The 114197-nt window shown below is 60.5% G+C and carries 101 protein-coding genes, 2 pseudogenes and 4 riboswitches (2 of these 107 only partly in view); of the genes and pseudogenes, 61 read left to right on the top strand and 42 right to left on the bottom strand.

Annotation, left to right across the window (positions count from 1 at the left end; all coding sequences use genetic code 11):
- The 4 genes from SBC1_RS31980 to SBC1_RS31965 all read left to right on the top strand — a co-directional run.
- On the top strand, positions 1-927 hold the 3' portion of the coding sequence (locus SBC1_RS31980) for an efflux RND transporter periplasmic adaptor subunit (protein ID WP_165104332.1). The gene continues 267 nt to the left of window position 1, outside the view; the window shows 927 of its 1194 coding nt (coding positions 268-1194); its start codon lies beyond the left edge, outside the window; its stop codon occupies positions 925-927.
- A gap of 127 nt (positions 928-1054) precedes the next feature.
- Positions 1055-4249, top strand: coding sequence for an efflux RND transporter permease subunit (locus SBC1_RS31975; protein WP_165104331.1), 3195 nt, complete (start codon positions 1055-1057; stop codon positions 4247-4249).
- Positions 4250-4260: 11 nt separating this feature from the next.
- Entirely contained in the window at positions 4261-5784 is a 1524-nt protein-coding gene (locus SBC1_RS31970; RefSeq protein ID WP_165104330.1) for an efflux transporter outer membrane subunit, read from the top strand.
- A 120-nt stretch (positions 5785-5904) separates the two neighbouring features.
- On the top strand, positions 5905-6144 hold the full coding sequence (locus tag SBC1_RS31965; RefSeq protein ID WP_165101765.1) for a hypothetical protein: 240 nt from the start codon (positions 5905-5907) through the stop codon (positions 6142-6144).
- Between the two features lie 21 nt (positions 6145-6165).
- On the opposite strand, the gene ppk2 is transcribed toward SBC1_RS31965, so the two are convergent.
- Positions 6166-7062 (bottom strand): polyphosphate kinase 2, encoded by an 897-nt coding sequence (gene ppk2 / locus SBC1_RS31960; protein WP_165104329.1) that lies wholly within the window; start codon positions 7060-7062, stop codon positions 6166-6168.
- Positions 7063-7313: 251 nt separating this feature from the next.
- Between ppk2 and SBC1_RS31955 the strand changes: the two genes are divergently transcribed.
- The 3 genes from SBC1_RS31955 (at position 7314) to SBC1_RS40170 (ending at position 9346) form a co-directional block, all read left to right on the top strand.
- Positions 7314-7886 carry a DUF2878 domain-containing protein gene (locus SBC1_RS31955; protein ID WP_165104328.1) on the top strand — a complete coding sequence of 191 codons (573 nt, stop codon included), beginning with the start codon at positions 7314-7316 and terminating at the stop codon, positions 7884-7886.
- A 93-nt stretch (positions 7887-7979) separates the two neighbouring features.
- Positions 7980-8927 carry a bifunctional Delta(1)-pyrroline-2-carboxylate/Delta(1)-piperideine-2-carboxylate reductase gene (gene lhpI / locus SBC1_RS31950; protein WP_165104327.1) on the top strand — a complete coding sequence of 316 codons (948 nt, stop codon included), beginning with the start codon at positions 7980-7982 and terminating at the stop codon, positions 8925-8927.
- 83 nt (positions 8928-9010) lie between these two features.
- Positions 9011-9346, top strand: a complete 336-nt coding sequence (locus SBC1_RS40170; RefSeq protein ID WP_241202303.1) for a hypothetical protein — start codon at positions 9011-9013, stop codon at positions 9344-9346.
- An 85-nt stretch (positions 9347-9431) separates the two neighbouring features.
- On the opposite strand, the gene SBC1_RS31940 is transcribed toward SBC1_RS40170, so the two are convergent.
- Complete coding sequence (locus tag SBC1_RS31940) at positions 9432-9992, bottom strand: histidine phosphatase family protein (RefSeq protein ID WP_165104326.1); 561 nt, start codon at positions 9990-9992, stop codon at positions 9432-9434.
- Between the two features lie 53 nt (positions 9993-10045).
- Positions 10046-10207: riboswitch (cobalamin riboswitch) on the top strand.
- A gap of 30 nt (positions 10208-10237) precedes the next feature.
- On the opposite strand from SBC1_RS31940, the gene SBC1_RS31935 reads away from it, so the two are divergent.
- Both SBC1_RS31935 and SBC1_RS31930 read left to right on the top strand, forming a co-directional pair.
- On the top strand, positions 10238-10471 hold the full coding sequence (locus SBC1_RS31935) for a CbtB-domain containing protein (protein WP_165104325.1): 234 nt from the start codon (positions 10238-10240) through the stop codon (positions 10469-10471).
- An 8-nt stretch (positions 10472-10479) separates the two neighbouring features.
- Complete coding sequence (locus SBC1_RS31930) at positions 10480-11247, top strand: CbtA family protein (RefSeq protein ID WP_165104324.1); 768 nt, start codon at positions 10480-10482, stop codon at positions 11245-11247.
- Between the two features lie 52 nt (positions 11248-11299).
- Here the strand turns inward: SBC1_RS31930 and SBC1_RS31925 are convergent, their stop codons facing one another.
- From SBC1_RS31925 to SBC1_RS31910, 4 genes are read right to left on the bottom strand one after another with little or no spacing between them, the layout of a single operon-like run.
- Positions 11300-11563 (bottom strand): DUF1289 domain-containing protein, encoded by a 264-nt coding sequence (locus tag SBC1_RS31925; RefSeq protein WP_165104323.1) that lies wholly within the window; start codon positions 11561-11563, stop codon positions 11300-11302.
- Positions 11560-12858 (bottom strand): cobyrinate a,c-diamide synthase, encoded by a 1299-nt coding sequence (locus tag SBC1_RS31920; protein WP_165104322.1) that lies wholly within the window; start codon positions 12856-12858, stop codon positions 11560-11562. Before SBC1_RS31920 ends, SBC1_RS31925 begins: the two co-directional genes overlap by 4 nt.
- Position 12859: 1 nt before the next feature.
- Positions 12860-13462 (bottom strand): cob(I)yrinic acid a,c-diamide adenosyltransferase, encoded by a 603-nt coding sequence (cobO, locus tag SBC1_RS31915; protein ID WP_165104920.1) that lies wholly within the window; start codon positions 13460-13462, stop codon positions 12860-12862.
- Between the two features lie 35 nt (positions 13463-13497).
- The gene (locus tag SBC1_RS31910) at positions 13498-13869 is read right to left on the bottom strand and encodes a cobalamin biosynthesis protein (RefSeq protein WP_165104321.1); all 372 of its coding nucleotides are present in this window, start codon (positions 13867-13869) and stop codon (positions 13498-13500) included.
- Between the two features lie 169 nt (positions 13870-14038).
- A riboswitch (cobalamin riboswitch) is annotated at positions 14039-14345 on the bottom strand.
- Positions 14346-14505: 160 nt separating this feature from the next.
- Positions 14506-14772: riboswitch (cobalamin riboswitch) on the top strand.
- 180 nt (positions 14773-14952) lie between these two features.
- Here SBC1_RS31910 and cobW point away from each other — a divergent pair.
- The 4 genes from cobW to SBC1_RS31890 all read left to right on the top strand — a co-directional run bounded on the left by cobW (position 14953) and on the right by SBC1_RS31890 (position 21487).
- Positions 14953-16041, top strand: a complete 1089-nt coding sequence (gene cobW / locus SBC1_RS31905; RefSeq protein ID WP_165104320.1) for a cobalamin biosynthesis protein CobW — start codon at positions 14953-14955, stop codon at positions 16039-16041.
- 3 nt (positions 16042-16044) lie between these two features.
- Positions 16045-19818 (top strand): cobaltochelatase subunit CobN, encoded by a 3774-nt coding sequence (gene cobN / locus SBC1_RS31900; RefSeq protein WP_165104319.1) that lies wholly within the window; start codon positions 16045-16047, stop codon positions 19816-19818.
- Positions 19815-20813, top strand: a complete 999-nt coding sequence (locus SBC1_RS31895; RefSeq protein ID WP_241202302.1) for an ATP-binding protein — start codon at positions 19815-19817, stop codon at positions 20811-20813. Before cobN ends, SBC1_RS31895 begins: the two co-directional genes overlap by 4 nt.
- A 113-nt stretch (positions 20814-20926) precedes the next feature.
- On the top strand, positions 20927-21487 hold the full coding sequence (locus SBC1_RS31890) for a VWA domain-containing protein (RefSeq protein ID WP_370469671.1): 561 nt from the start codon (positions 20927-20929) through the stop codon (positions 21485-21487).
- A gap of 1 nt (position 21488) precedes the next feature.
- Here the strand turns inward: SBC1_RS31890 and cobJ are convergent, their stop codons facing one another.
- From cobJ to cobG, 4 genes are read right to left on the bottom strand one after another with little or no spacing between them, the layout of a single operon-like run.
- A complete protein-coding gene (cobJ, locus tag SBC1_RS31885; protein ID WP_165104318.1) occupies positions 21489-23174 on the bottom strand; it encodes a precorrin-3B C(17)-methyltransferase in 1686 nt (561 codons plus the stop codon).
- Positions 23162-23890 carry a precorrin-2 C(20)-methyltransferase gene (locus SBC1_RS31880; RefSeq protein WP_165104317.1) on the bottom strand — a complete coding sequence of 243 codons (729 nt, stop codon included), beginning with the start codon at positions 23888-23890 and terminating at the stop codon, positions 23162-23164. Before SBC1_RS31880 ends, cobJ begins: the two co-directional genes overlap by 13 nt.
- Positions 23887-24513, bottom strand: a complete 627-nt coding sequence (locus tag SBC1_RS31875; protein WP_165104316.1) for a precorrin-8X methylmutase — start codon at positions 24511-24513, stop codon at positions 23887-23889. The genes SBC1_RS31880 and SBC1_RS31875 overlap by 4 nt, the downstream gene beginning before the upstream one ends.
- On the bottom strand, positions 24506-25741 hold the full coding sequence (cobG, locus tag SBC1_RS31870) for a precorrin-3B synthase (protein WP_165104315.1): 1236 nt from the start codon (positions 25739-25741) through the stop codon (positions 24506-24508). Before cobG ends, SBC1_RS31875 begins: the two co-directional genes overlap by 8 nt.
- A gap of 169 nt (positions 25742-25910) precedes the next feature.
- A riboswitch (cobalamin riboswitch) is annotated at positions 25911-26088 on the bottom strand.
- A 130-nt stretch (positions 26089-26218) separates the two neighbouring features.
- On the opposite strand from cobG, the gene cbiE reads away from it, so the two are divergent.
- From cbiE to SBC1_RS31850, 4 genes are read left to right on the top strand one after another with little or no spacing between them, the layout of a single operon-like run.
- Positions 26219-27427, top strand: coding sequence for a precorrin-6y C5,15-methyltransferase (decarboxylating) subunit CbiE (gene cbiE / locus SBC1_RS31865; protein WP_165104314.1), 1209 nt, complete (start codon positions 26219-26221; stop codon positions 27425-27427).
- A 45-nt stretch (positions 27428-27472) separates the two neighbouring features.
- Positions 27473-28225 carry a cobalt-precorrin-6A reductase gene (locus SBC1_RS31860; RefSeq protein WP_165104313.1) on the top strand — a complete coding sequence of 251 codons (753 nt, stop codon included), beginning with the start codon at positions 27473-27475 and terminating at the stop codon, positions 28223-28225.
- A complete protein-coding gene (gene cobM, locus SBC1_RS31855; protein WP_165104312.1) occupies positions 28226-28954 on the top strand; it encodes a precorrin-4 C(11)-methyltransferase in 729 nt (242 codons plus the stop codon).
- Between the two features lie 10 nt (positions 28955-28964).
- Positions 28965-29360 carry a DUF4186 domain-containing protein gene (locus tag SBC1_RS31850; RefSeq protein ID WP_165104311.1) on the top strand — a complete coding sequence of 132 codons (396 nt, stop codon included), beginning with the start codon at positions 28965-28967 and terminating at the stop codon, positions 29358-29360.
- 55 nt (positions 29361-29415) lie between these two features.
- Here the strand turns inward: SBC1_RS31850 and SBC1_RS31845 are convergent, their stop codons facing one another.
- The gene (locus SBC1_RS31845) at positions 29416-30159 is read right to left on the bottom strand and encodes a TerC family protein (RefSeq protein ID WP_165104310.1); all 744 of its coding nucleotides are present in this window, start codon (positions 30157-30159) and stop codon (positions 29416-29418) included.
- Between the two features lie 306 nt (positions 30160-30465).
- On the opposite strand from SBC1_RS31845, the gene SBC1_RS31840 reads away from it, so the two are divergent.
- From SBC1_RS31840 to SBC1_RS31825, 4 genes are all read left to right on the top strand, one after another.
- Entirely contained in the window at positions 30466-31590 is a 1125-nt protein-coding gene (locus tag SBC1_RS31840) for an OpgC domain-containing protein (RefSeq protein ID WP_165104309.1), read from the top strand.
- Positions 31591-32085: 495 nt separating this feature from the next.
- Entirely contained in the window at positions 32086-32646 is a 561-nt protein-coding gene (locus SBC1_RS31835) for a fimbrial protein (protein ID WP_165101800.1), read from the top strand.
- Between the two features lie 85 nt (positions 32647-32731).
- Positions 32732-33475: a molecular chaperone gene (locus SBC1_RS31830; protein ID WP_165101802.1), complete on the top strand. Its 744-nt coding sequence runs from the start codon at positions 32732-32734 to the stop codon at positions 33473-33475.
- A gap of 184 nt (positions 33476-33659) precedes the next feature.
- Positions 33660-36353, top strand: coding sequence for a fimbria/pilus outer membrane usher protein (locus SBC1_RS31825; protein WP_165104308.1), 2694 nt, complete (start codon positions 33660-33662; stop codon positions 36351-36353).
- Positions 36354-36462: 109 nt separating this feature from the next.
- Here the strand turns inward: SBC1_RS31825 and eutC are convergent, their stop codons facing one another.
- A complete protein-coding gene (eutC, locus tag SBC1_RS31820) occupies positions 36463-37269 on the bottom strand; it encodes an ethanolamine ammonia-lyase subunit EutC (protein ID WP_165104307.1) in 807 nt (268 codons plus the stop codon).
- Positions 37269-38648: an ethanolamine ammonia-lyase subunit EutB gene (locus tag SBC1_RS31815; protein ID WP_165104917.1), complete on the bottom strand. Its 1380-nt coding sequence runs from the start codon at positions 38646-38648 to the stop codon at positions 37269-37271. The genes eutC and SBC1_RS31815 overlap by 1 nt, the downstream gene beginning before the upstream one ends.
- Positions 38649-39012: 364 nt before the next feature.
- Between SBC1_RS31815 and mnmH the strand changes: the two genes are divergently transcribed.
- Positions 39013-40104, top strand: coding sequence for a tRNA 2-selenouridine(34) synthase MnmH (gene mnmH, locus SBC1_RS31810; RefSeq protein WP_165104306.1), 1092 nt, complete (start codon positions 39013-39015; stop codon positions 40102-40104).
- Positions 40105-40143: 39 nt separating this feature from the next.
- Positions 40144-41199, top strand: a complete 1056-nt coding sequence (locus SBC1_RS31805) for a permease (RefSeq protein WP_165104305.1) — start codon at positions 40144-40146, stop codon at positions 41197-41199.
- A 145-nt stretch (positions 41200-41344) separates the two neighbouring features.
- Here SBC1_RS31805 and SBC1_RS31800 read toward each other — a convergent pair whose 3' ends face one another.
- Genes SBC1_RS31800 through SBC1_RS31790 form a run of 3 tightly spaced genes read right to left on the bottom strand, consistent with a single transcriptional unit; the run spans position 41345 to position 43896 of the window.
- Entirely contained in the window at positions 41345-41503 is a 159-nt protein-coding gene (locus SBC1_RS31800; RefSeq protein ID WP_165101762.1) for a hypothetical protein, read from the bottom strand.
- Entirely contained in the window at positions 41481-42482 is a 1002-nt protein-coding gene (gene cydB / locus SBC1_RS31795) for a cytochrome d ubiquinol oxidase subunit II (RefSeq protein WP_165104304.1), read from the bottom strand. Before cydB ends, SBC1_RS31800 begins: the two co-directional genes overlap by 23 nt.
- Before the next feature lies 1 nt (position 42483).
- The gene (locus tag SBC1_RS31790) at positions 42484-43896 is read right to left on the bottom strand and encodes a cytochrome ubiquinol oxidase subunit I (protein WP_165104916.1); all 1413 of its coding nucleotides are present in this window, start codon (positions 43894-43896) and stop codon (positions 42484-42486) included.
- Between the two features lie 453 nt (positions 43897-44349).
- Here SBC1_RS31790 and SBC1_RS31785 point away from each other — a divergent pair, with 453 nt between their 5' ends.
- Both SBC1_RS31785 and waaC read left to right on the top strand, forming a co-directional pair.
- Entirely contained in the window at positions 44350-45267 is a 918-nt protein-coding gene (locus tag SBC1_RS31785; RefSeq protein ID WP_165104303.1) for a neutral zinc metallopeptidase, read from the top strand.
- A gap of 337 nt (positions 45268-45604) precedes the next feature.
- The gene (gene waaC / locus SBC1_RS31780; protein WP_165104302.1) at positions 45605-46615 is read left to right on the top strand and encodes a lipopolysaccharide heptosyltransferase I; all 1011 of its coding nucleotides are present in this window, start codon (positions 45605-45607) and stop codon (positions 46613-46615) included.
- 55 nt (positions 46616-46670) lie between these two features.
- Here the strand turns inward: waaC and SBC1_RS31775 are convergent, their stop codons facing one another.
- The gene (locus SBC1_RS31775) at positions 46671-47321 is read right to left on the bottom strand and encodes a DsbA family protein (protein WP_165104301.1); all 651 of its coding nucleotides are present in this window, start codon (positions 47319-47321) and stop codon (positions 46671-46673) included.
- A gap of 232 nt (positions 47322-47553) precedes the next feature.
- On the opposite strand from SBC1_RS31775, the gene SBC1_RS31770 reads away from it, so the two are divergent.
- Positions 47554-47769 (top strand): hypothetical protein, encoded by a 216-nt coding sequence (locus tag SBC1_RS31770; RefSeq protein WP_165104300.1) that lies wholly within the window; start codon positions 47554-47556, stop codon positions 47767-47769.
- 272 nt (positions 47770-48041) lie between these two features.
- Here SBC1_RS31770 and SBC1_RS31765 read toward each other — a convergent pair whose 3' ends face one another.
- Entirely contained in the window at positions 48042-49382 is a 1341-nt protein-coding gene (locus tag SBC1_RS31765; RefSeq protein WP_165104299.1) for an FAD-binding oxidoreductase, read from the bottom strand.
- A gap of 193 nt (positions 49383-49575) precedes the next feature.
- On the opposite strand from SBC1_RS31765, the gene SBC1_RS31760 reads away from it, so the two are divergent.
- The 3 genes from SBC1_RS31760 to SBC1_RS31750 all read left to right on the top strand — a co-directional run bounded on the left by SBC1_RS31760 (position 49576) and on the right by SBC1_RS31750 (position 51932).
- Positions 49576-50007 (top strand): OsmC family protein, encoded by a 432-nt coding sequence (locus SBC1_RS31760; RefSeq protein ID WP_165104298.1) that lies wholly within the window; start codon positions 49576-49578, stop codon positions 50005-50007.
- 464 nt (positions 50008-50471) lie between these two features.
- Positions 50472-51563 carry a calcium:proton antiporter gene (locus SBC1_RS31755; RefSeq protein ID WP_165104297.1) on the top strand — a complete coding sequence of 364 codons (1092 nt, stop codon included), beginning with the start codon at positions 50472-50474 and terminating at the stop codon, positions 51561-51563.
- Positions 51564-51782: 219 nt separating this feature from the next.
- On the top strand, positions 51783-51932 hold the full coding sequence (locus SBC1_RS31750) for a hypothetical protein (RefSeq protein ID WP_165989118.1): 150 nt from the start codon (positions 51783-51785) through the stop codon (positions 51930-51932).
- A 186-nt stretch (positions 51933-52118) separates the two neighbouring features.
- Here the strand turns inward: SBC1_RS31750 and SBC1_RS31745 are convergent, their stop codons facing one another.
- From SBC1_RS31745 to SBC1_RS31735, 3 genes are all read right to left on the bottom strand, one after another.
- Entirely contained in the window at positions 52119-53513 is a 1395-nt protein-coding gene (locus SBC1_RS31745) for an NCS2 family permease (protein WP_165104296.1), read from the bottom strand.
- Between the two features lie 337 nt (positions 53514-53850).
- Entirely contained in the window at positions 53851-55590 is a 1740-nt protein-coding gene (gene ggt, locus SBC1_RS31740; protein WP_241202418.1) for a gamma-glutamyltransferase, read from the bottom strand.
- Positions 55591-55908: 318 nt separating this feature from the next.
- Positions 55909-56838 carry a LysR substrate-binding domain-containing protein gene (locus tag SBC1_RS31735; protein ID WP_165104294.1) on the bottom strand — a complete coding sequence of 310 codons (930 nt, stop codon included), beginning with the start codon at positions 56836-56838 and terminating at the stop codon, positions 55909-55911.
- Positions 56839-57334: 496 nt separating this feature from the next.
- On the opposite strand from SBC1_RS31735, the gene SBC1_RS31730 reads away from it, so the two are divergent.
- The 6 genes from SBC1_RS31730 to SBC1_RS31705 all read left to right on the top strand — a co-directional run bounded on the left by SBC1_RS31730 (position 57335) and on the right by SBC1_RS31705 (position 64670).
- Positions 57335-59035, top strand: coding sequence for a peptide ABC transporter substrate-binding protein (locus SBC1_RS31730; protein ID WP_165104293.1), 1701 nt, complete (start codon positions 57335-57337; stop codon positions 59033-59035).
- Between the two features lie 95 nt (positions 59036-59130).
- Complete coding sequence (locus SBC1_RS31725) at positions 59131-60051, top strand: ABC transporter permease subunit (RefSeq protein WP_165104292.1); 921 nt, start codon at positions 59131-59133, stop codon at positions 60049-60051.
- Between the two features lie 31 nt (positions 60052-60082).
- A complete protein-coding gene (locus SBC1_RS31720; protein WP_165104291.1) occupies positions 60083-60985 on the top strand; it encodes an ABC transporter permease subunit in 903 nt (300 codons plus the stop codon).
- 5 nt (positions 60986-60990) lie between these two features.
- Positions 60991-61989: an ABC transporter ATP-binding protein gene (locus SBC1_RS31715; protein WP_165104290.1), complete on the top strand. Its 999-nt coding sequence runs from the start codon at positions 60991-60993 to the stop codon at positions 61987-61989.
- On the top strand, positions 61982-62965 hold the full coding sequence (gene oppF / locus SBC1_RS31710; RefSeq protein ID WP_165104289.1) for a murein tripeptide/oligopeptide ABC transporter ATP binding protein OppF: 984 nt from the start codon (positions 61982-61984) through the stop codon (positions 62963-62965). Before SBC1_RS31715 ends, oppF begins: the two co-directional genes overlap by 8 nt.
- Before the next feature lie 298 nt (positions 62966-63263).
- Positions 63264-64670 carry an OprD family outer membrane porin gene (locus SBC1_RS31705; RefSeq protein WP_165104288.1) on the top strand — a complete coding sequence of 469 codons (1407 nt, stop codon included), beginning with the start codon at positions 63264-63266 and terminating at the stop codon, positions 64668-64670.
- Between the two features lie 216 nt (positions 64671-64886).
- On the opposite strand, the pseudogene SBC1_RS31700 reads toward SBC1_RS31705, so the two are convergent.
- The 3 genes and pseudogenes from SBC1_RS31700 to SBC1_RS31690 form a co-directional block, all read right to left on the bottom strand.
- Positions 64887-65461 (bottom strand): annotated as a pseudogene (locus SBC1_RS31700) (ABC transporter permease); the annotation flags it as partial.
- A gap of 239 nt (positions 65462-65700) precedes the next feature.
- Positions 65701-66576 (bottom strand): TauD/TfdA family dioxygenase, encoded by an 876-nt coding sequence (locus SBC1_RS31695; protein WP_165104287.1) that lies wholly within the window; start codon positions 66574-66576, stop codon positions 65701-65703.
- 207 nt (positions 66577-66783) lie between these two features.
- A complete protein-coding gene (locus tag SBC1_RS31690; RefSeq protein WP_165104286.1) occupies positions 66784-67473 on the bottom strand; it encodes an HD domain-containing protein in 690 nt (229 codons plus the stop codon).
- Positions 67474-67829: 356 nt separating this feature from the next.
- Here SBC1_RS31690 and SBC1_RS31685 point away from each other — a divergent pair, with 356 nt between their 5' ends.
- Both SBC1_RS31685 and SBC1_RS31680 read left to right on the top strand, forming a co-directional pair.
- Entirely contained in the window at positions 67830-68801 is a 972-nt protein-coding gene (locus SBC1_RS31685; RefSeq protein ID WP_165104285.1) for a GlxA family transcriptional regulator, read from the top strand.
- 582 nt (positions 68802-69383) lie between these two features.
- Positions 69384-69824, top strand: coding sequence for a hypothetical protein (locus tag SBC1_RS31680; protein WP_241202300.1), 441 nt, complete (start codon positions 69384-69386; stop codon positions 69822-69824).
- Between the two features lie 41 nt (positions 69825-69865).
- On the opposite strand, the gene SBC1_RS31675 is transcribed toward SBC1_RS31680, so the two are convergent.
- The 4 genes from SBC1_RS31675 to SBC1_RS31660 are packed head-to-tail and all read right to left on the bottom strand — an operon-like array spanning position 69866 to position 72893.
- Positions 69866-70645 carry an amino acid ABC transporter ATP-binding protein gene (locus SBC1_RS31675; protein WP_165104283.1) on the bottom strand — a complete coding sequence of 260 codons (780 nt, stop codon included), beginning with the start codon at positions 70643-70645 and terminating at the stop codon, positions 69866-69868.
- A gap of 2 nt (positions 70646-70647) precedes the next feature.
- Positions 70648-71313 carry an amino acid ABC transporter permease gene (locus SBC1_RS31670; protein WP_165104282.1) on the bottom strand — a complete coding sequence of 222 codons (666 nt, stop codon included), beginning with the start codon at positions 71311-71313 and terminating at the stop codon, positions 70648-70650.
- Positions 71314-71355: 42 nt separating this feature from the next.
- Positions 71356-72102: a transporter substrate-binding domain-containing protein gene (locus SBC1_RS31665; protein ID WP_165104281.1), complete on the bottom strand. Its 747-nt coding sequence runs from the start codon at positions 72100-72102 to the stop codon at positions 71356-71358.
- Between the two features lie 50 nt (positions 72103-72152).
- Entirely contained in the window at positions 72153-72893 is a 741-nt protein-coding gene (locus SBC1_RS31660) for an IclR family transcriptional regulator (protein ID WP_165104280.1), read from the bottom strand.
- Positions 72894-73016: 123 nt separating this feature from the next.
- Here SBC1_RS31660 and SBC1_RS31655 point away from each other — a divergent pair.
- From SBC1_RS31655 to SBC1_RS31590, 14 genes and pseudogenes are all read left to right on the top strand, one after another.
- A pseudogene (locus SBC1_RS31655) lies at positions 73017-73166 on the top strand (LysR family transcriptional regulator); the annotation flags it as partial.
- 112 nt (positions 73167-73278) lie between these two features.
- On the top strand, positions 73279-73701 hold the full coding sequence (locus SBC1_RS31650) for a MarR family winged helix-turn-helix transcriptional regulator (RefSeq protein WP_165104279.1): 423 nt from the start codon (positions 73279-73281) through the stop codon (positions 73699-73701).
- Positions 73702-73762: 61 nt separating this feature from the next.
- A complete protein-coding gene (locus SBC1_RS31645) occupies positions 73763-74863 on the top strand; it encodes an HlyD family secretion protein (RefSeq protein WP_165104278.1) in 1101 nt (366 codons plus the stop codon).
- The gene (locus SBC1_RS31640) at positions 74860-76434 is read left to right on the top strand and encodes a DHA2 family efflux MFS transporter permease subunit (RefSeq protein WP_165104277.1); all 1575 of its coding nucleotides are present in this window, start codon (positions 74860-74862) and stop codon (positions 76432-76434) included. The genes SBC1_RS31645 and SBC1_RS31640 overlap by 4 nt, the downstream gene beginning before the upstream one ends.
- Positions 76435-76442: 8 nt before the next feature.
- Positions 76443-77846, top strand: a complete 1404-nt coding sequence (locus tag SBC1_RS31635; RefSeq protein ID WP_165104276.1) for an efflux transporter outer membrane subunit — start codon at positions 76443-76445, stop codon at positions 77844-77846.
- Positions 77847-77909: 63 nt separating this feature from the next.
- A complete protein-coding gene (locus SBC1_RS31630; RefSeq protein ID WP_165104275.1) occupies positions 77910-78845 on the top strand; it encodes a LysR family transcriptional regulator in 936 nt (311 codons plus the stop codon).
- A 116-nt stretch (positions 78846-78961) separates the two neighbouring features.
- On the top strand, positions 78962-80155 hold the full coding sequence (locus SBC1_RS31625) for a CaiB/BaiF CoA-transferase family protein (RefSeq protein ID WP_165104274.1): 1194 nt from the start codon (positions 78962-78964) through the stop codon (positions 80153-80155).
- A 93-nt stretch (positions 80156-80248) separates the two neighbouring features.
- On the top strand, positions 80249-81598 hold the full coding sequence (locus SBC1_RS31620) for an MFS transporter (protein ID WP_165104273.1): 1350 nt from the start codon (positions 80249-80251) through the stop codon (positions 81596-81598).
- 568 nt (positions 81599-82166) lie between these two features.
- Positions 82167-82544, top strand: coding sequence for a hypothetical protein (locus SBC1_RS31615; RefSeq protein ID WP_370469670.1), 378 nt, complete (start codon positions 82167-82169; stop codon positions 82542-82544).
- 73 nt (positions 82545-82617) lie between these two features.
- Complete coding sequence (locus SBC1_RS31610) at positions 82618-82902, top strand: hypothetical protein (RefSeq protein WP_165104272.1); 285 nt, start codon at positions 82618-82620, stop codon at positions 82900-82902.
- Positions 82899-83183: a DUF6723 family protein gene (locus tag SBC1_RS31605; protein ID WP_165104271.1), complete on the top strand. Its 285-nt coding sequence runs from the start codon at positions 82899-82901 to the stop codon at positions 83181-83183. Before SBC1_RS31610 ends, SBC1_RS31605 begins: the two co-directional genes overlap by 4 nt.
- A 281-nt stretch (positions 83184-83464) precedes the next feature.
- A complete protein-coding gene (locus SBC1_RS31600; protein WP_031362000.1) occupies positions 83465-83668 on the top strand; it encodes a cold-shock protein in 204 nt (67 codons plus the stop codon).
- A gap of 397 nt (positions 83669-84065) precedes the next feature.
- A complete protein-coding gene (locus SBC1_RS31595; protein WP_165104270.1) occupies positions 84066-84290 on the top strand; it encodes a hypothetical protein in 225 nt (74 codons plus the stop codon).
- Positions 84291-84848: 558 nt separating this feature from the next.
- Positions 84849-86591 carry a methyl-accepting chemotaxis protein gene (locus SBC1_RS31590; protein ID WP_165104915.1) on the top strand — a complete coding sequence of 581 codons (1743 nt, stop codon included), beginning with the start codon at positions 84849-84851 and terminating at the stop codon, positions 86589-86591.
- Positions 86592-86831: 240 nt separating this feature from the next.
- On the opposite strand, the gene SBC1_RS31585 is transcribed toward SBC1_RS31590, so the two are convergent.
- Positions 86832-87293, bottom strand: a complete 462-nt coding sequence (locus tag SBC1_RS31585) for a response regulator (RefSeq protein WP_165104269.1) — start codon at positions 87291-87293, stop codon at positions 86832-86834.
- Between the two features lie 268 nt (positions 87294-87561).
- On the opposite strand from SBC1_RS31585, the gene SBC1_RS31580 reads away from it, so the two are divergent.
- The gene (locus tag SBC1_RS31580; RefSeq protein ID WP_165104268.1) at positions 87562-88266 is read left to right on the top strand and encodes a response regulator transcription factor; all 705 of its coding nucleotides are present in this window, start codon (positions 87562-87564) and stop codon (positions 88264-88266) included.
- 131 nt (positions 88267-88397) lie between these two features.
- Positions 88398-88589: a PbsX family transcriptional regulator gene (locus SBC1_RS31575; RefSeq protein ID WP_165104914.1), complete on the top strand. Its 192-nt coding sequence runs from the start codon at positions 88398-88400 to the stop codon at positions 88587-88589.
- Between the two features lie 73 nt (positions 88590-88662).
- Here SBC1_RS31575 and SBC1_RS31570 read toward each other — a convergent pair whose 3' ends face one another.
- Positions 88663-90690, bottom strand: a complete 2028-nt coding sequence (locus SBC1_RS31570) for a hybrid sensor histidine kinase/response regulator (RefSeq protein ID WP_165104267.1) — start codon at positions 90688-90690, stop codon at positions 88663-88665.
- A 234-nt stretch (positions 90691-90924) separates the two neighbouring features.
- Between SBC1_RS31570 and SBC1_RS31565 the strand changes: the two genes are divergently transcribed.
- The gene (locus SBC1_RS31565) at positions 90925-91698 is read left to right on the top strand and encodes an SDR family NAD(P)-dependent oxidoreductase (RefSeq protein WP_165104266.1); all 774 of its coding nucleotides are present in this window, start codon (positions 90925-90927) and stop codon (positions 91696-91698) included.
- Positions 91699-91832: 134 nt separating this feature from the next.
- Here SBC1_RS31565 and SBC1_RS31560 read toward each other — a convergent pair whose 3' ends face one another.
- Both SBC1_RS31560 and SBC1_RS31555 read right to left on the bottom strand, forming a co-directional pair.
- Positions 91833-92216: a VOC family protein gene (locus tag SBC1_RS31560; RefSeq protein ID WP_165104265.1), complete on the bottom strand. Its 384-nt coding sequence runs from the start codon at positions 92214-92216 to the stop codon at positions 91833-91835.
- A 10-nt stretch (positions 92217-92226) separates the two neighbouring features.
- On the bottom strand, positions 92227-93192 hold the full coding sequence (locus SBC1_RS31555; RefSeq protein ID WP_165104264.1) for a hydroxymethylglutaryl-CoA lyase: 966 nt from the start codon (positions 93190-93192) through the stop codon (positions 92227-92229).
- Positions 93193-93381: 189 nt separating this feature from the next.
- Between SBC1_RS31555 and SBC1_RS31550 the strand changes: the two genes are divergently transcribed.
- Together SBC1_RS31550 and SBC1_RS31545 are read left to right on the top strand one after the other, a co-directional pair.
- The gene (locus SBC1_RS31550; protein ID WP_165104263.1) at positions 93382-93786 is read left to right on the top strand and encodes a PaaI family thioesterase; all 405 of its coding nucleotides are present in this window, start codon (positions 93382-93384) and stop codon (positions 93784-93786) included.
- Between the two features lie 334 nt (positions 93787-94120).
- Complete coding sequence (locus SBC1_RS31545) at positions 94121-95479, top strand: MFS transporter (RefSeq protein WP_165104262.1); 1359 nt, start codon at positions 94121-94123, stop codon at positions 95477-95479.
- Positions 95480-95939: 460 nt separating this feature from the next.
- Here SBC1_RS31545 and SBC1_RS31540 read toward each other — a convergent pair whose 3' ends face one another.
- The 8 genes from SBC1_RS31540 to SBC1_RS31505 form a co-directional block, all read right to left on the bottom strand.
- Positions 95940-97004: a putative zinc-binding metallopeptidase gene (locus tag SBC1_RS31540; RefSeq protein ID WP_165104261.1), complete on the bottom strand. Its 1065-nt coding sequence runs from the start codon at positions 97002-97004 to the stop codon at positions 95940-95942.
- 279 nt (positions 97005-97283) lie between these two features.
- Positions 97284-98774 (bottom strand): efflux transporter outer membrane subunit, encoded by a 1491-nt coding sequence (locus SBC1_RS31535; protein ID WP_165104260.1) that lies wholly within the window; start codon positions 98772-98774, stop codon positions 97284-97286.
- A complete protein-coding gene (locus SBC1_RS31530) occupies positions 98771-99790 on the bottom strand; it encodes an efflux RND transporter periplasmic adaptor subunit (RefSeq protein WP_165104259.1) in 1020 nt (339 codons plus the stop codon). Before SBC1_RS31530 ends, SBC1_RS31535 begins: the two co-directional genes overlap by 4 nt.
- A complete protein-coding gene (locus tag SBC1_RS31525) occupies positions 99787-99996 on the bottom strand; it encodes a DUF1656 domain-containing protein (RefSeq protein ID WP_165104258.1) in 210 nt (69 codons plus the stop codon). Before SBC1_RS31525 ends, SBC1_RS31530 begins: the two co-directional genes overlap by 4 nt.
- Positions 99997-100036: 40 nt before the next feature.
- Complete coding sequence (locus tag SBC1_RS31520) at positions 100037-102172, bottom strand: FUSC family protein (protein ID WP_165104257.1); 2136 nt, start codon at positions 102170-102172, stop codon at positions 100037-100039.
- Positions 102173-102178: 6 nt separating this feature from the next.
- On the bottom strand, positions 102179-102709 hold the full coding sequence (locus tag SBC1_RS31515; protein ID WP_165104913.1) for a MarR family winged helix-turn-helix transcriptional regulator: 531 nt from the start codon (positions 102707-102709) through the stop codon (positions 102179-102181).
- 102 nt (positions 102710-102811) lie between these two features.
- A complete protein-coding gene (locus SBC1_RS40700; protein WP_370469716.1) occupies positions 102812-103486 on the bottom strand; it encodes a hypothetical protein in 675 nt (224 codons plus the stop codon).
- A gap of 1174 nt (positions 103487-104660) precedes the next feature.
- The gene (locus tag SBC1_RS31505) at positions 104661-105872 is read right to left on the bottom strand and encodes an AAA family ATPase (RefSeq protein ID WP_165104256.1); all 1212 of its coding nucleotides are present in this window, start codon (positions 105870-105872) and stop codon (positions 104661-104663) included.
- Positions 105873-106635: 763 nt separating this feature from the next.
- Here SBC1_RS31505 and ltaE point away from each other — a divergent pair.
- Positions 106636-107667 (top strand): low-specificity L-threonine aldolase, encoded by a 1032-nt coding sequence (ltaE, locus tag SBC1_RS31500; RefSeq protein ID WP_165104255.1) that lies wholly within the window; start codon positions 106636-106638, stop codon positions 107665-107667.
- Between the two features lie 15 nt (positions 107668-107682).
- On the opposite strand, the gene SBC1_RS31495 is transcribed toward ltaE, so the two are convergent.
- Entirely contained in the window at positions 107683-108573 is an 891-nt protein-coding gene (locus tag SBC1_RS31495; RefSeq protein WP_165104254.1) for a LysR substrate-binding domain-containing protein, read from the bottom strand.
- A 119-nt stretch (positions 108574-108692) separates the two neighbouring features.
- Here SBC1_RS31495 and SBC1_RS31490 point away from each other — a divergent pair, with 119 nt between their 5' ends.
- Positions 108693-109697, top strand: coding sequence for an aldo/keto reductase (locus tag SBC1_RS31490; protein WP_165104253.1), 1005 nt, complete (start codon positions 108693-108695; stop codon positions 109695-109697).
- A gap of 415 nt (positions 109698-110112) precedes the next feature.
- On the opposite strand, the gene SBC1_RS31485 is transcribed toward SBC1_RS31490, so the two are convergent.
- Positions 110113-111042, bottom strand: coding sequence for an alpha/beta hydrolase fold domain-containing protein (locus SBC1_RS31485; protein ID WP_165104252.1), 930 nt, complete (start codon positions 111040-111042; stop codon positions 110113-110115).
- A gap of 133 nt (positions 111043-111175) precedes the next feature.
- Between SBC1_RS31485 and SBC1_RS31480 the strand changes: the two genes are divergently transcribed.
- From SBC1_RS31480 to oxc, 3 genes are all read left to right on the top strand, one after another.
- A complete protein-coding gene (locus SBC1_RS31480) occupies positions 111176-112087 on the top strand; it encodes a LysR family transcriptional regulator (protein WP_165104251.1) in 912 nt (303 codons plus the stop codon).
- Positions 112088-112362: 275 nt separating this feature from the next.
- Positions 112363-113271, top strand: coding sequence for a pyridoxal-phosphate dependent enzyme (locus SBC1_RS31475; protein WP_165104250.1), 909 nt, complete (start codon positions 112363-112365; stop codon positions 113269-113271).
- Between the two features lie 455 nt (positions 113272-113726).
- Positions 113727-114197, top strand: partial view of an oxalyl-CoA decarboxylase gene (gene oxc / locus SBC1_RS31470; RefSeq protein WP_165989116.1) — the 5' end (the start) only. Its footprint extends 1284 nt past the window's final position; 471 of the gene's 1755 nt are visible here — the first part of the coding sequence; the start codon lies at positions 113727-113729; the stop codon falls past the right edge of the window.

Genomic DNA, 114197 nt, shown 5'->3' with positions numbered 1-114197 from the left:
GTTGCGGTGCATTTTGCCGATGGCGCGCTGGTGAAGAAGGGAGATCCGCTCTTTACCATCGACCCGCGGCCGTACGTGGCGCAAGTCGATCAAGCCGCGGCGCAACTCGCGGCGGCACAGGCTCGCAACGGTTATACATCGACCGATGCCGCGCGTGCGGAGCGTTTGCTGGCGGATAACGCCATCGCCAAGCGTGACTACGACGAGAAGCAGAACGCTTCGCATGAAGCCGCGGCGAACCTGAAGGCGGCGCAAGCGGCGCTTGAGACGGCGAAGATCAACCTGACGTACACGCAGATAGTGGCGCCGGTGTCGGGCCGGGTGTCGCGTGCGGAAATGACGGTGGGCAACATTGTGTCTACGGGTTCCAGCGCGCCGCTGCTCACCACGCTGGTGTCCGTGTCGCCGATCTACGCATCGTTTGACGTCGATGAACAAACCTACCTGCGTTATCTCAGCCGCGACTCGCGCGCAAGCGTGCCGGTCTCGCTCGGCCTCGCGAATGAAGAGGGTTTCTCGCGCGAAGGCAAGGTTGCGTCTGTCGATAACCAGCTCGATACGGGCTCCGGCACGATCCGCGTGCGGGCACGTTTCGATAACGCCGATGGTTCGCTGGTGCCGGGTCTCTATGCGCGCATCAAGGTAGGCGGCGGCACGCCTCATCCGGCTGTGTTGATTGACGATGCCGCTATTGGGACCGACCAGGACAAGAAGTTCGTGATGGTGGTCGACCCGGACAACCGGGTGCAATACCGCGAAGTCACGCTCGGCACGCTCAGCGATGGGCTGCGCGTGATCACCAAGGGCTTGCAGCCGGGCGAGCGGATCGTGGTGAACGGGCTGCAGCGCGTGCGTCCGAACGATGTGGTGAAGGCGAATTCCGTAGCAATGGCGAGTGCGTCGCCGGCCAGCAAAGACGCTTCATAAGACGCGCTCTATAAGACGCTTAACGGCGGCTCCTCGTGTGCGTAGTACGTGACCGGTTCGTTCCTCGCGGGACGGACCGGCCGGTGGTTACGCACGCGCAGCCTCTCATGCAGATAAAGAAAACGTCATGAACATTTCCAAGTTTTTCATCGACCGCCCGATCTTCGCGGGTGTGCTATCGGTGCTCCTCCTGCTCGCCGGCATCATCGCCATGTTCAAGCTGCCGATCTCCGAATATCCGGAAGTCGTGCCGCCGTCCGTGGTCGTGCATGCGCAGTATCCGGGCGCAAATCCGAAAGTGATCGCCGAAACGGTGGCGTCGCCACTGGAAGAGCAGATCAACGGCGTGGAAGACATGCTGTACATGCAGTCGCAAGCCAACAGCGACGGCAACCTGACCATCACGGTGACGTTCAAACTCGGCACGGACCCGGACAAGGCGCAGGAGCTGGTGCAAAACCGCGTGTCGCAAGCGCTGCCGCGCCTGCCGGAAGATGTGACGCGGCTAGGCGTGACGACCATCAAGTCGTCGCCGACGCTCACCATGGTGGTTCACCTGAACTCGCCGAATAACCGCTACGACATGACGTATCTGCGCAACTATGCGCTGATCAACGTGAAGGACCGGCTCGAGCGGATCCAGGGCGTGGGCGAGGTTCAGTTGTGGGGTTCAGGCGATTACTCCATGCGCATCTGGCTCGACCCGCAAAAGGTCGCGCAACGCGGCATGACGGCAACTGATGTAGTTAACGCTATCCGCGAGCAGAACGTGCAGGTGGCAGCGGGGGTGATCGGTGCATCGCCGACTTCATCAAACGTGCCGTTGCAACTCAACGTGAACGCACAAGGCCGCTTGCAGACTGAAGCGGAGTTCCGGGACATCGTGCTCAAGACCTCGCCTGACGGTGCGGTCACGTATCTGCGCGACGTGGCGCGGGTCGAACTCGCGGCATCGGAATATGGCTTGCGTTCGCTGCTCGACAACAAGTCGGCGGTCGCCATGGCGATCAACCAGCAACCGGGTGCAAATTCGCTGCAGATCTCCGATCAGGTCCGCCAGACCATGAAGGAATTGAAGGCGGACATGCCGGCGGGCGTCGACTATCAAATTGTCTATGACCCGACGCAGTTCGTACGCTCCAGTATTGAAGCGGTGATCCATACGCTGATCGAAGCGATTGCGCTGGTCGTGCTGGTGGTGATCGTGTTCTTGCAAACCTGGCGCGCGTCGATCATTCCGTTGCTGGCCGTGCCGGTGTCGATCATCGGTACGTTCTCGCTGTTGCTGGCGTTCGGTTTCTCGATCAACGCGCTGTCATTGTTCGGCATGGTGCTGGCAATCGGGATCGTGGTGGACGATGCGATCGTGGTGGTGGAGAACGTCGAACGGAATATCGAGGCGGGGTTGTCCGCGCGAGAGGCGACTTATCAGGCCATGCGCGAAGTGAGCGGGCCGATTATTGCCATTGCACTGACGCTGACCGCCGTGTTCGTGCCGCTCGCGTTCATGTCGGGTCTCACGGGTCAGTTCTACAAGCAGTTCGCGATGACCATCGCCATCTCGACGGTGATCTCGGCGTTTAACTCGCTGACCTTGTCGCCGGCTTTGGCAGCTTTGTTGCTGAAGGGCCATAACGAACCAAAGGACTGGCTGACGCGCGGCATGGATCGTGTGTTCGGGGGCTTCTTCCGCCAGTTCAACAAGGTCTTCAAACGTGGTTCGGAGAACTACGGGAAAGGCGTGACGGGCGTCATCAACCGCAAGGCGCTGATGATGGGCGTGTATGTCGTGCTGTTGTGCGGCGCTGTGCTGATGAGCAAGGTCGTGCCCGGTGGATTCGTGCCGGCGCAGGACAAGGAGTATCTGATCAGCTTTGCGCAGTTGCCCAATGGCGCGTCGCTCGATCGCACCGAGGCGGTGATTCGCCAGATGACGGACATTGCGAGAAAGACGCCGGGCGTTCAAAGCGCGGTGGAGTTTCCGGGCTTGTCGGTGAACGGTTTCACGAATTCGTCGAGTGCGGGCATTGTGTTCGTGACGCTGAAGCCGTTCAGCGAGCGCAAGGGCGCAGCACTCTCGGCGGGTGCCATTGCGGGCTCGTTGAATCAGAAATACGCGGCGATCAAGGGTTCGTTCATTGCCGTGTTCCCGCCGCCGCCGGTGCTCGGGCTGGGGACGCTGGGCGGTTTCAAGCTACAACTGGAGGACCGCGGCGCGCTGGGTTACGCCGCACTGAACGACGCTACGCAGGCCTTCATCAAGCGTGCATCGCAGGCGCCTGAGCTGGGCCCGACGTTCTCCAGCTATCAGATCAACGTGCCGCAACTGAACGTGGATCTGGACCGCGTGAAAGCGAAGCAACTGGGTGTCTCCGTCACCGATGTATTCAGCACGATGCAGGTGTATCTGGGTTCGCTGTATGTGAACGACTTCAACCGCTTCGGCCGTGTGTACCAGGTTCGGGTGCAGGCGGATGCGCCGTTCCGGTCGAGCTCGGATGACATCGGCTTGCTCAAGACGCGCAACGCGAATGGCGAGATGGTGCCGCTGTCGTCGCTCGTCAAGGTGACGCCGACCTATGGTCCCGAGATGGTGGTGCGCTACAACGGCTATACCGCTGCCGACATCAACGGCGGTCCGGCTCCGGGTTATTCGTCGGGCCAGGCGCAGGCTGCGGTGGAACGCATTGCGGCTGAAACGCTGCCGCGTGGCATCAAGTTCGAATGGACCGACCTGACGTATCAGCAGATCCTCGCGGGCAATGCGGCCATGTGGGTGTTCCCGATCAGCGTGCTGCTCGTGTTCCTCGTGCTGGCTGCGCTGTACGAAAGCCTGACGCTGCCGCTCGCCGTGATCCTGATCGTGCCGATGAGCATTCTTTCTGCGCTGGTCGGTGTATGGCTCACGAAGGGCGACAACAACATCTTCACGCAGATCGGCTTGATGGTGCTGGTGGGCTTGTCGGCGAAGAACGCCATCCTGATCGTGGAATTTGCGCGAGAGCTGGAAATGCAGGGACGTTCGATTGTGCAAGCGGCTATTGAGGCCAGCCGTCTGCGTCTGCGGCCAATCCTGATGACCTCCATCGCTTTCATCATGGGCGTGGTGCCGCTCGTGCTCTCGTCGGGCGCGGGTTCGGAAATGCGCCATGCAATGGGCGTGGCGGTGTTCTTCGGCATGCTCGGCGTGACGCTGTTCGGCCTGATGCTCACGCCAGTGTTTTATGTGCTGTTGAGAAAGCTGGCTGGCGGCGAACATCTCGTCGACAAGCATGGCCACAATCCGCACATAAGCGGTGTCAATGCAACGCTCGAAGCATGAGAGAGATTGAAATGAAAACGTTGAATGCAAAGCGATGGCTGGGATTGTCGGCGTTACTCGGATCGTTGCTGGTCGTCGCTGGCTGTTCGCTGGCACCGACCTACACGAAGCCCGATGTGAGCGCACCGGCAGCCTTCAAGGAAACACCGCAGGAAACGGCATTGGCGCCTTCAGAACAGGGCACGTGGAAGACTGCGCAACCGTCGGAGCAGGCGCTGCGCGGCGAATGGTGGACGGTCTTCAACGACCCCACGCTCAACGATCTGGAACATCAGGCGCTGGAGGCGAACCAGAACCTGAAGGCAGCGGCCGCGCGCGTGAAGGAATCGCGCGCGATCAACCAGACCGCGCGGGCGGGCTTGTTCCCGACTCTGGATGCGGGCTTTGGTCCAACGCGCGAGAAGCTCTCGCCGGCGTCGCAGTTTCTTCCCGCCAACGCGAACGTACCGTCACAGACCCTGTGGCGCGCAGAGGGGAGTGCGTCGTACGAAGTGGACCTGTTCGGTCGCGTGTCGGATTCGGTGAAGGCCGCGAACGCCGACACCGAGCAAAGCGAAGCACTGTTCCGCTCCGTGCAACTTGCGTTGCAGGCAGACGTGGCGCAGAACTACTTCAACCTGCGTGAGCTCGATTCGGAAAACGATGTTTATACGCGTACCGTCACGTTGCGCGAGCAGGCGCTGAAGCTTGTGCAGAATCGCTTTAACGAAGGCGAGATCAGCGAGCTGGATGTGGCGCAGGCCAGGTCGGAACTTGCCACGGCCAAGTCCGACGCCATGACGGTGCAGCGCTTGCGTGCCGCGTCCGAGCACAGCCTCGCGGTGCTGCTCGGTAAGTCAGCGTCGCAGTTCTCGATGGCGGCGAACCCGTTGCAGCCTGTCGACATCAAGATTCCGCCGGGCTTGCCATCGTCGTTACTCGAACGCCGCCCGGATATCGCGGCGGCCGAGCGTGCCATGGCGGCAGCGAACTCGCGTATTGGCGTGGCAAAGTCGGCGTTTTTCCCCTCGCTCAACATAACGGGCTCAGGTGGATTCGAATCCGCCACGCTGGGAGATCTGTTTAACTGGTCGAGCCGTACGTTCCTGCTTGGACCGTTCGCGGGCACGGCGTTGTCATTGCCAATCTTCGATGGCGGGCGTCGCAAGGGCAATCTCGCGAACGCACGCGCGATTTACGAAGAGGACGTGGCGAACTATCGGCAGCAGGTGTTGGTGGCGTTCCAGGAAGTAGAGGACAACCTCTCAGACTTGCGCATCCTTCAGGATCAGACCCGCACGCAAGCCGAGGCGGTGAGCGCGTCAAGCCGCGCAGCGCAGCTTTCCCGGTCGCAGTACACCGAGGGCGCGGTCAATTATCTTGACGTGATTGATGCCGAGCGTACCGTGCTGCAATCGCAGCGCGCAGCGGTTCAACTGGCGGGCGTGCAGGCTACCTCGACGGTGAACCTGATCCGCGCACTCGGCGGTGGTTGGGGAGATATGCCCGCCGCACCCGCCATGCCGGCTTCAGGCGCGAGCGTAGCGTCGCGGTAGGTATTAAACGCAGCGCTGGACGCGCGATTGTTCAAAACGCGCGACAAGTGTCTTCGATTACAGCGGGTTTATCCGGAGGCTCCCGGTCCGTAGAATTAAAACATGGATACGGGAGCCGTCATGAAAGCCTTAATCGAACGACAACTCTACCGACCCGCCGTCGTACTACCGCTGTTGGTGTTGATGCGCCTGATGGTGACGCTCGATTTCAACCTGATGCAAGTGACGTTCGTCGTGGTCATGAAGGGTTCGCAATACATGTTTCACGCTGTCTTCAGGCATCGCCACGATCAAGCCGATCATAGCGATGTCCGTCAGCCGCAGGTCCATGCCCTGCATGACAAGACCTGCCACTGCTAGCCCCTTGAGCAATCAATAAAATCAATACACTTCCGGCACGATAATGCTCTCGGGCACGGGCTGCCGCAGATAATCATCGTTATAAACGCGGTCAGGCAATTCGATCGTGGGGTGGTCAATCTCGTGATACGGCACCTGGCTCAGCAGATGGTGAATGCAGTTGAGCCGCGCGCGTTTTTTGTCCACTGCCTGTACGACCCACCACGGCGCTTCAGGAATATGCGAGCGCGCCAGCATCACTTCCTTCGCGTGCGTATAGGCTTCCCAGCGACGACGGCTTTCCAGGTCCATCGGACTCAGTTTCCACTGTTTCAACGGATCTTGAATACGCGCCTGAAAGCGGACTTCCTGTTCGTCGTCGGTGATCGAAAACCAATACTTCAAAATCTGCACGCCGCTGCGCACCAGCATCTTTTCGAATTCCGGCACTGAGCGAAAGAACTCTTCATACTCGGCGTCAGTACAGAAATTCATCACGTGTTCCACGCCCGCCCGGTTGTACCAGCTGCGGTCGAACAGCACGATCTCGCCACCGGCCGGCAGATGCGAAACGTAGCGCTGAAAATACCATTGGGTACGTTCGCGATTGTTCGGTGCGGGCAATGCGGCGACCCGGCAAACGCGTGGATTCAGCCGCTGCGTGATGCGCTTGATGGCACCGCCCTTGCCGGCGGCGTCGCGTCCTTCAAAGATCACCACCAGCCGGTGGCCACTGGCGACAACCCAGTCTTGCAGCTTGACGAGTTCGCCTTGCAGGCGGAACAGTTCGCGAAAGTAGATCTTGCGCTGCTCACGTGCTTCGGCGGAAAACGCGCCGTCGCCGTCGAGGATGCGGTCGTCGACTTCCATCTCGAGTTCTTCGTCGTAGCTGTCGATCAGGTCTTCTTCGAAGCGGCGCTGTTTATCCTGCGAAATCATGGGAAGCTCCGTTTGGTTGGGCGTGTTGACCGCGTTGAATTATCCCGGCAGGCAATACAAAATCCGGCAATTCTGCAAATTATCGATTATCCGGCCCGATAATTTCAGGAATGTTACGACAGGAGCGTCAAAAGCGAGTCAACGGTTAGACGAATAATCCGCTTTCCTGCGAACGGCATGAGTGAACGGCGGCTCGCGATATGCGGTAGCGTTATTGAACCTTGGCACCTTGTCCGGAAACCGGAAACCGCATGCACGACTCATCCATTGGCAGACAGCGCTCATCAACGGTCGAACGCTGGGCGCCGTTCGTCTATTTCGTGATCGGGCAGCTCGGCTGGTTTGCTTGCGTACTGAGCGCCGCGCGCGACGTGCCATGGATGGGCGTGGCAACAAGCATTGTGCTCGTCGCCGTGCATCTGGCGCGCGTTGAGCGGCCCTTGCAGGAGTTCAAGCTGCTGGTCGGTGTAGTGATGATAGGCGCGATTTGGGAGAGCGTGCTGGTTGCCAAAGGGTTGCTCGTCTACCCGAACGGCACCGTGTTGCCAGGCGCCGCACCTTACTGGATCCTTGCATTGTGGGCGCTGTTCGCGGCCCAGTTCAACACCGCGTTCGGCTGGCTCAAGCAACGCATGCTGCTTGCTTCGGCACTCGGCGCCATTGCCGGGCCGATATCGTTTCGCGCCGGCGCAGCGCTCGGCGCAGTGCGCTTGGCACTTCCATTGCCCGCGACGATCGTGCTGGCTATCGGCTGGGCGATCCTGATGCCGGTGCTGATCCTGCTGTCGCGGCGGTGGGACGGGGTGCACCGCGGGGTGCACTGATATAGGCAAGAGGGCAGTCCAGGCCGGCGCATATTTATTTGCCTTTAGAATGCCCCGTTGCCGTTGCCAACGGCATTTCTCCTTGCGACCGCCATGACCCATACCGCTTCGCTTTCATCTTCGCTTGCCCGTTTCGATGACGTGGAGACCGCGCGATTGCTGCCCTTCGATCGCCTCGTCGATTCCCTTAAGCTAACCATGCTCGATTACGCCGATGGCCTCATTACGAGCCCCGAGCGCATGGTGGTACCGCTTCAAGACGGCGCTGTGATGCTTTCGATGCCCGCTGCAGCCGCTGACCTCGCCATGCACAAGCTCGTCAATGTGTGCCCGAAGAACGGCGCGCTCGGGCTGCCGACCATTCACGGCCAGGTCACGGCATTCGATGCTTCCACCGGCGTTCCACTCTTCATGCTTGACGGTCCCACGGTGACCGGCCGCCGCACGGCCGCGGTCACCATGATCGGCATCCAGGCGCTGCTCGGACGTGAGCCCGCAGCTGTGTTGATCATCGGCACGGGCAAGCAGGCCGCGCATCACATCGAGGCGCTAAGCGCGCTTTATCCGGCCACGAAGATCATCGTGCAGGGCTCGCGGGTCGAACGGGCCGAGGCGTTTTGTGCGGACCATGCGGGGTTATCGGCGAGATTGAGTGCGTTGGAGGACGCCGATATTCCTGCGTCTATTGACGTAGTTATCGCGACCACTACGAGTAGAACGCCGGTCTATACGTTGCCGCCCATCGAGGGCCGGCTCTTGATCGGAGTGGGCGCATTCACAGCCGATGCTGCTGAAATAGAGGCATCTACCGTGCTTGCGAGCGAGGTGTTTGTGGACGATCTGGCCGGCGCGCGGCATGAGGCGGGGGATCTGATTCAGGCGGGTATCGACTGGGACGAGGTTCGGCCGCTTGCGAGCGCGTTGCGCGCTCAGGCCGCTGATACAGGGATCAAGCGGCCAGTCATGTTCAAGAGTGTTGGATGTGCAGCGTGGGATCTGGCCGCGTGCAGGGTCGTCCGGGCGATGCTCGGAACGGGCTAAGAAAAGCGCCTGCATATTAAAGCTGGAATAGTCCTTGCTCACTGTTCTTATAGTGATCCGAGGATTATTTCAGGGCTTGATTGATGACCAGTCGAAACGAATTTGAACTGAGAGCAACGGATTGGCGCGCCCAGTCCGATGTAGCGACCATTGCAAAACAGGCGTGGTCGAATGCAATTCCCGCCGCCACGCCAACGGCGCCTTCCCGCGCTACACCGCCAGCGACCTACTTTATATCGGTGCTCGAGTTGGCGACCGGCGAGAAGCTAGGCAACGACGAACGGCTTCGCGCCATCGCGATTCTTGAAGCGCATTTCGCGGCGGGCCGTCCCCGCACGCTGAAAGAAGCGATCAGGATCTGCGCGGGCGCGATCGATTCTGCGACCCTCCAGCGCATGGCACGCGGCGCTAAGGGCTGACTTAGGGGCGACTTAGGGCTGACTGCTTGCGCGTTTGGAGCGCTACTTCGTTTTTCCGGCATCAGGTAAAAACGACGCAGTTTTGTCATACGGAAGATCTGCATCGAAGGCGCCATGCGTCGCCTGAGCGGGTCAGTGTGACTGCCGAAAGCGGCTCCAGGTCCATGCAGTAGATTGCCGTAAGCGGTGCGTCCAGGACCGTCGCCAGCACGGTCTTGACCACGATTGCATGCGTCACGACCAGCGTGACTCCAGCCTCTCGATTGCTCTCCAGCGCGGCTCGCACCCTTCTTTGCAGGGCCTCCAGGCTCTCGCCGCCATGCGCCGCGCTTCCCGGTTCGGAAAGCCATGCGCCCAATCCAGCTGCGTCTTCATCATGGATATCGCGGATCGGACGACCTTGCCAACGGCCGTAGTCCAGGTCTCTCCATGACGCCTCGACACTCGTTTCGATTTCAAACGCTGCTCCGGTTTGCATAGCTGCGAGTGCCGGACTTGTGATGACCCGATCCGGTTGAAACGCCGAAGCAAGTCGCGGGAGCCGGGATAACTCAGGCTCGTCAATGGCGTCGCCGGTACTCGGAAACGAGCCGGTTTTCATCGCCTGCGTAGTCGCGTGGCACAGCAAGATAAGTTCGGTTTTCATGGCGCTCGATTAAGGGGTTGCGAACGGATTGCTTTACATTCGGCTAACTCATTTTAGAATGGCAAGCCTGCAGCGCGAGGAAGTCGGTGAAAACCCGGCACGGTCGCGCCACTGTGAGCGGATGTCGAATGGGATTGATAGCGCCGAACCGATAGCGCTTCAGCCTTCTTTCAGCATCTGCAAGTCAGACCCCCGCTGCAGCCTTTCTTTTGTCTTACGGGACGCGCATTCCCTTGGAGTCATTCATGAACCATCCTGCCTTGTCCGCCAGTTTGACCGGCAACAATCCCGCATTTGATGCACCCGTACCCATTCCGGTGCGTGAAGTGTTGCCCTGGGCTGTCTTTATCGGCCTGCTTTTGCTGATCGCGATTTATTTTGTCGGCGCCGAACAGGGCGCGACATCGATCTTCCAGAGCATGGTTATCCACGAGTTTGTCCACGACGGTCGGCATCTGCTCGGCTTTCCTTGCCACTGAGACCGACCATGATCCGAAACCTTTTGATACGCGGCATGATCGCGGGACTCGTTGCGGGCCTACTGGGCTTTTGCGTTGCTAAAACCTTTGGTGAGCCGTCAGTCGATCGCGCGATTGCGTTCGAAACGCAGCAGGATAAGCTGCAGAGCCAAGCGGAAGCCGCGGCTGGGCATCAGCACGACCCAGCGGACGACGTTGAACTCGTCAGTCGTGCGACACAAGCGGGACTGGGTTTGCTGACCGGTGTCTGCGTGTTCGGGACGGCGTTGGGCGGCCTGTTCTCGCTAGTGTTCGCATTGTCGTACGCGCGTCTTGGTGCTTTGCGCGCACGCGGGACATCAGCGTTGCTCGGTCTGTTCGGCTTCGTGGCCGTTGCGATCGTGCCGTTCCTCAAGTACCCGCCTAATCCGCCATCCGTGGGCAATCCGGACACTATCGGCGCACGCACCGCGCTGTTTTTCGGCATGGTCGCTATCTCGCTGATCGTGGCCGTGTTTGCTGTACGGCTGCAGCGTCGCCTGAAGGCACGCCACGGCGATTGGAACGCGGTGCTGATCTCGGTTGCCGTGTACATCGTGCTGATGGCACTGGCGTATCTTGCGCTGCCGCCGATTGACGAAGTGCCGAAGCTGTTCTCAGCGACACTGCTATGGAATTTTCGCGTGGCGGCAATCGGTATCCAGGCGGTGATCTGGGCCACGCTCGGTTTGCTCTTCGGCGTGCTCGCGCAACGTGAATTGGAAAGGGCGCCCTCGCGGCGGATTGCTTCGGCCTGAGCGTTTAGTTAGTGTGAATCCTTGGAGGGGCGGCTTGCAGGCCGCCCCTTTTTCATAGCGCAGCCTTGCGTGCAAGCAGGTTATTGAACAGCGCGAGCTTGTCGGCGTCGGCCATCGTTTTCCATGCCTTGATTTCTTCGCGGCTCCTGAAGCAGCCTTCGCAATGCCCCGTGGTCTTGTCGAGCCGGCATACGTCCGTGCACGGCGAGCCCACAGGTTGAAGCTGTTTGGCTCGCTCGATAGTGAACGTGAGTTCGAGCGGGACTTCCATGGGTACTTCCATTTCCATCGGCAATTCCGTAGGCGTTGTTGTCATAGCGTTTCGCCGCGAAAGAGCGCGGCTGTCGCCGCCGGATTCTTCGGCCAGTATGTGTGCATGTAGGTAGCGGTGATCGGGCCATGACGATAGATCGCTTCGCCTTCCACGCCCGTGGTGGCGTGCGTCGCGGTGAGCACCGGCGACATGCCGGTCGTCATGGACGAGTAGTGGAAGGTGTGGCCGGTGTGGGTGCCGTGGCGGCTTTCAACGCGCTGCATGGCGAGCCGGGCCAGGCGTTTCTGCATCTTCGCGTGTCCGGGCAAAAGGGCGAGCATTGAATGCTGCACGCCTTCGATATCCGTCAGTGAATCGAGCAGATACAGCATGCCTCCGCATTCCGCGACTATCGCTTTGCCCGCTTCAACATGCGCGCGGATCGAGGTGGCACTCACTGCGTTTGCTGCAAGCTGGGCGGCGTGCAGTTCCGGATAACCGCCCGGCAGATAAAGCGCGTCGGCATGCGCGGGAACGGGTTCATCGGCGAGGGGTGAAAAAAACGCGAGCGTTGCGCCCATCGCTTCCAGCAGATCGAGATTCGCCGGGTAGATGAACGAAAACGCGGCATCGCGAGCAATGGCTATGCGCATGCCCTCCAGCAAACGCGGCGGCGGGTCGAGGGCTTCGTGATCAAACATGATCGCGGGCGGCAACTCGCGCAACGTCGTTTCGCCGATGGCATCCGCTGCGCGATCCAGCCGCGCATCGATGTCGGCTACCTCCGCTGCTTGCGTGAGACCCAGATGCCGTCCGGGTAGCGTGATGTCGTCGGTGCTTGACAGATGCCCGCAATATCGGATGCCTTCGGGAATGGCTTCGCGCAGCATTTGCGCATGCCGTGCAGACGCCACGCGATTGGCGAGCACACCATGGAAGGGCAGATCCGCCCGATAGCGCGCGAGACCGAACGCCATTGCACCGAAGGTCTGCGCCATACCGTGCGCGCCAATCACGGCGAGCACCGGCACGCCGAACGTGGTGGCGAGATCGGCGCTGCTGGGCGTGCCGTCGAAAAGACCCATCACGCCTTCGATCAGGATCAAGTCAGCTTCTTGCGCCGCTTGTGCGAGCAGCGCGCGGCAGCCGCTTTCGCCGACCATCCACAAATGCAGCGAATACACCGGCGCGCCGGACGCGCGTTCCAGGATCATCGGATCGAGAAAATCGGGGCCGGTCTTGAAGACCCGCACTCGGAGGCCAAGACGTGCGTGATAGCGCGCGAGCCCGGCGGTGACGGTGGTTTTACCCTGGTTCGACGCGGGCGCGCTGATGAATAAAGCGGGGCAGGCGCGCACGTCAGAACTCGACGCCGCGTTGCGCCTTCACGCCTTGCTCGCGATACGGATGCTTGACGGACCGCATTTCCGTCACGAGATCGGCCGCTTCGATTAGCGCCTCGGGTGCATGGCGGCCCGTCACGACCACATGAAGCATCTCGGGCCGCGCGGTGAGCACCGCGAGCACTTCGTCAAGCGGCAGGTACTCGTACTTGAGCACCGTGCACAGCTCGTCGAGCACGACCATCTGATACTCGCCGCTTTCAATCATCTTGCGCGCGGCGTCCCAGCCTTTGCGAGCCGTCGCGATATCGGCATCACGATTCTGCGTGTCCCACGTATAGCCGTCGCCCATGGTGATGAAATCGCAGGTCGAAATTGCGCCGAGGAAATCGCGTTCGGACGTATGCAGCGCACCCTTGATGAACTGCACCACGCCGAGCCGCATGCCGTGTCCGAGCACGCGTACGGCCATGCCGAACGCCGCAGTGGTCTTACCCTTTCCCGTGCCCGTATTGACGATCAAGAGGCCCTTCTCGCGCACGGCGGTGGCCTGCTTTTTCTCGTGACCTTCCTTGCGTCGCTGCGTCATGCGCAGATGCGATTCTTCGTCCGTTTTCATCATGTTCTCTCGTTGTCAGTCGGGTGCCTGATTTGTTACCTAAGGTCGTCTTCAGCTATAGCAACGGTTACGCCATCGGTCACTCTTTTCGGCACTATTATTCGCCCGTTGCGCGACGCCAGTAGCGCACAGGGTTCGCAGACGCCGTCGATGCCAAGCAGCGCCTGAACCCGTTCCGACACATTAGTTTCCACCTGCGCGATGCGTTGCTTCGAGAAAAATTGCAGGGGCAAACCGTGGCGAGCGGCGAATTCAAGCAATGCGGTTTCGTCTTTCTTGCTATCGATCGATGCCAGCGCTCGAGTGCTTGCCAGCGGCCGTGTTCCCAGCGCCGCGGACACGGCGGCATGAATCTGTTCGACGCTTACCCCGCGCCGGCAGCCTATGCCGATGACCCATGTGCTCATGATTGCGCCTCATACGCGCGACCTGGAATCACGCTGGATAGCGAACAGAACGGTCGGCGCGAGGGTAGGCGCAGGCGTTGCAAAAATGGATTCATGTAAGACGATATAAGCATTACGTCCTTCATCCGTCCCTCGCGGATGTGGCGTTCGACGCGCTTTTAGAGCCAAAGCGCGCCACTCGGCGACTGGCCGGTATCCGGGCTTGGCGACCGCATTTCGCTCGCCTTCCCGCTCGTCGGAGCAGTGGCTGTGGAGGAAATGGGCGCTCGGTCCGAATGAAAGTCACGAACGAAAGTCAGTCGAAACTAGCGCGGGTCGCGTACCGTTGCGGGGACAGCACAGGTCTTGTCGACACGGCGCGAGAGGCCCGAAGCGTAAGCCTTGAGCCTTGAGAATACGCGCGTGTGCATCCTGTTTCCCGTTTAACTACGCGCGCGGGAAAAGCGCGCGTGAGCACCAGACGCGGGCCAAAGATAGCACAGCGGGTGTTGGTTGCGCTGGGCTTTTACGGGCTGGACATGGGCGGAAGTGCAGGTTTGTTGCGTTCGCGCCGGCGAGATATCACGTCAGGAGGCGGGGCTTAAACCCCCTCGCGCACTCCGCCCAAACCTTGACGCTAGTCCCCCATCAGCCTAGACTTCGCGGTAGTTTTCTGGTGCTCGCGCGCGGTCTCTGCTGCGCGCAGTTAAACGGGAAGCAGGGAGCGCTGCCTGAACTCTGGCGTGCCAACCTGCGCTGCCCCCGCAACGGTAAGCGAAAATCGCGCAATGTGGTTTCACCCTGATTCACGCCACTTCGCACGGTAAAGCCGGCTTCGAAAAACCACTGCATGGCAATCTCATGCGGGAAGGTGAAGCGGCATTTTCGCCAGCCCGGATACCGGCCGGAACGAGTCAACACCTGAAGCGGACGATGTCGCGGGGATGCGGCAGACGGTCGACACTTTTCACCATGCTTTTCCGGATTGCCATCCCGCATTGCGCACCCGCCGCGACGCTTGCGAGCGGATTTTTTGCTCGCGTGAGTAAGCCAAGGGCGACGCATTCTGGTAGCAAGCAGCCAATCGATACTACGGAGCAACGGATGCAAATGCGCAAAATCCCGGTCACGGTCGTAACGGGTTTCCTCGGCAGCGGCAAGACCACATTGATGCGGCACATCCTGCAAAACGCGAAAGGGCTGCGGATCGCCGTGATCGTGAACGAGTTCGGCGAACTGGGTATCGACGGCGAAATCCTGAAGGGATGCAATATCGGTTGCGAGGATGAAAGCGTCACCGATCAACCGAATCTGTATGAGCTGTCGAACGGCTGTCTCTGCTGCACCGTGCAGGAAGAGTTTTATCCGGTGATGGAGCAACTCGTCGAGCGGCGTGATCAGATCGATCACGTGCTGATCGAGACCTCCGGCCTCGCATTGCCCAAGCCGCTCGTGCAGGCTTTCAACTGGCCGTCCATCAAGAATGCGTTCACCGTGGACGCTGTGGTGACCGTGGTCGACGGCCCCGCTGCGGCAAGTGGCCAGTTCGCGGCGAATCCGCAAGCTGTCGACGCACAACGCCGCGCCGATCCGAACCTCGATCACGAATCGCCGCTGCATGAGTTGTTCGAAGATCAGCTCGCTTCAGCGGATCTGGTGATTCTCAACAAGACCGATTTGATCGATGAAACGCAGCAACGCGCGGTGGAAACGTTGATTCGCGGCGAGATCCCAGCCGGCGTCAAGATCGTGCCGGCGCAAATGGGTCAGCTTGATCTGCATGCGCTGCTCGGTCTCGAGGCGGCGTCGGAAACGACTATTCATCTGCGTGTCGATCATCATGGCTCTGCCGACGACGAAGGCCACGCGGATCATCATCACGACGATTTCGATTCAGTCGTGGTGGAAGCGCGGGTCGAGTCGCGCGAGGCCGTGGTCGCCGCATTGCGCTCACTGGTCGATACCAACACGATCTATCGCGTGAAGGGTTTTGCGGCGTTGCCGGGCACGCCCATGCGGCTTGTCGTGCAAGGTGTAGGTCAGCGTTTCGATACCTATTTCGACCGCCGCTGGACCGCTGCCGAAGCGGCTAGCGAGACCAGCCGGTTCGTGCTGATTGGTGAGGATCTCGATCAGCCGCGTTTGCAACAAGCGCTTGTCGCCGCGCTCGCCAACGCGCCCGTGCAGGCCTGATCCATGCATCTGCTACGCACGACGCCCGGCGGTTTTGTCGACGACGCAGCCGGCGTCATGCGTATTGATCAGACGCCTGCGCCGATCGTCGTGCTCAGCTCTGCCGACACCACGCTCTCGCTTCTAGCCAGTGTCGTGCCGCATCTGGAAGCGGATTTTCCCGCGCTGCGGCTCGCCAATCAGGCGTTCTTGCGGCAACCGGCATCGGTGGATTTTTACGTCGACGACGTGCTGAAGCACGCACGCGTGATCGTTATTGATCACCTTGGCGGTGAAGCGTACTGGCCTTACGGAATCGAGAGCATCACCACGCTCGCGCGCCGCAATAACCAGATGCTCGTGATGTTCTCCGGCGATCTGCAGGAAGATCCAAACCTCGTTGCGAAGAGTACGGCCGAGCCAGCGTTATGCGATCAGCTCTGGCGTTATCTGCGTGAGGGCGGCGCGAAAAATGCCGAAGAGTTTCTTCGTTGCATCGCGTTCAGGGCGTTGGGGTATGGGCGTAAAGCGCATGCGCCGAGCCCGTTGCCGGCAGTGGCAATCTATCATCCGGCGCGGCTGATTGCGACCGTTGACGATTGGAAAAACCGCTGGGTTCAGGGTGCGCCCGTCGTTGCCGTGTTGTTTTATCGAGCCCATTTGCAGTCCGGCAATACCGATGTGTTCGATGCTTTGATCGAGGCTCTGGAAGCGCATGGACTCAACCCGCTGCCAATAGCGATGGCGTCGCTCAAAGACCCCTTGAGTCGCGAAGTCGTGCAGCAGCTCTGCGCGGATCATGGCGCGTCGCTGGTGCTGAACACGACCTCATTCGCCGCGGGCGTCATAGACGACCCCGTGCCTTTCGAACTCGCGGGCGACGCGCCAGTGCTGCAAGTCATCCTCAGTGGAGGAAATCGCGAAGACTGGCTCAAGGACAATCACGGGTTGAATTCGCGCGATGTCGCCATGCATGTCGCTCTGCCCGAAGTGGATGGCCGCATCATCACGCGCGCGATCAGCTTCAAGGGACTTGCGTATCGATGCGAGATCACGCAAGTCGACGTCGTGCGTTATCAGCCCGATCTTGAACGGGTGCATTTCGTGGCCGAGTTGAGCCAACGCTGGTGTCGCTTACGGCAACTCGCTAACGCAGACAAACGCATCGCGCTCGTGCTCGCGAACTATCCATTGAGCGAGGGCCGCATTGGCAATGGCGTGGGTCTTGATACCCCGGCGTCCGTTATCAATATCCTTGCAATGCTCGCTAAGGAAGGGTATCGGGTAGATGAAATTCCCGCCGATGGTGACGCGTTGATGCAGGCCCTGACCTTGGGCGTGACGAATGATCCTGTGGTCCGCGACCTGCGTCCTGCGTTACAAAGCCTGGCGCTTGACGACTACCTCGACGCTTTTTCCAAGCTGCCGGACAACGTCCAGCAGGAGTTGAATGCACGCTGGGGTCCGCCCGAAAACGATCCCACGATCCGTCGTGGCCGCTTCATGATCGCGGGCTGGCGCTGCGGGCATGTGTTCATCGGCATCCAGCCGGCGCGCTCGCGTGAGCGCGGCGACTACGCGAGTTATCACGACGCTGAACTTGTGCCGCCGCACGCGTATCTCGCGTTCTATTTCTGGCTGCGGCTGCGATTCAACGTGGATGCGATCGTTCACGTCGGCAAGCACGGCAACCTCGAATGGCTGCCGGGCAAGAGCGTTGCATTAAGCGCGTCGTGCTGGCCTGACCTGACGCTGGGCGCCATGCCGCATCTGTACCCGTTCATTGTCAACGATCCAGGAGAGGGCAGCCAGGCGAAACGGCGGGCGCAGGCGGTCATCATCGACCATTTGATGCCGCCGCTCACGCGCGCTGAAAACTACGGTCCGTTGCAGGACCTTGAGCGTCAGGTCGACGAATATTATGAAGCGCTGATGGTCGATCCACGCCGCGCGAAACTCCTGCGCAAGACGATTCTGGCGAGCATTGTGGAACATCGGCTGCATGAGGAACTCGGACTGGATAAACCTCGCGATTCCGATACCGAAGACGCATTACTGACACGCGCCGACGCGTATTTATGCGAGCTCAAAGAGGCGCAGATCCGCGATGGCCTGCATGTGTTCGGCGCGTCGCCGCAAGGCGTGCAACGCCGCGATACCTTGCTTGCACTGGGCCGTTATCCAATCGGCGATGCACAAGGCGCGAACGCGAGCGTGCTTACTGCGTTGGCCCGCGACTTGAACCTGGGCGAGGCATTCGATCCCCTCGATGCTGACTGGAGCGCGCCGTGGACAGGTCCCCGCCCTGCAGAACTCGAAACTGTGATTGATGCGCCGTGGCGTCATCATGGCGACACCCGCGAGCGTCTCGAGTTGCTCGCAACGTCGTTGCTTGAGCGGCCATCCGACGCGACGGGGCCAAATACATCGCAGGTACTGACACGCCTGAACGGCGACTTGCTCGCACGGCTCGACGCGTGCGGACCGCAAGAGCTGAAGCAGCTTCAACGCGGTCTCGACGGACGGTTTGTGCCGCCGGGCCCAAGTGGATCGCCATCGCGTGGAAGGCCGGACGTCCTACCTACTGGCCGCAATTTCTACTCCGTCGATACCCGCGCCGTGCCAACGCGTGCAGCGTGGACGCTTGGCCTGAAGTCAGCCAACCTGCTGATTGAGCGGCACCTTCAGGAGCACGGCGACTATCCGCGCGCGATTGGTTTGTCCGTGTGGGGCACGGCCACCATGCGCACCGGCGGTGACGATATTGCCCAAGCCATGGCGCTGATCGGCGTGCGGCCGAAGTGGGCGGCGGGCAGCAATCGCGTGACTGATTTCGAAGTCCTGCCTATCACCATTTTCAATCGTCCGCGCATTGACGTGACGCTGCGTGTGTCTGGATTTTTCCGCGACGCGTTCGCCAACCTGATGCATCTCTTCGATGCCGCCGTGCAAGCCGTGGCCGAACTTGACGACGAAGCCGAAGACCTCAATCCGATCCGTGCGCGCATCATGCGTGAACGCGACGAACACATGGCGCGCGGCCTTGACGAGAAGGAAGCGCGCCTGCGTGCGGGATGGCGCGTGTTCAGCACGAAGCCGGGCGCATACGGCGCCGGCTTGCAGGAAATGATCGACGCGAAGCAATGGCAAAACGACGCCGATCTCGCGCGCGGTTTCCAAAGCTCAGGCGGGTATGCTTACTCGCAGAAGGGTGATGGCGTGGAGGCTCGCGACACCTTCGGCGCGCGTTTGTCGACCATTGACGTGGTGGTGCAGAACCAGGACAACCGCGAGCACGACCTGCTGGATTCGAACGACTATCACCAGTTCCAGGGCGGCATGGTTGCGGCCGTGCGGCATCTTTCCGGTACCCAGCCGCATGCGTATAACCCTGATCACAGCAATCCCGCCGCGCCGCGCATCCGGACATTGCAGGAAGAAATCTCCCGCGTGATCCGCTCGCGCGTGGTCAATCCGAAATGGATCGACGGCGTGAAGCGGCATGGTTACAAGGGCGCGTCGGAACTCGCGGCAACAGTAGACTATCTGTTCGGTTACGACGCCACCGCAAGGGTCGTATCGGATCATCAGTACGCACTGGTCGCCGATGCCTATGTGAACGACGCAGACACGCGTGAGTTCATGCAACGGCATAATCCGCACGCCCTGCATTCAATTTGCGAGCGTTTGATTGAAGCAATGCAGCGTGGCCTATGGCAAAGTCCGGGTGCGTATCAGGATCAGATCGAAGGCCATCTGCTGGACGCCGAACAGCAACTTGAAGGGCAACGAACGTGAACGAATTCATCTTCCCGTTTGCCGCATTGGTCGCACAGGAACCCTTGCAGCAAGCGCTTTTATTGGCGGCCATCGATCCTGCACTGGGCGGCGTGCTGGTCAGCGGTCCGCGTGGCACCGCGAAATCCACGACTGCGCGCGCGCTTGCTGAACTACTACCCGAAGGCCAGTTTGTGACCTTGCCGCTGGGGGCAAGTGAAGAACAGTTGATCGGTTCGCTGGACATTGAAGCTGTATTGCGCGACGGCAGCGTGCGTTTTTCGCCGGGCTTGCTCGCGAAGGCGCATCAGGGGGTGTTGTACGTCGATGAAGTCAATCTGTTGCCCAATCAACTCGTGGATCAGTTACTCGATGTAGCGGCGAGTGGAACGAACGTAATCGAACGGGACGGCATTTCGCATCGGCATGAGACGCGCTTCGTGCTGATTGGGACCATGAATCCGGAGGAGGGCGAACTCAGGCTGCAATTGCTGGATCGCTTCGGTCTGGCCGTGGAATTGCAGAATTGCTTCGATGCTGAAAAACGTCGGGAGATCGTCAAGGCGCGTCTCGCGTTCGATAGGAATCCTGAGGCTTTCCGCTCGCAATTTGCCGGTCAACAAGAAGCCTTGGCGCTAAGGCTTCACCAAGCCAGGCTAATCCTTCCGACCCTCGAACTCGACGATGCAGTTCACGCGAGTGTCAGCGAGTTATGCATCGAGGCGCACGTGGACGGCGTGCGCGCCGATCTCGTCATGCTACGCGCGGCGCGCGCGCTGGCGGCATTTGAAGAAGCTTCAGCGGTGAACGTGGAACACGTTGAACGCGTAGCGGAGTCAGTGTTGCTGCATCGGCGCAAGCAAGGCAGTGCGCCTGGCGATCAGGGCGCTGCCGACTCCCGCCCGCAAGAGGGCGGGAAAGACACGGACGAAGCCAGCTTCGGCTACATACCTCCCGAACCCGTCGACATCACAGCAGTCAAGAACGTCAGGCCGCTTGCCGCAAAAAAATCCTGAGCCATCGAAGGCTGGATCCAGAGGCCGATCCCGGCCGCCTTCGATGGCTAGAACCCTCCGCATCAGGTAGAACGCGATCGCGCGGGGGCGAACCGGGCACGCGCATCGACTGGTTGCGAACGCTGCTGGAAAAACGCAATCAGCCTCTGGATGAAACTCATCTGAGATTTCATCGCGAGCAGGGCGACAGCAGCGCGTTGCATTGCTTCGTGCTCGATTGTTCTGGTTCCATGCTTGGCGGGAAACGGCTTGCGCTGGCTAAAGGACTGGTCGTGGCATTGTTCGACCGGGCGTACCGCGAGCGTGCAGAGGTTGCGCTGGTCTGCTTTGGCGGTGCGACGGCGCAAGTACGTCGTGAACCCGGGGCCGCGCATTGGTGGAACGATCGCTGGCTTGCACCCATAGGTGGAGGCGGAGGAACGCCGCTCGCGCTGGGCGTGCGCACAGGCGCGAATGTGCTGCTTAAGGCTGCGCACCGCCGACCTTCGCAGCGGCGCTTCCTGTGGTTGCTGACCGATGGCCGCAGTCCGGAAACGCCACCACGTCCCGATGCAGCGGATCAGATTGTTATTGTCGATTTCGAGAGTGAGGCGATACGTTTAAGGCGTTGCGTGACGCTCGCCGAGTCTTGGCAGGCCGACTACCGTACGGCTGCTGCCATGACGTCCGCTTAGTTCATTCGTACCAGCGCGGCGTGTATACCCAATCGCCATCACGTCGGTTACGGGGAAAACTGCGCGTGGTGGACGAACCAACAATCACCATCGTACGCATATCGACCTGACTGGCATGCATTTTATCCAGCGTCGTGGTGGTCAGTGTTTCACCCGGCCTGCCGATGTTTCGACCCAGCACGATCAGGGTCGCGCCACTCCGATGCTCACGCACGATATCCAGCGCGCGATCAAGTTGCCACGGCCGCGCGCGCGAGACAGGGTTGTAAAACGCCATCACGAGATCGGCTTGAGCCGCATGTCGCAAGCGCGTTTCTATCACGGCCCACGGCTTGAGGTTGTCCGAAAGCGACAGCATGCAGAAGTCGTGTCCGAGCGGCGCGCCGGCACGAGCGGCCGTGGCCAGAGCGGCGGATACACCGGGCACGACCTGCAAGTCCACTGCATTCCATAGCGGGTTGTCCCGGGCCTCGTCGAGCGCTTCGAGCACGGCGGCAGCCATTGCAAAGACCCCGGGGTCCCCCGACGATACGACCACCACGCTGCGTCCCGTACTTGCCAGTTCGAACGCATGGCGCGCGCGCTGCATCTCTTCACGGTTGTCGCTGCAATGAAGCACCTGATGCGGCGCGAACGGACCGGCCATGCGCACATAGGTCTCGTAGCCGAGTACATCGTCTGCTTGCGATAACGCCTGTCTTGCTGCGGGCACCATCAGATCCGCACTGCCGGGACCGAGACCAATCACGGTGAGCGTGCCGCGTGCTTGCCCGAGCGTTGAGGGATCGAGCGGATGTGGCGCGAGGGCAATTGTGATGCCGTCGTCACGAGACTCGAATGTGTCGAAGCTAGCAGGAAGCGTTCCGAAGCGCAGCGACAAGTTCAGCGTCCGAGCGGCTTGAACAAGCGGTGCAGACGTCATCATGCTCAACGGTGCAAGCACTGCTGCCAGCGCCAATGGTGCAATGCGCTGTTCACGCAAGATCCCGCGCACGCGTTCGACGATCGAGCCCTCCGAAGATAAGGCCGTCACGCATACAACCGCACAGCGCGGATGAATCATCAATTCGTCAGCTGTATCGCTCGTGTGCGGTGTGATCCGGATCGCGAGGCTGGCATCCGTCGCGCGTGGCAGGTCTGCTGCGTCGAGCCATGGCGCGTGACCTTCAACGCGCGTCGTGGCTCCCGCGAGCAGGTCCGACACAAAACGTTTCCCGTGCTCGATATCGGCAAGCACATAACCCGCTGGCGGGTTCAGCAGGCAGGTGCCAAAACGTAGTTCTCCGCTGGTCGTTATCGCTGGTGCGACGTCCAGCGCCGCCGCGATTTCGCGCGCCATTACGTTCACGCCGCCCAGACCGCCAAGCAAAGGCACGACTGCGCTAGCGTCCTCAGCCACGGCTAGAACGGGCGGTTCATGGGTCTTGTCGGCGAGCGCGGATGCGAGGCATCGAATCACGATGCCCGCTGCGCACAACGCGACGATCGGCGTGTTGCTTGCATAGAGTTCGCGCAGATGAGGGCCGAGTTCAGTGAATGCGACATCGGCTTGCACGCGGCTCGATAGACCGTGAACCAGCGAACCGGGATACAGCGCCTGAATGTGGCGCGCGGTACCCAAAGCGCCCATCCCCAGAACCACGATTGCCACAGGGACCTGCTCGCTCAACGCCGTCACGCCTGCCATTTTTCCCCCGGCACGACGAGCAGCGAGAAGTAGGGCGATGCCATGGGATCGACTTCTTCCAGCGGCACAATGCGCTGGTTCGCCATGGTCGCGCGCTCGACGTAAAGCGCACGTTTGTCGAGTCCGAGTTCGGTGAGCACGCGCCGGACCTTTTCGAAGTTGCGGCCTAGTTTCATGATCACGGCGGCATCGGCGGTGGCGAGACGTTGCTTTAGATCTGCTTCCGGCAGCACGCCCGATAACACCGACAAACTCTGGTTCCGGTACACGAGCGGCACCCCAAGCACGGCCACGCCACCAAGCATGGAACACACGCCCGGGACCACGTGCGCTTCGAAGCGCAAGGCCAGCCGGTCATGCAGATACATGTAGGAGCCGTAGAAGAATGGATCGCCCTCGCAGATCACGGCTACATCGCGTCCCGCTTCCAGATGATCTGCGATACGGATGGCGGATTCATCGTAGAAGTCGCCAATGATCGTTTCATAGCAAAGCGGCGGCTCAAGCGCTTCGGTCGTAACCGGATAAACCAGCGGCATGCGCGTTTGCGTTTCGTTGAGATGCGCTTCAATGATCCCGAACGCATTGCCTTTCTTGCCCTTCGCCACGAAGTAAGCGACCACCGGCGCGGAGGTCAGCAAACGCAATGCCTTGACTGTTATCAGCTCGGGGTCACCAGGACCGACACCGAGGCCATAGAGGCGTCCGCTCATCATTCGGTCTCCGTTGCCAGCGCGTTCACGGCCGCCGCCGCCATTGCGCTGCCGCCGCGCCGCCCGCGCAATGCGACGAACGGCACGCCGCGGCTATTCGCGGCAAGCAGCGCCTTCGATTCCGCCGCGCCGATAAACCCCACCGGGAAGCCCAGGATCAGCGCAGGTTTGGGCGCACCGGCGTCGAGCATGTCGAGCAGATGGAAGAGCGCGGTGGGCGCATTGCCGATCACCACCACGCTGCCTTCAAGATCCGGGCGCCACAATTCGAGCGCGGCGGCCGAGCGCGTATTGCCGAGTGCGCGAGCGCGTTCAGGTACAGAGGAATCGTTGAGCGTGCAGATCACACGGTTGTTCGCCGGCAACCGCGCGCGCGTGATGCCTTCGGCGACCATGCGGGCATCGCAGAGAATGGGTGCGCCTTGGCCAAGCGCCGAGCGGCCTGCCATGCCTGCGCCGGGAGAGAACACGAGGTCATCGACTACGTCCGTCATGCCGCACGCATGGATCACGCGCACGGCAAGTTTCTCGAGATCGGCGGGAACGGCCGAGAGGTTGGCCTCGGCACGAATGGTCGCAAACGACGCGCGATAAATCGCTTGACCGTCGCGAATGTAATCAAGCATCAGGGGTGCTCCGGGCTAGCCAGCGGGCTGCCTGTTCAATGGTGAGATGGCGGGCAACGGCTTCAGGCGCATCGCCATAAAGATCGTAGCGACCGGGAGCGACGGCCATCAAGGTGGTTTCAACGCGGTGCGCCGCCGCGCATGAGCGCGCGCAGCCGCTAAGATGGACATCGCCTGCGGGCGGCATGGATCGCGCGAGAAGTTGTGCGTCAGCTTTGGTATCGGCGAAACTTTTTGCGCAGCCCGGCGAACCTGTACACGCAATCAGGCGCGCGAATGGTTCGTCGGGCGATGTTGCGAGACCCAGCGCGGCGAGTTGTTCAACTAGAGGTCGTGCATCAGCAGGGGGCACGTCTAGCAGCATGACGCTTTGCCATGGCGTCATGCGTATTCGTGGCGCGAGATCGGCGAGCGCGGAAAGTGTCGCGGCATCCAGGCGCCCAAGCGGGACTTGCGCACCAACGCACACGCTGTCGCCCGTCCCTTGACGATGCACGCCGAAACGCAGCCTTGCATCGGATGCCGGACGACGCCAGTGTTCAACGTCACGATCTAAAAGAAAGCCAAGCTTCTCCTGAACGCGGCCAAGAATTTCTTCGATAGGACACGTCGTCAGCAGATCGCGCATTCTGGTCTGCCAGGGCTGCGCGAGATCGAGGAAGGTTTGCAGCAGTGCGTCGACCAGTGCCGGGACGTGCCCGGTTTTCACCGCAGCCAACGCCGGCGCATTGTTTTCGAACCGCGGTGGACGGCCCGCGAGCCCGAACACAAGCCGTTCCGCCGATACCGCTGAAAGCCACACATCGTGAGGATGATCGAGCATGGCGAGGCGCTCGCCGCCGTCCACCATCAACGCAAATTTCGGCGACAGCTGATGCAAACGCGCGTCGCGCTGCATCTGCCCGATTAACGTGGAAACGAGCGGTGCGACATCGAGCAAGGCGTGCGAATCGAGGCCAGCCAGCGGACTGGACATGACGTTACGCTGGTCGTCGGAACCCGGCGTGACGGGCCCAAGTCCCGCGTCGACGAGCTGCGAGACGAGCGCTTCCTGCGAGTCTTCCCTTACGCCTCGGATCTGCAGATTCGCGCGATTGGTTGCATCGATGAAACCGGAACCGAATTCGAGCGACGCCTGCGCTACAGCACGCGCCTGCGCCGCAGTCAGTTCACCGCTTGCGAGGCGAATGCGGCACAGGCCGCCATCGCGCGCAGGCGCGATTCGCATCAGGCCCGGACAAGCCGATGGCCGTGATGCTTGCGTTGATGCGTGCACAGTAGTGAGTGGTTCGTTCAAAGCGTGACCCGTTCGGTCTCGCGCGGCGCCTTGAGCATGTCGGACCCTTTGAGGGGATGACACGTTCGCGGTATCGGTACACCCCGCCCGATGTTGGCTTGCACGAAGAATTCAGGTCGGCAGGTCTCTTGGCTTGCAGGTCGACGTCCGTGCCGGCCTTCCCAGTCGAAACCAGTGGCAGTGGAGCGCGGACTCGCTGCGTACAATTGCGGGGGCAGCCACAGTTCTGCTGTGTTCCCTGTTAGGCCCGTAAGGGCACCGACTAACGCGGTATTATGCCCGTTTTTGCGGCGGATAAAGCGCATCGGCGTCAGGCCGGACCTGCTTTAGCCGCATTGTCTCGGCCACGTTGCAGACGCGGCGTAATGAGTGAATGAGCCAGCGAATGAATCAAGTGAGGATCGGCGGATGTCACCGTGGTTGACCGTGGTGGGGATCGGGGAAGATGGCTGGGGCGGACTTAGCCGGCACGCGCGCCAGGCGTTGCTGAGCGCCGATACGATTTTCGGCGGCGCGCGTCATCTCGCGTTATTGCCGGCCCGGATTGGCGGCGAACGTCGTGCATGGCCTACGCCGTTCACGATTGCGCCGGTACTTGAATATCGTCACGAACGCAGCCGGGTGTGTGTGCTCGCGAGCGGCGACCCGATGATGTTCGGCGTCGGCACAACATTCGCCCGCGAACTGGCAGCAGATGAGTTCTGCGTGTTACCCGCGCCGTCTTCGCTGTCGCTTGCCGCCGCGCGTTTGCACTGGGCGCTGCAGGATGTGACGGCGGTGTCGCTGGTCGGGCGGCCGATTGCGGCGCTCGAAACGCAGCTTCATCCCGGCGCGCGCCTGTTTGTTCTAAGCAGCGACGCTTCAAGTCCAGGCTTGGTCGCGGCATTGCTGACGAAACGTGGTTTTGGCGCGAGCCGTCTGAGCGTGTTCGAGCATCTGGGAGGCGAGCAGGAGCGGCGTATCAATAGCGTGGCCAGCGCGTGGACGTCAAGTGACGTGGCCGCGCTGAATCTGGTGGCGATCGAGTGCATCGCGGAAAACCATGTGCTGCGCTTGCCGCTGACGCCCGGCCTTCCAGACGACGCATACCAGCACGACGGACAGCTCACCAAACGCGATGTCCGTGCGATTACGCTGTCGCGGCTCGCGCCTGAACCCGGTGAACTGCTGTGGGACGTGGGTGCGGGATGCGGTTCCATTGGTATCGAATGGATGCGCACGCACCCGAGTTGCCGTGCTATCGCGATCGAAGCGAACGGTGAGCGTCAACGCCTGATCGAACACAATCGCGATGCGCTTGGCGTGCCTGGACTTCAACTGGTCGAGGGTGAGGCGCCGGGTGCGTTAGCCGGGTTGCCTGCGCCCGATGCGATTTTTATCGGTGGTGGCGTGACCGCGCCCGAGATGCTCGACACCTGCTGGTCTCATCTGAAGAAAGGCGGGCGGATGATCGTCAACGCCGTCACCATCCAGAGCGAAGCAACGCTGATCGCGTGGCGCGCGCTTCACGGCGGCGAGATGACGCGTATTGGCGTTGCTTATGCACAGCCGCTAGGCACCTTCGATACCTGGCGCCAAGCGCTTCCCATCACGCTACTGCATGCTGTCAAACCATAATGTTTTTTGGTTACCACCATGCGTGACGAGACAGGGGGCGGCGCAATGAAACGGATCTTGCTGTTAGGAGGCACTGGTGACGCATTGACAATCGCGCGCCGTCTCGGCCCTAGCCATGTCTATAGCCTCGCCGGCTTGGGCCGTATGCCAGCCGATCTGGTCTGCAGCGTGCGCGCGGGCGGCTTCGGAGGCGTTGAAGGGTTAAAGGCGTTCATTGAAGCCGAATCCATCGGCCTGATAGTCGATGCCACGCATCCCTACGCCGCGCAAATGAGCCGTCACGCGAGCGCGGCCAGTGCGCTCACGAACATCCAATGCTGGGCGCTTCGCCGCGCACCCTGGCAACCGCAAACTGGAGACGATTGGCGGGAGGCAGTGGATTTTCCGGACATCGTCCATACCCTTGCGCCTTACAAAAACCCGTTCTGGACGCTGGGCCGCGAACCGCTCGCGCATCTCCGTGAGATTCCCTCTTGGCAACACTGGACCATTCGCTGCCTCGACCCGTACCCCGGCAACGCACACGCGACAATCATTGGCGCGCGCGGACCGTTCTCGCTGGAAGGTGAGCGCATGCTCTTCGACGCGCAGCAAACCGATGTCCTCGTCAGCAAGAATAGCGGCGGCGCGGCAACGGAGGCGAAACTTGCGGTGGCGCGGGAACGAGGTTTGCCTGTGGTCATGCTGAAACGGCCACGCCTTCCACCGGCCGAGCGCGAATTCTCCAATACAAGCTCGCTTCTGGACGCACTTGAAGCATTGTTCCATCCGCATTCACTTTTTGATAAAACCCCTTAAATGACGGTCTATTTCATTGGTGCCGGACCCGGAGATCCCGAACTCATCACGGTGAAAGGTCAGCGCCTCATTCGTACCTGTCCGGTTATTTTGTACGCCGGATCGCTTGTGCCGGAAGCGGTGCTGAGCGGACATTCTGCGGAAAGCGTCGTGAATACGGCCGATCTTCATCTCGACGAAATTGTCGCGTTGCTCGAAGCTGCTCACCTTAAAGGGAAAGACGTTGCGCGTGTCCATTCCGGTGATCCGTCGCTATATGGCGCAATAGGCGAGCAGATACGGCGCTTGAATATGCTTTCCATTCCTTATGAAATTGTACCGGGAGTCACGGCGGCGGCTGCATCGGCGGCATCCCTTGGTTGCGAATTCACGTTGCCCGGCATTTCGCAAACGGTGATCCTTACGCGCTTCGCCACGAAGACGTCAATGCCCGAAGGCGAGCAACTTGCCGATCTCGCACGCCATCGCGCGACCATGGCAATCCACCTCGGGGTACGGCATATTGAACGGATCGTTGCCGACCTGATTCCGCATTACGGCGCGCAATGTCCTGTAGCCGTGATCTTCCGGGCAAGCTGGCCTGACGAAGAGAAAGTGCTAGGCACACTCGCTGATATCGCAGGAAAAGTGCTTGAAAAAGGCATTGAAAGGACAGCGTTGATCGTGGTTGGATATGTGCTGAATGCAGAGGGCTTTACGGATTCGTCGCTGTATCGCAAGCCATTCTGAGCCACGTGCCATGCGCGATCTCGATACCGTTTTCAGTGCCTTGTCGCATTCGAATTTCCGCATGCGCTTCCGCCTGCGTGCGCGTGAAGAGGCTTATTTGCGTGAACATGGCATGACCGAAGTGGTCAGCCATGCCCGTGAACTGATTACGCGCCGGCTTGCGCCGGCATATCTGCCGAACGACGGCAAGCAGACGCCGTTTCGCGGTCATCCGGTGTTTGTCGCGCAGCACGCCACGGCAACGTGCTGCCGAGGTTGCCTTGCGAAATGGCATGGCATTGAGGCGGGAAAACTACTGGACGATGACGAGCGGGATCACGTCGTGCAGGCTATCGAACGCTGGTTGAAGGCGCAAAAAGTGGCCGGCGCCGACAAGCCGCCGCGTCAGCCGGACCTGCCGTTCTAACAAAAAAAACGCCGCGCGGTTTTGAGCCACGCGGCGTTTTCGACTTATCACGCGATCATTCCAAAGCGCGTTTTTTCTTCGCCCTTCGCGACAACATATTCAGCCCCTCGACCAACGCCGAGAACGCCATCGCTGCGTAGATGTAGCCTTTCGGCACGTGCGATCCAAACCCTTCGGCGACCAGCGTCATACCGATCACGAGCAGGAAGCCGAGTGCGAGCATCACGACAGTCGGGTTCCTTTCGATGAAACGCGATAGCGGTCCGGCCGCGAACATCATCACCGAAACGGCGCCGACCACCGCAACGAACATGATGGGAATGTGCTCGGTCATGCCCACAGCGGTCACGATGCTGTCGATGGAAAACACGAGATCGAGCACCAGGATCTGACCGATCGCCGACCACGGCGTGAGCGTGGACGTCTTCACAACACCGTCGCCGTTGGCGCCTTCACCCGAGACATGATGATGGATCTCGGTGGTCGCTTTCCACACAAGGAACGCGCCGCCGGCAATGAGGATCAGGTCGCGCCACGAGAAGTCGTGTCCGAACGCGGTGAAGATCGGGGCGGTCAGGCGCACGATCAGCGCGACCGTGCCGAGCAGGCCGAGACGCATGATCAACGCCAGCCCAATGCCGAGCCGCTGCGTGCGTGCGCGGTGCGCTTCGGGCAGTTTGTTCGTAAGAATGGAGATGAAGATCAGGTTGTCGATGCCGAGCACGACTTCCATGACAAGCAGCGTCGCTAGTGCAGCCCACGCGCCGGGGTCGCTTGCCAATGCAACTAAATAGTCCATGAGATCCGAGGGTCTTGGGGAAGTAGGAGGAAACGGGAAGGCGCCTACGCAGCGGCCGTTCGCGATGATACGTGACGCGCCAAGCAAAAACGTAAGCTTAATGAAATAATTGAGAGCGGTGTGGCGTCAAAAAGTTCGCCGGACTCCATATTGACGCCAACATGCGCATCAAAATGGTGCATTGCGCAAATACGGGTAAACTCTGACTTTGCTCACCCTTACTTAACCGGAGCGGCTTCCTCGGCCTACGGTTCTGGCGTCTTCAATCTTTGCTGCCCGATTCCGGCAGTTCCTTTCGGGTTTCGAATGCAGGGAAAATCGCAACGCCTGGTCGAACTGGACTTTTTTCGTGGGCTCGTACTGCTGGTGATCCTGGTCGATCATATTGGCGGCAGCATGATATCGCGTGTGACGCTTCACTCGTTCGCGCTCAACGACGCCGCCGAAGTCTTCGTGTTCCTTGGCGGATTTGCCACTGCGACCGCCTATGAGTCAATGTCGGCGCGCCGCTCGGAATCGGTCGCACGGGCACGGTTTTTCCGGCGTGCATTCGAAATCTATCGCGCGTTTCTCATCACCGCGGCCTTGATGCTGCTGACAAGTTTCCTGTTGCGGCCGTTTTTCGGCAGCGCACCGAATCTGGCCACTGCCGATCTGGATGCCGTTCTGGCAGCGCCCTTCACTGCGTTGGCCGACGTGCTGCTTTTGCGCCGTCAGCCGTATCTGTCTTCCGTCCTGCCCATGTACGCCTTTTTTGCGCTGACCGTGCCGCTCGTGTTGCCGTTGGCGCGCACCAAGCCGTGGCTGTTGCTGGGCGCCAGCATCGCGTTGTGGGCAGCAGCGACGCCCGTTGCCGAGTATTTGCCGTCGGCGAATGACTTGCTGTGGGATTTCAATCCGGCCGCATGGCAGTTGATGTTCGTGATAGCTGTGCTTGCATGTTGCCACCCCGTCTATCAGCGAGTGAGTTCGCACCGGTTCGGCTGGATGGCGAGCGTTGCGGCCCTCGCGATTGTTGCAGGCATGGCGTACTACAAGTTGCTTGTGCTCCCGGTTTCCTTCGATGGCGATTTCAAGCGCAATCTGGCCGGGGCGCGGATTGTCAACTTCTTGGGTATTGCATGGATTGCGAGCGATCTGGCACGTCACGGAGTGGTGAAGCAGATTGCGCGGCGCTTGACGTGGGTCGGCGCGGTCGGCCGCGATGGATTGGTGTGCTTCGTAGCGGGCGCGGTGATTTCGTTGTGCGTGGATTCGGTGTTGTTCACGCTTACTGGCGGCCTGATTGACGTCCCGCTCGGTCTCGCCGCCGACGCGGTTGCGCTAGGTCTGTTGCTGGCGATTCCGCATCGCCAGCGTGTCCTTGATGTGATCGGTTTAAGACCGGCGCCGGTCGCGAAGAGAGAAGGGGAGCATCCCGTCGTTCGATGAACGGCGGGATGCTTCAGCTTCGTCGTTCGTCAAACAAGAAAATGCGACTAACGGTCTGCATTTTGAGCATCTCCTTGCTGCGCCGCGCGTCAGCAGATCGGACAAGTTCTTCATAAGGCCCCGTCGGTACGCCCCACCGCTCCCGAAACTCCTCACCCGCCTGAGCCTATCTAAAAGCTAAACCCCCAAAAGGCGTCCGCATTCGCGGACGCCTTTTGGCGTTCCCGAACGCGCTCGCCTCACCCCCCCGCCCGCACCGTTTCACTCCTAATAATTCTCAATTTCGTCCTAATTCTTTCGGAGAGTTCCGAGAGGCATCCGAGGTGCCCCGTCTTAATATTCATTCACTCGCAGACGAACCGGTTCATCGCCTCCCACACGAATCCAGACGATGAAAAGACAGTGGCTCGCATGCGCTCGGCATTAACTGGGCTAGTAGTCCTAAGCGCCGAAAGCGTCTACACGACATCATTCATTTCTCTATTGGAAACGTTCATGAAATCATTCATCTCCACCCTCGCTGCTGCTGCAACCCTGGCCACTATGGCTTTGGCTTCAACCGGCGCCGCCGCGGCTGACGGCACGATCACCTTCACGGGGGCCGTGACCGATACAACGTGCTCGATCGATGCAAAAACGGCGGGTGCCGCTGACAAGAATGTCACGCTGCCGACCGTGACGGACAGCACCCTGGGGGCCAAGGGCGCAACCGCCGGCACGACCGCTGCCACTGACATGACCTTCGCGCTGAGCGGCTGCTCGACCGAAACCAAGGCCGTCGCGCGTTTCGAAAACGGCCCGACGATTGACCAGACCACCGGTTATCTGACGAACCAGGCCCCGGCCGGCGCGCAGAACGTCCAGGTTCGCTTGCTCAACGCATCGCACTTGCCCATCAACGTGGTCACCGGCGAAAACAACGACATGGCAGGCAACGGCGCGGCGATTGTTTCAGGCGCTGCGGACCTGAAGTATTTCGCTGAGTACTACGCCACGGGCAAGGCCACCGCGGGTCCTGTCAACACCTCGGTGCAGTACACGGTCGACTACCAGTAAGCCGTATCGACAGGTGTCTGCGGGTGCAGATGCCTGTTTTTTTACCGAAATATCGAGATACGTTTTTTACGGAGATACATCAATCATGAAGTCCCTTAATCGAATTGCCTGTGGTTTGGGTCTGGTCGCGGCGCTCTTGTGCGGCAGCGCGGGCGCAAGCGTGACTGTGGGCGGCACGCGGGTGGTGTATCCCCTTGAAAATCGTGAGATGACGGTCAAGCTCACTAACGATCGCGCCGAGCCGTCGCTGGTGCAGGTCTGGATGGACAAGGGCAACGCCGATGCGAAGCCGGGTGAAGCGAGCGCGCCGTTCGTGCTGACGCCGCCGATCTTTCGCATGGAGGCCAACAAGTCGCAGACGCTGCGCATGATGTACACGGGCGATGCGCTGCCGCAGGACCGCGAGTCGGTGTTCTGGCTGAACGTGCTCGACGTGCCGCCCAAGACCGCGAAGACCTCGGACACCAATTCGCTGCAGTTTGCGTTTCGCACGCGCATCAAGGTGTTTGCGCGTCCGAAGGGCTTGGCCGGCACGGCGGATGACGCCCCCTCAAAAGTGACCTGGAAGCTGGTGCCCTCAGCCGATAACAAGGGCTACGACGTGAAGGCGACGAACCCGACGGCTTATTACGTGTCGTTCAGCAAGATCGAAGTAGTGGGTGCGGGCCAGACCTATGCGAACGACGTAGGCGGCATGGTCGAGCCACGCGGCAGCGCGCAGTTTCCGGTGAAGAACCTCAAGGCAGTGCCGGCTAACGCGCACGTCAAGTCTGTCGGTATCAGCGATTTCGGTGGCTCCTTGCCGTTCGACACGCCTATTGCTCCATAAGTCCCCGTTTTAAAGACCCGCCGTAAGGCTTCGCCCCGCATCGGGGCGGATTGAAGGTGTCGCGGGCGGTACCCGGCCGACGCCTTCCCCAACACTCAACACGCGTTTTACCGAGCGGACTGTTCCGAACAGCCCGATGGGTCAAGTCGCGTCTGAATGGACCCAATCAAACGCAGGCTGAATCATGAAACTCTCTGCTCAAACCGCATTCAATGCTCAGTCCCCGGTCGCATTCCGGCTGCGCCTGAAGCCGCTTGCTGCGATCGTTTTCTCGATGATGGCGTGCGGTGCGATTCCTCAAGCCGTGGCCGATGCCGCGATAACGCCGCAAACCCAGACCGGCGCCGTCGATGAAGTCAGCTTCGACAACATGTACCTGCGCGGGGACGCGGGCAGCGCAGTCGATACCAGCCGTTTCACGCGCGGCAACGCGGTGACGCCGGGAACGTATTCGGTGGACCTGATCGTGAATGGCACGCGTCTGGCGCGTGAAGATATTCGCTTTGTTTCAACTGACGGCAAGCTGGGCTCAAAGCCCTGTTTCAGCCGGGCGCTGTTGCAGCGCGCGGGCGTGGATCTGGCCAAGGCCGATGCAGCCGCGGGACGTAGCGCTGCAACCGCTGCTGCAACGGCTGCGAACGCAGACACCTGCGATGAAATTGGCACCGTCGTACCCGGCGCAACGGTTGATTTCGACTTCACGCAACAGACGCTTGAACTGAGCGTGCCGCAAGCGTTCATGAAGAATTCGGCGCGTGGTTATGTGCCGCCCGAGCAGTGGGACCAGGGCGTCAATGGTGGTTTCATCAGCTACAACGCGAACACGTATCACACGGCGGGTTCTGGCGTGGGTTCGAGCCAGAGCTACCTTGGCCTGAGCGCGGGCGTGAACATTGGCGCGTGGCATTTGCGGCATCAATCGTCAGTGTCGGCCGGCACCGGCCAGAAGACCCAGTTCGACAACATCGCGACCTACGCGCAGCGCGATATCACCAGGCTCGGCTCGCAACTCACCGTGGGCGATGCCAACACGACCGGTGAGATCTTCGATGGCGTGTCGTTTCGCGGCGTGCAACTCGCGACCGATGACCGCATGCTGCCTGAATCGATGCGCGGTTACGCGCCGGTCGTGCGCGGCACGGCAGAAACGAACGCGCGCGTGACGATCCGTCAGAACGGCCAGGTGCTGCAGGAAACGAATGTCGCGCCCGGCCCGTTTGAAATCACCGATCTCTACTCGACCGGTTACGGCGGCGATCTGGTGGTGACCGTGACCGAAGCCGATGGCCGCAGCAAGGAATTCACGGTGCCGTTTGCCTCGGTGGCGCAATTGCTGCGCCCCGGCGTCACGCGTTTTAGCGCAACCGCCGGCCAATTGCGCAACGATTCGCTCGATACAAAACCCGTCTTCGGCCAGTTCACGATCCAGCGCGGGCTGACCAACACAGTCACCGCTTACGGCGGCGTGGTGGCATCGTCCGGTTATGGCGCGATGAACGTGGGCGGGGCGTTGAACACGGGCATTGGCGCGTTCTCGATGGACGTCACGGGCGCGTTCACCAGCATCCCGAACGCACAGTCGATGCACGGCACGAGCTTGCGCGTGGGCTATAGCAAGTTCATCGCGGCCACCGATACGAACGTGTCGGTGGCCGCGTATCGCTTCTCGACGGCGGGTTACATGAACCTGAACGATGCGGCGACCGTGAGGGATATCGCGGACCACGGTGGCGATATCAACTCGATTTACAGGCAGCGTAACCGCATGCAGGTGTCGGTGAACCAGAAGCTGGGGGACCACGGCACGATGTTCGTGACGGGCTCGACGCAGAACTACTGGAATCGCGGCGGTAACGACACGCTGTTCCAGGCCGGCTACACGAACTCGTTCAAGTACGGCACGTACAGTTTGACAGCGGGTCGCACGCGCTCGATGGACGGACAGTTATCGAATGACTTCATGCTGAGCACGACCATTCCTCTCGGCCACAAGGCGCATGCGCCGATGCTGACCACGAACGCCTCGCACACCTCCGATGGCGCGACGAACACGCAGGCGAACGTGAGTGGTTCGCTGGGCGAAATGAACCAGATCTCGTACAACGGCTATGGCACGTATAACGCGGGCGGCAGCGCGGCGAAGAACAATGCGAATGCGGGCGCGAGCGCGACGTATCGTGCGCCTTATGCGACGTTGAATGCATCGGCGAGTGGTGGCGCTGGAACGCGGCAGGTGTCGGCGGGGGTGCAGGGTTCGGTGGTGGCGCACCCGGGTGGCGTGACGTTCTCGCAGACTGTTGGTGACACGATCGGCATTGTGGAGGCGCCTGCTGCGGCCGGTGCAATGGTGACGAGTTCACCGGGAACGAAGGTTGATTCGCGCGGGTTTGCGGTGATACCGTACTTGTCGCCGTACAGCATGAACGTGGTGGATATCGACCCGAAAGGCACGTCCACCGATGTCGAATTTAAATCGACCTCCGCGCAAGTGGCGCCGCGTGCAGGCTCTATAGTGATGATGAAGTACGAGACGGTGAGTGGACGGGCTGCATTGATTCAGGCGCCGAAACTGGGTGGTGGTGCGTTGCCATTTGGAGCGAGTGTGGAAGACGAACAAGGCAAGAGCGTGGGTGTGGTCGGTCAGGACAGCAGAATATTTGCACGGGGTCTTGAGGACCAGGGTGCGCTGACGGTAAAGTGGGGCAGCGGTCCGGTCGAGCAATGCCGGATTGCTTATACGTTGCCCAAGAAAGATGCGAAGGCTTATAACCCCGGGTATTTGTCGCTGCAATCGCATTGCGTGCCGGGGAGTGAAATGCAGGCGAGTGGGGCGGCGGGTGAGAACAACGCAGCAATGCCGGCGACTGTTGCACGGTAAAGCTGATACGAACGACACAACGTTCGCCGTCAACGCGGACGGAATAGGATGGCACGGCCCAGGGCCACCAGCGCCGAGACTGCCCGTCGATCACCTCGTGGCGTCCGATCTAGGCTTCCAACACCGGGCCCGACGAGCCTGCCCCTGGCAGCAACGCATCGCTATTGTCTTTAAGATTGACCCCCGTCAGCTTCAAACGCGTTGCTTCAGTCAGCAGGTAATGCAGCTTGAACGCGGCGGGATCGTAGGCAAGACCTTCGGGCCGTACGTTCGAAATACAGTTGCGTTCAGCATCGCTTTTACCAATGCGTGGCTCATACGTCAGGTAGATGCCGAGACTATCGGGGGAACTCAGGCCGGGCCGTTCTCCGATCAGCATCACCACGATCCGCGCCCGTAAAAGCTCACCAATACCATCGCCCAGCGCGACCCGAGCCTGTCTTGCGACGACAATCGGACCGATGCTGACACCTGTCAGCATCGAACGCATCCGCTCGAGCAACGGCACGGCATGGCGTGCCGCCGCGTAGGCGGACAAACCATCGGCGACCACGAACACCGCGTCGAACGCAGCGGGCGCTGCGGCCGCGTAGTCGCGCAGTCGCGCTTCACTTTCATCGTTCAGCTTTCTGCCCAGATCGGGGCGTCGCAAATAATGCTCGCGATCGGGGGCAGCGCTTTGCACATCGAGCGTATCGAAGCCGGATGCACACAGGGACGCGTGCAGCGCGGCCACATCGAGCGGTTGATGCACGGCGTCGCGCGCTTGCGCGTGCGAGAGATTGAACGCAAGCAATGGCGCTGTCGGCAGGCTGCTGCCCGCCCGTCCTAACGCAATGCGCGCGTTGGTAAAACGGCGCAAGGCGTCCAATGGATTGGTGTTGGCGGAAGAAGGGGGATCGTCGAATTCGGCCATCACGCGCTCATCCATTCAAGCAGCGGTTGTGATGCGGACTGGTTCACTAACATGCCGCGTGGATCGGTGATTCGCATCGATTCAAGCCATGCCTCGAACTCCGGCGCGCGCCGCAAGCCGAGCACATTGCGTACATAGAGCGCGTCGTGGAATGACGTGCTTTGATAATTGAGCATGATGTCATCGGCGCCGGGAATGCCCATGATGAAATTGACATTGGCGACACCCAGCAGCGTGAGCAGGTTGTCCATGTCGTCCTGGTCGGCTTCAGCGTGATTCGTGTAGCAGATGTCGCAACCCATGGGGACGCCGAGCAACTTGCCGCAGAAGTGATCTTCCAGTCCGGCGCGAATGATCTGGCGGCCGTCATATAAATATTCGGGGCCGATGAAACCGACCACCGTGTTGACCAGCAACGGGCTGAACTTGCGCGCGACGGCGTAAGCCCGCACTTCGCAGGTTTGCTGATCAACGCCGTGATGCGCGTTGGCGGACAACGCACTGCCCTGGCCAGTTTCGAAATACATCAGGTCGTTGCCAACGGTGCCACGTTTCATCGATAACCCCGCTTCATGCGCTTCCTGAAGCAGCGCCAGCGAGACGCCAAAACTGCTGTTCGCTTTCTCGGTGCCAGCAATCGACTGGAACACGAGATCGACCGGCGCGCCTTTCTCGATTGCAGCAATCGTGTTGGTCACATGCGTGAGCACGCATGATTGCGTCGGGACTTCATAGCGTTGCCGGAAGTCGTCGATCATCACGAGCAGCGTCGTGATCGCGCTCAACGAATCCGATGCAGGATTGATACCGATGACAGCGTCGCCGCAGCCGTACATGAGGCCGTCGAGCATTGATGCGGCAATGCCCTTGACGTCGTCGGTCGGATGGTTCGGTTGCAGGCGCACCGACATATGTCCTGGCAAGCCGATCGTATTGCGAAAGCGGGTGATAACCGGCCGTTTTTTCGCGACGAGAATCAGATCCTGGTTGCGCATGAGCTTCGATACGGCCGCGACCATCTCCGGTGTCAGCCCTGCGCTCACGCGGCCCAGCGCGGCGGAATCCGTGGTATCGGTGAGCAGCCAGTTGCGGAAATCGCCCACGTTGAGATGCGAGATTTCAGCGAAAGCTTGGGGGCAGTGATCATCGATGATCAGGCGCGTGACCTCGTCAATCTCGTAGGGAATCAACGCTTCGTTGAGAAAGGTGCGCAACGGCACTTGCGCCAGCGCCATCTTCGCCGCCACACGTTCTTCTTCCGTGTCGGCTGTCACGCCTGCCAACTGGTCGCCAGAACGGGGTGGGCTGGCTTTCGCCAGCAGCGTCTTCAGGTCGTCGAAACGGTATGTCCGAAGACCGATGGTCTCGTTATAGCTCATCGCGTGATCCTTGTTCCAAGGCTTCTCCAGACACTTATTCTGCGCTCCGTTGCCGGGTAGTGCATCGGGTAGTGCATCGGGTAACGCATCGGGTAACGCATCGGGTAACGCATCCGGCAGGCGTCTTGCGCGGGTCGAACCGCATCCTTCACGCATGACCGGCGCCGATGGTCGATCCAGGCGTCGCCCTCGAAGTATGCGGCGAAACGGTGAAGAGCCAAAAATGCTGAAACGGAAATTCGAATGAAGCGGCAAGGTGCCAGGCCAGTTCCGCCGACTGGATGGCGCGCCGGCCGAGCAACAACCCGATTTTCCGCGTGCGATAATCTGGCTCTCCCCTTCCGGGTACTATTGCGCGCGCACCTTGAAAAACCTGCTTGTTTCCATCGATCGCCTGGCCGATTTCGACGAGATAGTCGACGTCCGCACGCCGCTCGAATTCGCGGAAGACCACATCCCCGGCGCGCTCAACGCGCCCGTACTGAGCAATGAGGAGCGGGTGCTGGTCGGTACGATGTACAAGCAGGTGTCGCCGTTCGAAGCGGCCCGCGTGGGCGCTGCGCTGGTCGCGCGCAATATCGCGCAACACCTTGAGACGACCTTTGCCGGCCGGCCGCGCAACTGGCGCCCGCTGATCTATTGCTGGCGCGGTGGTACCCGGTCCGGTTCTGTCACCACGGTGTTCAGCATGATCGGCTGGCACGCGCGGCAACTGGAAGGCGGGTATAAAACCTACCGTCGCTCGACGCTCGATACGCTCGATCATCTGCCCACCGCGTTCCGGTATATCGTGCTGACAGGCCCCACTGGCAGCGGCAAAACGCGTCTGCTGCACGCATTGCACGAGGCCGGTGCGCAGACGCTGGATCTGGAACAACTGGCGGCGCATCGCGGCTCCTTGCTTGGCGCGTTGCCGGGTGAGCCGCAACCATCGCAGAAATGGTTCGAGACGCTGCTAGTCTGTGCGCTACGCAGCTTCGATCCGGCCCGGCCGGTGTTCGTCGAGGCGGAAAGCCGGCGGATCGGCGCGATCTCTTTGCCCCTCGCGCTGCTGGAGTCGTTTCACCGCGGCGCGTGTGTCGAGGTCGAGGCAAGCCGTGAGGATCGCGCCGCGTTCCTGCTGCACGATTACGCGCATCTTTTCCAGCATCCGGAATCGTTCAAGCAGCAACTGTCGCGGCTGATCGGGCTGCATAGCCGCGAGCGGGTGAGCGGCTGGCATGCGTTAGTCGACGAAGGCCGGGAGGCGGAGCTGGCCCGCGAACTGATCGACCTGCACTACGACCCGGCCTATTCACGCAGCAGCCACCAGAATTTCAGCGAATTGCCGCACGCCACGCACATGCTGTTCCGGCCGAACGACGCCGATGTGATCGAACAGGCAAGGGCGCTTCTGGCAGAACTCGACGCCGCGCAGCAGGCCCAGACCGAAAAGCCGCCCGTCGCGTCGGCCTGACGCCAATTCATTCCAACACAAACAAACTACCTCAAGACCATGCAATCCACTCTTCGACAACCACGCGTCGCGCTCGGCTGGATCACGTTCCTGATGATCGCGGTCGTGGGCCTGTTTTACGTCAAATGGTTTCCTTACTACAACCGTGCGTTCGTGGCAGCTAGTCAGCATTCCATCGGTAAATCAATCCTGATGGGCACCGCCGCGAGCGCGCCTGCGCCGTCGTGGCAGGCCGCTATCGACTATGCGATCGCTTATGGCAAGGCGATCTGGCAGGCAATGGTCCTCGGGCTTCTGCTCGGCTCGGCAGTGCAGGCGCTGATTCCGCCGCAATGGGTGGCGCGCGCGCTTGGCAAGAGCGGTTTTGGCAGTGTGGTGAACGGTGGCCTGATGTCGCTGCCGGGCATGATGTGCACCTGCTGCGCAGCGCCGGTCGTGGCCGGCCTGCGGGCGCGTCAGGCGGCGCCGGGAGCGGCTATCGCGTTCTGGCTCGGTAACACCGTGCTGAACCCGGCCACGCTGATTTTCATGGGCTTCGTGCTCGGCTGGCAATGGATGGGACTGCGGCTCGCGCTGGGAATTCTTATGGTGTTCGGCCTGGGTTACGCCGTGAACCAGATGGTAACGCCTAAGGAAGCCGAAGCGTCGCGCGGCGAGATGGCGAAGCTGGTGACTGCGGAAGATCCGGGTACGGCGTTCACGCGCTGGATTCGCATTCTCGGACGCATGACGATCCGGCTTGTGCCGGAATACATCGTGCTCGTGCTGGTGCTCGGCGCAGCGCGGGCGTGGTTGTTTCCGCATATTGGTCCGAATATCGACAACAGCGTGCTGTGGATTGTCGGTCTCGCTATTGCCGGCACGTTGTTTGTGATCCCGACAGCAGGCGAAGTGCCGATCATCCAGGCAATGCTGTCGCTTGGCATGTCAGTCGGCCCCGCGGGCGCGCTGCTGATGACGCTGCCGCCGGTCAGCTTGCCGTCGGTCGCCATGCTCGGCCGTTCTTTCCCGCCGCGCGTACTGACGTTCGTGGCCGTCGCGGTGGTCGGGTTCGGGATTGTCGCGGGACTGCTTGCGGTGGCGCTGGGCTTCTGACAAACACCGGTGATGCAGCAGTACCTGATGTTGCGTTAAAAAACAGGAGAGGCCGTTTTCAACTCGCATTGAAAACGGCCTCTTTTTCGTAAACGTCGATTGCTCATTGCCGTGGGTACGCATGCCTGAATGCACCGGCCACGTTCTAATGCGCAGCCGCCTGAATCAGCAGCTTGAACGGCAGCGCCAGCAGCATTGCGCCGCCAACGCCCACACACCAGAGCGCGACGAACCACAACGTGCTCTTGAGCCGCGAACCCTTGCGGCGGGTGATATCGGTCTTAGTGATAGTGATGTTCGCCATGGCGCACCTTGCCGCGAAAAACCCAATAACCCAGCGTTGTGTACGCGATGATCACGGGCAAGATCACCGCCGCGCCAATGAGCGTGAACTTCTGGCTCGAGTGCGGAGCCGCGAGTTCCCAGAGCGACACGCCGGGGAAGATGGCATGGGGCGAAATGCTCGCCACCAGGCCGCTATAACCGAGCAGCACGAACGCCAGCGCCATCATGAACGGCCGCGTTTCGTGCCGTGAATGAATGGACCGGCGCATCAGCCACGCGCAGGCGACCACAAGCACAGGCACTGGCAGGAATCGATAGAACCAGGGGGTATCGAACCAACGTGTCGCAATGCCCGCGTCCTGCAGCGGCGTCCAGATACTGACGACCACAATGGTCCCCAGTTGCAGCAGCGTCAGCGGCCACACGATTCTGTAAAAGCGGCGTTGCAGATCGCCTTCCGTTTTCGCAATCAGCCAGCAGCAGCCCAGCAGCGCATAGGTGACCACCAGGGCGAGTCCGGTGAACATGCTGAAGGGTGTGAACCAGGTGAAGGCATCGCCGGAGAAGCGGCCGTCCGCGACCGGAATGCCATTGAGAAATGCGCCAAGCGTCACGCCCTGGAAAAACGTCGCGCCCGCTGATCCGCCGATGAAAGCAAGGTCCCACATGTGTTTCGTGCGAGTCGCCTTCGATCTGATTTCGAACGTGACGCCGCGAAAGATCAGGCAGACCAGCATGAACATCAACGGCAGATAAAGCCCTGACAGCACGGTTGAATAGATCATGGGGAATGCGGCGAAGAGCCCGGCGCCGCCCAGTACGAGCCAGGTTTCGTTACCGTCCCAGACTGGCGCGACGGTGTTCATCATGACGTCGCGATCACGCTCCTCGGGGAAGAACGGAAACAGGATGCCGATGCCGAGATCGAAGCCATCCAGCACGACATACATCAGCACGCCCAGCGCGATGATCGCGGCCCACGTTAGGGACAAGTCCATCTCAGGCTCCTTCTATTGAATGCGTTGCGACGGACAGCGGCCGGCGCGCGGTATGGTTGTCATCGTCCATGCGGGGGGCGCGCGTGATCGTGCCGGGCAATGCAGGACCTGTTTTAAGCAGCTTGAGCAGGTAGTAGATGCCGGTGCCGAACACGAGCGTATAAACAATCACGAAGATCAGCAGCGTTACGCCCACTTGCTGCGCGGTAACCGGCGACACGGCTTGCGCCGTGCGCATCACGCCGTAGACAACCCACGGTTGACGCCCCGCTTCGGTCGTCACCCAGCCGGCGAGCAGCGAGATGAAGCCGGACGGTCCCATCACCAGCACGAAGCGCTGGAACATCTTCGATTCGAACAGCTTGTTTTTCCGCCGTAGTACGAAGCCGGCCACGCTCATCAGGATCATCAGCACGCCAAGCCCGGCCATGATCCGGAAGCTCCAGAACACGACGGTCGAGTTCGGCCGATCCTCTTTCGGAAACGATTTGAGGCCACGGATTTCACCGTCCCAGCTATGCGTCAGGATCAGGCTGCCCAAGTGCGGAATGGACACGGCGTATTTCGTGGTTTCGGCTTCCATGTCCGGGATGCCGAAGAGGTTCAGCGCAGTGCCGCCTTTCTCCGTGTCCCACAGACCTTCAATGGCCGCGATCTTGGCCGGTTGATATTCGCGCGTGTTGAGGCCGTGCTGGTCGCCGACTACAGCCTGAAGCGGGGTGAGCACCAGCAGCAGCCAGAGCGACATCGAAAACATTTTCTTGATGGCTGGATCCTTGCGACCCTTCAGCAAGTGGTACGCCGCCGAAGCCGCCACGACGAGCGCCGCGACAATAAACGCAGCAATCGCCATATGCGAAAGCCGGTACGGAAACGACGGGTTGAAAATGATCTTGAACCAGCTCACCGGCACGACATGATCACCTTCGATACGAAACCCCTGCGGCGTCTGCATCCAGCTATTCGATGCAAGGATCCAGAAGGTCGAGATCAGCGTGCCGATGGCGACCATCAGCGTGGCGCCGAAGTGCGCTTTCGGTCCGACCTTGTTCCAGCCGAACAGCATGATGCCGAGGAATCCTGCTTCGAGGAAAAACGCGGTCATCACTTCATAGGCGAGCAGCGGGCCGGTGATCGGGCCGGCAAAGCTTGAAAAGCCGCCCCAGTTGGTGCCGAATTCGTAGCTCATCACGACGCCGGACACCACGCCCATGCCGAACGCGACGGCGAACACCTTCGACCAGAAAAGGCATAACTCCTTGTAGACCGGCTTACCGGTCTTGAGCCACATGCCTTCGAGCACCGCGATAAAACTCGCCAGCCCGATGCTCAGCGCCGGGAAAACAATGTGGAAAGAAACCGTAAAAGCGAACTGGATACGCGCCAGATCGAGCGCTTGTTGAGTGGCATGCATGGCAGGTTGTGCAGCCATCGCGGGCGCACTCGAAACGAGCTCGCGGGCGGGCGCTGGTTGGTTGGACTGAGTACGACGGAAGTGACTCTAAGCCAGTTTTTGAGATGAATGCTGCGACGCGGCAGGGGACAGGAATGTGCGGAAATGTCGCAATTTTCAAGATGACTGCTTCATAACTCGCTGTTTACAAGGAAATTTTTTGAGCGATTGCATTAACGCTCGAAATTATCGATTCGCCAATTCCGCGACAATCGACCGCACTGCGTCAAATACAGTCCGCCGCGAGCGGATCAGGAAGGCACGCGTCGCGTGTCGCGAAGTTGTCGGCACGATTCTCCGGTGGTGTACCGGCATGCGCCGGGTACCATGACGGAACAGCATTGCAGGCGTTTTCCTGGTCGGGATAACACGCCTGCAGCAAAGCCAATCAAACATCGCGACGGGAGAAAAATCATGCGTCTTGATGACGAAGCAGAGAGCCGTAATGTGGAGGACCGGCGTGGGGCCGGCGGCGGCGGCGGGGGAGGAGGATTTCGCATCGGCGGAGGGCGCTCGATCGGTATCGGCACGATCGTCGTGGCGTTGGCGGCCGCCTATTTTTTCGGTATCGATCCCATGTTGATCCTGAGTGGCGGTTCGACCGGGCAGAGTGGTTCATACAGCCAGCCGCAGATGCAGCAACGCCAGGTGGACTCGCGCGCTCAGCCGCGACCAAGTGCGAACGATCAAGACGCAGTGTTTGTGCGCCGTGTCCTCGGCAACACCGAGCGCACGTGGCAGCAGATTTTCCGGACCCGCTACAACCAGGATTATCCGGCGCCCAAGCTTGTCCTCTTCACCGGCGGCACCGCAACCGCATGCGGAACCGGCCAGTCGGCCATGGGGCCGTTCTACTGCCCGAGCGACCGGACGGTGTATATCGATTTGTCGTTCTATCGGGAGTTGCGTGACCGTTTCGGCGCGGGCGGAGATTTTGCGCAGGCGTACGTGATTGCGCACGAAGTTGGCCACCATGTGCAGAACGTGCTGGGCATCATGAATAAAGTCGATGCCGCCCGGCAACGGATGTCGCGGGAACAGGCCAACCAGTTGTCGGTGCGTGTCGAGTTGCAGGCGGACTGTTTCGCGGGTGTCTGGGCCAACGTGGCTCAGAAGAACAACGCGAAACTGATCGAGCCTGGCGACTTCCAGGAAGGGCTGAACGCGGCGGGAGCAATAGGCGACGACCGGCTGCAGAAGGAGACGCAGGGACGCGTGGTTCCGGAAGCGTTTACGCACGGCACGAGCGCGCAGCGGCAGCGCTGGTTGAATCGCGGACTGGCGACGGGCGATCTGGGGCAATGCGACACCTTTGGCGCCAAAACGCTCTGAGCATGTCCTCTTTCAGGCCACCGCACGGCGCAATTTTCAATGCCGAGGCGCCTTCAAGTTAGGCGCTTTTGTTCGGGAAAGACTGTGAAATAGTAGTGAAAACCGCTATTTCGACGGATAATTCGGGCAGAACGCGCAGAGCAGAAACTTACAAATGCTGACAGCGCGGCTTTACGCCCATTCATAGAATTCCGGCTTTCAAATCGATCATGATCCGAACGGCTTTCGATCTGCCGAAAGCGCTACCGGTCAAGCGAGCCAGCCGTCCGGCGGCACGGGTTCATGCGTTCCCGCCTGAACCCGTGCGCCGGCGAATTAAAGGTCCCATAGCATCCCCATGAAGCGAATCCTGATTGTCAAGGTGACATCATTGGGCGATATCGTAGAGACGCAACCTGTCGTCTCCGATCTTCGCCGTGCATTTCCGTCCGCCAAGATCGACTGGGCGGCAGACGCGGCCTTTGCCGACATCATTCGCTGGAATCCAGCCGTGGACCGCGTGTTGAGCGCGCCGCTGCGCAAGTTCAAAAAAGCCCGCAGCTGGGCGGATTTGAAAGACATCGGCGCATCTATCGGAGATCTGCGGGCTGAGAAGTACGACGCTATCCTCGATATCCATGGCGTGTACAAGAGCGCGATCATTGCGTTCCTGGCTCGCGGGAGCCGGCGGTATGGCTATAAGAACAAGGATCTGGGCGAGCTCGGTGCGGCGTTTGCGTACAACAAACGCTTCGGGCCGCGGCCGAAAACGGATGCCTGGCGCGGCATGCGTGTGAGCGTGGCGGACGCGCTGGGTTATACGTTCGACGAAACCCCCGACTTCAATCTTCATCTGCCGCCGCTGGCTACGCCGCTGCAGCTTCCCCAGGGCGCGCCCATCGCAATGCTGTTCCACGCTACATCAGCCGATGAAAAGAAATGGCCGATCGACCGGTGGGCTGAGACAGGGCGTTCGCTGACCGCGCGGGGTTATCGGATTGCGCTGCCGTGGGGTACCGAAGGCGAGCGCCGGGAGGGCGAGCAGATTGCGGCGCTCGTACCGGGTGCAATCGTTTTGCCGAAGCTGACTGTGACCGAGTGCGCGCATTGCATTGAGGCGTCGGCGCTGGTCGTGGGCATGGATACAGGGCTGGTCCACTTGGCCTATGCGCTGGGCCGGCCCACGGTGATGATTTTCACCGCAACGTCGCGCGAGCATTTCGGCATTGGCTCGTCGGACCATTCGGTTTCTGTCGGCGACCAGCATGCTCCGCCGAATGTGGCGTCGGTGCTGGAAGCAATAGAGGGCGTGTTGACGGGAACGGTGGCACCCGTCGCACATGATGTCGCGACGGGGATCGTGTCCTGATTCGAGCTTCGAAAGCGTGCCGAAGTACCGATGTACTGAAGTACGCGAAGTTCGCCTAGGCGGCTGAAAATCCATCTGGAAACAAGCGTCCGATCGCTGCTTCGAAATGCTCGATTGGCGCCGCGCCGCGCAATGCGATGGGCGGCGGCGGTTCCTGATTGCCCACGCCATCACGCGACAACACGACGAACGGCACGCCCGTCACGCCGAGCTTCTTCGCGAACTCTTCGTCTTCGATCACCGCGTCGGTGAGTTCATCGCCGAGCAATGCTTCTTCCAGCGATTCCGGATCGATGCCGCAGGTGGCGGCAATATCCAGCAGCGCATCCGTGTCGCCGATATCGATGCCATCCTCGAAATACGCCTTGAAGATCGCACGATGCACAACGTCGAACCGGCCCGACTCGCGCGCGAAAAATGCGGTTTCGAACGCCTTGCGGCTACGGGGTTGAACCGGCGGAAGGCGCAACAGCAAACCGCGTTCGTTGGCTACCGGGTAGACGGAGTTCTCCCAGGTCTCGTGCAGCAAGTCGCTATCCGGGTCGAGCGTCGGCATGGGCTCTGGACGTAGTTCGAACGCGTGCCAGCGCACTTCGACCGCGTCGCCATACGTACTCTTGAACTGGTCGATGACCGGCACTTCCAGATAGCAGAACGGGCACACGAAATCCGACCAGACATCTAGGTACAGCTTGGGGCTTGTCATATAAGGCTCGTTCAAAATTCGTTCAAAATCCGTTCAAAATTCTACCCGACATTGGACTTTACCTCCGTTCACGCTTTGCTCCGGCTGCACGCGTTCACCGCATCGGAATGACAGTTCGTCATGCGGCTCGCATAAGTTGTATTGCCGTCGAGCAGCGCGAAATAGGGTGGCGCTGAAGGGGTAGAACGCTCGTTCGTGATAGGATCCGCCCACTATTAAACAGGGGGCCGCAATGGCATTCAAAGAAACGAAGGGCAACAAGACCGTCGAGGCGTTGGCAATGCCCGCACCGGGCGCAATGTTCAAGGGCTATATCCGCGTTGTTACCCAGCACGGAAACGAGTCCATTGGGCAAACAATTGGACGCGGATGCGGACGTCCGATGAAAACCGAGCAGGCTGCGCTCGAACTTGCTGAAATCGAAGCACGCCGGGTAATCGGCAAGTAATGCTGTAAAGCCGCTCTGGGCGATCGCTCGGAGCTGGCCGGCGGCGGCACGCTTGTAGAGGTGTTGTACCGTCATGCCAGAGGTCCTCTACTGGCACGCGTGGACCGATATGCATCGTGGCGCCTCAACTGGCGACTGCCTCTCGGCTATCAACGCAGAACGTAAGTGCGGTCCGCAAAAAAACTCCCCCGCATCGTTGCTGCAAAAGCCTTCGCGCCGGCGCATGCCATCAACACCCTCTGTAAAATTCTGCATTCCTGTGCTTTGCGCGGTTAAAACCCGCCGTCCAGTTCGATCTTCGTGCCATCGCTGAACCGGCTCAGCCGGAACGCTCGCGGGTCCACGAGCGGTTTGTCGTTCGCGACCATATCGGCCATCAGCTTCCCTGCACCTGGGCCGATCCCGAAGCCGTGACCCGAAAATCCCGTGGCGATAAACATGCCTGGAACCTGCTGCGCGGCCGAGATCACCGGCACCGCATCCGGCGTGACGTCGATATAACCCGCCCATGCCTGCGCCACTTTTACATGCCCGAGCGCAGGGAAAAGCGCACGGAACGCGTCGATGGCGACATCGTTGTATTTTTGGGTGGGCTCCGGATCGAGGGTACGTATTGTTTCGAAGACAGTCGGCTGGTCGAGTCGCCATGTCCGAGGCTGGCGCAATGCCTCGAAAAATCTCTCGCCGAAAGCGAAGTCCATCGACCTGAACTGACTTTTTAGCGCAGGGAGATATTGGCTGAATAGCCGGAAACTGTCGGGGGTGATCTCAGCCAGGCTGCGGAACGCATTCGCGATCGTGTAGCCGCCATCCAGCCGCTTGCGGTATCCCACTGTGTGGTTGCAAGCGCTGACTTCAGGTCCACCGTCGACCGGTTCCGTGCGCAGTACCGACGACCTCACGCTCAGCTGCGGCAGTTCAACGCCTACGCTGCCAGCGAACAAGCGTGTCCATGCACCACCTGCCACCACCACGCTCGAGCAGCGGATCGGCCCGTATTCGGTCACGACGCCACTGATCGCACCAGCGCTCGTTTCGATGCCGCGCACCGCGCACGGCGTTAAAACCTTCACCCCCTTGGCACGCAGTGCCTGGGCAATGACCGGTGCCGCACGCTGCGGTTCCGCCCGACCGTCGGAGGGTGTGTAGATGCCGCCGGGGAACTTGCACGCGACGCCCGGCATCAGCGCGTCCGTTTCATCGCTCGATGTCATGCGTGAATCAATACCCTCGCGGCCCACCAGGGCGACGGCACGTGCCAGCCAGCTTTCGTGATCGGCGAGGGCCTTGGGGTCGTCGGCGGCGTAGAGGATGCCGCATTGCCGGAAACCCGTGTCAATGCCGAACGTCCGATCCAGTTCGCGCCACAGCTTGAGGCTTTCAAGACTGAGTTCCAGTTCGCGCAGGTCGCGATGCGTCGCGCGACACCAGCCCCAGTTGCGGCTGGATTGCTCGCCAGCAATATGGCCCTTCTCACAGACGGCCACCGAAATGCCCTTCCCGGCGAGAAAAAGGGCCGTGCTCACGCCAATAATGCCGCCGCCGATAACAACAACATCGACGTGCTCGGGTAAATCACGATCTTCAACAACTTGAACCACTTGTGGACCCATCTATCCTCCTTGAACAGGGTCGGCTCCGGAAAACGGGTCCGGCAACGTGCCCGCTGTGCTTTCGGGCATCCTGTGTGCTTCGCTCAACCCGATGGCGCGTCAAAGCCGGCGCTTGAGTAACCGGCCTGACGGTCGATTCCTTGCTGCGGCGGTATCGCGCGGCATACCCACCCTGACTTTCTGGAGAACACTCGTGCAAAAGACAGCATCGGCAAAATGGAGTGGTGGCATCAAGGATGGTAAAGGTTACATTTCGACGCAAACCGGTGTGCTGAAAGATGCCCCCTACGGTTTTGCAGCCCGTTTCGAAGGCGGTCCGGGAACGAATCCGGAAGAGCTGATCGGCGCCGCGCATTCGGGTTGCTTCACGATGGCGCTGTCCCTGCAACTTACGCAGGCGGGCCTCACGGCAGAAAGCATCGAAACGAAGTCTACCGTGACGCTGGACAAGGACGGCGACGGGTTCTCGATTACCGCCTGCCATCTCGATGTGAAAGCGAAGGTGCCAGGCACGGATAAAGCGACTTTCGAGAAGCTTGCGAATGCAGCGAAAGAGGGCTGCCCGGTGTCCAAGCTGTTCGCTGGAAACGCGAAGATCACGCTGAATACGGAATTCGTTTCCTGAGTTTCGTTTGACTGATGGACTCAAGGACGCGGCCGCGAAACTGGCCGCGTCTTTTTTTGCAGATTTGCGGATTGGCCGAGTGAGCCGTCCGCAGCCATCGCGCGGCCCAGCAGATCGAACGCCGCGACCTTTCAATAGATACGTCATCTGACACAAATCACCGATTAAAATCGGAGCGCGACTTATCCACATTTTTTGTGGATAGCCATGTGGACAACCTGCGTGAGCCGCCGCCAACTCACTGATGCGTAACGGTTTACGGTTCCCCAACGTTTCGCAGGCAGGAACGCTGTACACAGCCGGCAATGCATCTTCGGGCGGTTGTTGCAAGCCCTGCAACCCGCCGTATGAGCCAAGAAGCTGTAATCTGACGACACTTTCTAATAATCGGGCCGGACTAAACCCTGCGCCCAGTCAGTCTTTCTGACACTTCCATCCACACGCAGCACCGCCCTGGAGCATCGATGAAATTCAAGCTGGACTGGACGTGCATTGCGCCATTTGCCGCGCTTGTCATCCTGGGACTGACGTTCGCCATGCCGAACGGCTTCCTGCTCGTACTCGCCGCCATCGCACTCGCGGCAGCCGTATTTGCCGCGATCCATCACGCCGAAGTGGTGGCGCATCGTGTTGGCGAGCCGTTCGGCACGCTGGTGCTCGCGATCGCGGTCACGGTGATCGAAGTGGCGCTGATTGTTTCCGTCATGGTGTCGGGCGGCCCGGAAAAAGCAGCATTGCCGCGCGACACGGTGTTCGCCACGATCATGATCGTGTGCAACGGTGTGGTCGGGCTGTGTCTGCTTGTGGGCGGGATGCGGCATCACGAGCAGAATTTCCAGTTGCAGGGCGCAAGCGCGACACTCGCGATCCTGTGTGCTCTATCGGTACTGACAATGGTTTTGCCCAACTTCACCAGCACGGTGATCGGGCCGGGATTGTCGACGTCGCAACTGGTGTTTGTGGGCGTGACGTCGCTCGTGCTTTACGTGGTGTTTGTGTTCGTGCAGACGGTGCGGCATCGCGACTATTTCCTGCCGCCAGTGCCGGCGCTCGATCCGAATCGCGCTGAATCCGACGACGTTCACGCGCCGCTGCCGACCAATGGCTACGCGTGGGCCGCAGGCGGTTTGCTGCTGCTTTCGCTGATTGCAGTAGTTGGGCTGGCGAAGTTGCTGTCGCCAGCGGTGGAGGCGGGCGTTGCTAGCGCCGGAGCGCCTGAAGCGGTGGTCGGTGTGGTGATCGCTGCGCTGGTGCTGCTGCCGGAAGGCGTGGCCGCACTGCGCGCTGCGCGACTGAACCGGTTGCAGACAAGCTTGAACCTGGCGCTTGGGTCAGCGCTGGCGAGTATCGGGCTGACCATTCCGGCCGTAGCGGTGGTGTCGCTCGCGATCAGCCAGCCGATTGCACTCGGCCTCGGTTCAAAGGAAATCGTACTGCTTGCACTAACCTTGATAGTGAGCGTCCTGACGCTTGGCACCGGGCGCTCGACGGTGCTTCAAGGCGTGGTTCACCTGGTTATTTTCGCGACCTTCCTGTTTCTTTCCGTCGTGCCTTGAGCACTACAGACGGGCAGGCGGTGCGTCCTTGGGGCCTGGTGGCGGTTTTGAAAACGCTTTCAAAACAAAGGCCGACCAATCCGGGCAAGAGCCCGCGCGCTGTTGCGCAGACGCTTCAGATGTCTCGTCGATTTCAAAATCTTTTGCATTGCAGCATCGTATGCGTATAATAAGGGTATTCCCTAACGGGTAATCCCTTATTCGTGCTGAGGTGCTCTCATGAAAACCACCGCTCAAAGTTCGCTTCTCGTTTCGTTCGGTTCCTGGTTCCGCAAGGCGAAGGCTGTCGTTCGCCGCGAAGCCGTACATGCGCTGAACCTGCATCTGCAAAATTGCGCAGTGCTGGCTGAAGCGTATCGCCGGAAGTAAATCTGCTGGATCTTGGCCAACGGCTGAATCGACGTCCCGATCGAGCATTTCATTGCTCTCGAACGTCGATTAGCTTGACTTAGCGTGCGCTGCCTGAGCTAGGGCGGTTGCCGGGGAAGTTGCCGGCAACCGGGGTTACAGATCCTGACCGTGTTGATAGCGCTAAATGTTCACTAGCCCGTCAGGTCAGATTGCCCATCCGCCGAGATAAAACACAGCGAGCACGGCTGCGATCACCACTGTGCCAACGTTGAGCTTCTTGTATTCGCCGGCAACTACCCGGCCGATCACAAGCGTACAGAAGCCGAGCATGATGCCGGTCACAATGTTCGCGGACAGCACAATGAACACGGCGCAAACAAGACCGGACATAGTGTCGACAAGATCGTCCATGTGAAGTTTGCTTACGCTTGCGAGCATCAGCAGGCCGACATACATCAGCGCCGGAGCTGTCGCGTACGAAGGCACAAGTCCGGCGAGCGGCGAGAAGAACATCACCAGCAGGAACATCACGCCAACCGTAGCGGCCGCCAGGCCCGACTTCGCGCCTGCCGCTACGCCCACCGTCGATTCAATGTAGGCCGCAGCCGGCGCACCGCCGAGACACGCAGCCACAATCGAGCTGACCGAGTCCGCCGTCAACGCCCGGCCGCCGTTCACAATCCGGCCGTTCTCGTCTATCTGACCTGCCTGGCCTGCCACGGCGCGGATCGTGCCGGTGGCATCGAAGACGGCGGTCATCACCAGCGCAAACACACTAGGCAGCACAGCCAGCGAAAGCGCGCCGCGAATGTCCATGGCGCCGATCAGTGATGCATGGCCGGGTGCGCTCAGCGAGGGCAGCGCAAATACGCCGGTGAAGCGGACGGCGGGATCAAAGGCCAGTCCCAGCGCCGACAATCCGACCACCACCAGCAAGATCCCGCCCGGCACGCGCCGGCGTTCCAGCCCGATAATCGCAGCGAGCCCGAAGATCGACATCAGCACGGGAAACGCCGTGATATGGCCGAGCGAGACGGGCAAGCCCGCGCCCGGATTCTTGACGATCAGACCGACATCGTTCGACGCGATCAGCAACAAAAACAAGCCGATGCCAATCCCCGTGCCGTGCGCCACGCCTGCAGGCAGGTTGCGCAGGATCCACGAGCGCACGCCGGTGACGGAGATCGCGGTGAAGGTGACGCCCATCAGGAACACAGCGCCGAGCGCAACGGAGGGCGAGAGCCCCTTGCCCAGCACCAACCCGAACGCGGTGAATGCGGTCAGCGAGATTGCACAGCCGATCGCAATCGGCAAGCGAGCCCAGATGCCCATGAGGAGCGAGCCGAACGCAGTCGTCAGGCAGACCGCCACGAAGACGGCGCGGGTGTCGAACCCGGCCTTGCCGAGCATGGCCGGGACGACGAACACGGAATACACCATCGCCAGGAAGGTAGTGATCCCGGCAATCACTTCGCGCCTTTGCGTACTGCCACGCGCACTGATTTGAAAGTATCGGTCGATCAATCCGCCTGATTGGGACGCGGGTGCGTCATCCTGGATGTCGATGCCGCCAAGCGGCTGGATGTGGGGTTCCATCATGAGCTGTTCTCCTTTATCAGCAGGCTGAAACAAGCGGGCCGGGCGATCTTGGTAGATCGGGCACGCCGTCTTCAGGGTCGTCTCGATAGGTTTATTTATAGTGTTGGCGGAAGCCAACGCACTGGACTGGGCCAGAACAGAGACTAGGGCATCATTAAGCCGTCTCCAATCTCAAAAATGGGATTCCAGTCATGCCGCGATCCTTATAAGGTCGGCTTAACGTCCAATTCAATACGGCTTTGAGGGAGCGCGCGTACGGTATAAAAGCAAAAGGGCCAGGTCTTGAATGACCTGGCCCTTTTGTCTGTCTGCAGTCAATCCAGAGCTACGCGGCCGCTTACTGGATCACGCGCGTCACGCCGCGGCCACGCGGATCGGCAACCGGTTCCGGCGTCGTGCCATCAATCTTGATGACCTGAATGTCGCCGTTGAAACTCTGTTTCGAGAGCGTATATCCTTTCGCTTCCAGTTCCTTCGCGAGATCACCATCAATGGGCTTGTACGGCTCCCAGAAAATCGTGTTCGGCGGCAGCAACTGATGATGAAAGCGCATGGCCGCGACTGCTTCGGGCAGCGGCATGGAGAAGTCGTAGACGTTGGTGATCACCTGAAAGATCGACGTAAAGATCCGCGAGCCGCCCGGTGTCCCGATCACCATGGCAACCTGATCGTCCTTCGTGAGGATGGTCGGTGTCATTGAGGAAAGCGGGCGCTTGCGCGGTGCAATTGCGTTGGCATCGCTGCCTACTACGCCAAACATGTTCGCCACACCCGGCTTCGAGGAGAAGTCGTCCATCTCGTCGTTCAGCACGACACCCGTGCCGTCCACCACCACGCCGGAGCCAAAATAGCCGTTGATGGTGTACGTATTCGATACCGCGTTGCCCCACTTGTCGACTACCGAGAAGTGCGTGGTTTCAGCCTTTTCCGGCATTGTGGTGCCCAGGCCCGGAAGGACGCTCTTGGTATCCGACGGCTTGTCCGGATTGACCTCGGATGCTCGCTTCAAGATGTAGTTGTCATCGATGAGTTGCGCAACCGGCACCTTGTAGAAATCAGGGTCACCGAGATACTGGGCGCGATCCGCGAACACGCGCTTTTCAATTTCCGCGGTCAGGTGAATGTACTGAGCGGAGTTGAGCGGCACATTGGCGTATTTATCCTTGAGATCGGCCTTCATCTTCAGCAACTGAACGAGACCGATACCGCCGGAACTCGGCGGCGGCGCGGTGATGATGCGATAGCCGTTCCAGCTCGCGACAACCGGCTGCCGCCAGACCGCCTTGTATTCCTTCAGGTCCTGTGCGGTGATCAGGCCGTGACCAGTCATGGCCGTGGCGATCAGGTCCGCTGTCTGGCCTTCATAGAAGCCCTTCGCACCCTTATCCGAGATGCGCTGAAGCGTGGCCGCCAGTTCCGGCTGCTTGAAGTTCACGCCTTTATTCAGGGTTCCGAAGTAACTGTCGAAATTGGTCTTGCCTGCGAAGTCCTTCGACGCGGCGTCCTTGCGTTCCTGCAACTGGTCGCTGACTTCAAAGCCGTCCTGCGCGTACTTGATTGCAGGTGCGACGACCTGTTTCCACTTCAGCTTGCCGAAGCGCTTTTGCGCTTCCCACATGCCCGACACCGTGCCCGGCACCCCGACCGCGCGATACCCGTACAGGCTCATGCCCTTGATGACTTCGCCTTTGTCGTCGAGATACATGTTCTTCGTGGCCGCAATGGGGGCGCGCTCACGATAGTCCAGGAAATAGGGACGATGATCCACGTAGAGCGTCATGAAACCGCCGCCCCCCAGGTTGCCCGCTTCCGGGTACGTCACCGCCAGCGTGAAGGCGATCGCGACGGCCGCATCAACGGCGTTGCCGCCTTCCTTGAGGACCTGTTCGGCGGCGTCAGCTGCGAACTTGTCGGCAACCGCCACCGCCGAAGCCGTGAGGACAGCGGGTTGCGGCGCGACTTTCGCGTAAGCGGGTGTGCTTTCGACAAACCCGAACGAGAGCGAAAACGACGCGGCAACGAGCGTTCCAAGCGCGAACGGACGTGCGCGATGCAGCGAATTCACGGACTTCTTCATGGACATCTTGCTCCTCCTGAAAATGGGTGTCCGCCTGGGGTAATCGTCTTGCCCCGTCGCCTTTACCGGCGCAGCGCTCAGGCGGAGACGCTCCGGGGCTTATACCACGGGCGTAATTGATTCCGAAAGGGTGGAAGCCCCGTGCTTGACGTGCGGCCGGGCGTGATGCGCCAGAGTGCGGGGAAGTCAAGTTGCGCGATCTGTTCGGGTCGTTCGGGTATGGAAGCTTGATTGGGACCTGCATGGGCAGTGTCTCGTCTGCCGGGATGGCTACATAAACGCTCGCGCGGCCCGCTTGTCGCGAGCCGGACGCTTGCGTCAAACCTCTGCGTCTGCGGGCGACGACGTTTCGTCGAAGGAGTACGTTGCCACAACACGCAGCACGGACTCGCGAAACGAAGCAACCAGATCCGAGCGTATGCCGCTGCTCGGATACGAGAGCACGTATTCGTATTCGATCGCCGCATCGAACGGCCGCACGACCACGCCGTGCGCGCGCCACACCTTGGCTGCAAACGGTTCGACGATCGACACACCCAAGCCGCCCGCGACCATGGCATAACGCGTGTGCGCAGTGTCAGTCAACACCGTGTAGTTCGCCCGGTCTTCTCCGCCTGCGAACAACGACTGCTCGGCCGCGTAAGGCTGACGCGAATTCGGCAACCAGCCAATGATGCGTTCGCCGCGCAGATCCTGTGCCCGCACGGTTTTTTTCTTCGCGAGCCGATGCGACGCCGGCATCGCGCACTGCGCCCGCGCGGCCACCAATTTCTCCACCTCGATCCCCGCAACCGCTGCGAACGCCTGGCTGATGGCGACGTCCGCCTTGTGGTTTTGCAGGATCGTGAGCACCTCGGGGACTTTTACCGAATCGACACGAATGGGCACGCCTGGATGGCGCTCGACGAAGTCGGCCAGGATGGGAGGGAGCAGGGTGCTGGCGAGCACCGGCATACACGCGACGGTCAGCCCTTCGGACGCCTCGTCGCGAATGATCTCGGCGACCTGTTTCAGGCGTTCCAGCCCCAGGAAATTTTCTTCGACCGACTTATAAAAGCGCAGCCCGGCGTTAGTCGGATTCAAGCGGCCGCCCACCCGGCTGAACAGGCTGAATCCGAGGTCAGCCTCTAAATCCGCGATAAGGCGGCTGATAGCGGGCTGGGTGACGTGCAGCGCGCGCGCGGCCCCGACGCTGGTACCCATCATGATCAACGAGCGGAAAGCTTCTATCTGGCGAAAACGAATCATTGTCTTGAACCTACGTCCACGAACCTCAAGGACGCCGATGGTAGCGCGAACCACGCGCGCCTGCAGACTTACGGCCGCGCGCGCGTAGATAAAGCGCAAGTGAAACCCGTAACCTCCGGCCTATACCTAAAACACATGGTCTATAAGCACATGTGAGTGGATTCCACTTTATTGCTCTGAAATACTCCCGGCGAAACTCGTTTATGTCGTCAGTTCGTAGGGCATGTGTAAAAAATTCTAAAGCGATGTGTCGGAGAACGAGACGAATAGGCGACAAGGGCAGGTACACAATGCCAACCCTTGATCTGTGAATTCGAAAGCTGAATGTTAGTTGGGCTAAGATGCTGGCCGCCGTCCGTCTGCTTCGGCGCGCGAAGCACTTCATATAGCAGCATGTAGCCCACTTAACGGCCTGCATCGCCGTGTTGCACAGGGTCAAAAGCCCTAATGATCCGGCGCTCAGTGCTTGATGAACACATAAATAATAAGGATTCCCATGACGTTGTTTGCAGTTCTTGTTGCTCGTAGCACCCGCGTTGACGCGTTTTTTCGTTCGGACGATGCTGTTCATCGCCGCGTTTCCGGCAAGTGGCTTCCGGCCCTTGCAGCGAGTGTCTGCGTTGCGGCCGCAAGCAACGTTCATCTGGCCCATGCGGCTATCGTGCCGCCCGGCGTGCAGCTCGCAGCCAAGCAGGAACTGGTGCGCAACAACGCGTCCGAGGTAGAGACCCTGGACCCGAACCTGGCCGAGAGCGTGCCCTCCAATAACGTCACGCGTGATCTGTTCGAGGGGCTGACCGCGACCGATGCCGACGGGACCGTTGTGCCGGGTGTGGCGGAAAAATGGGAGCAGAAGGATGCAACCACGTGGATCTTCCATCTGCGAAAGAATGCCAAGTGGTCCAACGGCGAGCCGGTGGTCGCGAGCGATTTCGTGTACGGCTGCCAGCGCCTGGTCGACCCGAAGATTGCTTCGCCGTATGCCAGTACGTTCGGCATCTTTTTGTTGAACGGTGCTGAAATCGTGGCGGGAAAAAAATCACCGGACACGCTGGGCGTTCGCGCAATCGACCCGTACACGGTCGAAATCAAGACACCGTATCCGGTGTCGTTCATCCCTGAACTGATGTCGAATACGAATCTCGGTCCGCTGAACAAGGCCGCGGTTGATAAGTACGGCAAGGACTGGACCAAACCCGGCAAGCTGGTAAGCAACGGTGCGTTCATGCTGAAGGACTGGCAAGTGAACAACAAGCTCGTGCTGGCGCGCAATCCGCAATACTGGGACGCCGCTCATGTGCAGCTGTCGCAAGTGACGTACCTTCCGGTTGAGAGCGAGACCACCGACATCAAGCTGTTCCAGTCCGGCGACAACGACTGGGTGTATCAGCTGCCGTCTGGCATGTACCCCAAATACAAGCAGGAATTTGCTGCCGACATGAAGCTTTCTCCCATGCTCGGACTGCGCTATTACTCGTTCAATAACAAGGACCCGTTGCTCAAGGACGTGCGCGTTCGCCAGGCGCTCTCCATGGTGATCGATCGCGATATCCTCGCGCAACGCGTGACCGCTGACGGGCAGATCCCCGCATACGGCGTCATTGTGAAGGGTGTGAAGGGCGCGGACGTGACGGCTTACGACTGGTCGACGTGGCCTATGGCGAAGCGCGTGGAAGAGGCGAAGAAGCTGCTCGCACAAGCGGGCGTGAAGCCGGGCACGACGCTGCATTTCGCGCTGAACACGAGCGACTATCACAAGAAAATGGCTATTTTTGCGGCCTCCGAGTGGAAAACGAAGCTCGGCCTGGACACGCAGATCGACGCAATGGAGTTCAAGGTCTTGCTGAAGAAGCGGCATGCCGGCGACTACCAGATTGCACGCAATGGCTGGGTCGCGGACTATAACGACGCGACCACGTTCCTGCAGCTTGTGCAATGTGGTTCGGACCAGAACGACAGCGGCAATTGCAATCCAAAGGCCGACGCGCTGATCCGACAAGCTAACGAAAGCACGGACCAGGCTAAACGCACGCAGTTGCAGACCCAGGCCGCGAAGCTCGTGATGGACGACTATCCAATCCTGCCGCTGCTGCAGTACACCACGGTCCGGCTGGTGAAAAGCTACGTGGGCGGATATTCGCTGAAGAACCCGATGGACCGTTACCGCAGCAAGGACATGTATATCGTGGCGCACTGAGCGCGACGCAAACGCCCCCGCAATATCATCCAGCAAACAGCAAGAGGCGGTTGCCGTGACGCGCTTTGTCGCGGCGCCCCCAGGAGAGATGTCCCATGTGGTCTTATACGTTGAGGCGCGTGCTGTTGACGGTGCCTACCCTGCTGATAGTCATCACCGTCTGCTATCTGCTGCTGCACGCTACCCCGGGCGGTCCGTTCGACGGCGAGCGTAAAGTCTCCGCGGAAGTGCTCGCCAACCTGCAGGCGAAATACCATCTCGGCGAGCCGCTGTGGAAGCAGTATTTGCTGTATCTCAACAGCCTGTTGCACGGCGACCTGGGGGCATCGTTCAGGTACGCCGACTGGAGCGTCAACGACCTCGTGCTGCGTGCGTTGCCGGTGTCGTTGACTATCGGCGGTGTATCCATGGTGCTCGCCATTGTGCTCGGCGTCGTGCTCGGCATTTTCGCGGCGCTCTATCGCAACAGCCCGGCGGATTATCTGCTGATGATCATCGGCAATGCGGGGAGTGCATTCCCATCGTTCGTGATCGGACCCGTGCTGATCCTCGTGTTCGCGATCCTGCTGAAGTGGCTGCCGGCCGGCGGCTGGAACGGCTTTCATGTGCGTTACATGGTCCTGCCGGTTGCGCTGCTGACCATCATCAACGTGGCGACCGTGGGTCGCGTGACACGCGGCAGCCTAATCGAAGTGATGAACACCAACTACATCAGGACGGCCTATGCCAAGGGTCTGTCGCGCTGGACCGTTGTGCTGCGTCACGCACTGCGGCCCACCATGATTCCCGTTGTATCGGTCATTGGTCCGCTCGCGATCGGCTCGATCACGGCAGCGGTCGTTACCGAGTCCGTGTTCTCGTTGCCGGGAATCGGCAAGCTGATCGTGAACGGCGCGGCCAACCGCGATTACACGCTCGTGCTGGGACTGGTCGTGCTGGTGACGGTGGTCGCGGTACTGCTCAATCTGCTGGTCGATCTCGCGTATGCGTGGCTCGATCCGAAAATCCGCTACTGAACTTGATGAGTCAACCAGCATGAGGTCCGCAATGAAACAAGGAACGCTCGTCCCCGCGCTCGAGAGCGTGCTGGCCGTGCCGGTGGCAGGCCGCAGCCCCTGGCAGGACGCCCGTATGCGCTTCGCGCGCAACAAGGCCGCCGTGGCCAGTCTCGTGATCCTGCTGCTGATCACGCTGGCCTGCGCGATCGGCCCCATGCTGCTGCCGAACGCCTTCGATTCCACCGACTGGAACATGATGAGTTCCACGCCAACGTTTGCAAACTGGCATCTGTTCGGCACGGACGACACTGGCCGCGACCTGCTCGTGCGCTGCCTGGTCGGCGGCCGTGTCTCGCTGATGATCGGCGGCCTCGCCACGCTGACGTCGGTCACGCTCGGCATTGTGTGGGGCGCTATTGCCGGTTTCGTAGGCGGGCGCGTGGACAACGCAATGATGCGTATTGTCGACATGATGTACGCGATCCCGTACCTGCTGATCGCCATTCTGATGGTCACGCTGCTCGGCCGCGAGTTTTACCTCGTGGTGCTCACCATCACGGTGTTCTCGTGGATGGACATGGCACGTGTGGTTCGTGGCCAGACCTTGGCAATCCGTTCGAAGGAATACATTGAGGCGGCGCGTGCTATTGGCGTCTCTACGAGCGGCATCATCTTGCGTCACATCGTTCCGAACCTGCTCGGCATTGTGGCAATTTACACAACGGTTACGGTTCCTGGCGTTATTCTTACGGAGTCCGTGTTATCGTTTCTTGGACTCGGCGTGCAAGAGCCCATGACCAGTTGGGGTGTGCTGATTCAGGACGGCGTTGGCGTGATGGAAACAGCGCCCTGGATTCTCCTGTTCCCGGCGGCGTTGTTGTCGGTGACGCTGTATTGCATCAACTTTGTTGGCGACGGTCTGCGCGACGCGCTTGACCCGAAGGATCGGTAAGCACCATGTCACTGCTCAAGGTAAATAATCTGGAAGTCGCGTTCGACTCGCCCGATGCCGTGGTCCGCGCAGTCAACGGCGTGAGTTTCGACCTGGAAGAAGGCAGCACGCTGGGCATTGTCGGGGAATCGGGATCGGGCAAGAGCCAGAGCGTGCTTGCCATGCTCGGGCTGCTCGCGACCAACGGGCGCGCGAAGGGCAGCGCGATCTACCAGGGTGAGAACCTGCTGACCATGCCGGCAAAGAAGCTGAACCGCATTCGCGGTAATCGGCTTTCCATGATCTTCCAGGACCCCATGACGTCGCTGAATCCGTATCTGACGATCGAGCGCCAGATGACGGAAGTGCTCGAACTGCACAAGAACATGACGCGCCGCGCCGCGAAGAAGCGTTCGATCGAGATGCTGGAAGCGGTGCGGATTCCCGAAGCCGCACATCGTATCGATCAATACCCGCACGAACTGTCCGGTGGCATGCGCCAGCGCGTGATGATCGCCATGGCGTTGCTGTGCGAGCCGCAAGTGCTGTTCGCCGACGAACCAACCACCGCGCTCGACGTCACAGTCCAGGCTCAAATTCTTCAACTCCTGCGCAACCTGCAACACGACTTCGGCACGGCGATCGTGCTGATCACGCATGACCTCGGCGTAGTCGCTGGTCTGTGTGAGCAAGTGATGGTGATGTATGGCGGCCGCGTGATGGAACAATGCAACGCGGACAACCTGTTCGCTCGTCCTTCGCATCCCTATACCATCGGTTTGCTGCGCGCGTTGCCGCGGCTCGATCAAAGCGACGTGCCGCTCGTCGGCATTCCCGGCAATCCGCCGAACATGGCGCATCCGCCGTCGGGCTGTCCGTTCCAGGAGCGCTGCATAGACGCAAGCCAGCGTTGCGCCGAGTCAGTGCCGCCGCTCGAAGCGTTTGGCGGGGACACCACTTGGCTGCGAGCCTGCAATCGTCCGGTCGAGCAAATGAAGTCGTTGCATGAGGTGGCCCATGTCTGAGCAAACCATCCTGTCGGTACGCAACGTCCAGGTTCATTTCAACGTCAAGGCGAAGAGCAAGTTGCCGTGGGCGCCGTCGCGCACGCTGAAGGCCGTGGACGGCGTTAGCTTCGACCTGAAGGCCGGCGAGACGCTCGGCGTGGTGGGCGAATCGGGCTGCGGCAAGTCCACCTTGTCGCGTGCCATCCTCAATCTCATTCCCGCTACGCATGGTGAAATCGTGTGGATGGGCAAGGATCTCAGCGGCGCCACGGCGAAGCAGTGGCACGGCGTGCGACGCGACATCCAGATGATTTTCCAGGATCCGCTGGCTTCGCTCGATCCACGCATGACCGTCGGGCAGATCATTGCAGAACCGTTGCGTGAACATCGGCCGGGTATGTCGAAGGACGAAATGAACCAGCGGGTGCGCGCAATGATGGCGAAGGTCGGTTTGCGCGAGCAGATGATCAACCGCTATGCGCACGAATTTTCGGGCGGCCAGTGCCAGCGTATCGGGATTGCGCGTGCGTTGATCGTGGAGCCGAAGCTGATTGTCTGCGACGAACCGGTGTCGGCCCTTGACGTTTCGATCCAGGCGCAGATCGTCAACCTGCTCAAGTCCTTGCAGCAGGAAATGAAGCTTGCGCTGATCTTTATCGCGCACGATCTGGCCGTGGTCAAGCATATCTCGGACCGCGTAATGGTCATGTATCTCGGCCACGTCATGGAACTTGCCGACAAACATTCGCTTTACGCGCGTCCCCGGCATCCGTACACGCGCGCGTTGCTTTCCGCCATACCGGTACCGAATCCGGCTATCGAGCGGACGAAGGTCGTGCAGATCCTGTCCAGTGACATTCCCAGCCCGATCAATCCCCCAACGGGTTGCGTCTTTCATACCCGTTGCCCCATAGCGGAGGCGCGTTGTGCCGTTGAAGTGCCGCCGCTGCGCACGCTTGAACATGGAGTCGCGGCTGCCTGCTTACTGACCTGATTACTCGCTCGCTCGCTTGATTGATTGCTTGATTACTCGCTTGAATAGTCGCCCGATTTAAAGGCCGTTTCGACACCCCCTGGCAACTCTGATGGACCCCGTTCTTGACGGGGGCCAGGGAGTCGTTCGGCCAATCGTGAAGCCTTCGTAGTCCCTGTAGTCCCTGTAGTTCCTGCCGTCACAACCCTCCGGTGAGTCGTTCGGCGTCCGGCGTGGGCGTTTTTGCGCGCGCTGAAAATATATGAGAACGGCCATCGGCCTCTTAACTCGCTGCCCATAAGAAATAAGAGACAAGCACATGAAACAACAAAAGCGTTCAATCGCTCTATCTCTAATTGTTTTCTCCGGTTTGATAAGCCCATCCATTGCCGCTTTTGCAGACGATGACGATGTTGCAACACGACATACTGAGGCACCTCCGAGTTCACCGCCGAATTCTGAAGCGGATGCGCCGATCAGTAATCAATCGAAGTCCCAGGGGTTTATCGAAGATTCACATTTCAATCTTTTGTTTCGCAGTTATACCGAACACCTGGAAGGAGAAGGTATCCAGAAGAAAGACGCTTCGGTTCTCGGCAACCAGGCGGTATTTGAGTCGGGGTATACGCGCGGATTATTCGGTGTCGGTTTTGACGCGTCATTGTTCAGCGCATTCAAGCTTAACGGCGGACAAGGCGCCGGTAACCGCGTGCATTTGAATCACGATGGGCAAAGCGGTCAGAATCAGCTTGCATGGACCTACCCCGGTGTGTGGGACGTGAAAGCGCGCGTATCGAACACGGTTGTTAAATATGGTCAACAATTATTCGATAATCCCTTTCTTGTTCCTCACGATAACCGTGCGTTGCCGCCAACTTACCGGGGTGTATCGCTCGCGAGCGAGGAGATCAAGAATCTGACGCTCAAGGCGGGTAGCGTGGACGCGGTGCTGGCCCGCGGTCAAACGAGCGTCTCGTCGTTGTCGACCGAATATGGTGGGAGGCACTTCAGCCGCTTCACGTTCGCGGGCGGGGACTACACGCCCAATGACGACACGGCTGTGTCGTTATACGGAAGCCGCGCTGAGAACGTGTGGGATCAATATTATTTGTCACTCTCGCGCAGTATTGGAGATCCGTCACAGATTCGCTGGACAGGCGGGCTGACCTATTACTACACCCATGATGTCGGGCAGAGTCGCGAAGGCTCGATCAATAATCACGCGTACAGCTTGCAGTTGTCGGGCACGCACAACGCGCATACGGTAGCCCTGGGCTTCCAGCAGATCGCCAGCAATCAGTTCTTCGATTATGTTGGCCAGTCCGCAGGCGATTATCTGGCGAATTCGCTCGATGTCGACTACAACGCGCCGCATGAAAAATCATTATCGCTCAGCTACACGGTCAATATGAGCGGGTATGGCGCTCCAGGCTTGAAAATGACGTTGTGGACCGCGTATGGCTGGGGTGCGGATGCTTCGGATATGGCGAATCGATACGCGGATCCGTCAAACGCGCTGCATGACCTCTACTGGAAGAATGGCGAGCCTGTTCACGGCACCCACTACGAGTTCGGCTTCATTCCATCCTATACGTTTGGCTCTGGAAAGCTGAAGGGAACGACCGCAAAGTTCTATTACATGCATCACCACGGCGGCAAATACTATTCGGATTCCAGCAGCGACGTTTATCGTTTGATGGTGAATGTTCCGGTTAATGTGTTCTAAGCGTGTTCTAAGCGTGTTTTGAAGGTCTTTTAATAATCGACGGCTATTGGATGGCCGAAAGGGCGAGGTGAGCGGCGTGATGGGCGTGGCTCACCGGCATGCACAACCCAGTCGATAAAGCGTGGTTTTTCACCCATGCGTTCAGCCCGCCGAGTTCGCCCGGCGGGCTTTTTTGGGCCCCGGCCGTCTAAGGTCGTCCAAACCATCCAAGGCCCTCTAACGCTGCACGCCCCAACGACGAATCGTAAGCCGTTCGAAGGTATCGAACACGAGATGCTCTACAACCAGACCGATCACGATAACCGCGGCCAATCCCGCGAATACGCGATCTGTATACAGCTCGTTACGGTTTTGAAAGATGTACCAGCCGAGGCCGCCATTCCCCGAGCTGGCGCCGAACACCAGTTCCGCGGCGATCAGCGTTCGCCATGCAAACGCCCAACCCACACGAAGCCCGGCGAGGATCGAAGGCAAGGCTGCGGGGACCAGAATCAGCAGCACATGCCGAAGCCCCTTCAGCCCGTAGTTGCGGTCGGTCATGCGCAGCGTTTCCGGTACGGGCTGAAAGCCGAGTAGGTGTTCAACGCGAGCGGCCACAGCACCGAATGCACGAGCACAAACAACAGGCTCCCAGCGCCCAGCCCGAACCACAGCAACGCGAGCGGTAGCAGCGCGATTGATGGCAAAGGATTGAACATCGCGGTCAGCATGGACAGCAGGTCCCGGCCAAAACGAGTGGACACCGCAAGCGACGTCAACAGGAACGCCAGCGCCACGCCGAGCAGATAACCCGTTCAGCAGCAGATACACCACGCCGAACTGCTACGCGATTCGGAGGGTACCCTCGGCGTGTGCGGGCATAGCCGTACCGAGCGACGAGAGGGCAACAGAGAACGAGATAAGCGCAGTAGTAAGCGAGCGCAACGACGAACGGGAACCCCGAGGTCCCCGTCGGGAGAAGAAAGGAAGCGGCATCGAAAGTCCGAAGAAGTGTTTTTAGAATTGAATTGGAAGCAGGGCGTATGGACTCTCAGAACGGCGTATCGCCTTCGATCGTCGTTCGATACATCTTTCTACGCAGATGATCGGGCGTGCCCGCTGCGAGGTGCATGAGGGACCGGTTGTCCCAGAACACGAGGTCGTGCTCGCGCCATACGTGCCGATAGATATGCACGTCGCGCACGCTGTGTTCAAAGAGGGCTAGCAGCAGGTCGCGGCTCTCGTCTTCCGGCAAGCCGATCACGCGCGTGGTGAAATGCTCGCTCACGAATAGTGCCTTGCGGCCCGTTTCCGGATGCGTGCGAATGATCGGATGCACGACCGGTTTTACCTGCGCGATCTGTTCGGCCGAGAGGTTGGGGCGCCACGGGCTGCGCTTTTGCAACTCGGCATATTTCGCCAGATAGGTGTGCTCGGCGGAGCGCCCGTTCACGGCGTCACGGAGCGCTTGCGGCAGCGTATCCCATGCCAGATGCATGTTGGCGAACAGCGTGTCGCCGCCTTCCGGGGGCAATTCTTGCGCGTGCAGCAAGGAACCGAGGCTTGGTGTTTCCTTGTACGACAGGTCCGAATGCCAGAAATGCCCGGCATCGCCGAGACCGATCGGCTTGCCGTTTTCCAGCACATTGGAGACGATCAGGATCTCCGGGTGGCCGGTCAGCTGGAACTGGTGCAGCACGTGGATTTGCAGCGGACCGAAACGGCGGCTGAAGCTGATTTGCTGGCCGGGCGTGATGCGCTGGTCGCGGAACACGACCACGTGATGATCGAGGTGCGCGCGATGGATGCGCTTGAAATCTTCGTCGGCAAGCGGCTGGCTCAGGTCGAGACCGGTTACTTCGGCGCCCAACGGAGCATCTTTAAACGGTGTGATCTCGATGGTCTGGTGTGGGGATAAGGTCGTCACGCGGGACTCGTTAATTCAATTCGGGGCGGGAGCGCTTCAGGTGAAGCGGCGTGAATGCGCTGAAACGGCACGCCGCAAAAACCGAGGTCAGATCCCGAATCTAAAATCCCGTGCGAACAAGGTCAACGAACCAAATCCCATACGCTTATCTGTTTTAACGATAAACGGGCCGCCCCAGTAGAGGGGCGGCCATTCAGGTCCGCAGAATCAGTGATGGTCATGCGCTGGATTGTTGCAATGACCGCATCCGGCCGGGCTGTCATTCCATGACGACCCCAGGATCAGGCTGCAGAAATTCAGGCGCTTGTACGCGGGGTCCTTGAGCGCGAGGACATCGGCTTTCACGTTGCCGAACGTGCTCTCCGGCTTCTTGATCGTGCCGTGAGCGAACGCATCAATGATCCCTTCCTTGAAATTAACTTCACGCGGATGTACGGCGATCACTTGTTTGCGTTGTGACTCGCTGAATTCGTCGTAGGCGAGTCCAAGTACGTCCATCTCAACGCCGGCCGTGACCAGTGCGACCACCGGCTTCTTGTGTTGCGGGATACCCGGCGTGGTGTGCAATGCAATTGAATCCCAGACCTGTTCTATGTCGTGCTCGCCAATGCCATAACCTTTGAGGAAGTCGCGCGCAGCGTTCGCACCGTCCACTTCGAAGCGATCATTCGGGCTGCTGTACGCATCGATCAGGCCCATGTCATGGAACATGGCGCCGATGTAGAGCAGCTCTGAGTCATAGGCCAACTGACGCCGTTCTCCGGTCAGCGCGCCAAACAGGAATACGCGGCGCGAGTGGTTATAGAGCAGGTCCGGCTCGGTATCGCGAACGAGCTCGGTCGCGGCGCGCGCCATGGCGCTGTCGGGAATACGGATGCCTGCGATGGTAGTGGTCATGTTCAATGCTCCTTGAATGTTGGGCTTGTCCTCGATGCCGCGAACACCTTGCTAAAATGCGTCGTTCCGGGTGGATCATCGGGAGAAGCGAAAGGGGGTGGACGACGAATTCAGTGTCGCCGCGAGCGGTCATGGCCGCAATGCAATGGGTCCGTCGAAGTCTGCCAACCGCACGGCGTCTCCTGCCAAGCGGGGGAAACGCTTGATAGAACAGCCGTTTTTCATGGGACTGGGGTAAGCGGTATGGGACCAGAGTAAGGCGCTGAAGCGCCAACTCCGGGTCGACCGCAATGAATTGCATGGGACCAGAGCAAGCGCTGAAGCGCCAACTCTGGTCGACAAGGAGCATTGACTTCATGCGTAGCGTCGCCATCGCGATTTTTCCGCAAGTGCAGGCGCTCGATGTGGCAGGTCCACTCGACGTATTCGCCGAAGCGAACGGTTTCGTCGCTTCAGGCGAGGGGTACGCGATCACGCTGGTCAGCGTGGACAACGGGCCGGTGCGCACGTCGAACGGCACACGGATGCTCGCGGACATTACGTGCGAGGCGCCGCAGCAGCATTACGACGTCGCCCTCGTGGCGGGTGGTCCCGGGCTAGCCTCCGATCCCCCCGATCCGCGCCTGAGCACCTGGCTGCGCGACGTTGCTTCGGGTTGCGAGCGCTACGGCTCGATCTGCACCGGCGCGTTCGCGCTGGGTCATGCCGGTCTGATCGATGGCCGTCATGTCACAACTCACTGGCAAAATGCGCCACAACTCGCACGGCAATTTCCGCTGGCCCGGGTCGAGCTCGACCGTATTCATATTCGCGATGGCAACCTCGTGACATCGGCGGGCGTAACGGCGGGTATTGATGTCGCGCTCGCGCTCGTCGCCGAGGATCATGGCCCGCGTATTGCGCTCGCGGTCGCCAAGCGTCTGGTGGTATTTGCGCAGCGCCGCGGCGGCCAGTCGCAATTCAGCCCGTACCTGAGTGCGCCTGCCGACGAGACGTCGCCTGCAGCCAAGGTGCAGGCATACGTGATGGAGCATATCGCTGAACGTATGACGGTTGAAAAGCTGGCGCAGATCGCGGGCATGAGCGAGCGTAATTTCGCGCGCGCGTTCGTCGAGGCGACCGGTGTGACACCGCATGATTTCGTGGAGCGAGCGCGTATTGATGCAGCACGAAACGCGCTGGAAAGCAGCACGACACCGTTGAAGACGGTCGCGTATGAGTGTGGCTTCGGCACGGCGGACCGCATGCGAATTGTGTTCCGGCAACGCCTGGGGGTGTCGCCGAATGATTACCGTCTGAGCTTTCAGAAACTTGGAGCTGACGTTTGACGATGACGCTTATGCTGCCTTTCGGTTTTCAATGTTTTTAGTGAGATTTTTAGCCACCGCCATGTATGCCAGACGCTTTGGTGCGGACGACTTGATGGCGCGAACGATCGGTCGTAACGTGATCGCTGATGACCGGATACGGATGCGCCGATGTCGAAAACCGATGGGCCGGACACGTTGGAGTCATGCGTTACCGGCTGACGCGGGCGGGACCACTTCATGCTCACGCAACACCCGCATGGCCGCGAGTGAGCGGTTTTCTCGGACCCACGCTTGGAACATATCAAACCGGGAGGCACGGGGCGCCGAGCGGCGGCCGCCGTTTCCGCTTATGAATGTTTGTTCGTGGTTGTTCTTGGTCATTGGGCCGAAGCCGCAACCCGCTCGGGCCGCACTTCTCGAGTCGCTTGCGGGCGGCCCTGATCGAGGATCAGTTATGACATTGCCGACCTGCGGCTTGCCAACAATTCGCTCAAGGAAACGCGCAGGGCGTAGTCGATTGGAACGCGGACGAACGACGACGCAATGCTGAGCAACCCGCCTTGCCGCTAGCAGCCTGAATCAATGAATCTGGAGATATTAATGAAAGATGCTTATGAACGACGTGCGCTGTTGCTGCATCTGGGCGATGTGCTGGAGGCACTGTCATGCTTGTCGCGTAGCGGCCAGCGCTACGCCACGCTCGGTGACGCAATTGCCCGTGAGGACTCGCTGAATAGTTTTACATGGCTCGGATATCTCGATGCGGCCATGACCCCGCATCAGGTGAGCGAGCGCGCGACTGCTGCGTTTTTTCTTTGGCCGAAAACTCTGCTCGATGAAGACCTGAACCGGCCATTGCTGGCGTCGACGGTGCAGCATGATCTCTTCGCCGGCAACGCCAAGGGGTGGGAGCGTTATGTAAAGGAGCGCAGAACCGAAGTGGCGTGGTTTGCGGAAGGTTTGCAGGTGCCGTCTGATGAAGCCAGGCCGGAATCGCGGTTCAGCCGCTGGCCCTACCCGGCAGAGACCGGGGCATCCTGAGGCCTTGCGGTTTCTGCTCAGTTGCTTGCTCAGTTTCATGCTTATGCCGCCTGTTCGCGCGACAAGACGGCTTGCAGGAAACTGCGTGTGCGGGCTTCGCGCGGCGCCCCGAAAATCTGTGCCGGCGGCCCTGCTTCTATCACGCTGCCATGGTCCATTACCACGACCGTGTCCGCTACATCGCGCGCAAAATTCATTTCATGCGTGACGATCAGCATGGTCATGCCTTCGCTCGCCAGAGCCTGCATGACCTGCAGCACTTCACCGACGAGTTCGGGATCCAATGCGGAAGTGGGTTCGTCGAAGAGCATGACTTGCGGGTGCATCGCAAGCGCCCGTGCAATCGCCACGCGTTGCTTCTGGCCACCGGACAACGTGCCCGGATAAACATCTGCCTTGTGACCGAGCCCGACCTTCGCCAGCAGGGCGCGCGCTTGGGCGTCAGCTTCCACCGCGCTCACGCGGGCCAGCGAGCGCGGCGCGAGCGTGATGTTCTGCAGCACAGTCAAGTGCGGAAACAGGTTGAACGATTGAAATACCATGCCCACATCCTTGCGGATTCGGTTCAGGCCGCTCTCATCGATCATCCGGCCGTTGTCCACAAGCGCGTGGCCGCAGATCCGGACCGTGCCTTCCTCGGCCGTTTCCAGCCCGTTCAGGCAGCGCAGAAAGGTGCTCTTGCCTGACCCGCTTGGTCCGATGACCACAATCACCTGAGACGGCTGGACGTCCATATCGATACCGTTCAACACCCGGTTGGGTCCGAACGATTTCGCCAGTTGTCGGACCGAAACAATGGGTTCATTCACGGTTGCGCTCATGGTCAGACCCTCCCGTCGGCACGCAGCGATTTTTCTGTCTTGCGCAACACCAGCGACGTCGCGCTCGTCAGGATCAGGTAGATGAACGCGATCACTATGTACACTTCCAGCGACCGGTACGACACGCTAATGATCTTCTCGCCTTCGTGCATCAGGTCGTTGATCGTCAGCAGGGAGACCAGCGCCGAGTTCTTGATCAACGCAATGAACTCGTTGCCGAGCGGCGGAATCATGCGTACGAACGCTTGCGGCAGGATCACCTTGCGCATGGCCATTCGATAAGGCATCCCAAGTGATCGTGCGGCTTCCATCTGGCCACGATCCATTGACTGAATCGAACCTCGCACGATCTCTGAGACATACGCGCCGCTATAAACACCCAGCCCAAGCACGCCACACGCAAACGCGGGCAGCATGATGCCGAACTGCGGCAGACCGAAGAACAGGATGAAAAGCTGCACGAGCAAGGGCGTGCCGCGTATGAACGTGAGATACGCGGTGCAGATGCCGTAGACCACACGGCGCTGCGGCGCGAGTCTGCCGATCCCCACCAGCAGACCCAACACGCAGCCGAGTACGAGTGAGCAGGCCGTGACTTCGATAGTCGTCGCCGCGCCCGTCGCGAGTGCTTCCCAGCTCGCCCATACGGGTGAAAAATCGAGCGTCATCGGTTACTCCGGTAAGGGCCGCTGCGTTACTGCGCTACTGTGTTATTGCTTGCCGAACCACTTCGTCGTAAGCGCGTCGTATGTGCCGTTAGCGCGCAGTGTCTGGAGTGCCTTGTTCATCTCTGCCGTCAGCGCGGTTTCGTCCTTGCGCAGCGCGAAGCCGTACAGCTCGGTGGTGAGTCCCTTGTCGAGTACACGGACGTTAGGCTGCGCCTTCGCGTATTCAACAGCGGCGGGGCGCCCGGTGACCGCGGCATCGGCGCGGCCAATGTTCACCAGGTCAAACATCTCCTGGTTTTTTTCAACTTCCACCCGCTGTACCTTCGGATAGTTGTCTTTCAGGAAGGCGACTGACTTCGTGCCGACCTGCACGGTCACTTTCTTGCCGTCGAGATCGGCGGGTGTCTTGATCGACGTGTCGTTCTTGCGCACCAGCACAACGAGGCCGCCCTTGTAGTAAGGATCGGTGAAATCGACGACCTTGCGGCGTTCGTCCGTCATGTAGATGCCAGACGCGGCGACGTCGAAGCGATTCGCGATCAGCCCTGGAATCAGGCCCTTGAAGTCGATGTCCACCCACTGCACCTTCTTGTGCATGATCTTGGCCATGGCTTCGATCAACTCAATGTCAAAGCCCGTGCGCTTGCCGTCCTTGACGAATTCGAGCGGGGGGAAGGTCGCGTCGGTTGCCACGCGGATGGTGTCATCGGCGGCGCGAGCGGCGGGCGCGGCGGCCACGCTAACTACCACGGCGAGCGCGAGGGCGGACAGTGCCTGGATCAGTTTCATGCTGGTTTCCTTGGATAGCGTGGACCACGCAACGTTAAAAATAAGGCGGTTCAAAGCTTGTAGCCGATGCGATCTGCCGCAGCGCGCGTGAGGTGCGTCAGTTCGGCTTCACGTCCTGCAATGCGCGCAACTGGCGCCATCAAGGTGATGGTTCCTTCCAGCCGTCCTGCATCCGATATAAGCGGCGCGCTCACGCCCCATACGCCGATATCGACTTCGCTCTCGCTCGTCGCAAAGCGTCGGCGGCGGATCTCCTCGAGTTGCGCACGCAGCGCGGCGGCGCTTTCAGCATCGTCGGGTGTGCTGCCCGCGATCAGGGCATCGGCTTTTGCTTCAGGCAAAAACGCGAGCAATGCTTTCGCTGAAGCGCCGCGTGTCAACGGATGCGTGCGGCCACGGGCGAACGAGCAGCGCAGCGGCTGGTCGCTTTCGACCATCGAGAGGCACACGACCGTGTCGTTGATCGGTACGAGCAAGCCGACGCTCTCGCCGGTCCGCTGCACGAGCGCCCGGATTTCGTCGCGGCTTTGGGTGACGAGCTGCGCGTTCTGGTCGAACCCCCAGGCTAGCTGCACGCTCGACGGACCCGGCTCGAACAGGCCGGAATTTGCGTGCTCCTGCAAGAGTCCCCACTGCTTGAGTGAGCCCAGGAGCCGGTACACGGTGGATAGAGGCGCGCCAATATCCGCTGCGATCTGCTTGGCGCCGATCGGTCGTCCTGCTCGGGCGACGCTGGTCAGCGCGTGGAGGACGCGATCGACCACGGAGGAAGATTCGACTGGCTGTCTCATGATGCAAGTCTCTCTCGCCAATTCTCAAAGAAAGAAATCAATTCTTATCGGATGAGAAAATGAGCTGACCCGACCAGTTTCCCGTTCAGCGCGACACGATGATCGGCAAAAAATCCGGCTTGCATCAGAATCCGTGCGGTCGTGGAGGCGAAAAGTTTCACGCGCGCCGCTGATCTCCTTGGCGTGTCGCCCCCGGTCGTATCGCGCGCCATCGCCACGCTCGAGCAGCGGCTAGGCAACCAGCTCTTTCACCGCACCACACGCCATATCTCTGCTTTCATTTTTATTTCGCATTTATTCCATTTCGATTGTTAACAGATTCGTCATTAAATTGATGCACGCGATAACAGTTGACGAAGTGCATATGCACACATAACCTGTGCACATGCACATAAGTCCTCCACGACACGATGACTGTTTTGCGGTTCGCCAAGCCGCGCGGCACATCTCGCAGTTATATGAGCGGCACTTGTCCGCGGTACAAATCACGCCGACGCAATTCAGCATTGTCTCCGCGCTTGAACGCATGCCGGACATGACGATGGCGGAACTCGCACAGGCCATGGTGATGGAGCGTACGACGCTGGTCCGGGTGCTGCAGCCATTGGTGCGTAGCGGGCTGGTCATGACGAAGCTGGGCGGACCTTGCCAGCGGCGTTTGCAGTTGACGCTGACCGAAGGCGGACGGACGAGACTCGCCGACGCGCTGCGGCACTGGCAAGCGGCACAAGAAGAATTCGAGGCGAAGTTCGGGCGCCAGCAGGCGGCGCGTCTGCGGCGCGAACTGTTCCGCCTGACCAGCGAGTGAATCATGCGACCCGCTCGCCCGACCCGCAGAAACCAATCGACGCAACCAACAGGACACACCGATGACCACTCCTTCCACGCAGCTTTCGTCCACCGCCGCGCCCACGGCTGAGCGCGGAGCGCGGCGGTCTTTTCGTATTGGCTGGATGCCGCTCGCGATCATCGTGGTGGTGGTCGTGGTCGCCGCAGCCTCGACATACTGGTTCACCGTGCTGCGTTTCGTGCAAAGCACGGATGACGCCTACGTTGGCGGCAACGTGACGGTGATGGCGCCGAAGGTGAACGGTTTCGTGACCGAACTGCTGGTCACCGACAACCAGCGCGTGAAGGCGAACCAGGTGCTGATCCGGCTTGACTCGCGGGACTACGACGCCCGGCTCGCACAGGCCGATGCCGACGTGCAGGGCGCTCGCGCCGCCGTCGCGGAGCTGGAGGCGAAGCAGCAGCTGCAGGCCGCCGTGATCAACCAGAGCCAGGCCGAGGTGCGGGCATCGGCGGCGGAGCTCACGCGCAGTGCATCCGACCAGGTGCGTTACCGGCAACTCGTCAAGGACGAGGCGGTATCGAACCAGGTGGTCGAACGTGCGGATGCGGATTACCTGAAGGCCCGCGCCACGCTCGATAACAGCAACGCAGCGGCGCTTGCCTCGCAACGTCAGCTCGCCGTGCTTGCCGCACAAATAGACGACGCCCGTGCGCGTGTCGCGACCGCTGAAGCGTTGTGGCGCGTAGCACAACTGAACGTGGAGTACACGACCATCCGCGCACCCGTGGACGGGTATGTCGGCAACCGGACGGCGCGCGTGGGCATGCTCGCGAACACGGGGGCATCGCTGCTGACGATCGTGCCCGCCGACGGCTTGTGGATCGACGCGAACTTCAAGGAAGACCAGCTTAAGAAGATGCATGTGGGCGACCGCGCGGACGTTGAGCTCGACGCTTCCAGCGGGATTTTTGAAGGTCATGTGGAAAGCCTCGCGCCCGCGACGGGGGCGACCTTCAGCGTGCTGCCTCCAGAGAATGCGACCGGCAATTTCACGAAGATCGTGCAACGCGTCCCGGTGCGGATTCGCCTCGACGTACCGAAGGACAAACAGGACGTACTGCGCGCCGGCCTCTCGGCGACGGTGAAGGTTCACCTCGACAGCGCGAGCCGGTCATGAGCCCGGCGGTTCCACTGAACCCCGCCAACCAGCCCACAAAACAGCGTGTTTTCGCGTTCGCGCTGATGTGCCTGGGTTTTTTCATGGCGACGCTGGACATCCAGATCGTGGCGTCGTCGTTGAAGGATATTGGCGGCGGTTTGTCGGCGAGCCAGGACGAACTGTCGTGGGTGCAGACCTCATATCTCATCGCGGAAATCCTCGTGATCCCGATGTCTGGTTGGCTCTCTAAGGTGTTCTCCACGCGCTGGCTGTTCGTGGCTTCCGCGGTCGGTTTCACCATCACGAGCATGCTGTGCGGCCTCGCGTGGGACATCAATTCGATGATCATTTTCCGCGGCCTGCAAGGTGCGCTCGGCGCAGCGATGATCCCGACCGTTTTCACCACGGCATTCGTGCTGTTCCCCGGCAAGCAGCGCCTGATTGCATCGACCACGATCGGCGCGCTTGCTTCGCTCGCCCCCGCGATCGGTCCGGTGATTGGTGGATGGATCACGTCGCAATGGTCATGGCATTGGTTGTTCTACCTGAACCTCGGGCCGGGGCTGGTGGTTGCGATCCTCGTACCGAAGTTCGTGCATATCGACGAACCTGATCTGTCGTTGCTGAAGAAGGGCGACTACCTGGGCATCGCGTTGATGTCGGGGTTCCTTGGCTGCCTTGAATACGTGCTCGAAGAGGGGCCGCGCAAGAACTGGTTCGGTGACGATGTGATCATCGCCTGCACGTGGATCTCCGCTATCTGCGGTTTCCTGTTCCTCGTGCATGCGTTCACTGCGAAAGATCCCGTTGTCGATCTGCGCGCGCTCGCGGTCAGGAACTTTGCGATCGGCTGTTTGCTGTCGTTCGTCACGGGTATCGGCATCTTCGTCGCGGTGTTTCTCACGCCGCTGTTCCTCAGCCGCGTGCGTGAACTGGATTCGCTGCAGATCGGGATTGCGTTGCTGTCCGTGGGCGTGTTTCAGTTGCTTGCGCTTGGTGCCTATGCGTTCACCTCACGTCTCGTTGACATGCGTTGGTGTCTGCTCTTTGGCCTCGTGTGTTTTGGTCTTGGCTGCTATTTCTATGTGCCGCTCACGAACGACTGGGGCTGGCAGCAACTGCTATTACCGCAGGCGCTGCGCGGGATTGGCCAGCAGTTCGCGGTGCCGCCTATCGTGACCATGGCGCTGGGGTCGCTGCCCCAATCGCGCCTGAAGTCGGCGAGCGGCCTGTTCAACCTGATGCGTAATCTCGGCGGCGCGATCGGCATTGCTGTCAGCGCGACCATGCTCAACGATCGGCTGAATTTTCACTATCTGCGCATTAGCGAAAGCGTCACGACGGGCAGTCCGGAGACGCAAGCGTTCCTGTCGAGGCAGTTTGCGCACTGGGGTTCAGTGGCCGGAGATGCGCTGAACGCAACCAACGCAGGCCTCGCCAACTTGCATGCGTTGGTGTTTCGCGAAGCGCTGGTGATGACCTTCTCCGACACCTTCTACGTACTCGCGATGTGTTTCGCCGTCGGCATCGTCAGCGTGATTTTCGTGCGGCCTATCGGCGCCGCGCCGCCTTCTCCTGACGCTCATTGAGGTCGACCATGTATAAGATTTTATTGGCACTCGCAGCAAGCACGACACTTGCGGCGTGCGCCGTGCAACCCGCGAGTCATGCGGATTTACCATCGACCGTACAGTCAATAGCGCCCGCGAACTGGAGCATCGACGCGCCACAAGACAACATGGATGCGGCCGCATGGTGGGAGCAATTCGGTGACCCCGTGCTGCATGAACTGGTGAGCTCGGTGTTGAGCCAGAACCTGGATGTGCAAGCTGCACTGGAGCGGGTGAAACAGGCGCAGGCCGTGACTACGCAGCGCCGCGCGGCGCTTCTGCCGGAACTCGACGCGAGCGCCAACGCCGCCGATGCGCGCCAGAACACGCCGCCGCCGCTGGGCTATGTTCGTCAGGCAGGTTTCGGCGTAACGCTTGGCTGGACGCCCGACGTATTCGGCGGCGAGCGCCTTGAGCTGCTGGCGGCACAGGCGCAATTGACGGGCCGTCAACATGATGTCGATGCTCTTCGTCTCGCGCTCGCGGCAAATACGGCATCGGCGTATGTAGATTTACGCTGGGCCCAAAGCGAACAGAAGATCCTGCGGGACAACATCGCGATCCGGGAACGTGCGCTGCGCCTGACGCAAGAACGCATGCAATACGGGCTTTCGCCGCGCCTTGACGTCACCCGCGCGCAGAACCAGTTGAGCGAGTTGCAAGCGCGTTTGCCGCGTGCCGACGCCACCATTCAACATCAGCTAAGTTTGATCGCGGTGTACTCGGGGCGCACGCCAGAATCCGTCGATACCCTTGTGCTGGCCAGGCCCGCCGCCATCCCCACGCCCTCGAACGCGGTGCCGCAGATGCTGCCCTCGGAGGCGTTGCTGCGCCGTCCTGATGTCCGTAGTGCCTACGCCGAGCTCACGCAACGCGCGGCCGAAGTGGGCGTGGCGCAGGCGGATCGCTACCCGAAATTTTCGCTGCAGCTGACCGACGGTTTGCTGGCGTCGTCGTATCTTGGCTTGCCCACGCTCACGGACAACCTCTTCAGCGCCGCGCTCAATGCGACCAGTCCTATCTTCAATGCCGGGCGCATCACGGCTGGCATCGAGCAGAGCCAAAGCCGCATGGGCGAATCCGATCTGCGTCTCCGGCAGACCATGCTGCAGGCGCTGAAAGATGTGGAGGATACGCGCACCGATCTTGTCAGCACGTCGGAGCAGGCTGACCGCCTGAAGGAAGCATTGCAATCCTCCGATCAGTCGCTACGCCTCTCCACGCAACTTTATAAGGGCGGTGCGAGCGGTTTCCTCGATGTACTCGCGGCGCAGGAAGCCTATCTGCAGGACTCGGATGCGCTGAACCAGGCGAAGCGTGAACACGCGCTGGCGGCCGTCGCGTTGTACCGTTCGCTCGGCGGCGGCTGGAGCGAAGCAAAGCAGGACTAATGCGTGGTCCGTGCCTCGGGTAACATCGGGCATCTTTCATGTTCAAGTTGCTTGACCACCCGCATGGCACTCAAAAACCTGTTGAGACGGCTTGACCTGACCACGCTCCAACTCTTCCTCTCGGTCTACGAGGAGGGCACGCTCACTCGTGCCGCCGAGCGCGAGGCGATTGCGATATCGGCCGCGAGCAAGCGGTTGCTTGAACTCGAACAGGCCGTGGGCGCGACGCTGTTTGTGCGGCGGGCACGAGGTATGGAGCTCACGCCCGCCGGCGAAACCCTGCTGCATCATGCGCGCCGCGTGCTGCGCGATGTCGAGAACATCGGCATTGAATTGGCTGAGCACGCGACCGGCGTGCGGGGTTATGTCCGCATGATGGCGAACCTCTCGGCCATTGTCGAATTCCTTCCTGAAGACCTGCGGGCATTTTTCTCGATGAACGAGCGCATCAAGCTCGACCTCGAAGAGCGCCCGAGCAGCGGCGTGGTGCAGGGTATAGCCGACAGCCTCGCCGACGTCGGCATCTGCTCGGGCGAAGCCGATACGCGCGGCCTCGATGTCTCGCATTACCGGCATGATTCGCTGGTCGTGGTGATGCGTGAGGATCATGCGCTCGCGGCGCGCGAGCAAGTCACGTTCGTGGAGACATTGGATAGCGACTATGTCGGACTGCATGCGGCCAGCTCTATCAACCTGCGCACGCACATGGCCGCACGTCAGGCGGGTAAGCCATTGCGGCTGCGCATCCAGGTGCCGGGTTTCGACGGCGTCTGCCGCATGGTGCAGGCCGGTTTAGGCATCAGCGTGCTGCCACTGAAGGTCTTCAACACCGTTGGCCGTCCGCTCGGGCTGACAGCCGTCACACTCGACGAAACCTGGAGCCAGCGCGACCTGATCGTCGTGGTACGCGACATTGCAGGCCTCCCGCCGGTCAGCCGTATGTTGTTCGATCATCTGGTAGCCGTGGAGCGCCAAGAGCACCAAGAGCGCGAGCAGTAAAAGGGAACCTGAGCGTTCGCGGTTCGCGAACGGTCATTGGCGAAATGCGGTTGGACGGGGCGCGTTGCCAGCTCCTAAGCTGTCTTCTAGGTTACGTTTTTCGGGAGACACGCATCATGGCTGGACCGCTCGCAGGCATTCGCGTCATAGAAATCGGCACTCTTATTGCAGCGCCGTTCGCCGCCCGGATGCTCGGGGAGTTCGGCGCCGACGTCATCAAGATTGAAGCGCCGGATAACGGCGACCCGCTTCGCAAATGGCGAAAGCTGCACGAGGGCACGTCGCTCTGGTGGTATCTGCAGTCGCGCAACAAGAAGTCCGTGTGCGTGAACCTGAAGTCGCCGGACGGTGTCGATGTCGTCAAGCGTCTCGCCGCGGACGCCGACGTCGTCATTGAAAACCTCCGTCCCGGTGCGCTCGAAAAACTCGGCCTTGGCTGGGACGTGCTGCACGCAATCAATCCCAAACTCACGATGGTCCGCATCTCCGGATACGGGCAGTCAGGACCGTATCGCGATCGTCCGGGCTTCGGTGCGATCGGCGAGGCCATGGGCGGCATTCGCTATACAACCGGCGAAGTCGATGGCGCTCCGGCACGCGTAGGCGTGTCGCTCGGCGACTCGCTGGCTTCGCTGCACGGCGTGATCGGCGCATTGATGTCGATCCTGCGCGTGAAGACCGGGCAGGGCTTAGGCCAAGTCGTGGACGTGTCGCTCGTTGAAAGCGTCTTTAACCTGATGGAAAGTCTGATCCCCGAATACGACTTGCTAGGGCACGTGCGCGAGCGCAGCGGCGGTGCGTTGCCTGGTATCGCGCCGTCGAATACGTATCGCACCGAAGACGGCGCGTTTGTGGTGATCGCGGGTAACAGCGATCCGATCTTCAAGCGCCTGATGCACGTAATAGGCCGCGCCGATCTCGCCGATGACCCCGCGCTTGCCCGCAACGACGGCCGCGCCGCGCAGAGCGCACGGCTGGACGAAGCGATCACCGCGTGGACCACGCATCACCCGATTGACGACGTGCTCGCCGCGCTCGAAGCAGCGCAAGTGCCGTCTGGCAGGATCTATTCGGTGGCCGACATTGTTGCGGACCCGCACTATCAGGCGCGTGACATGTTGCTTGACGCTGCGTTGCCCGGCGGAGTGTCGGTGAAGATGCCCGGCATTGTGCCCAAGCTCTCCGACACCCCCGGCGAAGTCCTTTGGCAGGGGCCGGCCCTCGGAGAACATACGGACTCCGTACTGTCTGATCTCGGATTCAACGCGAGCGATGTCGCACGGCTACGCAACGAGGGCGCCGTGCAATAAGCGCCGCTGCGGTCACCCGCAAAACTTTTCCCTCAACATCAAAGAACACATATGACCGCACGGCCTTAAGGCCAGTCCGGCAAGGAGACGATCATGAGTGACCTTGGCGCCACGACAGCCGTACCGCAGGCACACAGCGAAAACGACTTAAAAGCGGTGATCGGCAAGGTCGCCTGGCGGCTGATGCCGTTAATCATGATCTGCTATTTGTTCGCGTTTTTCGATCGCATCAACATCAGCTTTGCCAAGTTTCAACTGCAAAGCGATCTCGGTTTCTCGGACACCGCTTACGGTCTCGGCGCCAGCCTCTTCGTGATCGGCTATGTATTGTTCGAAGTGCCAAGCAACCTGATGCTTTACAAGGTCGGCGCGCGCCGCTGGATCGCGCGCATCATGATTTCCTGGGGCATCGCCACTAGCGCCATGGTGCTGGTCGGCAACGAATGGCAGTTTTATGCGCTACGTTTCATCATCGGCGCAATGGAAGCGGGTTTCGCCCCCGGCGTGCTGTACTACCTCACGTTGTGGTTTCCGGCGAGCCATCGCGGCCGCATCACCTCGATGCTGTTTCTTGCCTCGGCGTTCTCCGGGCTGGTTGGTGCGCCGTTGTCCGGTTTGGTTCTCGGGCACATGGACGGTGTGCTTGGCATCCGCGGATGGCACTGGTTGTTTCTGCTTGGCGGTTTGCCGTGTATCGTCCTGGGCCTGCTGGTACTCAAGTTACTGAAGGACCGGATCGAAGACGCGGGCTGGCTGAGCGCCTCGGAAAAGTCACTGCTGGCAAGCCGCATCCAGAGACCAGCGACGCACACGGGCGCTGGCAGCTCGTTGCTCGATGCAGTCAGGACGCCCGGCTTCCTCATGCTCGGCCTGATCTATTTCTTGATCCAGGTGGCGTCGTATGGCCTCAATTTCTGGGCGCCGCAGTTAATTCGAAGCGCCGGTACGCACAACCCGGCCACCATCGGTTTGCTGACGGCCGTGCCTTACATTTGCGGTGCGATCGCCATGGTCGTGGTGGGCCGGCTCTCCGACGCCTCGGGCGAACGCCGTAAATTCGTATGCGGACTGTTGGTGATGGCGGCGATCGGTTTTTTTGCCGCCGGGATCTTCGACAAACAAACGGGCCTCCTGATCGTGGCGCTCGGCGTGATGGGTGCGGGTGTGGTGGCATCGATCCCGGCGTTCTGGGCGCTGCCGCCGAAGCTCCTGACGGGGGCGGGCGCGGCCGGCGGCATAGCGTTGATCAACACCCTCGGGCAACTTGGCGGCATTGTGAGTCCGGTGATGGTCGGACGGATTCGCGACCTGACCGGCAGCACGACGCCCGCGTTATACGCGATCGGCGCGATGAGCCTCATCAGTGCATTGCTCCTGCTGGTCGGTTTGCCCGCGATATTGCGCCAGAAAGATCCATCGGAGGCTCGCGTTTCCCGGGGATAACCTGGCCCCGGCGGTTTTATTCTCAGGAGCCATTTGACGCTTTATAAGATCAAAAAAACTCTTGTTGTGCGATCGGGGAAAATCCAGTTGCAACCTGACGCGTTGTTAAATATGGACAAGGATTTGTTGCAATGGGCCAATATAAATAAGTCAAGGGTGCTCGCGATAAATACTCCCGATCGCTTTACTCAGCAGATTGGCGCGCTGGAAAATTGCAGGTGTTTTTGTCCGAGACCCTTGTTTTTGCCCGGCGTTTGAAGCGGTAAAACGACTTTAATCCGTTATCCGCAGCCGGACTCGGCCAAAAATACCGTCTACGATGAAAAGTGTGAAGACGCAGGAAAAACCGACCGGCGCACTTCAACTAACGCTTTAAAAATTGTCGTGACACCTGCGCTGGTCAAGCCCCTCCGTCATCCTTGCAATGCCGGGCAAACTTCGATTTGCCTTGCTTCACGCAACGATTCGGCGCATTCTTAATCGTTCCGATGCCGATGACCGTCAGTTTTCATATCGGTCTTCAGCAGATTTCCACGACGGTCAGCGCAGTGTGTCCAGCGAGTGCGTTATGACCATCCATACCATCGAATATCGCGGCTATGCATTGCGCGCCTATTCGCAGCAGATTTTCCCGCCGCATGGCGATCCGTTTGCAAAAGGTCCCAAGCGTTTTTCCGCGATTGTTCAGATAGACACCGTACCGTCCGACAGCGCAACGTCCAAGCGCTATTCGCCGGCAATCAAGGGCGCCGAGCCGGCCAATGCCGAAGACGCTATCGAGCTGGCCATGCAATACGGTCGAGACATCATCGACGGTAAGGTTCAGGCCGGTGCACTGTACAACGCGCGAAGCGGGCGCTTTTCCCGCTCGGTGCGACGGTTCCAGCCATCCGCGGCGGTACCGTCCGCCCCTTTGCAACCAGGCGCAGCAGACAACGCCACATGAGCGGCAACGCTCGCAGTAGCCACGCGTGACAAGATCTCGGGGCGTCGCGCAATAACTGAAACTGAAGAACATCATGAACGACACTGTAAGAAGCTATCGCGGCCTCGAAATTTATCCGCTGATCTACCCGCACAAGCCGCGCGGTGCCGACGGTTCCCGCCATTACGACTCGGGTTTCGACGCTGCGGTGAAGATTTCCCGGCGCGGCGTTGACGACGCCACGACCACCAGCCGGGTGTATCGCGTACCGGGCACCGGGCCGTTCAGCGGCTCGGGTGAAGCACGGCTCGCGTCCACGCGCTATGCCGAACGGCTGATCGACGGCAACGTCGTTGGCGAATCGATCGCCGATCTATGAGTTATTCGCTCGATCATCAGCCCGTGGCCTCTTCGCTCGATAACCGAACGGCCGACAAACCGGCCGGATGGGCCAATTACAACGTGGCGGCGTCCTCAAGGCGCGCAACGGGCGGAACCATGCCCACGCTGCGTATCACGCGGCTAAGCGACAAGCGCGTGATCTATCCGTTTGTTGGCTGCGCGGACATGCCGCTTTTCCCCGATGCACAAAGCGCACGCGATTACGCGGAGCAGTACGGCGCAAGCCTTGTGGACGGCGACATCGCGGTGCCTGAGTGACTAGCCCGAGTGCCTATCCTGGCGTTGGCCTGGGCGGGGGAGCGGTGTCGGTCCGCTGCAAATCGACGTGATCGTTACACTGTCTGACTAAGCACCGTCCGAAATAGCTTGACACCTCACCCCGCGCCACGTAATCTGTAAGTCGAAGTATTCAAGAAGCTCGATTGCTGTTCATCATTCTGCCTCGTTATCTCCGCGGTATTTGTTGTCCTCTCACTTCCTTGAAGCTTCTCTCGCCTCATTACGGGGTTGCATCATCTTTATATTTTCAAGGATTTAATATGGATACCGGTATCGTTAAGTGGTTCAACGACAGCAAGGGCTTCGGCTTTATCACGCCTGACGCAGGCGGTGACGACCTCTTCGCCCACTTTTCGGAAATTCGTAGCGACGGCTTCAAGACGCTCGCCGAAAACCAAAAGGTTAGCTTCGAAACCAAGCAAGGCCCGAAGGGTCTGCAAGCTTCGAACATTACCCCGCTGTAATTGGTGGTGTAAGTGATTAATCGCGTAGATTGGCTTGAGCCAATTTACGCGAGTAGTAAATGTTTTCGCGGAGCTTCGGTTCCCGGTTGTGGTAGTCGCTTTTGTTGAACGACGCCGCTACCACCAGCATTGCACCTGTCTGCCTCTGCTTGCATCTGTTTGCACTTCCACTTTAGTCCGCTGTTCGCTTTAGTCCCTCTGCAATCTCCTGCAACTTCGCTGCCACACGTCGCGATTCAAAACGAACGCTAATTGTTCGTTGGCGCGCTTGTGATTTCGGCTGCTTTCTGCTGTTTTTCTGCTGCTTCCTCTGCGAATTGTTAAGGCCTTGTGCCTGTTATCACGCGTCCTGACAATCAATGTTTGTCGGACCTGCGTTTGTTCGTGTGTATCACTAATGCATAATTCTAATATTTATTTGTACAACGGTTATAAAGTCGTTCCTTCAGCGCATCGTTTGCCTGATGGATCATTTGCGTCGAACCTTTTGCTCGAGCGCCATAGCGGCAGCGAGAAGGGCAACAGTTACCAGTTCCACGTTCTCGACTATTTCAAGAACGAGGCGCAAGCGCTCGGTCACTCGCGCAAGTGGGCACGGGAATGGGTCGACACCCGCGGCTGATTGTCCGCAGTGGGGTTCGTGGCGGGTCATTAGTTCATCCATCGAAATGGCCTGCTGTTAAGAACATGCCCCAGACATCCGTTTTCTCAAGTTCGATCTAGTCGGCTTGCTCTTGTAGTCCCCTGGCACGCGCAACAAGCGCATGTGTCCCGTCGGCGCACCTTCAGGTGCGCCGTTCTCGTTTCAGCTCATCGAATAAGCGTTTGCTCTATGGGGATGCCGTTGCACTTGTCCTGCATTGGCCCGTAGAACCAATCTAAAAATACTTGGAAAAACTTTACATCTTTACCCTTAAGTAACCTTCCGGCACGGTCGTTAACCCGGTTGCCTATGTCGACAAATGTGTGACGGAGCATCAGAAAAAGCTTAACGCGTTCGAGGGGTGAGAGCCTCGCCGTCAACGAAAACTTTGCGACAGGCACGGCGCGCGGCCGCACGGATCGACGTGCCCGCGCTGCACTCATACCGCTGCCGGCGCTTGGGGGGCCAAGGACGGCAGCGGCTATTCAGCCGTCAGAAGCCCGTCCGGGCAGGAGTCACCACGTGAACCTCAAACACATGACCATCAAGAGCAAGCTCATTGCTGGCTTCGGTGTGCTCTCAGCCATCGTGCTCGGTGTGTCAGCGATGTCGCTGCACGCGCTGAGCAGTTCGACCGATGGTTTTTCAAACTACGTCCATGGCCCAGGGGCGCGGGCCGACATGGCAGCACAGGTTCGCACTGCAGTGGACCGACGTGCCATTGCGGCTCGTAATCTTGTCCTGGTGACGAAACCGTCGGACCTGGAAATCGAGAAGGCCGATGTCACGCGTGCGTCGGAAGACGTGCAGGCGAAGCTGAAACTGCTGAAAACCATGGTCGCGAGCGGACCCAGTAGCAGCGACACCGCACGCGGTCTGGTGGGTGAAATCGATCGCGTGGAGACGCTGTACAGGCCGGTTGCCAACGACATCGTGGCGCTCGCGCTGGCCGGCAAGCACGATGAGGCGATCGTCAAAATGGATGACGAATGCCGGCCGCTGCTGGCCGCGCTCGTGAAGGCGACTGACGCGTACGCCGATTTCACGCGCAATCGCCAGGACCAGTTGGTGCGCGACGCTGAAGATCAGTATGAAATGCAGCGCAACCTGCTGGTCGCCATTTGCGTGGCCGCGATCGCCATGGCATTGGCGGCGGGCATGTTTATCACGCGTTCGATCACGCTGCCGATCCGGCGTGCAGTGGATGTCGCAAGCACTGTGGCACGCGGCGATCTTCGTAGCCGAATTGTGGTGACGCAGAACGATGAGACCGGCCAGTTGCTGGGTGCGCTCGCCGACATGAACATGCGGCTGATCGAAACCGTGAGTCGTGTGCGTGAGAGCAGTGGCAGCATCGCGAGTGCGTCGTCGGAGATTGCATCGGGTAACACTGATCTCAGCCAGCGCACGGAGGAACAGGCAGCGTCGCTGGAGGAAACGGCGGCGAGCATGGAAGAGCTGACATCGACGGTCAAGCAGAATACCGAAAACGCGCAGCAGGCCAGCGCGCTGGCGACGAGCGCTTCGGATGTTGCCCAGCGCGGCAACAAGGTGGTCGGACAGGTGGTCGATACCATGCACGGCATCAGCGAAAGCTCGGCGAAGATTGCGGAGATCACGGGGATTATCGAAGGGATTGCGTTCCAGACCAACATCCTGGCGTTGAACGCGGCGGTTGAAGCAGCGCGGGCCGGGGAACAGGGCCGCGGTTTCGCGGTGGTCGCGAGCGAAGTGCGCAGTCTTGCGCAACGGTCGTCGAGTGCGGCCAAGGAGATCAAGGACCTGATTGCGAACTCGGTGCTGCAGGTCCAGAACGGTTCGGCGCTTGCCAGCCAGGCTGGCGCGACGATGTCTGAGGTGACCCAGGCGGTCGCGCGCGTGACGGACATCATGGAAGAGATTGCGGCGGCATCGATTGAACAGGGTCGCGGCATAGAACAGGTGAACCAGGCCATCACGCAGATGGACGAAGTCACGCAGCAGAACGCAGCGCTGGTGGAAGAAGCGGCGGCGGCATCCCAGTCGCTGCAGGATCAGGGCCGGCAGTTGACGGAGGCCGTGGCGTTCTTCCAGATGGAGGGTGCGACGCTTGCGTCAGGTCCAGCGGTTAAGCCGACCGCTAGGTTGGCCGCTAAGTTGGCCGTTGAGCCGACCGCCAGGCCGGCTGTTCGTGCTGCGGTTTCACCGGTTGCCAGACGAGCCGTTGAGCGTTCGCCTACCGCGCTGGTTGCGCCGCTGAAAACAGCTAGTGCAGACGAGGAGGGCTGGAGCACGTTTTGACGCACTGCGTTAATGTCCGGCAGCTGAGCGAAGCAGCGCGATCGCGGTCGCGCTGTACTCTATATATCGATGCGCTGGCCTTTAACGTCAGCTTTTTGGTGCGTTCAGGCGGCGTTGACAGACAACCTGATAGCGGTCGGCAGTGCGGTGTTGGTCGTCATTGCATTTGCTTTTTTTGCCTTTGGGTGCCGCCTGCGTGAATGGCGTCGACGTCGGCATCGGCGCGGTTTCAGCGTGGCTTCAGTATGGGCGCCGCTGCGGTATCGAGAAGTAGGTCGTCAGCATCTCGGCCAGGCGCCAGGTGGCGCAGGGCCGGCGGCAGTGTGCGTCGAAGCCTGCATCTTTCAGGGTTTCGATAGGATCGGCCGGCCAGATGTTGCTGATCGCGACCAGCAGCCGGCCGGTGATGTCCGCGTCGGGTCGCAGCGCGCTGATGAAGGCATAACCGGATTCACTGTCGAGCCGGGTGTCCAGTATCAGTGCCTGGGGCTTCCAGTTCTGCAGCAGCGAACGCGCCGATTTCAGGCTCTGCGTGTGCATGACCTGCAACCCGGTCAGCCGCAGCAGCGCGGCCAGCGATTCCCCGATCAGTTTGTCCTGGTGAGCGATCAGTACTCGCGGCGAGCCAATCGGCATGCGCGCCTGTTTGCCGCTCCACAACGCAAAATGTCTCTCTTCATCCGTGCCTGAACGACTGCTCATGGTGTCCTCCTCCTGGTTTTATGTGACTGGGCGGGGCGCCGGAGCCGTATGACCTCCATTGACGGCAACTTCGAGTCCGGCGTTGGAAGTGCTGCGGAACCGATGACGCAGTGTCGCGTTTAAGCATTTGCCGCAAAACCCGGTCGAGGAGGGGAACCGCGCGGCTTTTTCGGGGGGACCGGAGACCCTCCTTCGTATCCCTGCGAAAGAGGGGGTGGCGACGCCCCGACATGCCGTTACCATCAGGGCGTGATTTACGGGAATGGCAATGGAAAACGGTAATTTCAAGACGGTGCTGCTGGTCGAGGATGAGGGGCTCACTAGAAGCGCCATGAAAAGTCTGATCCTGGCCAATGAGCCGTTGCTCGATATCGACGAGGCTGACGGCTTCGAACAGGCCACGGAGAAGCTGTCCGCGCGCTCGTACGATCTCGTTTTCCTCGACTATCAATTACGGGGCAATTCCACGGGACTCGATCTGCTGAACTGGATCGGGGTGCAGGAGCGCGAGGTACAGACCATCATGCTGTCCGCACAAGACGACCGCGATACGGTGCTGGAATGCATCAGGAGCGGCGCATGCGGCTTTATTTCGAAGGCGAGTGAGCAAGGGGCGGGCGTGTTCCGCGAGGCCCTCAAGACGATTCTGAGCGGTCGCGTGTATTTGCCCAATAGCGTGCTGGGAAAGGGCGGTCACAGCCCCAAGCCGGTGTCCACGCATTCCGGCGTGACGGTGGAATCGCTGAACCTGCCGCCACGCCTGACCGAGACGCTGCGCTATTTATTGCAGGGTTTGTCGAACAAGGCGATCGCGAGAAAAATGAATATTAGCGAGAACACCGCCAAGGAGTATTCAAGCGATCTCCTCGCCCGGTTTCATGTGACCCGGCGGACGTTCCTGATCGTGGAAATGGCGCGGCGGGGGATTGAGATGCCGATGGGCAACGCGGTGGCTGCGGGCGCGTCCCGGTAGGGGCCGGGCGGTTGGACCTGAGAGATTTATAAAATAAGAAGTGTGGGTGAGGCTTTGTCTGCGTTTGCGCCTCTACAATGCCGCCGAGGTCTTGCCGTCGCGGCAGGACATGGGCAATGCCAGGATTCCACATGCGTGTAGTGAAAAAAAAGACCGGCAACAGCAACGCACCGCTTGTTGCCGACGGGGAAACCGGATCCATCGCCGAGATGCCTGCGCGATTCGCCGCGTACGACCTCAATCACCTGGTGGCTGGCATTACCCGGGACAACATGCATGCCGAGGTCGGCTTCGGCCCGGCGGTTGGCGCTGAAGCGTTCTGAAGTGGCCTCTTGCGGACGACATGTGCTCAAGGTTGACGACCGATCGCCCTCCGGGCGGTCGATTTCCGGCTCGTCAGCAAGCGCCTGCGGCATCGCCCACCGAACGTCCCGCTATCAGCGACGCAATCTGCCGGCGCAATTCCGTCGGGCTAACAGGCTTGCTCAACACGTCGTGGTCGCATGCGAGCGGCACGATGGTCGCGGCCGGTTCGCCCGTGACGACCAGGCACGGGCAGCGCCGCCCGATTTTCGCCGCACCCAGCATTGCCACGTCGCGCGCTGTTTTTGAATCGCGCAAACGGAAGTCCGTGATGATGAGATCCGGATAACGTTCAATGGTGTTCAACGTCTCCTCGAACTCCTCGAAGCTGCTCGCGGAGTCGAACAGCATGCCCCATTGCACGAGGAGCGCTTCCGTTGATGCCCGCACGAGGCTGTCGTCCTCCACCAGCAACGCATAAAGTCCGTCCAGCGGCACGGTCTGCAAATCGGCGGTCTCGCCGCGTGCCCGCGGTGCGGCTTCGCCGAGAGGCGAACCACAAATGGGCATTTCGAGCGAGAAGCGTGAACCGCGTCCTTCGGTCGATTTCAACTCGATCCGATGCTCCTCCAAGATGGACACCACAGCGTTCACGATCGACAGACCGAGGCCGAGACCCCTATCGCTGTCCCGCTCGGTGTTGCCGACCTGGAAGAACGGCTGGAAGATCGAATCCCAGTGTTCCGATGCGATGCCAATGCCGTTGTCCACCACGTCAATGCGTGTTCGCGTGGCAGAACGCACCACGCCCACAATCACCACGGGCTCGGCTTTCTTGCTGGCATCGGCGTAACGAATGCCGTTCGACACCAGGTTCACGATGGCCCGCCCAAGCCAATGCGCATCGCTGCGCACATACACGGGCGCCTCTGGCATGCGCAGCCGCAGCTCCACCCCGTGCATAGCCGCGAGCGGGCGCAGCTGTTCGGCCGCTTCCAGCACCGCGATCTTGAGGTCGAACACGTGATAGCGCGGCACGACCCGGCCGGACTCGAGCCGGGACAGATCGAGCACTGCGTTCAGGAAGCGCGCAAGGATCACCGACGAACGGCCGGATTCATCGATCAGCCGGGCGGCTTCGGTTACATCGTCGTGATGCAGTGCTTCGGCGGCAGCTTGCAGGAAGAGATTGAGCGCGTGCATGGGCTGCCGCAAATCGTGCGTGGCAGCGGCGAGGAAATTCGACTTCTCCTTGCTTGCGGTTTCCGCTGCGAGCATCTGCTGCTCTTTGAGCGCGAGCAGTGCGTTGGTCTTCGTGTCCTGATCCTTCTTCGACGCGAGCAGGTCCAGGTTCTTTCGTTCCAGTTGAACGTTTGCGGTAAGGAGCTCGTTATTAAGCACACCGAGAGCACGTTCTGCCGCGAAGCGCTCACGCGATACCCGCTCCGCGTGCACGCACACGCCATGACCAATCACGACGACGTTGAAGAGATAGAACAGGCCCATGTAGAAGTCTTCGGGCGAGAGAATCCTGATGGTGAGCTGCAGCAGGATCACGGATGAAAACGTGACCACGGCAGCCGTCAGCGCCACTCTCGACTTCAAATAGAAGAAGCCGAACTGGAAGAAAAACACAAGGTAGAGGCCAACGAAATACCATGTGTAGTTGAACGGCCCCGGTGACAAGGCCACCAGTAGAAGCAGCAGCAAATTGCAGCCGTAGACGCCGCTGAGGATCACGCGTTGGGACGTGGCATGCGTCGCAAACGAGGCTCTCAAGGTCAGGCTGCCGACAAACACAAGCAACACGATGCCGGCCAGCCGCAGCGCCATGATCTGCATGAATACGGGTGCAAGCACCGCGCTTTCGCGCCCGAAGTTGAAGTCGTACCAGAGAAAGCAGACCCATACGCTCAGCGCGAGAAGCGCCGATGCGCGGCGAAACGCGCAGAACCGGCGGCTATGATCTTCGAGGAACTGGGCTTCAAAGGCAGCATCGGGAAAGGGCTTTGGAATCGAGAGATTGCGGACGAGGCTTAAGCCCGCATCGCGCGCGGACGAGGAAAAGAGCCGCGACGGTTTGGCCGCGGCAATGTCAGCAACATGCTCGGGAACGTCCATGATTCGCTCACTCGAAAAAGGGCGTGATCGATTACTTTAGCCGACCACGCGCCTGAAGCAAATATCGTTTTTTACAAAGCATCCAAAGTGCTTACCGTCCATGACTGCATGTCATGGGCTTGATGACCAGCGCGCGCTCGCTAACCGCAAACTCTCACGCTACGCTCGCTTTCACGTTTACAGGATCGATATTCTTTCAGCGCTTATTCGTCTGATTTTTAAAAAGGTGCCGCTATGTCACGTATTTTCATTACAGGCTCCGCCGATGGACTCGGTCAAATGGCCGCTCGTCTGCTTGTTGCGCAGGGGCATCAGGTGGTGCTGCATGCCCGCCATGCCGAGCGCGCGCACGAAGCGATGCGAGGCGTATTGGGCGCAGAAGCTGCCGTGTCCGGCGATTTGTCGAGTATCGAAGAGACTGCCCGCGTGGCCCAACAAGTTAACCGGCTGGGACACTTTGATGCCGTGATCCATAACGCCGCCGTTGGGTATCGTGAGCCGCGTCGCGTTGAGACTGTTGACGGCTTGCCGCACGTGTTCGCGATCAACACGCTTGCGCCGTACATCCTGACCGCTTTGATCGATAAGCCACAGCGCCTGGTTTATCTCAGTTCGGGGCTGCATGAAAGCGGCGATACGAGTCTCGACGATCTGCTTTGGGAAAAGCGCTCCTGGCAGGGCGCAAGCGCCTATTCCGATTCCAAATTGCACGACATTCTGCTCGCGTTCGGCGTGGCACGGCGTTGGCCCGGCGTGTTGTCCAATGCCGTGCATCCCGGCTGGGTGCCGACCAAAATGGGCGGCTCGGGCGCGCCGGATGACCTGAAGGCAGCGCCGCAAACACAGGCTTGGCTCGCCGTCAGCGACGATCCTGCCGCAAGGGTGACCGGCGAATATTTCTTCCATATGAAACGGCGCGAGCCGAGCGCCGCCGCTCGCGATGCAGGCTTGCAGGATCGGCTGATCGAGGCTTGTGAGCGCTTGTCGGGGATTCGGCTGCCGGAGTGAGGGAGCGGGAGCGGGGGCGAGAAGTTGTACGGCCCGGCGCAAATCCGTGAATGCGTCGGGCGCTATTTGTTGTCGCTTATGGGGCGTATTCGGACGCCAGGAACGCGTCTGCATGACGAGCCCCTACGGATCCTTTAGATCAACTCGGAAATCTCGATCAGGTTCAGATCGGGATCGCGGACGTAGACCGAGCGAATTTTCTGCGTGGCTCCAGTGCGCTCGACCGGCCCTTCAATGATCGGCCACTCGTGCTGCTTCAAGTGCGCGATCACGTCGTCCAGCGGCACGGCCGCGATGAAGCACAGGTCCAGCGCGCCCGGCGCCGGCACATGCGCCTTCGGCTCGAACTCCTTGCCGCGCACATGCACGTTGATTTTCTGGTTGCCGAACTTGAACGCAGTCCTTCCCGCACCAAAGGTTTCGAGCTTCATCTGCAGGACTTCGATGTAAAAATGGCGCGCCGCCGCTTCATCGACGCAAGTGAGAACGAGGTGATCCAGGTGATCGATGATGGCCATGTCAGGCTCCTTACTTGGCAACTGCCTGTTGTGCGGGGACGCTACCTGCGTCTATTGGCGGCGCGTCATGCAGGTCGAGCCGGCGGCCGGCCTTGAGGATCTGGCTCGGCACGTCGTGACCTATCAGGCGCGGCAGCAACGCCGCTGCGTTGAGCGCCGCGTTGAGGTCGACGCCGGTGTCGTAGCCGTCCAGTTCCAGCATATGCACCAGTTCTTCCGTGCACACGTTGCCGGTTGCACCGGGTGCATAGGGACACCCTCCAATGCCGCCAAGCGATGCATCGAAACGATCGATGCCTGCATCCAGCGCCGTCAGCGTGTTGGCCAGAGCCATGCCGCGCGTGTTGTGGAAGTGCAGCGTGAGTTCGAGTGCGGGGAATGCCGCGCGCACGCGTTCGCAAAGTGCCTTCACCTGTGAGGGGAACGCCATGCCGGTGGTGTCGCAGAGCGTCACGCCGTGCACGCCGAGACTGGCGAAACGCTCGGTCCAGCGCAGCACTTCTTCCACCGCGACGTCGCCCTCCATGGGGCAACCCATCGACGTGGACAACGACACGTTGATGGCTACTGGCGTTGTCTTCACCACGCCGATCACTTCGCTTAATTGTGCGAACGACTGTTCGCGGCTCATGCGCAGGTTCGCGCGGTTGTGGGTCTCGCTCACCGACATCACGAGGTTGACTTCATCGACACCGCACGACAACGCGCGTTCCGCTCCACGCACGTTCGGCACGAGCGCGGTGTAGACCACGCCTTCGCGCCGCGCGATGCCATGCATGACGGCTTCGGCGTCGCGCAGCGCGGGAATGGCTTTCGGCGATGTAAACGACGTCACTTCTATCTTCGCGAATCCGCAGGCGCTCAGGGCATCGATCAAGGTAATTTTCGCGTCGGTATCGACGAATTGTTTTTCGTTCTGAAAGCCGTCGCGGGTCGCGACTTCCTGGATATACAGGCGTTTCATGGGGCTCCTCATGTCGGATAGTGACGCGTTATAAAGACATGATGAACCTGCGTCGGTGGCCTGAAAATCGGTGGATTTTCCACGACCGTTTCCAAATTGGAAAGGCTCGCGCCAAGGATCGCCCGAGCGCCTTCGCACGCCAAATGCTTCGTCATGGCACAGTTTTGGTTAAACATTACTCTCCAGCAGGAGCTTTTTTCCATGTCCGATTTCATTCTCGACAATCCGTTTCTCGAATTCCTCGATGCACGCCTGGTTGCGTGGAAGAGTGGTTACGCGGAGTTCCGCATGCCGATCCAAGCCCGTAACCTGAACCGCCAAGGCGTGTTGCAAGGCGGCGCGGTAGCGACCTTACTCGATGCCGCATGCGGTTACGCAGGTCTCTATGCAGCTGACGGCGAACCGGCCATTCACGGTTTCACGCTTTCTCTGACGGTCAATTATCTCGACACCGGGTTGGGTGAGAGTGTGACGGCAAAAGGTTTTATCGAGCGGCAGGGGCGCAGTATCTTTTTCTCGCGTGGCGAAGCGTGGGTCGATGACAAGCTTCTGATTGCCAGCGCACAAGGGACATTCAAATATGCTGGTTCGCACGGGAAGAAGTGATTGTTTTTGAGCGGCGGGCAGTGAAAAGCATAGGGTGCTTTGACTGAGGCTCGAGCCCTCAATGGTATGCGAGTTCTGTTGCACGCAGATTTTGCAAGTGGTAGGCCGTGTCCCCATTCGTTAGGAGCGCTGCGTTCGCATCGGCTGCACGGCATCGGCTACACGACTCGCTGGCGGGACCGATGTCGCTTTGATCCTATCACCATGACGTGATCGTTCTAGGAGCGGGGTTTATGGTCGCATCTACTCAAAGGGACCCATCCAGCGCGTTTCCGGTGTGCCGGCTCGCTAAAAAAATATCCTGAACGCCGTTCCTTTTCCCGGGAGTCATCGAATGTCGAGAACGTTGGAAGCATCGCCCCCTGAAGTCGATCTGAAAACGCTGCGTAAGGTGATTCTGGCGGCATCGATCGGCAACTTCGTCGAATGGTTCGACTTTGCCGCATATGGTTTTCTCGCGACTATTCTCACGCGCGAGTTCTTCCCGAGTGGCGATCCGGCGGTCGGACTGCTCAAGACCTTCGCCGTTTTCGCCGTGGCGTTTGCATTCCGGCCGCTGGGCGGCATTGTGTTCGGCGTGATTGGTGACCGCATTGGCCGCAAGCGCACGCTTGCGTTGACGATCCTGATGATGGCCGGGGCGACCACGCTGATCGGTTTGTTACCGACGTATGCCGCAGTCGGCGCGTTCGCGCCATTCCTGCTGACGGTCATCCGCTGCGTGCAGGGTTTCTCCGCCGGCGGCGAATATGCCGGCGCTTGCGCTTACGTGATGGAGCACGCGCCGCAGCATAAGCGGGCGCGTTACGGCAGCTTCGTGCCGGTATCGACGTTCTCGTCTTTCGCGGTGGCTGCGATCGTTGCCTATGCACTCGACGCGTCGCTTTCCGCCGATGCCATGAGCGCCTGGGGCTGGCGCGTCCCGTTCCTGGCCGCCGCGCCCATTGGCCTGATTGGGCTGTACTTGCGCATGAACCTTAACGAAACCCCGGCTTTCCGCGCGCTTGAGGGCGAGCATGACGTGGCGCATGCGCCGCTGCGCGACACGTTGCGCACGCAGGCGGGGGGCATTTTGAAACTGGGGGCGTTCATTTCGGTGACGGCGTTGTCGTTCTACATGTTCACTACTTATTTCGCGACTTATTTGCAAGTAGCGGGTGGGTTGAATCGCGCAACGTCGCTGCTGATCACGGTGATCGCGTTGTTTTTCGCGGCGGCGCTGTGCCCGCTGGCTGGCCTTTATTCGGACTGGGTCGGCCGCCGGAAGACTGTGTTGACGACGTGCGTGATCCTGATCGCGACCGTCTATCCGTCGTTCTCGCTGGCGGGGTCGGGGCACTTTTTGCTGTCGGTGATTGGCGTGGGCATGCTGGCGATTGGGGCGGTGTTGTCGGGCGTGGTCACGGCGCCGTTGTTGTCGGAGGTGTTTCCGACGCGCACGCGTTATACAGCTTCCGCCATTACCTACAACTTGGCCTACACGGTTTTCGGCGGTACGGCGCCGCTTGTTGCCACGTGGCTGATCACGACGACGGGCAACAATATGTCGCCGGCGTTGTATTTGATTGTGATCTCGGTGATGGGATTGATTGGTGGATTGATGTTGCCGGAAACGTCGAAGGTCTCGCTGCATGGGGCGGGTGGCGCACAGCCTGATGCTGCCGCCGATGTTGCTTTCACTGCCGCTAATTAGGCAATCCACGAAGAACCGAAGCGACAAGTGGGCGTGATGCCGTACCGGTTCCTCGACATCTGGTGCTTGCCCGAGAGCGTTAGGGGCGAAGCGTGTTCGTGTAAGGATTCGCGAGAAGGAGGGTTTCACACATTGGTGGCTCTAGCGAGCACCGTGCTTTTGGGGCACCTATGAATGGGAACTGCACGCTGTGGACACTTAGGGTAGCGTGGTTTGAAAGCGTTTTCTTTGCTTCGTTTCTTTGTCGCTTTGGACAAAGAAATGACGCGCTGCCACGCGCAGTGGCTAAAAGTGATAAAGAAATCAGCTAACCTAAGCAGACCGCTAAGGCTGAAAGCAGCAACCCGACATGGACTCAGACCGCTAACCCTGGAACCTGGCAACCCGGCATCAACCCGACCGCAAACGCCAAAACCGCCAAAGCTCCAAAAAAAACCGTCCACCGGCGCGAGCGAACCAGTCACTGCCCGATGTGCCTCGACCCCGCGATCACCCGATCCACGAATCGCAATTTTTCGACAACGGGCGGTGCGAGGGCGAACGGATAAGCGTCCGGCATGCCCAGACTACGATTCAGGCTGTTCAACGCGTAGGTGAGGGGAAACCACTGTTTCATCAGATGATCGAAGGTAGCTTCGCCAGGCGGTGGCTTAGCCTCCAAGGTAGGGTCCAGCGAGTTCCCCGGCATGAGCGCGACGCCGCACGCCATGGCGGTATCGACGGTGTCCACAATGTGCAGGTAGTGCGCCCAGGTTTCCGCCCAATCCTCCCACGGATGCGTGGTCGCGTACGCACTGACAAACGATTTGCCCCAGTCCGGCGGCGCTCCGTCCTTGTAGTGCTTTGCCAGCGCTTCGCGATAATTCGCCCGCTCGTCGCCGAATAGCTTACGAAATCCCCTAATCCACGGCGTATCGGCGACCAGCCGATCGAAATAGTAGTGACCAATCTCGTGCCGGAAATGGCCCAGCAAAGTCCGGTAGGGCTCGCCCATCGAAAGCCGGACGCGTTCCCGTTGCGCGTCATCGGCTTCCGCGATGTTCATGGTGATCAGGCCCTTGTTGTGACCGGTCAGCACTCTTTTACCGCGTTTGTCTTCCAGGAATCTGAACTGCAGCCCGGTTTTCGGATTCTCCCGACGTGACTCCACGCGCAGTCCCAGCGCACCGAGCGTGTAGAGCAGGCGGCGTTTGGCCGCTTCCAGCCTGAACCAGTAGTAGCGGCGGTTCGGCACGCCAAGGTTGGGAATAGTGTGCGTCAGGCGGCAGGCGTGGCACAGCGGGTCTGGGGACTCGGCCGGAACCATCCAGTTGCAGACTTTTTCGACTTCGTAGTTATGACAGCGCCTGTACAGCGTATCCCGGTGTTCAGGGTGCCGGCTGCGCCACAGGCTCTCGCCTGCGTCTTCGAAAGCGCTGATTTCAGCAATTTCCGGGATAAAACCAAGCAGCGATTCGCAGCGTTCGCAGCGAAAATTCTCGAAGAAAACCAGCTGATTGCAATGATTGCAATGGAACGTTTTCATAGGCCGCGGGTATCGAAGTACATGGCGCATGTTCCCCTAATATGGGCGTGCGCGCAGGAAGTTCTTCGAAGCAACCTGCATGCCGCCGGGAAAAATGATTCCAGGGGCGGCTTCAGACCTAGCTTACGCGTTCTGTCAGATACGCGGTCACGACGGTTTTGTATTTATCGACGCAGGCTTCCAAACGGGCGTCGACATAACCAGTCACAACGCGATCAAGCCAATTTATTAGTCAGGATGACGATCTAACTCATCAGCCGACAAACACGTCCACCCGCTTTACTGGCTCGGCGCACCCGCACTTGCTCCCACCGGCGCAGCAGCTGCCTTGGCCGGGTCCTGGTTCGGGTCCATCTCCCATCCACCGCCTAGCGCCAGGAACAAGTTGACCTGATCGAGCGCGACCTGACCTCTCGCCGCAGCCAACTGCGAATTCGTCGATGTCAGGGTCCGCGTTGCATCCAGATCGGCGATAAACGATTCCCGCCCAGCGAGAAAGAATCGATGGGTCTGATCGGCGGATTCAGCCGCTGATTTCTGTGCGGCCGTCAATGCATCGGCGCGGGTGTAATCGGCGGCATACGTGGCGAGGCTGGATTGCGTTTCCCGCAGCGCCTTCAACACGACGCCATCGAACTGGGCAAGTGCGGCATCGGCACCGTATTGCGCGGCTTGAATCCGCCCGCGCTGACCGTTCACGGGGAAGCTCCAGCTAATCAGAGGACCGAAGCCCCATCGTGCGGTCGGTTGTGTGCCGAGATCCTCAAGCACCCCCGTGAGCCCCGCCGATGCCCCGAGGGTCACCGTTGGAAACAGCGCACCCGTGGCTACGCCGATCCTCGCTGTCGAGCCAGCGAGCTTGCGTTCCGCCTCGCGTACGTCTGGGCGCCGGCGCAGCAGCGCGGCGCCATCGCCGACGGGCAGCGGCTGCGCGATCACCGGTGTCTTGTTGCAGGCAAACACGCCCTTGGGCAGATCGGCGGGCGCACGCACCAGCAGCGTGGCGAGCTGATATTGAGCGATCCGCCGGCGTGCCGTGTAGACCGGAATATTTGCCGAGAGCGTTTCCACTTGCGTCTGGCCGCTCGTGACATCGGGCGCATTGCCGCGACCCGCCTGCTGCAATCGTCGCGATACGGACACCCGCTGGCGCTGCAAGTCGAGCGAGCGCTGCGCGATGCCAAGCTCTTCCGCCGCCGAGCAATTCTGCACGTAAGCGCGCACTACGTCGGCTACCACCGTAATGCGGGCGAGATCGGCTGCTGCCTGGGTTGCATCGCTATCGGCGCGCGCGGCTTCCACGCCCCGGCGAAGCGTGCCGAACAGATCGAGCTCATAAGAAATGTTGATGCCGATATCACCTTCATTCGCGACGGGAATCTTCTCCGTGAGCAGGTATTGCTCCGCCGATTCCTGCGCGCGTTTGAACGCCCCCGACGTACCTCCCGAAAAACCGCCTTGCGCCTGTGCCACGGTGAGCGCGGCGCGCGAGCGGCCGAGATTGGCGGCGGCGACGCGCAGATCCGTGTTCGATGCCATGGCTTGCTGGACCAGATCGTCGAGGACGGGGTCATCGTAGAGACGCCACCAGTGCGCCGGTACGGGGCCGGCGGATATCGTCGACTGACCATTCGCGCCGTCGAGCGGGGCGTTGGCGAATGGTGCATTGACGACGGCGTCTTTCGGCACCGAGTAGTCGGGACCAACCGTAAAACACGCGGCAAGCGCGAGCACGAACGGCGTCAGGACGAGAGCGCGCGGCATCTTCATTGACTCGCACCCGGCGCGGAGGCGGTCGCAGTGCCGCTAACCGGTGCGGCACTCACGGGAGCAGCAGCGGAAGCGCCTGAAGCACCCGAAGCAGCAATGACGCCGCTCGCGCCACCTGTACCGATCACCGTGTTCGATTTGGCGAGCGGCGCAATATCACGCACTGACACCGTCGCCGTGCGCCCCGCGATCATGCGGAAATCTGCCGGCACTTCATCCAGCGCGATTCGCACCGGGATCCGTTGCGCCAGCCGCACCCAGCTAAACGCGGGATTCACGTTCGGCAGCAGATTCGAGCCCTGCGTGCGGTCGCGATCCTCGATCCCCGCCACAATGCTCTGCACGTGCCCGCGCAATATTTTTGTCTCGCCCATCACCTTGATATCCACCGGTTGCCCAATGTCGATCCCGTGGAGCTTCGTCTCTTCGAAATAACCATCGACACGGAACGAATGCAGGTCCACCACCGACAACACCGAGCGTCCCGCCGTCACATATTCGCCCGTACGCGGCGCGCGATCGTTGAGATAACCATCGACGGGACTCACGACTGTCGTGCGCTGCAAATTGAGCCGCGCGGTATCAATAGCGACATCCGCATCCGCGAGCGCCGCTTCCGCCGTTTGCACGCGCGAATGGCTTTCCTCCGTCACTTCACGCGCGACGAGGTCGCCGAGCGTGCGGTTGCGGGCGTCCTCGCGGCGGGCCTGATCGAGCGTTGCGCGGCGCTGCAGGGCCGTTGCCTGCGCCTGACGCAGCGCGAGTTCATAGCGCGCCTGATCGATGACAAACAGAACCTGACCGGCGTTCACCGGCTGGTTGTCGACCACGTTCACGCTCACGATCAGGCCTCCCACGTCAGGCGCCACTTGCACGACATCGGCGCGCACATGGCCGTCGCGGGTCCAGGGCGCGAACATGTAGTAGTCGACCAGCCGCCACAACACGAACGCGGCGATTGCCACGACGACGAGCGTAAAGAGGATCTGTCCAACGGAGAACCAGGTTTTTTTCACGGTAATAGCCGATGCGAAACAATGACCACGATGCCGAGCACGATCACGTAGATCGCGAGATCGAAAATGGAGCGATGCCAGACGAAACGGTACAGGCCGACGCGTGCGAATACCCGCGTGACGACCAGGCAGAGCAAGTACGAAACCAGCATCAGCACCAGCACGGCGGGCAGGAACACGCCGTAGATATCGATTTCACCGATCATCGCGGGGTGCTTTGGAAAAAGGAATGGAAGGAGCGGCGTGTCATGCAGCAGGCTCCGGCGGGGGCGGCAATGCGGACGCGAGCGTATCCGGAAACAACGACAAACGCATGCCTACCAGCGCATGCAGCGCGTCGCGAATCTGGCGGCCGGGAGCGGCCGGCGTCTGGCCCGGCTGCACTTCCACGGCGGCCGCTTCCGCTTCCACCGCGCCGCCGCGCCTCGTGATGCGTTCCAGCGCCAAATCGATAGCCGTCTCCAGGCTCGCCGGCACCGGCTGACGCGCGCCGCGCTCCACGCACTGCTGGAAATACGCGCGCACGCCTTCCAGAACGCGATCGACCGACGCGAGATCGGCGTCATGCAGACGTCGCCGCAGACGCCGAAGGTCGAGCGAGTTGAAGGCAATGCGAAGATCGCGAAAACTTTCGATGGACGGATGACGCTGGTCGTCGCTGGCGGCCAGACGCGGGATGACTTGCATGAGACGGTCGATCATGCGCGCGGTGTGGTTTTTCTGGTCATCGACGGGCCGGGTCGATGCGCTCAGCGCCACGTCGCGCCAGCCCGAGCGAATCAGCCTGGCCGCTGCCAGTTCGGAGCCGAACGGCCGCGTCACGCGGGTCCAGACGAACGCGAATAGCAAACCCGCCGGGCCGGCCAGATTGCTGTTCATGAAGGTCAGGAAGTTGGCGTCGTAGGTTCCCTGGATACTGATGAACGTGGCGGTATTCACCGCCGTCAGCATGGTCGCGAGGTTGAATTGCGGGCGCGGGATCAGCGTGCCGATCAGGATGAACGGAACCGCGAACATGATCACGAGCATGGGGAAGTCGTGCACCGTCGGCAGGATGACGAACAGATAGAGTCCGGCGAGCACCACGGCCAAGCAGGTGTAGATAAAGAACGAGAACACCTGGGGCGCGGGTTCATCGAGGGCGGCGAAGAAACAGCACGCAACCGCGGCCAGTGTGACGGCACCCGCACCGTCGTTCCACCCGGATGCAATCCAGAGGCTCGAAGCGATGAAAATGGCCAGCACGGCGGAACCCGCCGAAAACAGCAACATGCCGCGATCGAAGTATTGCTGCGTGCCGCCCAGCCGCCAGTGCCGGTAACGGGGCCGCCAACTGCCTTGTTCATTCGTGATGATCACGCGCAGCGCGCGGCAATCCTGCCAGACATCGACCAGTTGTTTCAAACGCCACAGCGTGTTCGACAGCAGCGCGCCTTCCCACGTCCGCAGCGTGTCCGCGTCGGGTTGCAGGCTCGCGATCCGGCTGCGCAGGGCGTCGGCCTTGGGGTCGTTATTGGCATGGCTGGATGACGCTGAATCGGTGCGCGCGGACAGCGGTTCGTCGAACCATGTGACGATGTCGGCGAGTAGCGGCTCGAGCCCCGGAGGCGGCGGTTTCTGGCCGTTGAACAACGCCGCCAGCGGGTCGCTGATCGCCGACATGATCGGCATCAGCAATTGCATCCGGCCACGCAGCGCCTGCGCCCGCGCGAGTATATCGGGCCGGGTGTGGTCGTAGGCAAGCTGGCTCAGCAGGAATTCGAGCGCGTTGACGGTGACCGCGAGCCGCTGCCGGCACGCCGAGATGGTCGTGCCGCCGACCCGCCCTGAGAGCGTTTCGCGGGCATAGAAAGCGGCGTCGCGGAACCACGCGTCGGTCCGCTCAATCAGCGTTGGCGCAAGGCGATTCGGCAGTATGGTGCCGCCGACCACGCTCGCACACACAATGCCGAGCAAGATCTCCTCGGTCCGGGATACAGCCAGGTCGAAGACGCCCGCGGGGTTCATCACGGAAGGCAGCGCGATCAGCGGCATGGTGTAGGCGGCCAGCATGAACACATAGCTGCGCGCGGTGCGGTCGGAGATGGCGAGAAGCAGCAGCGTACCCGTCCACAACGCGACCACGGCGCTGAACCAGTAGGGCGACTCTACGAATGGCGGCACGAACAGCACGGCGGCCGACGCGCCGATCATGGTGCCGAGCGCGCGATACAGCGCCTTGGAACGCGTCGCCCCCACGAACGGATTCGACACGATATAAACCGTCGCCATTGCCCAGTAAGGACGCGGCAGCTCCAGCTTGAGGCCTATATACAGCGCCAGCATGGAAGCCGCAAAGGTCTTGACCGAGAATATCCAGTCGCGCGAAGTGGGGTACGTCATGGTGCGCTAGACGCCTTCTTCCGTATTGGTGTCGGTCGGGCTGATTGTTGGGCTGATGCCAGGGCCTTGGTGTGACGCGGGTGTTGGAGCTTGCTGCGTTTGACTGGACGCGCCAAGTTTAAATGCAGCGAATACCCGCAGGGTCGCCTCCAGGTCTTCCCGGCTGACTTCATTCAGGACACCAGCGCGCAGTCCGATCAGTTCTTTCTCGATCTTGGCGGTCACCGACCGGCCTTCGTCGGTGAGCGAGATGATTTTCGCGCGGCGGTCGTCGGGATCTTCGTCGCGGCGCACCAGATTGGCCGCGCACAACTGATCGAGCAGACGCACGAGCGACGGGCCTTCGATTCCGGTCAACTCGGCCAACGCTACTTGTCGAACCGGCGCGTCAAGCCGCGCCGCGATCAGCAGCGGCGTCGCGCACGCTTCGGAGACGTTATAGGCTGCAATCACACCATGGCTGGTGCGCCGCCACTGGCGGGAGGCAATCACGAGCGCGCTGCTGACGGATTGACGAAGGACATCGATGCTTGGCATGGCGCGCATTGTATTTCGACGACAATTCGTTAGCAAGCTATTGAATTATTTTTTTGGGGCGAGATGATCCTGATGCGGGGTGAGGGCAGGTAAGAGGCCGGTTTAGCGCCTGTAGCCGCGCTTGAGCAGGAGTTGGCTTAGTACTGTGAACGCCATCGTGGGGAGTTCATCAAGCTTTCGCACAACGATGTTATGCGCATAAAACTTTTCTACGGCGTCGTCAAGAAGACCGATCCCAATCAGTTCTATCCCCGAACTCGTGATTTCGTCTATGCGTGCCCGCAGGTCCGTCCGCAATATCACGGGATGACCATCGCCTGTGGCGGGATAGCCGTCAGACAGAACCATCAGAATGCGCCGGCCGGCGCGAAGCGCCGCCAAACGCTCGGCGGCCCACGCCAAGGCTTCGCCGTCCGGATTTTCGTGACCGCAATCAATCGCGCTCAAACCTGCTGGATTGTTCGAGCCGAAGCGCTTGTATATCTGCAGGTCGAGCCGTTCGACGCGCCGGTTATAGCGGTTCAAATCCACGCCTTCGGCAAGCTTTTGCTCGTAAAGCGCCCGCATTTCCGGGGATTCGACCGAGCTGTAGCCAAGCACTTCGCACTTGAACGACAGCTGCATCAGCGCGTCGCAGAGCGCGGCGGCGCAGAGCCTGGCCAGAGCAATCTTTCCGCCGGCCATGGAGCCGCTGCGGTCGATCAGCAGCGTGACGGCGGCATCTCGTCCTTCGGTCGCGCGCTTGACGCGAAAGGGCGTCCGATACCCCGGCGACACAACCAGTTTCGCCAGCGCCGGCCGGTCGATTTCCCCGCGTTCCTGTTCGCGTTTCCAGTGCGTCTGTTCATCGGCTTTCAGCGCGCGTTCAAGGCGTGCGGTCAGCGGGGCGGTTTCCGCCCGTGCGAGCGCGCGCAGGTTGCGCCACGCAGCGGCGTCGCCGAGGCCGGTGAGGTCGGTGATGAGATCGAATTCGGTCGTGAGCGGAATGGACAGGCGAGGGCGGCCATCGATCATGTCGATATCGAACGTCATCGGCGGCGCCGGCGAGCGTGCTTCCGACGCCTCCGCGCTGGCGTCCGACGGTGCCTGGGCCATGCTGGCGGCGTCCGGCGATGCCGCGTCGGACATGTCCTGCGACGCCGCGTCCAGTGCGTCCGGATCGCCCGAAACCTGCTCTGCATCTAGCGCTTCGTCGGCGTCGGCGGAAAACATCATGGTGTTCACATCGCCAGCTGCCAGCGACCTGATCCGTGCCACAAGCGCTCGCGCTCCCGCCACGCTTTCAGCAGTCGAACGGCTGGCACGGGTGGTTTGCAGCAACTCACTCACCGCGCCGAGCGTGGCGATGAGGGTCGGAGTTCGTTCGGTTACGTCGGGCGCTTCGTCCCAGAGCGCGCGTTCGATGAACCAGATCAGCTTGTCGCGCCAAGCCAGGGTCGGCCAGCGTTCGTGCGTATTTCTCGCCGTTTGCTCACGCAGCTTCCCGACAAACCTGCGCGCGCCCGGATAGTCACTGAACAGCCGCTCACAGACGCGCCGGTCCTCGATTGCTTGTGCAATCCGCCGGGTCACGCCGGAATTGAGCGCGTTGATTTCACTGATGGTGGAGTACCTGGAACGCGCTACCAGCAAGTCGAGCTGGCCTGTGAGCGCGTCCAGATCGGCTGCGCCGGCAGCCTCCGGCAGCACGATCCGGTCGCGTTCTACGCGCGGCCCGGTTGTGTCGAACGATACCGTCACGCCGTATCGACCCGTCAGCACGCGCGCCGTCTTGCCTAGCATGGTTTGCATCGAGTCGGAATAGGTCAGGTCGGAGGCGGACACATTAGTTACCGGTAGTACTTAATAGTGTTGCGCTTCGGACCGGTTTCCACGTCGGCTGGTGTGAAAGCGGACCCGGCGCTCGGGGAATATCGCGCAACACTGGCTTGATTGCGCATAAACACATCGTTCATTCGTCGGAAGCGATGTGATGCCGGATGATGCTACGGATCAGCGCGGCGTCCTCGGCGCTTACTTTCGCGTAGATCGCCGGGCCGGCGGCACGTTCCGGGTCGCCGGAACGCAGCATCAGGTCAGCCCAGTCGAGCAGGCGGCGGGTCGAAAACGCGCTCGCCAGATCTTCGCGGGCAAACGCCGCGCGGCAATCGGCTGCAATGGCGGCGAGCGTTTGCGCCATCAGCCGCGTGATGCGGCTCCCAAGCGTGCGCATCAGCACTTCAGCCTCTTCCGCGGGCGACAGGTAATTCATCAGGTACACACGCCAGCGATCGAGAAACGCCTCGTTCATCAGATTGGCGCCCTGATACAGATGCCGATAAACGCTCATCGCGCCGACCGCGTTTGCGGTTGCGAACAACCGGAAGGACGGATGTGGGGGCACTAGTTCGTTGCCCTTTTCTTTCAGCAGCAAACGGCCGTGGGGTTCGAGCACGGCGGTGAGAACGGCGAGAATCGAGGGTTCGGCGAAGTCGATTTCATCGACGACAAGCCACAGGCCTTCGCGCATGGCCGTTGGCAGCACACCGTCCACCCAAAGCGTTTCACCGCCTTTCACGGTCCAGAAACCAACGAAATCACCAATGGTCGTCTGGCCGTTCATGTTCGCCCGCAGCACGCCGTGTTGCGAACGGGCCGCGACCTGCTCGATCAGGCTCGTTTTTCCCGCGCCGGTATGGCCGATCAGCAGCACGCGCCGGTTTTCCACGATGTCCTGGAGGATGTCGCTGAAACGTTCGGGGAAGAGATACGCAGGGTTCAGACGCGGCAGGAGCGGACCAGGCTTGCCGACAGGCATGTCGACCGGGCCGATCGTCATTGTTGCTTCGTTTGAATCCGGATTCGCGTCTTGCGGCGTTTGGCGCACGGCGTGTCGAAGTTCTTTCAGAAACCCGGTTCGTCCTTCCGCCGGCAGCGGTGCGAGCGCGGGATCGTTGGGTCGAAAAAATCCCTCCCGATGCCACTTTTGCAACTTCGACTTGAGGTTTTCCAGGTCGACGACCGTGTCGATGTTGGCCGGCCCGTCGCCGTATCCATGTTCAATTCGATACATCTGCGGCCGATCGGAGAGCGTCACTTGCCACCACTCGGCGCCCTGTCCGGTCGAACGCTCGTAGCGGCCAATATGAGGATCGTCTTGCAACTTCAGTTCGGGCGCGTTCATTGGCTTGCAGGAATTGGCAGGGTGGATGAGTGAGGCTGAATGTTTGAAACTTTACACGGTCGAGGGCACGACTCAGCGTGACGGACAAATTTTGGCGGCGGCGTAGAGGGATTTTTAGGGTCGGAATGGGCGATGGTTTAGCGCTAGATATTTGCGCCTTCAAATATTACAAATTAGGTTAAAAATAGCCGATAAGTAGATGATAATTAAAAGAAAATGTCATAAATCTTCGTAGCCTAAGAGTTTAGTTGTAAAAAGAACGGTAAGTTATTGTTTTTAAATAAAAAAATGTCTAAAAAAGCATCAATCTTAACGTACTACATCAAATAGTACCGATGTCGACTTGGACGGGCATCTCAACCCGATCGCATGCCGCGCGAAGTGCGTCCCAGGGCCGGTTCAAGGCCAACCTTGTCGCGCTGTTGGCAACGAAGCAAGCGTCACGTTGGTTGATCTTCTTGGCTCGTGACTGCGAGCGACGAGTCAAGATTCGAGATCCACTTCATCTTAATTCTTAACGAGAGAAATGTTGTGTAAGTATATGATTTGTTTAATAAAATAAATATAATGTGATTTAGAATGAGGTATCAACGATATATACTTGATTTTTAACGATTTTCACGAAATATCGAGGAAACCTCCGTCACTTTCAGGCTCGAAACCAGATGACATATCCTTCGTAGAAGGTCGATCTGCCACTGCACCCGCACGCGCCTCCGGCCACGCGATGGCAAAATACCCGCTCCACCCACCAGGAGCCGCAATGAGCACCCCGATCCAGCACGATTTCCGTTCCGATACCGTCACGCGACCCAGCCCGGCCATGCGCGCCGCGATGGCATCGGCGGAAGTCGGTGATGACGTCTTCCGCGACGATCCCACCGTCACGCAACTGGAAGCCGTGATGGCCGAGCGTTTTGGCAAGGAAGCGGCTGTGTTCCTGACCTCGGGTACGCAGTCGAATCTGGTCGCGCTGATGGCGCATTGCGAACGTGGCGACGAGTACATCGTCGGGCAGCAGGCGCATTGCTACCGCTGGGAAGCGGGCGGCGCGGCCGTGTTGGGGAGCATCCAGCCGCAACCGCTGAACAATCAGGCGGACGGCTCGTTGTTGCTGTCGGAGATCGAGGACTCGATCAAGCCCGACGATTCGCATTACGCGCGCACGCGACTGCTGGCGTTGGAGAACACGATCGGCGGGAAAGTTTTGTCGCAGGAGTACATGGAAGCGGCGACGGCGCTGGCGCGTCGGCACGGCCTTGCTACGCATCTGGATGGTGCGCGTATCTTCAACGCGGCGACCGCGCTCAATACGCCCGTTGCGACGCTGACGCGCTCCTTCGATACCGTGTCTGTATGTTTATCGAAGGGATTGGGAGCGCCGGTCGGCTCGGTGCTGGTCGGCAGCGAACAGTTAATCGCGAAGGCGCGGCGCACGCGCAAGATGGTGGGCGGCGGTTTGCGGCAAGTCGGCATTCTCGCGGCGGCCGGGCTTTACGCGCTGGAGCACAACGTGGCGCGTCTCGCCGACGACCACGCCAACGCCACGACGCTGGCTAAAGGCCTGGCCGCATACGGTCAACTGAAGGTCACAATGCCGGACACGAACATCGTGTTCGTGGAAGTGGACAGCACGATTGCTGCTGACTTCAAGGCACATCTGGCCGCGCGCGGGATTGGAATCACGTCAGCGTATAGCGCGACGAAACAGCGCTGGGTCACGCATCTGGACGTGGATAGCGCGGCGGTGGAAAACGCATTGGCTGCGGTCCGGGCGTTTTTCTCCGAACGGTAACCGCCGCGTGCGCGTTCAATCCTCCTTGATGAAGTCGATGAACGCGCGCAGCGGCGCGGGCATATGCGTGCGGCTCTGGTAGTACAGAAACGGCCCTGAAAAGCTCTCCCACCACTCGTGCAGTACGGGCACGAGTGCGCCGCTTTGTATGGCTGGCCGCAAGAACTCCTCGAACGTATAGATCATGCCAAGGCCCGCTGTCGCGGCGCCCACTTCAAGCTCGATCACCGACGCCACCAGCGGTCCATTCGGCGTGAATCGAACCTGCTCGCCATGACGCTCGAAGCGCCACGCCGCCAGAACGCCGCTTGCGAACCGATGCCCAATGCACGCGTGTTCCAGCAAATCGCGAGGGTGTTCGGGCCATCCGTGCGCCGCAAAATAGGCCGGCGCACCCGCCGCCACGAAATGCTGCGTGCGCGGGCCGATTGGCACCGCAATCATGTCGCGCTCCAGCCGTTCGTCGTAGCGGATGCCGGCATCGAAACCTGCTGCCAGCACATCGATAAACGTATCGTTCGATACCACCTCCAGCGTGATCCCCGGATGCGCGGCGAGAAAGCGCGCGACGATCGGCGGCAGGACGTGCATGGCCACGATGGTCGGCACGTTCAGGCGCAAGGTGCCGGTCGGGCTGTCGCGGAAACTGTTGATCGCGTCGAGCGCGCCGGCAATCTCGCCCAGCGCCGGCCCTAGCCGTTCCAGCAGGCGCTGCCCGGCTTCCGTGACCGTGACACTGCGGGTCGTGCGATTTAGCAGACGCACGCCGAGCCGTGCTTCGAGGCGGCGGATTGCCTCGCTCAGCGCGGAGGCCGAGACCCCGCGCAAACGCGCCGCGGCCCTGAAACTGCGCACTTTAGTAATGGCGACGAAGGCGCTGAGATCGGAGAGATCGGGATCATTCATTGTGCGTTTTTCCGTACAGCCCGTGCTGTGGAGGCCGGATTGTCGCACGACAAAACACCTCGCATACTCTTTCCACCGCTCGCAATCACGCGACGCCTGACCCCCTACGGAGACTTGACATGGAACATCGGCAGCTAGGCGCAACTGGACCGCGCGTATCGGCACTCGGACTTGGCTGCATGGGCATGTCCGGCATGTACGGACCGGCCGATCGCAGCGAAAGCATTGCCACGATTCACGCCGCGCTCGACGCCGGCATCACGCTTCTCGATACCGGTGACTTCTACGGCAGCGGCCACAATGAAGCGTTGATCGGCGAAGCGCTCAAGGGCACGAAACGCGACGCTGCCGTTATCAGCGTGAAATTCGGCGCGCTGCGCGATCCGGCCGGCGGTTGGGTCGGTTACGACGCGAGGCCGGCCGCTGTGAAGAACTTCCTGACGTATTCAATGCAGCGCCTGGGAGTGGATTACATCGATATCTATCGGCCGGCGCGACTCGATCCCAATGTGCCGATTGAAGACACCGTGGGTGCGATTGCCGAGATGGTGAAAGCCGGTTACGTGCGTCACGTCGGGCTGTCCGAGGTCGGTGCCCAGACCATTCGGCGCGCAGCGGCGGTGCATCCCATCGCGGACTTGCAGATCGAGTACTCGTTGATTTCACGGGGTATCGAAGGCGATATTCTCTCGACGTGCCGTGAACTCGGCATTGGCGTGACGGCTTACGGCGTGTTGTCGCGAGGGCTGATCAGCGGCCATTGGCAGCCGACGCAAAATCTGGCCGGCAACGACTTCCGCGCGCACAGCCCGCGTTTTCAGGGCGAAAACGCCGAGCGCAACCTGCAACTGGTCGAAGCGTTGCGGCGGATTGCGGAAGCCAAGGGCGTGTCGGTGGCGCAGATCGCGATCGCGTGGGTCGCGGCGCAGGGCGACGATATCATCCCGCTGGTTGGCGCTCGGCGGCGGAACCGGTTGACGGAAGCGCTGGGCGCACTCGATGTCGTGCTGACGCCGGATGATCTTAGTGCAATTGAATACGCCGTGCCGAAGGGCGCAGCAGCCGGGGACCGTTACGCGGCCGCGCAAATGGCTCATCTCGATAGCGAGTCACGTCACGGCTGACGGCTCCGGTCAAGCGGCTCAGTCAGGCCTGCTGAGTTGGCGCGATCCGATTGCAAGTTGGCGCGATCGGATTAGCGTCGCGGAGCGCACGCCGCTTGCTGGGTAGTCCGGATCGCGCAGCCGGCGAGATCGCGTGGTTCCTGGGCTTTGAAGAGTCAACTCGTTTTCCTGGGCGTTCAACCGGTGGGAAGGAATGACGCCTCAGCGATGGAGGGGAAGTGTGGGCGAGGGCTGTGACCGGCTGTTTTCGGAACCCATCATTTGATTCGGAATGCTGATTAGATGCTGCTGGCGCCAATCGGCCTTGAAGTTTCATCGCCGATTGGCACCTACGTCAGCGCTCGGTCATCACGCACACAATATTGCTGAATATGTCTGGTTGGGCCGGGCGTGACGGGTTCTCAACGCGTCCCCCCTACGCCCAGTGGCCGTTCAAGAACGCAGCCGCCGCGTCGAGCGCGCGGCGCGCGGCCGGCAGATCTCTCGTCGCGCCCTGGAAGACGTGGTGCAGACCTTCGAAGATATCGAGCTGCACCTCGCCACCCTTGTCCGCGGCCGCTTGCGCGTAGCGCCGCGCGTCGTCGAGCAGGATCTCGTCGCTGCCCACCTGGATCAGCAACGGCGGCAAGACGTCGGGCACGGCGTAGAGCGGCGACGCCCGGCCGTCCTTCGGATCTGCGCCGGCAAGATAAGCCGCGGCGGGTCCCCCAAGCATTTCCGGCTGGAAGAAGATGGGGTCGCGGATGTCGGGACTGGTGACAGAGGCGCCGGTCATCGCCAGATCGAGCCAGGGCGAAAAGACCGCGATGGCCGTTATCGCCGGTGAGGTCGTCACCGTATCGCCCAACACACTGAGGGCCAGGCCGCCGCCCGCGGAGTCACCGACCAGTGCGACCTCCGAGACGCCCTGGCTGCCCAACCAGCCGCGAACCGCGGCGGCGGCTTCGGACGCGGCCGGGAACACGTGCTCCGGCGCCAGTGGATACTCGGCCACGAACACCGCCACTCCCGCGCGGACCGCAACCTGACTGGCTAGGCCGCGATACGCCTTGGCCGAGCCGAGCACGTAGCCGCCGCCGTGCAGGAAGAGGATCGCCCGGTCGGCCGGGGCGCCAGCCGGCCGCACCCACCAGCCGCTGACGCCGTCACGGTCGATGGCTTCCAGGGTGACGCCATCGGCGATCGGGGTCCTGGCGATCAGCGTGTCATAAGTTTCGCGCTGATTGCCGGCGGGGTCGGAGAACAGCTGGTGGATCCCGGCGAGCACGGTCTGCTCGATTTGGCGCTCGTCATCGGACAGAACGTGGCGGGTTTCAACGAACGTCGTCTTGGGCATGGTGGTCATGGAACTTTCCTCTGGTCTTGGGCCGGACACTTCCGAACCTCGTCTGGCGACAGGATCATCCATTTCTATCCGGCACGGAAGTCTGGATTCCGGAATACAATCCATTCCTGACAGGAAGTATTGGGAACCTTCAATGGACCGGCTCGACGCGATGCGCCTTTTCGTCCGTGTGGTCGAACGCGGCAGCTTTTCGGCGGTGGCCCGGGAAGCTGGCGTAGGCCAGTCGGCGGTCAGCAAACAGATCGCCGCCCTCGAGGTCCACCTGGGCGCGCAGCTGCTGCGCCGCACCTCGCGGAGCATGACCCTCACCGAGGCCGGCCAGGTTTTCTACGAATCCGCCTTGCGGGTGGTCGACGAATTCGACGCGGCGGAGTCCCTGGTCGGCCGTGGCCAATCCGCGCCGTCCGGCCTGATACGGGTGACCGCCGCCCCGGTGTTCGGGCGGCTCTACATAGTGCCGCGCCTCCCGGAGTTTTTTGCTCGCTATCCGGACATCTCCATCGAGCTCACCGGGTCCGGGCGCAACATCAACCTGATCGAGGAAGGCGTCGACCTGGCGATCCGCAACGGTGAGCTCACCGACTCCAGCATGATCGCGCGCCGCATTGCCACGGCGCCTTTCGCGACCGTCGGCACGCCGGCCTACCTCGCGGTGCGTGGCGTACCCCTGACCCCCGCCGACCTCGACGCCCACGCCTGCCTGATTTTCGCTCCGCTCCACGAGCCCCTGCCGTGGGAGTTCCGGGACGGGTCGAGGTCCCTCCAGCACCACCCGAGGGCGAACTTCCGCACCGCCGACGCCGAACAGATCCGCGCGGCGGTACTCGCCGGCCTGGGCCTTGCCCACGGTCCCGTCTGGGCGTTCGCGCCCGAGATTGCCTCGGGCGCGGTCCGCGTCGTGTTGGCCGACTACGCCCCCGGTCCGCTGGCCATCAGCGCCGTCCACCCCGCCGGCCGGCGTTTGCCCACCAAGGTCCGGGTGTTCATCGACTTCCTGGCGGAGATCCTGGCGGGCGATCCGGCGTTGACGGGGCACTCAAGCTGAGTCGACATCCAACGGCCTGGGCGTTCCCGGTTTGGCCGATACGCGAACCATCTGCGTTGAGTGAATAGGCGCTTTCACTTAACGCTGACCGCTGACGATAGCAATTTCCGCCTCTGGACGTTGCGACGACCTTCCAGCTCATGCGCTTGTGCGGGCCTTTCCCGCACTGCATAACGATAAAACCCTGTCCTGCAATAAACTATGAGGCTCGAATCCAGTCGCGGCCGTCATGGCGTCGGTCTGCTCCCGGAATTCCTGTTTGAAAAGGACCGATCTTGCTTCACATCGAAACCCCGTTGATCCTGCATCGCGGACTCTCTAAGTCCACCCGCCGCATCTGGCTCAAGCTTGAAAACCTGCAGCCCAGCGGCTCGTTCAAAATGCGCGGCATGGGCTTGCTGTGTTCACGGGCAAAAGCGGCCGGCAAACTCCGCGTGGTTTGCCCGTCCGGCGGCAACGCCGGTTTTGCAACGGCATTTGTGGCGCGCTTGCTCGGCATGCCGGCTGAGATCGTGGTGCCTTCCACAACGCCTGAAAGCACACGCAAGCGGATTGCCGCGCTCGGTGCGACGGTGATCGTGCATGGCGATGTCTGGGACGAAGCGAACGAGCATGCGCTTGCACTGTCGGCGTCGGATGAAGTCGAGTATGTGCCGGCGTTCGATCACCCGGTCTTATGGGAAGGCCATAGCACGATGATCGACGAGATTATCGCTGTCCTGCCGCAAGTGGATGCCGTCGTGGCCAGCGTGGGCGGGGGCGGTCTGCTCGCGGGTATCTTGACGGGTTTGCTGCGCCACGGCCGTACGGATTGTCGCGTGATCGCGTGCGAGACGTCGGGCGCGGCGTCATTTCGCGCGGCGCTGGATGCGGGGCATCCGATGAAACTGGATCGTATCGACAGCATCGCAAAGTCGCTTGCAGCGCTTCAGGTGGCGAGCTGGCCGGTCGATGCCATCAAGCAGTTTTCGCACGAGTCGGTTGTGTTGCCGGATGCCGATGCGATCATGGGCGTGACGCGTTTCGCCGATGACCATCGGCAGCTCGTGGAACCGGCTTGCGGGGTATCGTTGGCTGTTGGTTACCTCGATCATCCGGCGATTGCTGCCGCGCACGACGTGGTGATCGTGGTGTGCGGTGGGGTCAATATTGATGCCCGGATGGTGGCGGACTGGACGAGCTGATTCGCCCATGCCGGACCTTTGCCGGTGACGCTCTACGGAGCGCCGGGCCATCTACAACGATCATCAGATCTCAAGCGGTTCAACGCCCATTTCCTGAGTGAGCAGTTGCGCCGCGCCTCACCGCCTACAACAGCAAGCCAGCTCGCCGATCCAACGCGGATTGACGAATCACACACGGCAACCGGCTTCTAAGAGCGGGTAAATCCGCCCGCGCCGCACACCTCCACCGCAGTCCTCATTCGCCCCAATCCCCGGTCGCGAAATGTCCCGCATCGCCTAAAAGCCTCCGATCGCATCGCAGCAAAAAAAACGTCAAACCCGGCGCTGCCCCAGCATTTTCGCGTCAATCGCACCGCACCACTCATTGCGCCTCAAACAAATCCTCTTGACTAATACTGTGTGTGGAATATTGTATATCACAAACCAAACAACGCCAGCCAAGGAGGAGAGACGTTATGGCAGAAGTACTGAACCACCCGCAGACCGCCACTGCAGCCGAGACAGCGAAGCAGGAAACACCGGCGACCACCGACGGTTTCCATCTGGTCATCGATGCCCTGAAACTGAACGACCTCGACACCATCTTCGGGTTGGTCGGCATTCCCATTACCGACCTGGCGCGCCTCGCGCAAGCCGAAGGCATGCGCTTCATTGGCTTTCGCCATGAACAGCACGCGGGCAATGCGGCAGCTATCGCCGGCTACATGACGCAGAAGCCGGGCATCTGCATGACCGTTTCCGCGCCGGGCTTCCTGAACGGTCTGACGGCACTCGCCAACGCGACCACCAACTGCTTCCCCATGATCCTGATCAGCGGATCCAGCGAGCGCGAGATCGTGGACTTGCAGCAAGGCGACTACGAGGAAATGGATCAGCTCAACGCCGCAAAGCCCTACGCGAAGGCCGCGTATCGCGTCCTGCACGCG

The sequence above is a fragment of the Caballeronia sp. SBC1 genome, from assembly GCF_011493005.1.
Taxonomy (GTDB): Bacteria; Pseudomonadota; Gammaproteobacteria; order Burkholderiales; family Burkholderiaceae; genus Caballeronia.
Note: the sequence above shows the minus strand (reverse complement) of the source record. Positions and strands in the feature narration are given on the sequence as shown.

Excerpts from the sequence above, each read along its gene's own strand:
- SBC1_RS31975 (WP_165104331.1), top strand. The coding sequence starts at position 1,055 with ATGAACATTTCCAAGTTTTTCATCGACCGCCCGATCTTCGCGGGTGTG.
- SBC1_RS31970 (WP_165104330.1), top strand. The coding sequence starts at position 4,261 with ATGAAAACGTTGAATGCAAAGCGATGGCTGGGATTGTCGGCGTTACTC.
- SBC1_RS31965 (WP_165101765.1), top strand. The coding sequence starts at position 5,905 with ATGAAAGCCTTAATCGAACGACAACTCTACCGACCCGCCGTCGTACTA.
- ppk2 (WP_165104329.1), bottom strand. The coding sequence starts at position 7,062 with ATGATTTCGCAGGATAAACAGCGCCGCTTCGAAGAAGACCTGATCGAC.
- SBC1_RS31955 (WP_165104328.1), top strand. The coding sequence starts at position 7,314 with ATGCACGACTCATCCATTGGCAGACAGCGCTCATCAACGGTCGAACGC.
- lhpI (WP_165104327.1), top strand. The coding sequence starts at position 7,980 with ATGACCCATACCGCTTCGCTTTCATCTTCGCTTGCCCGTTTCGATGAC.
- SBC1_RS40170 (WP_241202303.1), top strand. The coding sequence starts at position 9,011 with ATGACCAGTCGAAACGAATTTGAACTGAGAGCAACGGATTGGCGCGCC.
- SBC1_RS31940 (WP_165104326.1), bottom strand. The coding sequence starts at position 9,992 with ATGAAAACCGAACTTATCTTGCTGTGCCACGCGACTACGCAGGCGATG.
- SBC1_RS31935 (WP_165104325.1), top strand. The coding sequence starts at position 10,238 with ATGAACCATCCTGCCTTGTCCGCCAGTTTGACCGGCAACAATCCCGCA.
- SBC1_RS31930 (WP_165104324.1), top strand. The coding sequence starts at position 10,480 with ATGATCCGAAACCTTTTGATACGCGGCATGATCGCGGGACTCGTTGCG.
- SBC1_RS31925 (WP_165104323.1), bottom strand. The coding sequence starts at position 11,563 with ATGACAACAACGCCTACGGAATTGCCGATGGAAATGGAAGTACCCATG.
- cobO (WP_165104920.1), bottom strand. The coding sequence starts at position 13,462 with ATGAAAACGGACGAAGAATCGCATCTGCGCATGACGCAGCGACGCAAG.
- SBC1_RS31910 (WP_165104321.1), bottom strand. The coding sequence starts at position 13,869 with ATGAGCACATGGGTCATCGGCATAGGCTGCCGGCGCGGGGTAAGCGTC.
- cobW (WP_165104320.1), top strand. The coding sequence starts at position 14,953 with ATGCAAATGCGCAAAATCCCGGTCACGGTCGTAACGGGTTTCCTCGGC.
- cobN (WP_165104319.1), top strand. The coding sequence starts at position 16,045 with ATGCATCTGCTACGCACGACGCCCGGCGGTTTTGTCGACGACGCAGCC.
- cobJ (WP_165104318.1), bottom strand. The coding sequence starts at position 23,174 with ATGGCAGGCGTGACGGCGTTGAGCGAGCAGGTCCCTGTGGCAATCGTG.
- SBC1_RS31880 (WP_165104317.1), bottom strand. The coding sequence starts at position 23,890 with ATGATGAGCGGACGCCTCTATGGCCTCGGTGTCGGTCCTGGTGACCCC.
- SBC1_RS31875 (WP_165104316.1), bottom strand. The coding sequence starts at position 24,513 with ATGCTTGATTACATTCGCGACGGTCAAGCGATTTATCGCGCGTCGTTT.
- cobG (WP_165104315.1), bottom strand. The coding sequence starts at position 25,741 with ATGCGAATCGCGCCTGCGCGCGATGGCGGCCTGTGCCGCATTCGCCTC.
- cbiE (WP_165104314.1), top strand. The coding sequence starts at position 26,219 with ATGTCACCGTGGTTGACCGTGGTGGGGATCGGGGAAGATGGCTGGGGC.
- SBC1_RS31860 (WP_165104313.1), top strand. The coding sequence starts at position 27,473 with ATGAAACGGATCTTGCTGTTAGGAGGCACTGGTGACGCATTGACAATC.
- cobM (WP_165104312.1), top strand. The coding sequence starts at position 28,226 with ATGACGGTCTATTTCATTGGTGCCGGACCCGGAGATCCCGAACTCATC.
- SBC1_RS31850 (WP_165104311.1), top strand. The coding sequence starts at position 28,965 with ATGCGCGATCTCGATACCGTTTTCAGTGCCTTGTCGCATTCGAATTTC.
- SBC1_RS31845 (WP_165104310.1), bottom strand. The coding sequence starts at position 30,159 with ATGGACTATTTAGTTGCATTGGCAAGCGACCCCGGCGCGTGGGCTGCA.
- SBC1_RS31840 (WP_165104309.1), top strand. The coding sequence starts at position 30,466 with ATGCAGGGAAAATCGCAACGCCTGGTCGAACTGGACTTTTTTCGTGGG.
- SBC1_RS31835 (WP_165101800.1), top strand. The coding sequence starts at position 32,086 with ATGAAATCATTCATCTCCACCCTCGCTGCTGCTGCAACCCTGGCCACT.
- SBC1_RS31830 (WP_165101802.1), top strand. The coding sequence starts at position 32,732 with ATGAAGTCCCTTAATCGAATTGCCTGTGGTTTGGGTCTGGTCGCGGCG.
- SBC1_RS31825 (WP_165104308.1), top strand. The coding sequence starts at position 33,660 with ATGAAACTCTCTGCTCAAACCGCATTCAATGCTCAGTCCCCGGTCGCA.
- eutC (WP_165104307.1), bottom strand. The coding sequence starts at position 37,269 with ATGGCCGAATTCGACGATCCCCCTTCTTCCGCCAACACCAATCCATTG.
- SBC1_RS31815 (WP_165104917.1), bottom strand. The coding sequence starts at position 38,648 with ATGAGCTATAACGAGACCATCGGTCTTCGGACATACCGTTTCGACGAC.
- SBC1_RS31805 (WP_165104305.1), top strand. The coding sequence starts at position 40,144 with ATGCAATCCACTCTTCGACAACCACGCGTCGCGCTCGGCTGGATCACG.
- SBC1_RS31800 (WP_165101762.1), bottom strand. The coding sequence starts at position 41,503 with ATGGCGAACATCACTATCACTAAGACCGATATCACCCGCCGCAAGGGT.
- cydB (WP_165104304.1), bottom strand. The coding sequence starts at position 42,482 with ATGGACTTGTCCCTAACGTGGGCCGCGATCATCGCGCTGGGCGTGCTG.
- SBC1_RS31790 (WP_165104916.1), bottom strand. The coding sequence starts at position 43,896 with ATGCATGCCACTCAACAAGCGCTCGATCTGGCGCGTATCCAGTTCGCT.
- SBC1_RS31785 (WP_165104303.1), top strand. The coding sequence starts at position 44,350 with ATGCGTCTTGATGACGAAGCAGAGAGCCGTAATGTGGAGGACCGGCGT.
- waaC (WP_165104302.1), top strand. The coding sequence starts at position 45,605 with ATGAAGCGAATCCTGATTGTCAAGGTGACATCATTGGGCGATATCGTA.
- SBC1_RS31775 (WP_165104301.1), bottom strand. The coding sequence starts at position 47,321 with ATGACAAGCCCCAAGCTGTACCTAGATGTCTGGTCGGATTTCGTGTGC.
- SBC1_RS31770 (WP_165104300.1), top strand. The coding sequence starts at position 47,554 with ATGGCATTCAAAGAAACGAAGGGCAACAAGACCGTCGAGGCGTTGGCA.
- SBC1_RS31765 (WP_165104299.1), bottom strand. The coding sequence starts at position 49,382 with ATGGGTCCACAAGTGGTTCAAGTTGTTGAAGATCGTGATTTACCCGAG.
- SBC1_RS31755 (WP_165104297.1), top strand. The coding sequence starts at position 50,472 with ATGAAATTCAAGCTGGACTGGACGTGCATTGCGCCATTTGCCGCGCTT.
- SBC1_RS31750 (WP_165989118.1), top strand. The coding sequence starts at position 51,783 with ATGAAAACCACCGCTCAAAGTTCGCTTCTCGTTTCGTTCGGTTCCTGG.
- SBC1_RS31745 (WP_165104296.1), bottom strand. The coding sequence starts at position 53,513 with ATGATGGAACCCCACATCCAGCCGCTTGGCGGCATCGACATCCAGGAT.
- ggt (WP_241202418.1), bottom strand. The coding sequence starts at position 55,590 with ATGAAGAAGTCCGTGAATTCGCTGCATCGCGCACGTCCGTTCGCGCTT.
- SBC1_RS31735 (WP_165104294.1), bottom strand. The coding sequence starts at position 56,838 with ATGATTCGTTTTCGCCAGATAGAAGCTTTCCGCTCGTTGATCATGATG.
- SBC1_RS31730 (WP_165104293.1), top strand. The coding sequence starts at position 57,335 with ATGACGTTGTTTGCAGTTCTTGTTGCTCGTAGCACCCGCGTTGACGCG.
- SBC1_RS31725 (WP_165104292.1), top strand. The coding sequence starts at position 59,131 with ATGTGGTCTTATACGTTGAGGCGCGTGCTGTTGACGGTGCCTACCCTG.
- SBC1_RS31720 (WP_165104291.1), top strand. The coding sequence starts at position 60,083 with ATGAAACAAGGAACGCTCGTCCCCGCGCTCGAGAGCGTGCTGGCCGTG.
- SBC1_RS31715 (WP_165104290.1), top strand. The coding sequence starts at position 60,991 with ATGTCACTGCTCAAGGTAAATAATCTGGAAGTCGCGTTCGACTCGCCC.
- oppF (WP_165104289.1), top strand. The coding sequence starts at position 61,982 with ATGTCTGAGCAAACCATCCTGTCGGTACGCAACGTCCAGGTTCATTTC.
- SBC1_RS31705 (WP_165104288.1), top strand. The coding sequence starts at position 63,264 with ATGAAACAACAAAAGCGTTCAATCGCTCTATCTCTAATTGTTTTCTCC.
- SBC1_RS31690 (WP_165104286.1), bottom strand. The coding sequence starts at position 67,473 with ATGACCACTACCATCGCAGGCATCCGTATTCCCGACAGCGCCATGGCG.
- SBC1_RS31685 (WP_165104285.1), top strand. The coding sequence starts at position 67,830 with ATGCGTAGCGTCGCCATCGCGATTTTTCCGCAAGTGCAGGCGCTCGAT.
- SBC1_RS31680 (WP_241202300.1), top strand. The coding sequence starts at position 69,384 with ATGAAAGATGCTTATGAACGACGTGCGCTGTTGCTGCATCTGGGCGAT.
- SBC1_RS31675 (WP_165104283.1), bottom strand. The coding sequence starts at position 70,645 with ATGAGCGCAACCGTGAATGAACCCATTGTTTCGGTCCGACAACTGGCG.
- SBC1_RS31670 (WP_165104282.1), bottom strand. The coding sequence starts at position 71,313 with ATGACGCTCGATTTTTCACCCGTATGGGCGAGCTGGGAAGCACTCGCG.
- SBC1_RS31665 (WP_165104281.1), bottom strand. The coding sequence starts at position 72,102 with ATGAAACTGATCCAGGCACTGTCCGCCCTCGCGCTCGCCGTGGTAGTT.
- SBC1_RS31660 (WP_165104280.1), bottom strand. The coding sequence starts at position 72,893 with ATGAGACAGCCAGTCGAATCTTCCTCCGTGGTCGATCGCGTCCTCCAC.
- SBC1_RS31650 (WP_165104279.1), top strand. The coding sequence starts at position 73,279 with ATGCACATAAGTCCTCCACGACACGATGACTGTTTTGCGGTTCGCCAA.
- SBC1_RS31645 (WP_165104278.1), top strand. The coding sequence starts at position 73,763 with ATGACCACTCCTTCCACGCAGCTTTCGTCCACCGCCGCGCCCACGGCT.
- SBC1_RS31640 (WP_165104277.1), top strand. The coding sequence starts at position 74,860 with ATGAGCCCGGCGGTTCCACTGAACCCCGCCAACCAGCCCACAAAACAG.
- SBC1_RS31635 (WP_165104276.1), top strand. The coding sequence starts at position 76,443 with ATGTATAAGATTTTATTGGCACTCGCAGCAAGCACGACACTTGCGGCG.
- SBC1_RS31630 (WP_165104275.1), top strand. The coding sequence starts at position 77,910 with ATGGCACTCAAAAACCTGTTGAGACGGCTTGACCTGACCACGCTCCAA.
- SBC1_RS31625 (WP_165104274.1), top strand. The coding sequence starts at position 78,962 with ATGGCTGGACCGCTCGCAGGCATTCGCGTCATAGAAATCGGCACTCTT.
- SBC1_RS31620 (WP_165104273.1), top strand. The coding sequence starts at position 80,249 with ATGAGTGACCTTGGCGCCACGACAGCCGTACCGCAGGCACACAGCGAA.
- SBC1_RS31615 (WP_370469670.1), top strand. The coding sequence starts at position 82,167 with ATGACCATCCATACCATCGAATATCGCGGCTATGCATTGCGCGCCTAT.
- SBC1_RS31610 (WP_165104272.1), top strand. The coding sequence starts at position 82,618 with ATGAACGACACTGTAAGAAGCTATCGCGGCCTCGAAATTTATCCGCTG.
- SBC1_RS31605 (WP_165104271.1), top strand. The coding sequence starts at position 82,899 with ATGAGTTATTCGCTCGATCATCAGCCCGTGGCCTCTTCGCTCGATAAC.
- SBC1_RS31600 (WP_031362000.1), top strand. The coding sequence starts at position 83,465 with ATGGATACCGGTATCGTTAAGTGGTTCAACGACAGCAAGGGCTTCGGC.
- SBC1_RS31595 (WP_165104270.1), top strand. The coding sequence starts at position 84,066 with ATGCATAATTCTAATATTTATTTGTACAACGGTTATAAAGTCGTTCCT.
- SBC1_RS31590 (WP_165104915.1), top strand. The coding sequence starts at position 84,849 with ATGACCATCAAGAGCAAGCTCATTGCTGGCTTCGGTGTGCTCTCAGCC.
- SBC1_RS31585 (WP_165104269.1), bottom strand. The coding sequence starts at position 87,293 with ATGAGCAGTCGTTCAGGCACGGATGAAGAGAGACATTTTGCGTTGTGG.
- SBC1_RS31580 (WP_165104268.1), top strand. The coding sequence starts at position 87,562 with ATGGAAAACGGTAATTTCAAGACGGTGCTGCTGGTCGAGGATGAGGGG.
- SBC1_RS31575 (WP_165104914.1), top strand. The coding sequence starts at position 88,398 with ATGCGTGTAGTGAAAAAAAAGACCGGCAACAGCAACGCACCGCTTGTT.
- SBC1_RS31570 (WP_165104267.1), bottom strand. The coding sequence starts at position 90,690 with ATGGACGTTCCCGAGCATGTTGCTGACATTGCCGCGGCCAAACCGTCG.
- SBC1_RS31565 (WP_165104266.1), top strand. The coding sequence starts at position 90,925 with ATGTCACGTATTTTCATTACAGGCTCCGCCGATGGACTCGGTCAAATG.
- SBC1_RS31560 (WP_165104265.1), bottom strand. The coding sequence starts at position 92,216 with ATGGCCATCATCGATCACCTGGATCACCTCGTTCTCACTTGCGTCGAT.
- SBC1_RS31555 (WP_165104264.1), bottom strand. The coding sequence starts at position 93,192 with ATGAGGAGCCCCATGAAACGCCTGTATATCCAGGAAGTCGCGACCCGC.
- SBC1_RS31550 (WP_165104263.1), top strand. The coding sequence starts at position 93,382 with ATGTCCGATTTCATTCTCGACAATCCGTTTCTCGAATTCCTCGATGCA.
- SBC1_RS31545 (WP_165104262.1), top strand. The coding sequence starts at position 94,121 with ATGTCGAGAACGTTGGAAGCATCGCCCCCTGAAGTCGATCTGAAAACG.
- SBC1_RS31540 (WP_165104261.1), bottom strand. The coding sequence starts at position 97,004 with ATGAAAACGTTCCATTGCAATCATTGCAATCAGCTGGTTTTCTTCGAG.
- SBC1_RS31535 (WP_165104260.1), bottom strand. The coding sequence starts at position 98,774 with ATGAAGATGCCGCGCGCTCTCGTCCTGACGCCGTTCGTGCTCGCGCTT.
- SBC1_RS31525 (WP_165104258.1), bottom strand. The coding sequence starts at position 99,996 with ATGATCGGTGAAATCGATATCTACGGCGTGTTCCTGCCCGCCGTGCTG.
- SBC1_RS31520 (WP_165104257.1), bottom strand. The coding sequence starts at position 102,172 with ATGACGTACCCCACTTCGCGCGACTGGATATTCTCGGTCAAGACCTTT.
- SBC1_RS31515 (WP_165104913.1), bottom strand. The coding sequence starts at position 102,709 with ATGCCAAGCATCGATGTCCTTCGTCAATCCGTCAGCAGCGCGCTCGTG.
- SBC1_RS31505 (WP_165104256.1), bottom strand. The coding sequence starts at position 105,872 with ATGAACGCGCCCGAACTGAAGTTGCAAGACGATCCTCATATTGGCCGC.
- ltaE (WP_165104255.1), top strand. The coding sequence starts at position 106,636 with ATGAGCACCCCGATCCAGCACGATTTCCGTTCCGATACCGTCACGCGA.
- SBC1_RS31495 (WP_165104254.1), bottom strand. The coding sequence starts at position 108,573 with ATGAATGATCCCGATCTCTCCGATCTCAGCGCCTTCGTCGCCATTACT.
- SBC1_RS31490 (WP_165104253.1), top strand. The coding sequence starts at position 108,693 with ATGGAACATCGGCAGCTAGGCGCAACTGGACCGCGCGTATCGGCACTC.
- SBC1_RS31485 (WP_165104252.1), bottom strand. The coding sequence starts at position 111,042 with ATGACCACCATGCCCAAGACGACGTTCGTTGAAACCCGCCACGTTCTG.
- SBC1_RS31480 (WP_165104251.1), top strand. The coding sequence starts at position 111,176 with ATGGACCGGCTCGACGCGATGCGCCTTTTCGTCCGTGTGGTCGAACGC.